This window comes from Pseudomonas sp. GW101-3H06 (assembly GCF_059424605.1).
Genome location: NZ_JBWKZO010000001.1, coordinates 1,201,540 through 1,316,882, shown reverse-complemented (window position 1 = coordinate 1,316,882; position 115,343 = coordinate 1,201,540). Strand labels below are relative to the sequence as shown.

The 115,343-nt window shown below is 59.2% G+C and carries 97 protein-coding genes and 1 tRNA gene (2 of these 98 only partly in view); 39 read left to right on the top strand and 59 right to left on the bottom strand.

Going from position 1 to position 115,343, the window contains the following annotated elements; translation table 11 throughout:
* On the bottom strand, positions 1 to 1,255 hold the 5' portion of the coding sequence (locus AC07ZE_RS05945) for an amino acid permease (protein WP_207262324.1). The gene continues 167 nt to the left of window position 1, outside the view; the window shows 1,255 of its 1,422 coding nt (coding positions 1–1,255); it begins with the start codon at positions 1,253 to 1,255; its stop codon lies beyond the left edge, outside the window.
* Between the two features lie 640 nt (positions 1,256 to 1,895).
* Between AC07ZE_RS05945 and AC07ZE_RS05940 the strand changes: the two genes are divergently transcribed.
* Together AC07ZE_RS05940 and AC07ZE_RS05935 are read left to right on the top strand one after the other, a co-directional pair.
* Positions 1,896 to 5,009 (top strand): transglycosylase domain-containing protein, encoded by a 3,114-nt coding sequence (locus tag AC07ZE_RS05940; protein ID WP_207262322.1) that lies wholly within the window; start codon positions 1,896 to 1,898, stop codon positions 5,007 to 5,009.
* A gap of 190 nt (positions 5,010 to 5,199) precedes the next feature.
* Positions 5,200 to 10,122 carry an NEL-type E3 ubiquitin ligase domain-containing protein gene (locus tag AC07ZE_RS05935; protein ID WP_310650359.1) on the top strand — a complete coding sequence of 1,641 codons (4,923 nt, stop codon included), beginning with the start codon at positions 5,200 to 5,202 and terminating at the stop codon, positions 10,120 to 10,122.
* Between the two features lie 60 nt (positions 10,123 to 10,182).
* Here AC07ZE_RS05935 and AC07ZE_RS05930 read toward each other — a convergent pair whose 3' ends face one another.
* The 6 genes from AC07ZE_RS05930 to AC07ZE_RS05905 form a co-directional block, all read right to left on the bottom strand.
* The gene (locus AC07ZE_RS05930; RefSeq protein WP_207262318.1) at positions 10,183 to 11,445 is read right to left on the bottom strand and encodes a hypothetical protein; all 1,263 of its coding nucleotides are present in this window, start codon (positions 11,443 to 11,445) and stop codon (positions 10,183 to 10,185) included.
* 50 nt (positions 11,446 to 11,495) lie between these two features.
* The gene (locus AC07ZE_RS05925; RefSeq protein ID WP_207262316.1) at positions 11,496 to 11,996 is read right to left on the bottom strand and encodes a CS1 type fimbrial major subunit; all 501 of its coding nucleotides are present in this window, start codon (positions 11,994 to 11,996) and stop codon (positions 11,496 to 11,498) included.
* A gap of 59 nt (positions 11,997 to 12,055) precedes the next feature.
* Complete coding sequence (locus AC07ZE_RS05920) at positions 12,056 to 12,796, bottom strand: molecular chaperone (RefSeq protein ID WP_207262315.1); 741 nt, start codon at positions 12,794 to 12,796, stop codon at positions 12,056 to 12,058.
* Between the two features lie 46 nt (positions 12,797 to 12,842).
* The gene (locus AC07ZE_RS05915) at positions 12,843 to 14,120 is read right to left on the bottom strand and encodes a hypothetical protein (protein ID WP_207262313.1); all 1,278 of its coding nucleotides are present in this window, start codon (positions 14,118 to 14,120) and stop codon (positions 12,843 to 12,845) included.
* Positions 14,120 to 16,642, bottom strand: a complete 2,523-nt coding sequence (locus AC07ZE_RS05910) for a TcfC E-set like domain-containing protein (protein WP_207262311.1) — start codon at positions 16,640 to 16,642, stop codon at positions 14,120 to 14,122. Before AC07ZE_RS05910 ends, AC07ZE_RS05915 begins: the two co-directional genes overlap by 1 nt.
* Before the next feature lie 82 nt (positions 16,643 to 16,724).
* Entirely contained in the window at positions 16,725 to 17,219 is a 495-nt protein-coding gene (locus AC07ZE_RS05905; protein ID WP_207262309.1) for a CS1 type fimbrial major subunit, read from the bottom strand.
* Positions 17,220 to 17,730: 511 nt separating this feature from the next.
* Here AC07ZE_RS05905 and AC07ZE_RS05900 point away from each other — a divergent pair.
* The gene (locus tag AC07ZE_RS05900) at positions 17,731 to 18,306 is read left to right on the top strand and encodes a PadR family transcriptional regulator (RefSeq protein WP_207262307.1); all 576 of its coding nucleotides are present in this window, start codon (positions 17,731 to 17,733) and stop codon (positions 18,304 to 18,306) included.
* Complete coding sequence (locus AC07ZE_RS05895; RefSeq protein WP_207262305.1) at positions 18,303 to 19,094, top strand: siderophore-interacting protein; 792 nt, start codon at positions 18,303 to 18,305, stop codon at positions 19,092 to 19,094. The genes AC07ZE_RS05900 and AC07ZE_RS05895 overlap by 4 nt, the downstream gene beginning before the upstream one ends.
* A 104-nt stretch (positions 19,095 to 19,198) precedes the next feature.
* Here the strand turns inward: AC07ZE_RS05895 and AC07ZE_RS05890 are convergent, their stop codons facing one another.
* Both AC07ZE_RS05890 and AC07ZE_RS05885 read right to left on the bottom strand, forming a co-directional pair.
* Entirely contained in the window at positions 19,199 to 19,852 is a 654-nt protein-coding gene (locus AC07ZE_RS05890; protein ID WP_207262303.1) for a Pr6Pr family membrane protein, read from the bottom strand.
* Positions 19,853 to 19,854: 2 nt separating this feature from the next.
* Positions 19,855 to 20,085 (bottom strand): VF530 family protein, encoded by a 231-nt coding sequence (locus AC07ZE_RS05885; RefSeq protein ID WP_207262301.1) that lies wholly within the window; start codon positions 20,083 to 20,085, stop codon positions 19,855 to 19,857.
* 293 nt (positions 20,086 to 20,378) lie between these two features.
* Between AC07ZE_RS05885 and AC07ZE_RS05880 the strand changes: the two genes are divergently transcribed.
* The 8 genes from AC07ZE_RS05880 to cmoB all read left to right on the top strand — a co-directional run bounded on the left by AC07ZE_RS05880 (position 20,379) and on the right by cmoB (position 31,813).
* Complete coding sequence (locus AC07ZE_RS05880) at positions 20,379 to 21,761, top strand: carbohydrate porin (RefSeq protein WP_207262299.1); 1,383 nt, start codon at positions 20,379 to 20,381, stop codon at positions 21,759 to 21,761.
* 213 nt (positions 21,762 to 21,974) lie between these two features.
* On the top strand, positions 21,975 to 24,383 hold the full coding sequence (locus AC07ZE_RS05875) for a glucose/quinate/shikimate family membrane-bound PQQ-dependent dehydrogenase (RefSeq protein WP_207262297.1): 2,409 nt from the start codon (positions 21,975 to 21,977) through the stop codon (positions 24,381 to 24,383).
* Positions 24,384 to 24,688: 305 nt separating this feature from the next.
* Positions 24,689 to 27,106, top strand: a complete 2,418-nt coding sequence (gene lon, locus AC07ZE_RS05870; RefSeq protein WP_207262295.1) for an endopeptidase La — start codon at positions 24,689 to 24,691, stop codon at positions 27,104 to 27,106.
* Between the two features lie 216 nt (positions 27,107 to 27,322).
* A complete protein-coding gene (locus AC07ZE_RS05865; protein ID WP_207262293.1) occupies positions 27,323 to 27,715 on the top strand; it encodes a protease inhibitor I42 family protein in 393 nt (130 codons plus the stop codon).
* 2 nt (positions 27,716 to 27,717) lie between these two features.
* Positions 27,718 to 28,356, top strand: coding sequence for a lysoplasmalogenase (locus AC07ZE_RS05860; protein WP_207262285.1), 639 nt, complete (start codon positions 27,718 to 27,720; stop codon positions 28,354 to 28,356).
* A gap of 138 nt (positions 28,357 to 28,494) precedes the next feature.
* Positions 28,495 to 30,048 carry a M4 family metallopeptidase gene (locus AC07ZE_RS05855; RefSeq protein WP_207262282.1) on the top strand — a complete coding sequence of 518 codons (1,554 nt, stop codon included), beginning with the start codon at positions 28,495 to 28,497 and terminating at the stop codon, positions 30,046 to 30,048.
* Positions 30,049 to 30,116: 68 nt separating this feature from the next.
* Entirely contained in the window at positions 30,117 to 30,860 is a 744-nt protein-coding gene (gene cmoA, locus AC07ZE_RS05850) for a carboxy-S-adenosyl-L-methionine synthase CmoA (protein ID WP_207262272.1), read from the top strand.
* The gene (gene cmoB / locus AC07ZE_RS05845; protein WP_207262270.1) at positions 30,857 to 31,813 is read left to right on the top strand and encodes a tRNA 5-methoxyuridine(34)/uridine 5-oxyacetic acid(34) synthase CmoB; all 957 of its coding nucleotides are present in this window, start codon (positions 30,857 to 30,859) and stop codon (positions 31,811 to 31,813) included. The genes cmoA and cmoB overlap by 4 nt, the downstream gene beginning before the upstream one ends.
* A 134-nt stretch (positions 31,814 to 31,947) precedes the next feature.
* Here cmoB and tadA read toward each other — a convergent pair whose 3' ends face one another.
* Together tadA and AC07ZE_RS05835 are read right to left on the bottom strand one after the other, a co-directional pair.
* Positions 31,948 to 32,445: a tRNA adenosine(34) deaminase TadA gene (gene tadA / locus AC07ZE_RS05840; protein WP_207262260.1), complete on the bottom strand. Its 498-nt coding sequence runs from the start codon at positions 32,443 to 32,445 to the stop codon at positions 31,948 to 31,950.
* On the bottom strand, positions 32,445 to 33,821 hold the full coding sequence (locus tag AC07ZE_RS05835) for a multicopper oxidase family protein (RefSeq protein ID WP_207262257.1): 1,377 nt from the start codon (positions 33,819 to 33,821) through the stop codon (positions 32,445 to 32,447). Before AC07ZE_RS05835 ends, tadA begins: the two co-directional genes overlap by 1 nt.
* A gap of 218 nt (positions 33,822 to 34,039) precedes the next feature.
* On the opposite strand from AC07ZE_RS05835, the gene AC07ZE_RS05830 reads away from it, so the two are divergent.
* Positions 34,040 to 37,162, top strand: a complete 3,123-nt coding sequence (locus AC07ZE_RS05830) for a membrane-targeted effector domain-containing toxin (RefSeq protein WP_207262249.1) — start codon at positions 34,040 to 34,042, stop codon at positions 37,160 to 37,162.
* Between the two features lie 871 nt (positions 37,163 to 38,033).
* Entirely contained in the window at positions 38,034 to 40,106 is a 2,073-nt protein-coding gene (locus tag AC07ZE_RS05825) for a TerD family protein (RefSeq protein WP_207262247.1), read from the top strand.
* Positions 40,107 to 40,266: 160 nt separating this feature from the next.
* Here AC07ZE_RS05825 and guaA read toward each other — a convergent pair whose 3' ends face one another.
* From guaA to AC07ZE_RS05785, 8 genes are all read right to left on the bottom strand, one after another.
* Positions 40,267 to 41,844: a glutamine-hydrolyzing GMP synthase gene (guaA, locus tag AC07ZE_RS05820; protein ID WP_207262238.1), complete on the bottom strand. Its 1,578-nt coding sequence runs from the start codon at positions 41,842 to 41,844 to the stop codon at positions 40,267 to 40,269.
* 98 nt (positions 41,845 to 41,942) lie between these two features.
* Positions 41,943 to 43,412 (bottom strand): IMP dehydrogenase, encoded by a 1,470-nt coding sequence (gene guaB, locus AC07ZE_RS05815; RefSeq protein WP_095193736.1) that lies wholly within the window; start codon positions 43,410 to 43,412, stop codon positions 41,943 to 41,945.
* Between the two features lie 207 nt (positions 43,413 to 43,619).
* Entirely contained in the window at positions 43,620 to 44,168 is a 549-nt protein-coding gene (locus AC07ZE_RS05810; RefSeq protein WP_207262227.1) for a sugar ABC transporter ATPase, read from the bottom strand.
* A 108-nt stretch (positions 44,169 to 44,276) separates the two neighbouring features.
* Positions 44,277 to 45,458, bottom strand: coding sequence for a formate-dependent phosphoribosylglycinamide formyltransferase (gene purT / locus AC07ZE_RS05805; RefSeq protein WP_207262225.1), 1,182 nt, complete (start codon positions 45,456 to 45,458; stop codon positions 44,277 to 44,279).
* A 100-nt stretch (positions 45,459 to 45,558) separates the two neighbouring features.
* Complete coding sequence (locus AC07ZE_RS05800) at positions 45,559 to 46,026, bottom strand: VUT family protein (RefSeq protein ID WP_207262224.1); 468 nt, start codon at positions 46,024 to 46,026, stop codon at positions 45,559 to 45,561.
* A 91-nt stretch (positions 46,027 to 46,117) separates the two neighbouring features.
* Entirely contained in the window at positions 46,118 to 46,333 is a 216-nt protein-coding gene (locus AC07ZE_RS05795) for a DUF1289 domain-containing protein (RefSeq protein WP_207262223.1), read from the bottom strand.
* A complete protein-coding gene (locus AC07ZE_RS05790; protein ID WP_095193742.1) occupies positions 46,330 to 46,854 on the bottom strand; it encodes a gamma carbonic anhydrase family protein in 525 nt (174 codons plus the stop codon). The genes AC07ZE_RS05795 and AC07ZE_RS05790 overlap by 4 nt, the downstream gene beginning before the upstream one ends.
* 48 nt (positions 46,855 to 46,902) lie before the next feature.
* Positions 46,903 to 47,502: a CoA pyrophosphatase gene (locus AC07ZE_RS05785; protein ID WP_137804788.1), complete on the bottom strand. Its 600-nt coding sequence runs from the start codon at positions 47,500 to 47,502 to the stop codon at positions 46,903 to 46,905.
* 147 nt (positions 47,503 to 47,649) lie between these two features.
* On the opposite strand from AC07ZE_RS05785, the gene AC07ZE_RS05780 reads away from it, so the two are divergent.
* The 7 genes from AC07ZE_RS05780 to nagE all read left to right on the top strand — a co-directional run bounded on the left by AC07ZE_RS05780 (position 47,650) and on the right by nagE (position 56,347).
* Positions 47,650 to 48,198, top strand: a complete 549-nt coding sequence (locus AC07ZE_RS05780) for an NUDIX hydrolase (protein ID WP_095193744.1) — start codon at positions 47,650 to 47,652, stop codon at positions 48,196 to 48,198.
* Positions 48,199 to 48,247: 49 nt separating this feature from the next.
* Complete coding sequence (locus tag AC07ZE_RS05775) at positions 48,248 to 48,751, top strand: L,D-transpeptidase family protein (protein WP_095193745.1); 504 nt, start codon at positions 48,248 to 48,250, stop codon at positions 48,749 to 48,751.
* Between the two features lie 363 nt (positions 48,752 to 49,114).
* Complete coding sequence (locus AC07ZE_RS05770) at positions 49,115 to 49,846, top strand: GntR family transcriptional regulator (RefSeq protein ID WP_207262222.1); 732 nt, start codon at positions 49,115 to 49,117, stop codon at positions 49,844 to 49,846.
* A 70-nt stretch (positions 49,847 to 49,916) separates the two neighbouring features.
* The gene (nagA, locus tag AC07ZE_RS05765) at positions 49,917 to 51,023 is read left to right on the top strand and encodes an N-acetylglucosamine-6-phosphate deacetylase (RefSeq protein WP_207262221.1); all 1,107 of its coding nucleotides are present in this window, start codon (positions 49,917 to 49,919) and stop codon (positions 51,021 to 51,023) included.
* A complete protein-coding gene (locus AC07ZE_RS05760) occupies positions 51,004 to 52,026 on the top strand; it encodes an SIS domain-containing protein (RefSeq protein WP_207262216.1) in 1,023 nt (340 codons plus the stop codon). Before nagA ends, AC07ZE_RS05760 begins: the two co-directional genes overlap by 20 nt.
* A gap of 58 nt (positions 52,027 to 52,084) precedes the next feature.
* Positions 52,085 to 54,601 carry a phosphoenolpyruvate--protein phosphotransferase gene (ptsP, locus tag AC07ZE_RS05755; RefSeq protein WP_207262214.1) on the top strand — a complete coding sequence of 839 codons (2,517 nt, stop codon included), beginning with the start codon at positions 52,085 to 52,087 and terminating at the stop codon, positions 54,599 to 54,601.
* A 30-nt stretch (positions 54,602 to 54,631) separates the two neighbouring features.
* The gene (gene nagE / locus AC07ZE_RS05750; protein ID WP_207262212.1) at positions 54,632 to 56,347 is read left to right on the top strand and encodes an N-acetylglucosamine-specific PTS transporter subunit IIBC; all 1,716 of its coding nucleotides are present in this window, start codon (positions 54,632 to 54,634) and stop codon (positions 56,345 to 56,347) included.
* A 111-nt stretch (positions 56,348 to 56,458) separates the two neighbouring features.
* On the opposite strand, the gene AC07ZE_RS05745 is transcribed toward nagE, so the two are convergent.
* Complete coding sequence (locus AC07ZE_RS05745; protein WP_207262210.1) at positions 56,459 to 56,770, bottom strand: YqfO family protein; 312 nt, start codon at positions 56,768 to 56,770, stop codon at positions 56,459 to 56,461.
* A 20-nt stretch (positions 56,771 to 56,790) separates the two neighbouring features.
* Positions 56,791 to 60,687, bottom strand: a complete 3,897-nt coding sequence (gene purL / locus AC07ZE_RS05740) for a phosphoribosylformylglycinamidine synthase (protein WP_207262208.1) — start codon at positions 60,685 to 60,687, stop codon at positions 56,791 to 56,793.
* Positions 60,688 to 60,973: 286 nt separating this feature from the next.
* Here purL and mltF point away from each other — a divergent pair, with 286 nt between their 5' ends.
* Entirely contained in the window at positions 60,974 to 62,434 is a 1,461-nt protein-coding gene (gene mltF, locus AC07ZE_RS05735; protein ID WP_095193753.1) for a membrane-bound lytic murein transglycosylase MltF, read from the top strand.
* Between the two features lie 128 nt (positions 62,435 to 62,562).
* Here mltF and pdxJ read toward each other — a convergent pair whose 3' ends face one another.
* From pdxJ to lptF, 8 genes are all read right to left on the bottom strand, one after another.
* Complete coding sequence (gene pdxJ / locus AC07ZE_RS05730) at positions 62,563 to 63,309, bottom strand: pyridoxine 5'-phosphate synthase (RefSeq protein ID WP_207262205.1); 747 nt, start codon at positions 63,307 to 63,309, stop codon at positions 62,563 to 62,565.
* 47 nt (positions 63,310 to 63,356) lie between these two features.
* Complete coding sequence (gene recO, locus AC07ZE_RS05725; RefSeq protein WP_207262203.1) at positions 63,357 to 64,040, bottom strand: DNA repair protein RecO; 684 nt, start codon at positions 64,038 to 64,040, stop codon at positions 63,357 to 63,359.
* Positions 64,041 to 64,202: 162 nt separating this feature from the next.
* Positions 64,203 to 65,105 (bottom strand): GTPase Era, encoded by a 903-nt coding sequence (gene era, locus AC07ZE_RS05720; RefSeq protein ID WP_007973959.1) that lies wholly within the window; start codon positions 65,103 to 65,105, stop codon positions 64,203 to 64,205.
* Positions 65,098 to 65,787 carry a ribonuclease III gene (gene rnc / locus AC07ZE_RS05715; protein ID WP_095193756.1) on the bottom strand — a complete coding sequence of 230 codons (690 nt, stop codon included), beginning with the start codon at positions 65,785 to 65,787 and terminating at the stop codon, positions 65,098 to 65,100. Before rnc ends, era begins: the two co-directional genes overlap by 8 nt.
* 184 nt (positions 65,788 to 65,971) lie before the next feature.
* Positions 65,972 to 66,826 (bottom strand): signal peptidase I, encoded by an 855-nt coding sequence (gene lepB / locus AC07ZE_RS05710; RefSeq protein WP_137804801.1) that lies wholly within the window; start codon positions 66,824 to 66,826, stop codon positions 65,972 to 65,974.
* 5 nt (positions 66,827 to 66,831) lie between these two features.
* Positions 66,832 to 68,631, bottom strand: a complete 1,800-nt coding sequence (gene lepA, locus AC07ZE_RS05705) for a translation elongation factor 4 (RefSeq protein ID WP_008020289.1) — start codon at positions 68,629 to 68,631, stop codon at positions 66,832 to 66,834.
* Between the two features lie 171 nt (positions 68,632 to 68,802).
* Positions 68,803 to 69,864, bottom strand: a complete 1,062-nt coding sequence (lptG, locus tag AC07ZE_RS05700; protein WP_207262201.1) for an LPS export ABC transporter permease LptG — start codon at positions 69,862 to 69,864, stop codon at positions 68,803 to 68,805.
* A complete protein-coding gene (lptF, locus tag AC07ZE_RS05695; RefSeq protein ID WP_207262199.1) occupies positions 69,857 to 70,975 on the bottom strand; it encodes an LPS export ABC transporter permease LptF in 1,119 nt (372 codons plus the stop codon). Before lptF ends, lptG begins: the two co-directional genes overlap by 8 nt.
* Positions 70,976 to 71,371: 396 nt before the next feature.
* Here lptF and AC07ZE_RS05690 point away from each other — a divergent pair, with 396 nt between their 5' ends.
* Genes AC07ZE_RS05690 through AC07ZE_RS05680 form a run of 3 tightly spaced genes read left to right on the top strand, consistent with a single transcriptional unit; the run spans position 71,372 to position 73,747 of the window.
* A complete protein-coding gene (locus AC07ZE_RS05690; RefSeq protein WP_207262197.1) occupies positions 71,372 to 72,862 on the top strand; it encodes a leucyl aminopeptidase in 1,491 nt (496 codons plus the stop codon).
* A 58-nt stretch (positions 72,863 to 72,920) separates the two neighbouring features.
* Positions 72,921 to 73,349 (top strand): DNA polymerase III subunit chi, encoded by a 429-nt coding sequence (locus AC07ZE_RS05685; protein ID WP_207262195.1) that lies wholly within the window; start codon positions 72,921 to 72,923, stop codon positions 73,347 to 73,349.
* An 8-nt stretch (positions 73,350 to 73,357) separates the two neighbouring features.
* Positions 73,358 to 73,747 (top strand): DNA polymerase III subunit chi, encoded by a 390-nt coding sequence (locus tag AC07ZE_RS05680; protein ID WP_207262194.1) that lies wholly within the window; start codon positions 73,358 to 73,360, stop codon positions 73,745 to 73,747.
* A gap of 58 nt (positions 73,748 to 73,805) precedes the next feature.
* Here the strand turns inward: AC07ZE_RS05680 and AC07ZE_RS05675 are convergent, their stop codons facing one another.
* Positions 73,806 to 74,573 carry a sulfite exporter TauE/SafE family protein gene (locus AC07ZE_RS05675; protein WP_207267765.1) on the bottom strand — a complete coding sequence of 256 codons (768 nt, stop codon included), beginning with the start codon at positions 74,571 to 74,573 and terminating at the stop codon, positions 73,806 to 73,808.
* Between the two features lie 177 nt (positions 74,574 to 74,750).
* On the opposite strand from AC07ZE_RS05675, the gene xseA reads away from it, so the two are divergent.
* Both xseA and AC07ZE_RS05665 read left to right on the top strand, forming a co-directional pair.
* On the top strand, positions 74,751 to 76,130 hold the full coding sequence (gene xseA / locus AC07ZE_RS05670) for an exodeoxyribonuclease VII large subunit (protein ID WP_095193764.1): 1,380 nt from the start codon (positions 74,751 to 74,753) through the stop codon (positions 76,128 to 76,130).
* Positions 76,131 to 76,133: 3 nt separating this feature from the next.
* Entirely contained in the window at positions 76,134 to 76,955 is an 822-nt protein-coding gene (locus AC07ZE_RS05665; protein WP_207262192.1) for a M23 family metallopeptidase, read from the top strand.
* Positions 76,956 to 76,977: 22 nt separating this feature from the next.
* On the opposite strand, the gene AC07ZE_RS05660 is transcribed toward AC07ZE_RS05665, so the two are convergent.
* The gene (locus AC07ZE_RS05660; protein ID WP_207262190.1) at positions 76,978 to 77,334 is read right to left on the bottom strand and encodes a hypothetical protein; all 357 of its coding nucleotides are present in this window, start codon (positions 77,332 to 77,334) and stop codon (positions 76,978 to 76,980) included.
* Between the two features lie 391 nt (positions 77,335 to 77,725).
* On the opposite strand from AC07ZE_RS05660, the gene leuA reads away from it, so the two are divergent.
* On the top strand, positions 77,726 to 79,405 hold the full coding sequence (leuA, locus tag AC07ZE_RS05655) for a 2-isopropylmalate synthase (RefSeq protein WP_137804808.1): 1,680 nt from the start codon (positions 77,726 to 77,728) through the stop codon (positions 79,403 to 79,405).
* Between the two features lie 176 nt (positions 79,406 to 79,581).
* On the opposite strand, the gene AC07ZE_RS05650 is transcribed toward leuA, so the two are convergent.
* The 21 genes from AC07ZE_RS05650 to trmJ all read right to left on the bottom strand — a co-directional run bounded on the left by AC07ZE_RS05650 (position 79,582) and on the right by trmJ (position 98,412).
* Positions 79,582 to 80,373 carry an amidohydrolase gene (locus AC07ZE_RS05650; protein WP_207262188.1) on the bottom strand — a complete coding sequence of 264 codons (792 nt, stop codon included), beginning with the start codon at positions 80,371 to 80,373 and terminating at the stop codon, positions 79,582 to 79,584.
* A complete protein-coding gene (locus tag AC07ZE_RS05645; protein WP_207262186.1) occupies positions 80,361 to 81,509 on the bottom strand; it encodes a pyridoxal phosphate-dependent aminotransferase in 1,149 nt (382 codons plus the stop codon). The genes AC07ZE_RS05650 and AC07ZE_RS05645 overlap by 13 nt, the downstream gene beginning before the upstream one ends.
* Positions 81,510 to 81,735: 226 nt before the next feature.
* Complete coding sequence (der, locus tag AC07ZE_RS05640; RefSeq protein ID WP_095193769.1) at positions 81,736 to 83,205, bottom strand: ribosome biogenesis GTPase Der; 1,470 nt, start codon at positions 83,203 to 83,205, stop codon at positions 81,736 to 81,738.
* A gap of 140 nt (positions 83,206 to 83,345) precedes the next feature.
* Positions 83,346 to 84,497 carry an outer membrane protein assembly factor BamB gene (bamB, locus tag AC07ZE_RS05635; RefSeq protein ID WP_095193770.1) on the bottom strand — a complete coding sequence of 384 codons (1,152 nt, stop codon included), beginning with the start codon at positions 84,495 to 84,497 and terminating at the stop codon, positions 83,346 to 83,348.
* Positions 84,490 to 85,131, bottom strand: coding sequence for a YfgM family protein (locus AC07ZE_RS05630; RefSeq protein ID WP_137804812.1), 642 nt, complete (start codon positions 85,129 to 85,131; stop codon positions 84,490 to 84,492). Before AC07ZE_RS05630 ends, bamB begins: the two co-directional genes overlap by 8 nt.
* A gap of 41 nt (positions 85,132 to 85,172) precedes the next feature.
* Positions 85,173 to 86,462 (bottom strand): histidine--tRNA ligase, encoded by a 1,290-nt coding sequence (gene hisS, locus AC07ZE_RS05625; RefSeq protein ID WP_207262184.1) that lies wholly within the window; start codon positions 86,460 to 86,462, stop codon positions 85,173 to 85,175.
* 22 nt (positions 86,463 to 86,484) lie between these two features.
* Complete coding sequence (gene ispG / locus AC07ZE_RS05620) at positions 86,485 to 87,594, bottom strand: flavodoxin-dependent (E)-4-hydroxy-3-methylbut-2-enyl-diphosphate synthase (RefSeq protein ID WP_003185136.1); 1,110 nt, start codon at positions 87,592 to 87,594, stop codon at positions 86,485 to 86,487.
* 3 nt (positions 87,595 to 87,597) lie between these two features.
* A complete protein-coding gene (locus AC07ZE_RS05615) occupies positions 87,598 to 88,629 on the bottom strand; it encodes a RodZ domain-containing protein (RefSeq protein ID WP_207262182.1) in 1,032 nt (343 codons plus the stop codon).
* On the bottom strand, positions 88,629 to 89,387 hold the full coding sequence (pilW, locus tag AC07ZE_RS05610; protein ID WP_207262180.1) for a type IV pilus biogenesis/stability protein PilW: 759 nt from the start codon (positions 89,385 to 89,387) through the stop codon (positions 88,629 to 88,631). The genes AC07ZE_RS05615 and pilW overlap by 1 nt, the downstream gene beginning before the upstream one ends.
* A 16-nt stretch (positions 89,388 to 89,403) precedes the next feature.
* Positions 89,404 to 90,549, bottom strand: a complete 1,146-nt coding sequence (rlmN, locus tag AC07ZE_RS05605) for a dual-specificity RNA methyltransferase RlmN (RefSeq protein WP_095193775.1) — start codon at positions 90,547 to 90,549, stop codon at positions 89,404 to 89,406.
* 28 nt (positions 90,550 to 90,577) lie between these two features.
* A complete protein-coding gene (gene ndk, locus AC07ZE_RS05600; RefSeq protein WP_007964426.1) occupies positions 90,578 to 91,003 on the bottom strand; it encodes a nucleoside-diphosphate kinase in 426 nt (141 codons plus the stop codon).
* An 88-nt stretch (positions 91,004 to 91,091) separates the two neighbouring features.
* Complete coding sequence (gene iscX / locus AC07ZE_RS05595) at positions 91,092 to 91,292, bottom strand: Fe-S cluster assembly protein IscX (RefSeq protein WP_207262170.1); 201 nt, start codon at positions 91,290 to 91,292, stop codon at positions 91,092 to 91,094.
* Positions 91,293 to 91,306: 14 nt separating this feature from the next.
* The gene (fdx, locus tag AC07ZE_RS05590) at positions 91,307 to 91,648 is read right to left on the bottom strand and encodes an ISC system 2Fe-2S type ferredoxin (protein ID WP_207262164.1); all 342 of its coding nucleotides are present in this window, start codon (positions 91,646 to 91,648) and stop codon (positions 91,307 to 91,309) included.
* Positions 91,649 to 91,650: 2 nt separating this feature from the next.
* Entirely contained in the window at positions 91,651 to 93,513 is a 1,863-nt protein-coding gene (gene hscA, locus AC07ZE_RS05585) for a Fe-S protein assembly chaperone HscA (RefSeq protein ID WP_207262163.1), read from the bottom strand.
* A gap of 51 nt (positions 93,514 to 93,564) precedes the next feature.
* A complete protein-coding gene (hscB, locus tag AC07ZE_RS05580) occupies positions 93,565 to 94,086 on the bottom strand; it encodes a co-chaperone HscB (protein ID WP_095193778.1) in 522 nt (173 codons plus the stop codon).
* A gap of 8 nt (positions 94,087 to 94,094) precedes the next feature.
* Positions 94,095 to 94,418 carry an iron-sulfur cluster assembly protein IscA gene (iscA, locus tag AC07ZE_RS05575; protein WP_003227904.1) on the bottom strand — a complete coding sequence of 108 codons (324 nt, stop codon included), beginning with the start codon at positions 94,416 to 94,418 and terminating at the stop codon, positions 94,095 to 94,097.
* Between the two features lie 34 nt (positions 94,419 to 94,452).
* The gene (gene iscU / locus AC07ZE_RS05570) at positions 94,453 to 94,839 is read right to left on the bottom strand and encodes a Fe-S cluster assembly scaffold IscU (protein ID WP_007974006.1); all 387 of its coding nucleotides are present in this window, start codon (positions 94,837 to 94,839) and stop codon (positions 94,453 to 94,455) included.
* An 83-nt stretch (positions 94,840 to 94,922) separates the two neighbouring features.
* Positions 94,923 to 96,137 carry an IscS subfamily cysteine desulfurase gene (locus tag AC07ZE_RS05565; RefSeq protein WP_137804819.1) on the bottom strand — a complete coding sequence of 405 codons (1,215 nt, stop codon included), beginning with the start codon at positions 96,135 to 96,137 and terminating at the stop codon, positions 94,923 to 94,925.
* A 50-nt stretch (positions 96,138 to 96,187) separates the two neighbouring features.
* Positions 96,188 to 96,679, bottom strand: coding sequence for a Fe-S cluster assembly transcriptional regulator IscR (iscR, locus tag AC07ZE_RS05560; RefSeq protein ID WP_007903581.1), 492 nt, complete (start codon positions 96,677 to 96,679; stop codon positions 96,188 to 96,190).
* A gap of 183 nt (positions 96,680 to 96,862) precedes the next feature.
* On the bottom strand, positions 96,863 to 97,639 hold the full coding sequence (gene cysE, locus AC07ZE_RS05555; RefSeq protein WP_207262162.1) for a serine O-acetyltransferase: 777 nt from the start codon (positions 97,637 to 97,639) through the stop codon (positions 96,863 to 96,865).
* A gap of 2 nt (positions 97,640 to 97,641) precedes the next feature.
* Positions 97,642 to 98,412: a tRNA (cytosine(32)/uridine(32)-2'-O)-methyltransferase TrmJ gene (trmJ, locus tag AC07ZE_RS05550; RefSeq protein ID WP_207262161.1), complete on the bottom strand. Its 771-nt coding sequence runs from the start codon at positions 98,410 to 98,412 to the stop codon at positions 97,642 to 97,644.
* 145 nt (positions 98,413 to 98,557) lie between these two features.
* On the opposite strand from trmJ, the gene suhB reads away from it, so the two are divergent.
* Entirely contained in the window at positions 98,558 to 99,376 is an 819-nt protein-coding gene (gene suhB, locus AC07ZE_RS05545; RefSeq protein WP_207262160.1) for a type III secretion system regulator SuhB, read from the top strand.
* A gap of 250 nt (positions 99,377 to 99,626) precedes the next feature.
* On the opposite strand, the gene AC07ZE_RS05540 is transcribed toward suhB, so the two are convergent.
* The 6 genes from AC07ZE_RS05540 to queA form a co-directional block, all read right to left on the bottom strand.
* Positions 99,627 to 100,178, bottom strand: a complete 552-nt coding sequence (locus AC07ZE_RS05540) for a glycine zipper 2TM domain-containing protein (RefSeq protein ID WP_207262152.1) — start codon at positions 100,176 to 100,178, stop codon at positions 99,627 to 99,629.
* Positions 100,179 to 100,297: 119 nt separating this feature from the next.
* Positions 100,298 to 101,212, bottom strand: coding sequence for a protein translocase subunit SecF (gene secF / locus AC07ZE_RS05535; RefSeq protein WP_095193782.1), 915 nt, complete (start codon positions 101,210 to 101,212; stop codon positions 100,298 to 100,300).
* 9 nt (positions 101,213 to 101,221) lie between these two features.
* Complete coding sequence (gene secD, locus AC07ZE_RS05530) at positions 101,222 to 103,090, bottom strand: protein translocase subunit SecD (protein ID WP_095193783.1); 1,869 nt, start codon at positions 103,088 to 103,090, stop codon at positions 101,222 to 101,224.
* A 63-nt stretch (positions 103,091 to 103,153) separates the two neighbouring features.
* A complete protein-coding gene (gene yajC / locus AC07ZE_RS05525; RefSeq protein ID WP_007956696.1) occupies positions 103,154 to 103,489 on the bottom strand; it encodes a preprotein translocase subunit YajC in 336 nt (111 codons plus the stop codon).
* A 43-nt stretch (positions 103,490 to 103,532) separates the two neighbouring features.
* Positions 103,533 to 104,648 (bottom strand): tRNA guanosine(34) transglycosylase Tgt, encoded by a 1,116-nt coding sequence (gene tgt, locus AC07ZE_RS05520; RefSeq protein ID WP_207267764.1) that lies wholly within the window; start codon positions 104,646 to 104,648, stop codon positions 103,533 to 103,535.
* 14 nt (positions 104,649 to 104,662) lie between these two features.
* Positions 104,663 to 105,727: a tRNA preQ1(34) S-adenosylmethionine ribosyltransferase-isomerase QueA gene (gene queA, locus AC07ZE_RS05515; RefSeq protein WP_207262150.1), complete on the bottom strand. Its 1,065-nt coding sequence runs from the start codon at positions 105,725 to 105,727 to the stop codon at positions 104,663 to 104,665.
* A gap of 107 nt (positions 105,728 to 105,834) precedes the next feature.
* On the opposite strand from queA, the gene AC07ZE_RS05510 reads away from it, so the two are divergent.
* The 6 genes from AC07ZE_RS05510 to AC07ZE_RS05485 all read left to right on the top strand — a co-directional run bounded on the left by AC07ZE_RS05510 (position 105,835) and on the right by AC07ZE_RS05485 (position 110,592).
* A tRNA-Leu gene (locus AC07ZE_RS05510) sits at positions 105,835 to 105,919 on the top strand.
* A 152-nt stretch (positions 105,920 to 106,071) separates the two neighbouring features.
* Positions 106,072 to 106,401 (top strand): hypothetical protein, encoded by a 330-nt coding sequence (locus tag AC07ZE_RS05505; RefSeq protein ID WP_207262142.1) that lies wholly within the window; start codon positions 106,072 to 106,074, stop codon positions 106,399 to 106,401.
* Positions 106,402 to 106,491: 90 nt separating this feature from the next.
* Entirely contained in the window at positions 106,492 to 106,992 is a 501-nt protein-coding gene (locus AC07ZE_RS05500; RefSeq protein WP_207262140.1) for a DUF3916 domain-containing protein, read from the top strand.
* A gap of 272 nt (positions 106,993 to 107,264) precedes the next feature.
* Positions 107,265 to 108,770 carry a hypothetical protein gene (locus AC07ZE_RS05495; protein ID WP_207262137.1) on the top strand — a complete coding sequence of 502 codons (1,506 nt, stop codon included), beginning with the start codon at positions 107,265 to 107,267 and terminating at the stop codon, positions 108,768 to 108,770.
* 204 nt (positions 108,771 to 108,974) lie between these two features.
* The gene (locus AC07ZE_RS05490; protein WP_310650357.1) at positions 108,975 to 109,784 is read left to right on the top strand and encodes an HNH endonuclease; all 810 of its coding nucleotides are present in this window, start codon (positions 108,975 to 108,977) and stop codon (positions 109,782 to 109,784) included.
* Positions 109,785 to 110,280: 496 nt separating this feature from the next.
* The gene (locus tag AC07ZE_RS05485) at positions 110,281 to 110,592 is read left to right on the top strand and encodes a DUF3077 domain-containing protein (protein ID WP_207262135.1); all 312 of its coding nucleotides are present in this window, start codon (positions 110,281 to 110,283) and stop codon (positions 110,590 to 110,592) included.
* A gap of 167 nt (positions 110,593 to 110,759) precedes the next feature.
* Here AC07ZE_RS05485 and AC07ZE_RS05480 read toward each other — a convergent pair whose 3' ends face one another.
* Positions 110,760 to 111,128: a PH domain-containing protein gene (locus AC07ZE_RS05480; protein ID WP_095193791.1), complete on the bottom strand. Its 369-nt coding sequence runs from the start codon at positions 111,126 to 111,128 to the stop codon at positions 110,760 to 110,762.
* Between the two features lie 314 nt (positions 111,129 to 111,442).
* Between AC07ZE_RS05480 and AC07ZE_RS05475 the strand changes: the two genes are divergently transcribed.
* The 4 genes from AC07ZE_RS05475 to fdhF all read left to right on the top strand — a co-directional run.
* Positions 111,443 to 112,423, top strand: coding sequence for an RHS repeat-associated core domain-containing protein (locus AC07ZE_RS05475; protein WP_207262133.1), 981 nt, complete (start codon positions 111,443 to 111,445; stop codon positions 112,421 to 112,423).
* Positions 112,424 to 112,915: 492 nt separating this feature from the next.
* Positions 112,916 to 113,392 (top strand): formate dehydrogenase subunit gamma, encoded by a 477-nt coding sequence (locus tag AC07ZE_RS05470; RefSeq protein ID WP_207262131.1) that lies wholly within the window; start codon positions 112,916 to 112,918, stop codon positions 113,390 to 113,392.
* A complete protein-coding gene (locus tag AC07ZE_RS05465) occupies positions 113,392 to 114,951 on the top strand; it encodes a formate dehydrogenase beta subunit (RefSeq protein WP_207262129.1) in 1,560 nt (519 codons plus the stop codon). Before AC07ZE_RS05470 ends, AC07ZE_RS05465 begins: the two co-directional genes overlap by 1 nt.
* On the top strand, positions 114,948 to 115,343 hold the start of the coding sequence (gene fdhF / locus AC07ZE_RS05460) for a formate dehydrogenase subunit alpha (RefSeq protein WP_207262127.1). It continues 2,481 nt past the right edge of the window; only the first 396 of its 2,877 coding nucleotides appear in the window; its start codon is at positions 114,948 to 114,950; the stop codon falls past the right edge of the window. The genes AC07ZE_RS05465 and fdhF overlap by 4 nt, the downstream gene beginning before the upstream one ends.

The following is a 115,343-nucleotide window of genomic DNA, read 5'->3' as shown; positions in this document are numbered from 1 at the left end:
CCAGATACGAGCTGAGCGGGTACAGCCACATGCGGTATTTCAGGCCTGCGCGCTCACTGGCGGTCAAACCTTTGCGGAACTTGAGCTGGGCCAGCAGGATCATCACCCAGGTCCAGATCGCCCCGAAGGTGGCAATCGCCGTCACCCAGACGAAGACTTTCTCGGGCACCAGGTAGTTGAGCAACACGCCCAGCAACAAGGCGCCGATTGACAGCAACAACGCGCGACGCGGCACGCCGTTGCTCGAGGTTTTGGCGAAGCCTGCCGGGGCCTGGCCATTCTGCGCCAGGCTGTAGAGCATGCGCCCGGTGCTGAAGATGCCGCCGTTGCACGACGACAGTGCCGCGGTGATCACCACGAAGTTGATGATGCCAGCGGCAGTCTTGATGCCCAGGCGCTCGAAGGTCATCACGAACGGACTGCCCTGGGTGCCGATTTCGTTCCACGGGTAGATCGACAGGATGACGAACAACGCACCGACGTAGAACAGCAGAATCCGCCAGAACACCGAGCCGATCGCATTGGGAATGGTTTTCTGCGGGTTCTTCGCTTCGCCGGCGGTCAGGCCGATCATCTCGACACCGAGATAAGCGAACATGACCATCTGCAGGGACATCAACACGCCTTGCACACCGTTAGGCATGAAGCCGCCGTGGGTCCAGAGGTTGGAAATCCCCAATGCCACACCGTCGTTACCGAAACCAAAGGCAATGATGCCGATACCGCCCAACACCATGGCAATGATGGTGACGATCTTGATCAGGGCGAACCAGAATTCAAACTCACCAAAGGCCTTGACCGCGATCAGGTTGATCGAACCCATGCTGACCAACGCGGCGAGCGCCCAGATCCAGCGCGGTACATCGGGAAACCAGACGCCCATGTACACCGCCACGGCAGTGATCTCCGCGACACAGGTCACCAGCCACAAAAACCAGTAATTCCAACCCGTCAGGAAACCCGCCAGCGGGCCGAGATAGTCCTGGGCATAACGGCTGAACGATCCGGCAACCGGGTTGTGCACGGCCATCTCGCCGAGGGCGCGCATGATCACCAGGATCGCCAGACCGCCGATGATGTAGGAGAGCATGATGGCCGGGCCAGCCATTTCAATGGCCTTGGCCGAACCCAGAAACAGGCCGACACCGATACAGGCACCGAGCGCCATCAGGCGGATATGCCGTTCACCGAGTTCGCGTTTGAGCGGGCCGCCCTGAGCGGTCTCGCCATGGGGCAAGTGATTGCCTGTTGGCATAGGGGTACAACCTCGTCTTGTTATTGGATATGACCACCGAGTGTTGAAGCGCCGGCTGATAAGCCATGGCTTCCCGTAACCGGTCCGACTTCGTGGGTAGAACCGTCTGGCAGGAGGGAACCTGCGAGATCAGCGGGGGGTGCAGTATAAAAAGCTCGCAGCAGATATTTTCACTCTATAAACCACAAAATTCAGGCGTACTTCTCGACAAAAGCGCAATTTACGGAGATAGATTGACTGGATTTTGTAGGATTTTCTGCTATTCAAAGCGGCGCCGAGTATTGCACGGTATTGGTGCGGCGTCATTCGCGCCGTTTGGCAGCGGTTTACCCGTCGACATGTCTAGCTCAGCCGTTTCAGAGCAACTCACTCCATAATGGTGACGAAATCCCCTGTGGCGAGGGATTCATCCCCGTTCGACTGCCAAGCAGCCGAACGGGGCGGTGCGACGTTTCGCTAAATCCCCTCGCCACAGATGAATCCACCTATACAGGTAGCCCGCCGCCTCTCCCTCCATCCTGCCAGCCACCGATCAAAGTGGATCCACGATGATTGGGCCTTCACAATTTTTTCACCATCGCCAACCACCGACTAAGCTTCAGACAAGTCCGATCAATCTGCGTGAATGGATCAGTCGACTATGGGCGCTTTATGGCAAACCGATTCGAGTAAAACTGTGGTCCCGACTGAACGAGTGGATGAAGAAGCGCCTTTACCTGAAAAACCCCGCCGTAGCCGACACGGCTGGAAGGCTTTCTGGTTGTTGCTGCTGATTATTGCGGTCGTCGTGGGTCTGGCGGCGTCCAAGGAGATGCGCACCTCCCGATTTCAGGCCCGGGAAATCAGCAAGTTTGCCAAAACCTTGAGTTATGAACTCAAACCCGGCCCCAGCGATGCGATTCACTACCCCGGCGCCGGGCCGTTCGATCTGCGCCTGGGCTACAGCTCCCTGGGCGAGTTCCTGCCGCGCTTGCTCAAGCGTGATTACGTGATTTCCGCCCAGACCCGCTTTTCCCCGGCGCTGATGAACTACACCGACAAGGGCTTGTTCGTGCCCTATGCGGAAAAGATCCAGGCCGGTTTGTCGATCACCGATTGCAAGGCGGCGCCGCTGTACCAGTTCAACTACCCGCAACAGCTCTATTCCAGCTTCGAGTCGATCCCGCCAGTGGTGGTCAACAGCTTGCTGTTCATCGAAAACCGCTTCCTGCTCGACCCGCACCAGCCCCTGGCCAACCCGGCGGTGGACTGGCCGCGGTTCGGCATGGCGGCCTATACCCAGGTTGCCAAGATGTTGCACCTGCCCGGCCAGTCGGCGGGCGGCAGCACCCTGGCGACGCAGCTTGAGAAGTACCGGCACTCGCCCGATGGCTTGACAGCGTCGGGTGGAGAGAAAATCCGCCAGATGATTTCCGCCAGCGTACGCGCCTATCAGGAAGGGCCGGAAACCCTCAAGGCCCGGCAGAATGTGGTACGCGATTACCTCAACAGCGTGCCTCTGTCGGCGGTGCCGGGTCACGGCGAAGTGCACGGCATGGCCGAAGGCTTGCGCGTCTGGTACGGCGCCGACTTCAACAAGGCCAATGAACGCCTGGCCAGCAACGCGACAGATCCACAGAGCCTGGCGGAAAAAGGCCTGGCCCTGCGCGAAATGTTGTCATTGATGATCGCCCAGCGCCGCCCTTCCCATTACCTGACCAAGGGTCGCGAGGAACTGGCCACTCTTACCGACAGCCATATCCGCCTGCTGGCGCAGAACGGCGTGATAGACAGACCTTTCGCCGATGCGGCACTGGCCAGCAAGGTCACGTATCGAGACTGGTTGACCCAGCCGACTATTCAACCGATCGAAACCAACAAGGGCATCAGCGTGGCACGCAGTCGCCTGGCCGGGTTACTCAACCGCCCGCTGTACGACCTCGACCGCCTCGACCTCTCGGCCACCAGCACCCTGCAGGGTGACCTGCAAACCCAAGCCACCGCATACCTCAAGCGCCTGGCCGATCCGGCCTTTGCAACAGAGATCGGCCTGATGGGCGAGCGCTTGCTGACCCCCACCAGTACCACCCAGGTGCGTTACAGCTTCACCCTTTTCGAGCTGACCCCGGACGGCTCGCGGGTTCGGGTGCAGACCGACAGCACCGATCAGCCGTTCGACATCAATGAAGGCAGCAAGCTGGAATTGGGCTCCACGGCGAAAATGCGCGTGCTCACCACCTACCTGCAAATCATTGCCGAAATACACGACAAATATGCCGGCATGACCGTTCCGGAATTGAAGAAAGTCGAGGTGCCGGAGCAGGATCGCCTGAGCCGCTGGGTCGTCGATTATCTGATCCAGAACAAAGACCGCAGCCTGCCGCCCCTGCTCGACGCCGCGCTGGACCGCAAGTATTCCGCCAGCCCAGGCGAAGCATTTTTCACCGGCGGTGGTCTGCACACGTTCAATAACTTCCGCAAGGAAGACAACGGCCGCTTGCCGACCCTGCGCGATGCCATTCGGGAGTCGATCAACCTGCCGTTCATTCGCCTGATGCGTGACCTGGTGCGCTACACCACCTACTCAGGCCCCAACAGCAGCGCCGAACTGCTCAAGGACGACCGCGATCCACGGCGTCAGGAATACCTGGCCTCCTTCGCCGACCGCGAGGGTACGTCGTTCCTGCTGAAGTTCTGGAAGAAGTACAAAAACAAGGACACCCAGGCGCGGCTCGAAACCTTCCTCGATGGCATGCGCCCGACGCCGATCCGCATGGCCGCCGTGCACCGTTACTTGCTGCCGCAAGCCAGTCAGCAAAGCTTCAACACCTTCGTGCGCTCGCACCTCTCGGGGACCAAGCTCACTGAAAAACTCACCGACGAACGCCTTGAACGACTCTATCTGGCCTACGGCCCCGGCACCTACGACCTGCCGGACCAGGGCTTCATCGCCAAGGTGCACCCGCTGGACCTGTGGATGATGGGCTACCTGCTCAACCACCCGGATGCCACGTTCAAGGACATCGTCAAGGCGAGCCAGTTCGAGCGCCAGGAAGTCTACAGCTGGCTGTTCAAGAGCCGGCACAAGGGCGCCCGCGACAACCGCATCCGCACCATGCTGGAGATCGAGGCGTTTCTCGACATTCACCAGCGCTGGCAGAAAGTCGGCTACCCGTTCGACCATCTGGTGCCGTCGCTGGCCACCGCCATCGGCAGCTCCGGCGACCGCCCCGCCGCCCTGGCCGAGCTCATCGGCACCATTCTCAACGACGGCGTACGCATGCCGACGCTGCGTATCGACAGCCTGCACTTCGCGGCCAACACGCCGTATGAAACCAAACTGATCAATGACCCGGATGTGGGCAAACGGGTGATGCCGTCCGAGGTCGCCACGGCCTTGCGCGAGGCCCTGTCCCAGGTGGTGGATGCCGGTACCGCCAGGCGGGTGGCCGGGACTTTCACTACGCCAGATGGCAAAACCCTGGCCATGGGCGGCAAGACCGGCACCGGCGATAACCGCATCGAAGCGGTCGGCTCGGGCGGACGCATTCTGAGTTCAAAATCGATCAACCGCACCGCCACCTTTGTGTTCTACATCGGCGATACCCACTTCGGCACCCTCACCGCCTTCGTGCCAGGGCGGAGCGCCGAGAGTTTCACCTTCACTTCCGCACTGCCCGTGCAAGTGCTCAAGGGCATGGCACCGATTCTCAACCCCTACCTGCAACCAGGTACTCACACGCAGTGCCTGCCGATTGAAATGGTGCGACGCTGAGGATGCTGCCCGCAAGGGCAGCCCCATAGCGTTATCAGGCCGCTCGTGGGCCATAACTATTTATCGTTTATATTCAAAATCAAAAGCACCCCGCCTAATCAATACGAAATAACCTACGAACAATTCCGGCTTTTTATTTAAGCCCCGAGCGATACGCTATTTATCTTTCAACCACGCCAGATAAATAGTGATGCCAAACTTAAACTCCGTCGCCCCGCCTATTACAGAAACAAATAAAGGACGTCATTACGAACTCATCAAAAGTGCAATCAGCCCTCAATTCAAAAAAGCGTCCCCGGATCGTGCGCGAGCGCTGAATACAGCACCTCTGGCAATCCAGAGCTGGTTTGGTGCCGCCGGCCACGACGCACTGAAAACCGCCAACCTGCAAGCCTGGGAAGCACAGAATCAGGTAGATCAGACATTCGGAAAGTTACAGGATATTTATACTTTCGCCGAACCCCTGCTAAAAGCCAGGCTTAAAGAAACACATGGAATTGACGTGGATGTACGGTCCACTTATTTGCGTCTTTACTTCCCCAAAAAAACGCCGTGGTATGCCATTGACATACAACCGGGTTATGCCAGCCGAACCGTGTCTTTGCTGGATGCAGCACTGCACAACTTTGCGCAATCCGAAACATTTACCACCGATTCGGACTACATCAGCAAGCCTGATGCAAACGGGCACTTCGATGTGCCCCCCCTCAAGACCAGGATGTCGATCGATCAATTCAAGCAACTGTGCAGGGAGTTGGACATCGGGACCCGATACAACCGATACCTGCAGAAATATTTGTTACCTCAAGAACCGGTTTCGCAAGCCGTGCTCGAACAAAAAGCAACCAGCAGCCAGAAAGCCGCACTGAACGCCACCGCCCACATGGCCCTGATGAAAAAGGACATCAGCGTCAACGCTTTCAACGTCGTGCGCGCAATGATCGCAGGGCAAGCGGGTCCTACCCTCGACGGCAAGGTCATGCAGTGTTCCGGGCTCTCGCTGCTGGATGCGTCCCTGACCGGTATCGTGCTGTTCACCGCCGTAACCGAACAAAGCCGAGGCACCGACAGGCTGATTGCCTATGTACCCCACGACCCCGAGCATCCGTTGAAAGAATATGCCTCGGGGCTCGAGTTTGTTGTGGAACTGACGCGGCAGCTGCGGGAGAACAAAACCCTCCCATCGTCCCGAAGCAACTATCGGCAGTTTTTCAGCCAGTTCATCGATCAGCAACAACGCGGGCATTTTTTCGCCGATCTGGAACAGCGCCTGAGCGTGGTGCAATGGCATGAGAAAGATCATCTCGATCCCGGCCCCTCATGGCGGACAACCTCCGTGGACAAGCCGAACCTGGAATTCCGGGTTTCGCCCATCGACAAAGACCTCTGGCAGCATCTGTACCAAAGCAAAGTCAACAAGATCGTCAACGACGCGCGGGAAATCGCCGTGTCGACCGCCAAGGCTGACGACGACGAACGCTGGGCCTGGTGGGACAACTTCAAGAAAATGCTCTCGGACATTTTCAATGCGGCCCTGCTGGTGCTCACCCCCTTCGTGCCGGGGTTGGGTGAGTTGATGCTGGCCTATACCGCGTATCAACTGACCACCGAAGTGGTCGAAGGCATCGTGGACCTGACTGAGGGGCAATGGACCGAATTGGCCGAACATGTGGTGGGCGTTGTGACCGACGTCATCCAACTGGCTGCGTTTGGTGCCGGTGCTGCCATTGGCAACGAGTTTCGTCTCAAGCTCTCTCCATTTGTCGAAGGCCTCAAGCCCGTCACGCTGCCCGATGGCAAACCGACGCTGTGGCACCCCGACATCGCGCCTTATGCGCAAAAAGACCTGCGATTGCCGGACCATTCGATTCCGGATGCGTTGGGGCTGCATGAGTATGCAGGCAGAAAAATACTACCGCTGGACGGACAACATTACGAAGTCCGCCACGATTCTGATCTGGGCCAACACCGTATCCAGCACCCTGCTCGAACCGAAGCCTATGCGCCGCAACTCAAGCACAACGGCCGAGGCGCCTGGGTCCATGAAGGCGAAAATCCGCAAGAATGGAACAGTGCGACCCTGATGCGCCGGATCGGCCATGCCACCGACGGCCTCAGTGCCGAACAACTCGAAGTCATCCGTCAGATCAGCGGCACGGATGAAGATTCGCTGCGCTATATGCATGTCGAGAACACCGAGCCGCCATTGCTACTGGACGACACCCTCAAACGCCAGCGGGCATTCAATGATGTCCAGGCCGCCAGCGCCGACATTCGCGGGGGCAGACCTCTGGATCCGTCGTCCTACTGGTTTGAACAGCTGGTCACCGAATTGCCCGGTTGGCCGTCCGACTGTGCGTTGAGGGTCTACCAACAACCCGACCTGCGTGGGCCGGCCCGTACCTTTGGCCATGCTGAGGCGAATCCGGAACATACGCTGACTATCAGTCTTGGTGAGGTGATGGCCGGCAACCTGCCAGAACGGCTGATCGCATTTCTGAATGAGGCGCAACTTGAGCAGCTGCTCGAAGCAAAAGTGCCAAAGGCGCAACAGCTGCAAGCTTTGCGCGATCGACTGGATGAACAGGTTACAGGACGCAGCACCGACCTCTCGGAGTACACCTATCGACTTCGTGAGGCCAGCGATGATCCTCGAGTTCAACACTTGCAAACTCAGTATCCGGCGCTGCCCACCGCCATTGCCGAGCGCCTGGTTGCACAGGCCGCCAAACGTGAACGCCAAGCGCTCGACCAACAGCAACGCCTGCCGTTGAGCCTCAAGACCCGCGCGCGTGAGTACGAGTTCGAAACCCTGGCCGTTCGGGCCTGCGAGGGTTTTCACCACAATGAGCGCCTGTCGCCCGACACCGAAAGGCTGGCCCTGAATGCACTGTTTGCACAAAGCGACGATTACAAGAACCTGCGCGTCGACATACGCGACGGCACATTCGAAGGTCCGCTACGTTGCAGTGTCGGACCTGCGGATGCGGCGAACGTATGGATTCTTTTACGTAACGAATATGGCCTTTATGACATCCACGATGGCGGCCATCGACAGCGCTTCGAGGCCCTCGATCTGTATGAGTCGCTGCTGCGGATCATTCCCGAGCAAGCCGGCGGCGAACCGGGTTATGTCCCCGGTCAGGGGCAGGCATTGAGGAAGTGGCTGATCGAACGGACCGAAGCGGCGCAGAGACGCCGTGACTGGCTGTTGAAGCCGTCGATCCGTCCAGTGCCCACGCAAGAAACGGTGTACATGTTGCACGCCTTCAAATGGTTCAGAACTCCCGAGACCTTCGAGCAAACAGTGCAGGCGCTATACCCGGCTCTCAGCGAGCGGGAGCGCATCAACTTCATCAACTCCCTGCCGCCTTCCGAAAGCGATCGCTTGAAGATTGTGAGTAGACTGGCTAACGAGTTGGAAACACTTCGCAGAATGCTCAACAACTGGGAGGGTAGCTTCGGTGATCTCTCCGAGGGTCAATTGCCCCCTCGAGAGGTCAGGTTTGTCAGGGAGCGCCTGATGGAATGCTTCCGGCGAACACCCCGTTCATTCGACGAACCGGGCATTGGCCACGAAGGGGGTTATACGCTGGATCTGTCCAGTGAGAACCAGCCAATAAACCTGCGTACCGGATGGGTCGACCTGCCGGAGGAAATGGCCCCCTATCTAAAGCAGATCACCACGCTGAACCTGGACAATACGATCCTGCCGACAGCCCCTCGCGCGTTTCTGAAGGATTTTGCGCAGCTTCGCCAGTTCAGCGCGCGAAACTGTTCCCTGAAAGATATTCCGGATTCGATCTCTCAAATGAAGAAACTCGAAACCCTGCGCCTGAGCGGCAACGACATCACGCTGAATGATGTTTCGGTCTCGCATATACAGGATCTGACCCGCCTGCAGACCCTTCAACTCGATCACAACCCACGGCTGGGTCAGGCGCCGAACGTCGATCGCATGCCCCGTCTGAAAATCCTCAACCTGGCCCACACCGGCCTCAAGGAATGGCCTGAAGGATTGTTGAAAGTCCACCGACCTCGCGGTTTTTTCCTCGACCTGCGCGGCACCGCGATCGATACCGTCCCCATCGTCGTTGCGAAATCGGAAGAAGCGTGGTTGATCGCCCGTGCACGGATCAACCCCGGCCAGCTGCGTTTGGCCGACCGTGAGACCCTGTTCATATACCGAGAAGCGGCGGGTCTGCCACGACAGAACAGCTATGCACCTCTCGCCGCCAATGCGCGCGCCAAATGGCTGATGCCGGACGAATCCTGGCTGTGGGGTAATAACGTCGAGGACTTGGGGGCCTATCGAGAAGAAGCCTGGGATAACCTGATCAACGAGCCCAACTCCGAAGGCTTTTTCAGGATCATCGACAGCTTGACCGAGTCTGCCGATTACCGGACGGGAGAACCAACGCGAGAGCAACTGACCCGGCGAGTCTGGGACCTGATCGATGCCATGGAACTGGATAGCCAATTGCGCGAGCAGTTGTTCAACCTCGCCACAGAACCGACCAGTTGCGCCGATGCCAGCGCCGAAGTCTTCAATATCATGGGGCTGCAGGCACTCATTACCCAAGCCTATGACTACTCGACTTCAACCGCCGAAATCGAACGCAAACTGGTGACTCTGGCCAAAGGTGCCGCCCGGCTTGAGCGGGTCAACGAAATCGCCCGCAAGGACTCACTCTCGCGTGCAAGCAGAGCGGAGGAAGTCGAGATTTACCAGGCCTATCAAACTGCACTGGCGCCTCGCCTCGGCCTTCCCTGGCAGTCCGGTCACATGCTGTACCGCGGCATAGCCGATGTCAGCGATAAAGCCATCGATGAGGCTTACATCACCGTTATCAACCAGGAAAAGGGTAACGGACTGATCGATGGCATGCTTGAACAGCCGTTCTGGGAAAGGTACCTGCGAGAGAGTTTTACCTCGGCGCTCGAGTACAACGATCGGTTCTACGAGCGGGAACTGAACAGTCTGGAGGATCGACGAGCCCTCATGTCCATGAGCGAAGAAGACTATTCACGGGAGATCGTGGAACTGGGGGACAGAAGGCTGGATCTGAGCCGAAGCCTGACCCGGTCGGTGCTGCAAAAGTACGACCTGTAAATAGCTGTCTGACTTGAAGTGAAAACCGCCCGACTCCCTCCGGGCGGTTTCCATTAGCATTCAGACTTCGGAGTCCCAGATCACGGTGACGTTGCCGGCATAGCGCTTCGCCTGGCCGGGCTGGAGCATCTGTTCAAGGTAGAACGCCGGAACTTCGAAATGGAGAGTCCCGGGCTCTCGGTCCAGGAAATGCCCCGGTTGAAATACCGTGCCCTGGGTGCTGTCCGTCAAGGGTCGGCGCTTGACCGGTTGGCCGGCGTTATCGGTGATGCCGTGGGGCAGGCTGACGCTCATGTAGACTTGGGGAAACGTCGAACCACTGTCGGCATCACGCAACGCACAGGCGCCGACTCCCCCATACTGGCACTGAAAGAACATCTTGAATTTTGAAGACGTTGAAATGTTGAAGGTCTGGTCCCGGAACAATCGGGCTGGCCGGCGTCCTTCCTGCAGCCAGGCTTGCCAACCCCCTTGCGGGACCAATTCGATTCTTTGCCCCCCGGGCGGAAGGTCGACCTTGAGCATGTGCTGAACATCCAGCACGAACCTGAATGTCAGGCTGGGATTGTCCGGCAGCAGGTTGTCGCCCATGTCGAAATCGCCGCCCGGCCCGACGGCGTACCTCAACTCGCCAGTGTAAATTCCCGCCGACATGGTCAATGGATTGGGGGTACGCAGTTCGTAGCCCACGTCCAGATAGTCATAGGACATCCACGGAATCAGGAACGCGGCCTGTTTGCTGCAGGCTGATTCGACTGGTGTTCTCCAGAAAAACTTATAACTGTCTGGAGTAAGGCTCGAATGCGAGCCTTCCTGACAGGGGCTGGGCGCGCGCCCCCACGAAAGGCCGCCCCAAAGTTGAGTGTGCCCTTCCTGATCATTCGAAGCTCCCGTCAGATTCACTGCCGTGTCGCTCAGAACATATTGAGATCCGATGGCTCCAATCCTTAACTCCACCGTATGTGCTTCGCCCGTTACGACGTTCAACACGGCCAGGCTACGCCACTGGGCCGGCGCCTTGAGCGTCGCCCCGGCACGCTCGGGCGCGCCGGGCTCGATGGAATGGCTTGCCGAAAAGCGCAGGGGAAGCCTCAGGCCGGACAGATTGTGGGGCTTGCAATCAGCCACGTAAGTGGCGCAATGACCGCTCTGCGGGGTTTGGTTGACGAACTGATTGTTTTGCGGATTGGCAGGATCCGGAACGAAACTGGCGCGGATCTCCTGGGTTATCGCCTGCGCTGACAACGAAAATATCCCACCGAGCACATAAGCAACGACGCATCTTTTACTGATCTTATTCAATTTCCGACCCCTTGGAATCATTCTCACATCCTTGCACTAAAGACCTTTTTTCTTGCGCCTTGGATTTCCTCTCACGCCCCTGGGGCCGCGACATTGAAGATGATATTGACGGTGCCGTAGTAATCCCCCGGATAGTATGTGCTGTCGTCTCTGGGTTTGATTTCCAGCATCACCCGAGCGCCACCCCTTGCCTCTTCTGCAGTCACAACTTGCTGAGGAACGGGGTGATGGCTGAGTTCCTTGCCATTGAAGCTGACCAGTAAATTGATGTTCTCCCGGGAGTCTCGCCCATTGGCCAGATGGGGGTAACTTTCCAGGCGCGCCTCAATGGCACTGCTGTCATGTTTGACGTCGAAAGTCCTGCGTAAACCGCCAAGCTTTCTAGTGTTCACATCCCAGGGCAGCACTTGCTCCCGGTGAATCCAGTTGGGTTCACTGGGTATGACATAGAAATTCAAAGTGGGAATATTCACAGAAACGAAGAACTCGATTTCTTCCCGTGCGGCGAATGCCCAGGCGCTCATCAACGCCAGCCCACTGGCCGATGTCAGAGCGATCCATTGTCTGATCATTGTCCGATACCCGTTACATGCAAGAGAAAACAGCGAAGGAGACGTGCGCAGGTTCACTTTCAACCGGCAACACGCAGGTTCTTTTTCGTGTCGCCCTCCACCAGAATGAATCGGTACTCACGCCCGGTCTTCTTCTCGAATTCAAACGACTTGCCCGCCATGACGTGATGTTTAGTTGTCGGCTCGCAGTCGTTCTCCACGGCTTTTGAACAATTTTTGAACTCATCGATCACCACCACCGTGTTGCCGTTGTTGCGCACTCTGTAGATGCCTGCACTGTCGTCGATCACACTGTCGAAACGCGCATCCTTGGGCCGCACGAAAAAAATCGTGCCGAAACCGGCCATCACGTTGACGCCCGCGGTCAGGGTCTTTTTGTAGTCTTCGCGCTCTTCGCTGGACACCGCGAACTCGTCTTCCTTTTCCGGCACCACCGGCACGAAACGCACCCGGAAATAACGTTCCTTGTCCCGCTCACCCATGAACAACAACCGGGTGCCCTGCATGCCCTGGGCCGGAATGATCAGACGGGCCGGACTGGCCATCAGACCGTCCCGGGCACTGGCATCGGCTTGTACCTTGACCGGCACTTCGGAAGACGTGCCGTCGGCGTTATAGATGATTTCCAGCACGTTGATCTTGACGAACGCCGTGCTGTCACCGCTGTTGTACACCCGTTTCAAGTAGGTACTTTTATCGCCGGCCAGATAGTCATACACCACGCCAATATTGATATTCGGGCCGGCTTGCGCACTTTGAAAAGGCAAACAGGCGGCCAAGAGCAGAACGAGTCGCTTCATCTGAAAAAACCTCAACTTAAATACAATGACTCATCAGGGGATACGATCAAATTTCCGAATCCCAAATAACTAAGACAGTACCGGAATACCTGAACCCCTTATGGGCCTTCAATATTCGATCTGTATTGGCTTTATTGATTTCAAAATGAAGTACTCCCGGCTTGCGTTCGACGTAACTTCCAGGTTGAAAAATGACGGCACCCGACGGCGTGGGTAAAAGTTCCTGCTGCTTTACAGGCCTTCCATTGGAGTCGGTCAATCCGTTCGGCAAGCTCACGCTCACCTTGAAGGGAGTGCCGTCAGTGGTTGCATCATTCATTAAAATGCACTGGGCCGTTCCAAGGCCGCACTCCAGATACATCTTGAACCTGGAACTGGCTGTCATTAGAAACGGTTGATCGCGAAACAGTCGTTCTGGCGCACGCCCCGAGTTCAGCCAACGCTGCCAGCCGCCTTCGGGCTGCAAGGCAATCTGGTTGCCACCCGGAGGAAGCTCGACCTTGAGCATGTGTTGCACATCCAGAGCAAAATCCAGGATCAGAATCGAGTCATCCGGGACCATGGCATCACCCATGTCGAAAGCGCCGCCCGGACCAATGTTAAATTGCAGTGCGCCGATATACCGCCCGGTGGACATGCCCAAAGGATTGGGTGTTCGCATTTCATAGGCAAAGTCCAGCGTGCGGTAGGAAAAGCCCGGAATCAAAAACGACGCTTTTTTACTGCACACTCCATGAACCGGGGTTTTCCAGAAAAAGCGGTAAGAGCTTTCGCCAAAAGCCCCTACCCCACTGTATTCACAAGGAGGCGGCGCATAAACCCAACTCAGCCCTCCCCACAATCGATGGTGGCCCTCCTGGTTACTGGCCGCTCCCGTCAGGTTTTTCGCGGTATCGCTGAGCAAATACTCGGTGCCGATACCGGAAATCCGAATCTCAAGCCTTTCCGCTTGCCCGGTATCAGCATTGGTGACAGTGATCGGCGTCCAGCCTGCCGGCACCCTGAACATCGCGCCATTACGCTCGGAAGCACCGGGCTGGATCGAATAGGCTGAATTAAAGTTGATGGGCAGCCTGATGCTGAACACTCCATTGGCCTGGCATTCACCGGGATAGTCCGCGCAATAACCACTGATCGGGGTGGTGTTGATGAATTTATTGCTGTTCGGATTGGCCGGGTCAGGCCTGAACATCGCCGTGATTTCCTGAGTGACCGCATGCGCAGGCACCACCGTAATCACCAGCAGTAACGCAAGCCATTGGCCAAGCCTTCGTAGCCGCCCGGTCGAGACAGTACGTTCGATCGTTGAAGATAAATGCTCCATCAACCTGCCTTCTCCTGAGTGATGGTCGCGTCGGCCAGGGTGTCCGGGCTGCAACGCAGATCCCCGATCATCAGCACGTTGTTCTCCACCCGTCCCTGCTGCGGATCGAGGCGGAACTGGCACAGCAACTGATCGGCGTAGCGTACCTCCAGCGTCGGTGAACCGGCGTTCATTTCCATGGAGAAGAATCCGTCCACTTCGCTCACCCCGCGACTGGCGTGATTGATGACGTGGTGCCCCTTGAGCGGACGCCCTTGCGGGTCGAGCAGGCGGCCGAGCACAGTCAGGGTTTTCATCACCCGCACCTTGCGGTACTCCACGCCGCCCTTGTTCATGTGATAGCGGGTGCGCGCCGGTTCGATGGCCGCCGCCGGCACGTCATTGCCTTCGAAGTCGAAGCTGACCGAACTGTTTTTGTAGGCGGTCAGGGGGATGAAATTTCGCCCCGGTCGCAAGGCCGCGCTGCCGCCGCTCAAGTCGTCGGCGCGCAGGGCGATGCCATCGATGTCGGACTCGACATCCACGATCATTCCCGCCCCTCGCCCCTGATGCTGGCTGGTCATCACGATCTGCTGCCCGCCGATGGCCACGGTGCTGTCGAGGTTCAGGCCGCCGGTGTAATTGCCGTTGTAGGAAGAACGCTGAACGAAACCATCGCCATTGACGCTATCGGTGCCGAAATACGCCTGACCGTTCAAGCCGATCCCGTAGGTGTCGGTGATCATGGTCGCCGCCACGCTTTGCAGAACATGATCCTCAAGGGTTTTGCGGTAACCCAGCGAGGCGTTGTTGTCGCGGCTGCCGTCCCGGGCGGTCCGTGTGCCGATGCTGCCGGAAATCTGCTGGCCGGGGCCGCCAAGCGCCACGTTGAGGCTCAGGTCCACGCCACGGTTGCGCGCATCGCCACTGCTGTAACTACCGGGCCGGTCGAACACCGACAACCGCCAATTGGCGTCACTGCCCAGTATCGTGGTGCGTTGGGTCCAGCCCAGGTCGACGCCAACGCCTTCGACGTTACCTTCACTGTGGGCAACCCGGGCGTTGATCGAACTGTTACGGCTGATGCGGTGGTTCAGCGCCAGCGAGGAATTGCTGGTCTGCCCGGTGAACACGTTGCGCTGACGAATGCGCGTGCCGTCCGGCAGGGTGTCGTAGGTGTTGGTGGTGTCCAGCCAGCTGCGGTTGTGGCTGATCACCAGACTGCCGGCGCCATAGTTATAGAGGCCTTGCAGATCGAGCCCGGTGCCGTGGTCTTCGGTCTGGTAGAAATTGGCGTACATACTGGTGCTGTTGGCCAGGGTCCAGTCGATGGAGGTGCCGTATTGCAGCTTCTCCCGAACCTGGCGTGCCGAAAGCCCGAGGATCACCCGGGGATGCAGCAAGTAGTTGAGCGAAGCCCCCGCCGTGGCATCGCCGCTGGCCTGTTTGTCCCAGTTACTCAGCAGTTTGGTTTCCTGGCCGGCGAACAGGTTGTAGCGCCAGCGCTCGTCGGGGTTGCGCCAGTTACTAGGTTTGTAGACCAGTTCCTGGGTGGTCGAGGTGACCTGACCGTCCTCGATCAGGCGCACTTCCACTTCATAAATGCCACCGGGCAAGGGCCGGGTATCGAGGGTCTGCAAGCCGGCGGGCACCGACTGGGTGTTGATCAGCAGACCGTCTCGATAAATTTCCACCGAGGCCTGGCGGTTGGCGGTGACATAAATCGGATAGACACTGGGATTCTGCAGGTCGATCGCCAGGCTGTCGGAACTGCCGTACATCACACCAACGGTGGTGTCGGGGCTGGTGCCGAATGAGCGGGGCTGCCGGGTCAGGCCTTCTGACGTGGGGGTGAAATAGCCCAGCCGCAGAAAACTGCCTTGCAGCTCGCGCTGGGTATGCAGTTCGTACACCGCGTGATACAGCTTGTCGTCCGGGCCGCCGAGACGCGCCAGTTGCATGTTGAACGTCTGGCTCCAATTGCCCAGACTGCCGTTGGCTTCCAGGCCGAACCGTCCACCCAGATCCTGCTCCTGACCGCCGTTGAGGTTCAGCTGGTTACGCACGATCAGGCCGGTGCTGCCATGTTCCGGCTGGTCGTAGTAACGCTTGGCCTCGGTGTCACGTTCGGCATTTTCGGTAAGGATGGAGACCAGGGAGTTTTCCAGGTTGTAGTGCACGGCCAGCATTTGTTCGGGGCATTGGCTGGCACACGGTCCCAGCGCTACGCCGGGCTTGAGATAGCTGGCCCATTTTTCCCGCTCGGCGGCGCCGAAACGGTTTTCACTGGTGTCGGTGAATTCGAGCAGGGTGATGCGGTCATCGCGGGACAGCACGATCATCGCTTCGCCCAACGGCTGCTGGTCGAGTTCGACCCGAACAGCCAGAGGGACATCAAAAAAGTGCTCTTCAAAGTCTTTTGGCAGGCCTTTGGCCTGCGCGAGCAAACTGCGCGGCGTCGTACCCGCAGGTTCGGGAGCCGCTACTGCGCCAGCACAAAACAGCAACGCAAGCGCAGCCGCGATGGGGGTCATCGGGAACATGAACACGGACTCTGATTGCGAACGGAAAAAGTCCGGCTGACAGACGTCTGCGTCAGTCAGCCGGCTTTTGTTACTTCACGGGTTAGAGCGCGGCGCCGACAGGAGGAACTGCGTCGAACATCATGGTGACTGCGCCGGTGTAATCGCCCGGGGTGAAGTTGGTGCCGGCGGCGGTGATGCGCAGCGGTGCACGGTAGTTCACATCGGACTCGGCTTCACCCACGACCATTTGCGGGGTCTGGGTCAGTACCTTGTTATTGAACTCGACTTTAAGATCGATGATGCTCGCACCGCCGACCAGTTTCGGCACGCCTTCCAGGTAGCCGTGAACCGAACCGTTGGTGTTGCGCACATCGAAGAAGCCTTCAACCGGTTTCATGGTGCCGGTGATCGGGCTGAAGCTCATGTCCTGATCCTTGTTGACCAGGTCGGCGTCAGTCGGCACCACATAGAAACCATTGGTCGGTACATGGGCGACCAGGCTGATGGAGTGACGGGCTTCACCGGCGGCAAATGCCACGGAGGAGCTCAAAGCCAGAACAGCCAGTGGGGCAGCGATTGCAATTTTCTTGAACATCGTTCAGTACCTGTTTTCTTTAAAGGATCGGTTCATTGGAAGTTCAAACAACGCCTACCCAGGGGTTGTGTTGGTTTGAACTTTCAACGCCGGGTCATGATCGACTGTTCGATCCGGAAAGTAAGCAGGCAACTTCCGACGATCGCGTAGTTAAACTACTTCGCAAGCGGAAAGAAAAAAGAATGAATAACAGAAAAACAAAACAGTAGCTGTAAGTTCTACCTTACATACAGTTTTCAGTTAAAAACCATACAGCAATCTCGACGACTGAATACGGGAACATGAGCTTTTTTTAGAATATTAGCTCCAATCAAATAGAGTGATGGCTTTAGCTTTCAGGTTTGCGATCGAGTCGAAAAATAAAAAATGGAATGCATTGCTGGAATCAGGATTTTCGTCGCCATGCCGAGCGCCATTCGTCGCCAGATGTAATTCATTCTCAACAAAAGCCTTGCCTTGCACTAAAGATATATCTTACGTTGTATCTAAATACGACGAGAGAACGCAGCCAATGAGAGACCATCATTCCCCCCACCGTGAGCACGGCGACAGCCGTGACGGCTTCGAGAAACGCCACGGCCGTGAACGCGGCGGTCGAGGCCCGCGAGTATTTGCTTCCGGCGATCTGAAATTACTGCTGCTGGCGCTGATCGCCGAGCAGCCCTGCCATGGCTACGACCTGATCCGCCAGATCGAAGGCATGTTCGATGGCGCGTACAGCCCCAGCCCCGGCGTGATCTATCCGACCCTGACGTTTCTGGAAGAAAGCGAAATGATCCTGGGCGATACAGAGGGCGGGAAAAAACGCTACAGCGTGACCGACGCCGGACGGCATTCGTTGATCGAGCAGGCGATCGCGCTGGATGGCGTGCGCATGCGCATCGAAGTCAGCAAGCGCTCATTGCGCGGCCATGACCGCCCGCCGGAGATTCATGAAGCGGTGCATAACCTGCGCCATGCCTTGCAAATGCACCACGGTCGCTGGAGCCCGGAAGAAATCCTGCGGGTACGCGATCTGCTCAACAACACCGCCAAAGCCATCGTCGACGGTCCCGCCGTGACGCCTGTTCAGGAGAGCGCCGAATGACCGAGATCATCGACCCGACCCAAACCATTCACCGTGTGATGCATGAAATCAAACGTCGTCGCCTGCAAGTCCTGCGTGTAGTCGATCTGACCCCGCGCATGCGTCGAATCACCCTGGGTGGGCCGGAGCTTGCGGGCTTCGTCAGTCTGGGCACGGATGATCACGTCAAGCTGCTGTTCCCGCAGAACACCGAACAGGCTGCCGCGCTGGAGAACCTGGTGCTGGGCGCCAGCAAGAATGACGGGACAATGCCTCCCATGCGCGACTACACCCCGCGTCGCTACGACCTGGAAAAACTGGAGCTGGACATCGACTTCGTGCTCCATGGCGACGGCCCGGCCTCGACCTGGGCCGAACAGGCCAGACCCGGCCAGTTCCTGCACATCGGCGGGCCACGGGGTTCGATGATCGTGCCGGACATTTTCGACAGCTACCTGCTGATCGGCGACGAAACCGCCCTGCCCGCCATCGCCCGGCGTCTGGAAGGCCTGGCAGCCAATCGGCGTGCGTTGGTGATCATCGAAGTGGAAAACGGCAAGGAACAGCAAGTGCTGCAGAGTGCTGCTGAGGTCGATGTGATCTGGGTACTGCGCGAAGGCGGCAAGGATCATTTGCTGACCACCGTGCGCCAGGTCAAGGTCCCGACCGGCAGTCTGTATGCCTGGGTCGCGACCGAGAGCAAAGTGTCGCGGCAGATTCGTCGGGTGTTGCTCGATGAGCATGGCCTTGACGATCAATTCGTCAAAGCGGTGGGCTACTGGCGGCTGGGGGACAGCGACCAGGAGTGACTTGCTCACTGGCCCTTTCGCGAGCAGGCTCGCTTCCACAGGGGGCCGGTGTACACCGTTCCGCTGTGGGAGCGGGCTTGGTCGCGAAGGCGATGTGACAACCGCTACAAATCCATGCCTTTGCCACCACGCCAGCGATCTATTCCGATCACCACCAACGCAATCACCACAAACCCCACCAGCAACCCACCCGCATTGATAAACACCTGTGGATAACCCAGCTTATCCACATCAATGAACGGATACGGATAAGCCGCCAGCAAATGCCCGCGCATCAACGCATAAGCGAAATACGCCAACGGATAAATCATCCACAGCGCAATGTGGCGCAAGCGCAACGTCCCCTTCGGCACCCAGCAGCACCAATAGATCAGAAACAACAGCGGCATGACGTCATGCAGCAACTCATCGGCGAGCCATTGCCAGCCTTCGGGATGCCACAAATGGCGCAGCAACAGACTGTAGGCCAGGCCGACCACGACGATGCTCACGGCAATGCCACTGCTGACCCACGGCTGTAAAAACCAGCGCCGTGCGGCCGATTCGCGGGACGTCAGTTCACAGGTCAGAACGGTCGCCACCAAGGTATTGGTCAGGACGGTGAAATAGCTGAAGAAGCTCACCAGTCCGCCCAACAGGCTGGCGGCCAAGGTCCAGCGTGAATAGAAAATCAGGTACAGCTGAATACTCAATCCGGCCCAGCCAAGGATGGCGGCCACGGCAACAAATCGACGCCGCGTGACTGATTGTTTGACCATATTCAGAGCGGGCGCTTGGTGCGCATCAACCTCACGTACAAGCGCTCGACCTTCTCCCGCGCCCATGGGGTTTTGCGCAGGAACGTCAGGCTTGACTTGATGCTCGGGTCACTCTTGAAGCAGCGGATGTCGATGCGCTCGGCCAGCCCCGACCATTCGTAGTGTTCAACCAGGGCGTTGAGGATTTGCTCCAGGGTGACGCCGTGCAGCGGGTCGTGGGTCTGTTCGGTCATGCCGGGCCTTCAGCGATGTAGGAATGGGAAGCCGCGCACCTTAGCCGAGGGTTTCGTTGGGGGGAAGCGGTCTGTTCAATGTAGGTGAACCGCGACAACTCTGTGGCATCGATCCTGCTCGCGAAGCAGCAATCATCCGCCTCACTGTTACCAAATCCGAAACGATGCATGTCATGAAAAGGCCTTTCTCTATTTGTAACAGAACATTATCCTTGCGCACGCTTTAGCTGAAACGCTTCCGCAAACGCCTTCAGTTCAGCTGTTTCCGTTCATTCCCCAAAAAAAGATCAAGAATGCCCGATTTACAAATCTCGAAAGACAGCGCTGTCTTTACGCCTGTCTTTCATCAAAAATCCCTGAGCCTCATCGGCGGTCTCACCGCGTTGAGTCTCGCCACCTGCGTCCAGGCCACCCCGGCCTTCGATAACAACTCACCCTGGATGCTCGGCGACTGGAACGGCACGCGCAGCGAACTGGCGGAAAAAGGCTACGACTTCAAAATCGATTACACCGGCGAAATGGGCAGTAATCTGCACGGCGGTTACGACCACGACCGTACCGCCCGCTACAGCGATCAGTTCGGCTTCGGCACGCATCTGGATTTGCAGAAGATCCTGGGCTGGCACGACGCGGAGTTTCAACTGACCATTACCGAGCGCAGCGGCAACAACATCAGCAACGATCGCATCAACGATCCGCGCGTGGGCGGTTTCACCTCGGCCCAGGAAGTCTGGGGGCGCGGCCAGACCTGGCGCTTGACGCAGATGTGGTATCAGCAGAAGTTTTTCGACCAGAAGCTGGACATCAAGGCCGGCCGTTTCGGCGAGGGCGAAGACTTCAACAGCTTCCCCTGCGACTTCCAGAACCTGGCGTTCTGCGGCTCCCAGGTGGGCAACTGGGTCGGTGACATCTGGTACAACTGGCCGGTCAGCCAGTGGGCGCTGCGGGTCAAATATCACCTGACGCCTGAACTGTACGCACAGGTCGGTGCCTATGAGCAAAACCCGTCGAATCTGGATCGCGACAACGGTTTCAAGCTCAGCGGCAGCGGCACCCAGGGCGCGATCCTGCCGGTCGAACTGGTGTGGACGCCGAAACTCAACGGCCTGCCGGGCGAATACCGCGCCGGTTACTACTACAGCAACGCCGATGCCACCGACGTCTACAAGGACAGCCATGGCCAGCCCGCCGCCCTGAGTGGCGAGGCTTACCGCAGCGCGTCGAGCAAGCACGGTGTGTGGCTCGGCATCCAGCAGCAAATCACCAGCGTCGCCAGCGATCACAGCCGGGGTTTGAGCGTGTTCGCCAACGGCACGATGCACGACAAGAAGACCAACGCCATCGACAACTACGTCCAGGCCGGTGTCGTCTACAAAGGTCTGTTCGATGCACGCGCCAATGACGACATCGGCTTCGCCCTGGCCCGCGTCCACGTCAACCCGGCCTATCGAAAGAACGCCGAGGCGACCAATCAGGCCCACGCCGTTTTCGTCTACGACGATCCGTCGTTCCTGCCGCCCCAGGACACCGAATACAGCGCCGAACTCTATTACGGCGTGCACGTCACGAACTGGCTGACCGTGCGCCCGAACCTGCAATACATCCGCCACCCCGGTGGCGTGGATCAGGTCGACGATGCGCTGATTGGCGGGATCAAGATCCAGTCGTCGTTCTAAGAATCACGCAAAAACCTGTGGGAGCGAGCCTGCTCGCGAAGAGGCCATCACATCCAACATCAGCGTCGGATGACACACCGCTTTCGCGAGCAGGCTCGCTCCCACAAGGGACCGCATCGACAGAACACCTTTTAGCTGAACCATGCCCACACAGGATCATCATCTACAGTGAACCTGCGCGGGACTCATCAAAACATCACGGAGAACCACACTATGAGCACTGAGGGTGCTTTGAGTCGAAGCCGTCTGCTACCGAGCCTGCTCGGTGTCCTGCTTCTGCTAATGGGCCTGGCCATGCTGGCCGGAGGGATCAAGCTGAGCCTGCTCGGCGGCTCGCTGTATTACCTGCTGGCCGGTATTGGCCTGACGCTGACCGGCCTCTTGCTGATCGCCGCCCGCCGCGCAGCGCTGGGCCTGTACGCACTGGTGCTGTTCGCCAGCACCGTCTGGGCACTGTGGGAAGTCGGCCTCGACTGGTGGCAACTGGTGCCGCGTCTGGCCATGTTGTTTGCCCTCGGCATCGTCATGTTGCTGCCATGGTTCCGTCGTCCGCTGTTGCGCGCAGGCGCAGCACCGATGGGCACAGGCGCGCTGAGCGTGGCCGTGGTCATCGCCGGCGCCACTGCACTGGCCAGCCAATTCACCAACCCCGGTGAAATCAAGGGACAACTGGACCGCGACAGCGTCCCCGGCATGACCAACACCGCGCCGGCCATGCCGGACGGCGACTGGAACTCCTACGGCCGCAGTGCTCACGGCGACCGTTACTCGCCATTGGCCCAGATCACCCCGCAGAACGTGCACAAGCTGGTGCCGGCCTGGACCTACCGCACGGGTGATCTGCCTGGGCCGAACGACCCGGGCGAAACCACTGCCGAAAACACCCCGCTGAAAGTCAACGGCATGCTCTATGTCTGCACACCGCACAGCCAGGTGATTGCGCTGGACCCGGACACCGGCAAGGAAATCTGGCGTTTCGACCCGAAGCTCTCCACGCAAAACGCGGCGAACTTCAAGGGTTGGGCGCACATGACTTGCCGTGGCGTGACCTATCACGATGACGCGGTGTATGCCTCCGAACAGAGCCCGACCGGCAGCGCCAGCGCGCCGGTAGCGAGCATCTGCCCGCGCCGCATTTTCCTGCCGACCGCCGACACCCGCCTGATCGCCCTCAACGCTGACACCGGCAAGATGTGCGAAGACTTCGGCGACAAGGGCCAGGTCGACCTGCGCGCCAACATCGGTGGCTTCACTGCCGGCGGCTACTACTCCACCTCGCCTCCCGCGGTCACCAAAGACCTGGTGGTGATTGGCGGGCACGTCACCGACAACGTCTCCACCGACGAGCCAAGCGGCGTGATCCGCGCCTTCGACGTGCACACCGGCAAACTGGTGTGGAACTGGGACAGCGGCAACCCGGACGACACCACGCCGATTGCCGAAGGCAAGGTCTACACCCGCAACTCACCGAACATGTGGTCCATGTTCGCCGTCGATGAAAAGCTCGGCATGCTCTACCTGCCGATGGGCAATCAGACCCCGGACCAGTTCGGTGGTGCGCGCACCCCTGAATCGGAACTGCACGCCGCCGGCCTGACCGCCCTGGACATCGCCACCGGCAAAGTGCGCTGGCACTTCCAGTTCACCCACCATGACCTGTGGGACATGGACGTCGGTGGCCAGCCAACCCTGATGGACCTGAAAACCGCCGATGGCGTGAAGCCGGCGGTACTGGCCTCCACCAAGCAAGGCAGCATCTACGTACTGGACCGCAGCACCGGCCAGGCCATCGTACCGATCAATGAAGTGCCGGTACCGCAAGGCGCGGTGGAAGGCGATCACACGTCGCCGACCCAGCCGAAATCCGACCTCAACCTGATGCCGCCACCGTTGCAGGAACGCGACATGTGGGGCGTGACCCCGTTCGACCAGTTGATCTGCCGGATCGACTTCAAATCCATGCGTTATGACGGTCCGTTCACCCCGCCGTCGCTGCAGGGTTCGATCGTGTACCCGGGCAACTTCGGTGTGTTCGACTGGGGCGGCATCTCGGTCGATCCGGTGCGCCAGATCGCCTTCGTGAACCCGAGCTACATGGCGTTCAAATCGAAGATGATCCCGGCCGCCGACATCGCCGCCCAAGGCCCGCGCAAAAGCGAAACCGAAGGCGTGCAGCCGAACAAGGGTGCGCCGTACGGCGTGATCCTCGAAGCACTGCTCTCGCCAATGGGCTTGCCGTGCCAGGCGCCTGCCTGGGGCTATGTGGCCGCCATCGACTTGACCACCAACGAAAAGATCTGGATGCACAAAAACGGCACCGTGCGCGACAGCTCGCCGGTTCCGATTCCACTGAGCATGGGCGTGCCAAGCCTGGGCGGCACCTTCACCACCGCCAGTGGCGTCGGTTTCCTCAGCGGCACCCTCGACCAGTACCTGCGTGCCTACGACGTGAAAAACGGCAAGCAACTGTGGGAAGGCCGCCTGCCGGCCGGCGCGCAAACCACACCGATGACCTACACCGGCAAGGACGGCCAGCAATACGTGCTGGTCGTGGCGGGCGGTCACGGCTCGCTGGGCACCAAACAGGGTGACTATGTGATTGCATACAAGCTGTCGGAATAAGCTTTAGCGGCAGTCAAACCAAAGGCGACTCCCTCACAGGCGTCGCCTTTTTCACGCCCCCCCAAAAGCACACTGTGGGGGCGAGCCTGCTCGCGAAAGCGCTGTATCAGTTAACACTTTATTGACTGACAGTCCGTCTTCGCGAGCAGGCTCGCTCCTACAGTTTGTCCGGCGTCGCCTCAAAGTCCAGCTAACCTGAATCCCTGCTGAACACACCTTCGAATGATCAATCAACCCCAAAGCATCATTGAAACCACCGCCAACCTGCCCCATCTAAGACCCATACCCATTGCGCAGGTGCCCCCATGAGCGACCAGCAAGAATTCCCCGAAGACTCCACCGAATATGCCGATCCGGAAAACGCCCCGCATCACTCCACCGGCAAAGGTCTTGCCCTGCCCGGCCAGAATCTGCCGGACAAGGTCTACATCATCCCCATCCACAATCGACCATTCTTCCCGGCCCAGGTGCTGCCGGTCATCGTCAATGAAGAACCCTGGGCGGAAACCCTTGATCTGGTCAGCAAATCCGAGCACCACTCCCTGGCCCTGTTCTACATGGACACACCCCAGGACAATCCGCGCCACTTCGACACCTCGGCCCTGCCGCTGTATGGCACGCTGGTCAAGGTGCACCACGCCAGCCGTGAAAACGGCAAACTGCAATTCGTCGCCCAAGGCCTGACCCGCGTCCGGCTCAAGACCTGGCTCAAGCACCATCGCCCGCCGTACCTGGTGGAAGTCGAATACCCGCACCAGCCCACCGAGCCGACCGATGAGGTCAAGGCTTATGGCATGGCGCTGATCAATGCGATCAAGGAGCTGCTGCCGCTCAACCCGTTGTACAGCGAAGAGCTGAAGAATTATCTCAACCGCTTCAGCCCCAACGACCCGTCGCCGCTGACCGACTTCGCCGCCGCACTGACTTCGGCCACCGGTAGCGAATTGCAGGAAGTGCTCGACTGCGTGCCGATGCTCAAGCGCATGGAAAAAGTCCTGCCGATGCTGCGCAAGGAAGTCGAAGTCGCGCGCCTGCAAAAGGAAATCTCCGCCGAAGTGAACCGCAAGATCGGCGAGCACCAGCGCGAGTTTTTCCTCAAGGAACAACTCAAGGTCATCCAGCAGGAGCTGGGGCTGACCAAGGACGACCGCAGCGCCGACCTGGAACAATTCGAGCAAAGATTGACCGGCAAGGTACTGTCGTCACAGGCGCAAAAGCGCATCGAAGAAGAGATGAACAAGCTGTCGATCCTCGAGACCGGCTCGCCGGAATACGCGGTCACCCGCAACTACCTCGACTGGGCGACCTCGGTGCCGTGGGGCGTGTATGGCGAGGACAAGCTCGACCTCAAACACGCGCGCAAGGTGCTGGACAAACACCACGCCGGCCTCGACGACATCAAGGACCGCATCCTGGAATTCCTCGCGGTCGGTGCCTATAAAGGCGAGATCAGCGGTTCCATCGTGCTGTTGGTCGGCCCGCCGGGCGTGGGCAAGACCAGTGTCGGCAAATCCATCGCTGAATCCCTGGGCCGGCCGTTCTACCGCTTCAGCCTCGGCGGTATGCGCGACGAAGCCGAGATCAAGGGCCACCGCCGCACCTACATCGGCGCTCAGCCGGGCAAACTCGTTCAAGCATTGAAAGACGTCGAAGTGATGAACCCGGTGATCATGCTCGACGAAATCGACAAGATGGGCCAGAGCTACCAGGGCGACCCGGCCTCGGCACTGCTGGAAACCCTGGACCCTGAGCAGAACGTCGAATTCCTCGACCACTACCTCGATCTGCGCATGGACCTGTCGAAAGTGCTGTTTATCTGCACCGCCAACACCCTGGATTCGATACCCGGCCCGTTGCTCGACCGTATGGAAGTGATTCGCCTGTCGGGTTACATCACCGAAGAAAAAGTCGCCATCGCCAAGCGTCACCTGTGGCCCAAACTGTTGGAAAAGGCCGGTGTGTCCAAGGGGAATCTGAGCATCAGCGACAACGCGTTAAAGGCCTTGATCGACGGTTACGCCCGTGAAGCCGGCGTGCGGCAGCTGGAAAAACAGCTGGGCAAACTGGTGCGAAAAGCCGTGATGAAATTGATCGATGAGCCGAAATCGGTGATCAAACTCGGTCCGAAAGACCTGGAAGCCTCCCTTGGCCATCCGGTGTTTCGCAACGAACAGGTCCTGTCGGGCACGGGCGTCATCACCGGGCTGGCCTGGACCAGCATGGGTGGCGCGACCTTGCCGATCGAAGCGACGCGGATTCATACCCTTAACCGAGGCTTCAAACTCACCGGGCAACTGGGTGATGTGATGAAGGAGTCGGCAGAAATCGCCTACAGCTACGTCAGCTCCAACCTGAAGTCGTTCGGCGGCGATCCAAAGTTTTTCGACGAAGCCTTCGTACACCTTCATGTGCCGGAAGGCGCCACGCCAAAAGACGGCCCAAGCGCCGGCGTGACCATGGCCAGCGCCCTGCTCTCGCTCGCCCGCAACCAGCCCCCGAAAAAAGGCGTGGCCATGACCGGCGAACTGACCTTGACCGGGCATGTACTGCCGATTGGCGGGGTACGGGAAAAAGTGATTGCGGCGCGGCGACAGAAGATTTTCGATCTGATCTTGCCAGAGGCGAATCGCGGCAACTTTGAAGAACTGCCGGATTACTTGAAGCAAGGCATAACCGTGCATTTCGCCAAGCGGTTTGCGGATGTGGCGAAGGTGTTGTTCTGACCGTCTTGTAGCGCCGCTACCACCGTTTTCGCTGGCAAGCCAGCGCCCACAGGGTTTTGCAGTGGACACACATATTGTGAACACCGCCGACCACTGTGGGAGCCGGCTTGCCAGCGATGGCGTCGGCGCTCACAACGCCAATTCCCGCACCTGTCACAATTTGTCTCATCTCGGTTATGCTCACCGTTCGTCGTGAACGCCGGAGCCACAGCCCCTATGTCCCCCACCCGCCTGTTTGCCCCTATCGCCCTTGCGTTGCTGGCCGCCTGCGCCACGCAACCGAAGCACAACGTGACCGTGGAAAAACAAAGCGAATGCCCGGTGAAGCTCACCAGCGGACAAAACCTGATCCTGACCCTGCCGAGCAACCCGAGTACGGGCTACCGCTGGGCCATTCAGGATTCGGCGGGGGGGGTATTACGCGCATTGGGGCCAGAGGTTTATCGAAACCCGGAAGATGCCGGTGTTGTCGGCGCTGCCGGCGTTTCGACCTGGCGCTTTCAAGCCTTTGCACCCGGCACCGCACGCTTGCGCCTGACCTCGCAACAGCCCTGGGCACCGGAAGTGCTGCCGGTGGAATCCTTCGACTGCGCGATTTCGGTTAACTGACCATGGGTTGGCTGATTCTGGCGCTGATGGGCGCGGTGACGTTTCTCTACGGCCTGAGCGTACACGCCTCGCTGCTGTGTCTGTTGGTGAAACCGTTGCCGGTGCTGGCCTTGCTTGGCTGGCTGCACGACGCGCCGCCCAGCGACTATCGGCGCTGGATCAGCCTCGGCTTGATCTTCTCCGTGATCGGCGATGTGTTGCTGGCGTGGCCAGGGGATTTGTTTGTGTTTGGCCTGGGTGCGTTTCTGGTCGCGCATCTGGCCTATCTGAAAGCGTATTTGAGCGACTGCCGGCGATTGGCGCTGTTGCCGCTGATCATCGCCCTGGGTGTTGGAGCGGTGCTGCTGGGGATTTTGATTACTCATGGATTGGGACCGTTGCTCATCCCCGTGATCATTTACGGCCTGGCCATCAGCGCCATGCTCTGGCGAGCGCTGGCCCGGCTCGGTACTGATGTCCCCAAACGCTCGGCACTGCTGGCGGCAGCAGGCGCGGTGGCGTTTGTGTTCTCGGACAGCGTGATTGGCATCAGCCGTTTTGTGATGCCGTTCGATGCCGCGCCCTATGTGATCATCCTCAGTTATTGGCTGGGGCAATGGGGCATCACTGCCTCGGCCTTCCCCCCCGCGAACAGAAAATAAACACCCCACTTCTTTCACCATCAAAGAAAAACCTATCAGTTCTGCCAGGTGTAAAAAGTCTAATAAAAGCCGAAGCTGCTTGGCAGCGTGACGCTCAAAAAATGAGTGCCCACATTAACCAACAGTGCCGGAAACTTTATGCATTGCCACCTGATTGCCAAACTTTTCTGCGCGCTAACCCTCCTGTCACCACTCTTGGCGCACGCCGCTTCCATTGAAGTCGTTGACGACCAGCTCATTGCTTCAGGTGCTTACGACAAACGCGTATTCAAACGGGGTGAACTGCATCTTGAAGGAAAGGGAGAGCCCATTGCACTCGCAGGTAATCGTTCGATAGAACGAATGACTCAGACCTACCGGGCTGTACCGATATACGGTCATAGCGTTGCCTTTGAGCGGGATACCCGGGGCCGGGTTATCCATGCCAGCGGCCGTTATCTGCAAGGGATCACGCAGGATTTACCCCGTGTTGAACCGACGTTGAAGCCGGATCAGGCAGTGCAGGCATTGCGTGAGCAGTGGCGCATTAAAAAGGGCATAACATCCGAGGCGTCAACGCTCACGAGCACCAAACTTTTTGTCTATCAGCCACGTCAGGAGACCAAGGCCCGACTGATTTATCGAGTGTCCTATAGCATCGATACCAAAACCGTGCCCCCGTCTAACCCGACCGGGCTGATAGATGCCATGACTGGAGAAACTCTGAAATGGTGGGAAGGTGCTGCGACGCTGGAGACACGACCTACCTATGGACCCGGTGGCAATGAGTTGACTGGCGAATATCATTACGGCAACGAACGCCCCACTTTGCCGGCCACGCAACGAGGGCAGTCCTGCTCGTTCAATCACAACGGCATTCAGGTGTTCTTCGGCCAATACAAACCAATCTCCCCTCCCTGGATTTTCCCTTGCCCTTTTAGTGTTCAAAGTCCTATCAATGGCGCCTACTCGCCGATCAATGATTTGTTTTTCCATACCCTTGTCACCAAAGACTTGTATCTGGACATTCTGGGCATCGAGCCCGTAATTGGAGGGATTAAGGTGACTTATTTGACTGCTCCGGGTGACGGGGCGGGATGGGACCTGGCCCAAATGGTGGGGTGGTTCGCCTCTGGAGCGACGTTGTTTCATCCCGTCATTAGTCAGGACGTTGTAAGCCATGAGATCAGTCATGCCTTTTCCATGCAGAACTCCGGGATAGAAGATAGTGATGCGCAGGAAGGAGGGATTAATGAGGCGTTTTCGGACATGGCAGGCGAAGCGGCCAAATACCGCAGGGACGGTAAGAGTGATTTTATCGTCCTGAGTGAAGTAACCAAACCTGACGGAGAGCTCGGTCCACTCGGTGGCCTGCGTCGAATGTGCGAACAGTCCACCGATGGAAAATCCATCGAGCACGCCTCGCAATTCGACATGAACGGCATGGATCCGCACTACTCCAGCGGCGTCTACAACAAGGCCTATTGCATTTTGTCCAAGACATCGGGCTGGAATCAGCGCAATGCGTTCCAGGTGTTTGCGTTTGCCAATCACAACTATTGGAGCCAGGAGGAGACTTTTGATACCGCTGCGTGCGGCGCTATGGAAGCGGCAAGGGCACTACGCTATCCCGTTGCAGATTTGCGAGCGGCCCTGCAAGCGGTGGGCGTGCAATGTGCATTGCGTGGCCATGGATCGATCACGGCCAGCTAAATCCCATCGCAGCCCTCCAGCACCTACGCTAAAATGCCGGCCTTTTCATCGACACCGCCGGAACCGCCGTGAGCAAAGAATCCGATCGCCTTTTCGCCCAGCCTTTGGCCCAGGTGCCTGACTTCGCCTTTAACGAGGACGTGGTGCGGGTGTTCCCGGACATGATCAAGCGCTCGGTACCGGGTTATCCGACCATCGTGGAAAACCTCGGCGTGCTCGCCGCACAGTTCGCCCAGCCCAACAGCGTGCTCTATGACCTCGGCTCATCACTGGGTGCCGTGACCCAGGCCCTGCGCCGTCATGTGCGCACCGATGGCTGTCGCGTCATCGCTGTGGATAACTCCGCCGCCATGGTCGAGCGCTGCCGCGAATACCTCAATGGCCAGGATTCGATGTTCCAGGAGTTGTTGCCGGTGGAAGTGATCGAAGGCGACATCCTCGCCCTCGACTTCCAGCCCGCTTCGGTGGTGGCGCTGAATTTCACCCTGCAATTCATCGCTCCGGAGCGGCGCACCGAATTGCTCTCGCGCATTCGTCAATCCCTGCTGCCCGGCGGCGCGCTGATCCTGTCCGAGAAGCTGCGCTTCAATGATCCGCAGGAACACGCCCTGCTGACCGACCTGCACATCGCCTTCAAACGCGCCAACGGCTACAGCGAACTGGAAATCGCCCAGAAGCGCAGTGCCATCGAAAACGTCATGAAGCCCGACAGTCTAGAAGAACACCGCGAACGCCTGCTGGCCGCCGGGTTTTCGAAAGTCGTGCCGTGGTTCCAGTGTCTTAACTTTGCCTCGTTGATTGCCTTGCCATGATTGATCTGTCCCCCCTCGCCCGCCGTCTGACCGGCACACCGCTGGCCGACTGGGCCAACACCCTGCAAGCGCAACTCGACAAGAAAATGGAAAAGGGTCATGGCGACCTGGAGCGCTGGCAAAGCGCGCTGGATGCCTTGCCAAAGATCCTGCCGAGCGAAGTCGATTTGCTCAATGGCCTGAAACTGGACACCGATTGCGACGATGAAACCCGCGCGCAGATGCGCACGGCGCTGATGGGCCTCTCGCCCTGGCGCAAGGGGCCGTTCGATCTGTTTGGCGTGCACGTCGACACCGAATGGCGCTCGGACTGGAAATGGTCACGGGTCGCCCCGCACCTGGATCTGAAGGGCAAACGCATTCTCGATGTCGGCTGCGGCAACGGCTACTACATGTGGCGCATGCTCGGCGCCGGTGCGGACAGCGTGATCGGCGTCGATCCGAACTGGCTGTTCTTCTGCCAGTTCCAGGCGGTACAGCGTTACTTGTCCGAGCCGAATGCCTGGCATTTGCCGTTCCCCTTTGAAGACCTGCCGCCAAATCTGGAAGGTTTCGACACGGTGTTCTCAATGGGTGTGTTCTACCACCGTCGCTCGCCGATCGAACACTTGCTGGCGCTGAAGGATTGCCTGGTCAAGGGCGGCGAACTGGTGCTCGAAACCCTGGTAGTCGAAGGTGACAAACATCAGGTGCTGGTGCCGGAAGATCGTTATGCACAGATGCGAAACGTGTGGTTCCTGCCCTCGGTGCCGGCGCTTGAACTGTGGTTGCGCCGTGCCGGGTTCACCGATGTGAAATGCGTGGATGTGAGCGTGACCACGGTCGAGGAACAGCGCGGGACGGAGTGGATGAAGTATCAGTCGCTCAGCGACTTCCTTGATCCGCAGGATCACAGCAAGACCATCGAAGGGCTGCCGGCGCCGATGCGGGCGGTCATCGTGGCTCGCAAGTAGGACCCCGATCTCCAAAACACTGGAGAATTCCTTGTGGAAGCGAGCCTGCTCGCGAATTCGGTAAATCAGTCAACATCCATGCTGAATGGTAAACCGCATTCGCGAGCAGGCTCGCTCCCACATTGGTTCGGTGTTTAATCTGCAGGCTTGGCCCGGCGGGCCTTGAAGAACTCGCTTAAAACAGCCCCACACTCCTCCGCCAACACGCCCCCCTCATACAACACCCGGTGATTCAAAAAGCCCTGGGTGAAAAACTGACCCTGGCTTTGCACAATCCCGGCCTTGGGCTCCAGCGCGCCATACACCACCCGCGCAATCCGTGAATGCACGATCAGCCCGGCGCACATGCTGCACGGCTCCAGCGTCACGTACAGCGTGCTGCCCGTCAGGCGATAGTTGCTCACGGCCTGGGCCGCAGCACGGATGGCGACCATCTCGGCGTGGGCGCTGGGGTCGTTGCCGCTGATGGGGCAATTGAAGCCGCGACCGATGATTTCGCCGTCCTTCACCAGCACCGCGCCCACCGGCACTTCGCCAAGCGCGGCACCTTGCGCGGCCAGGACCAGGGCTTCGCGCATGAAATCACGGTCACGGCTACGGTCGATGATTGCGGCGGGTCGAATCTGACGCATCAGGCCACCTCGATCGCGGCCATCAGGCCGGTTTCCATATGGTCGATCACATGGCAGTGGAACATCCACACACCAGGGTTATCGGCCACCAGCGCCACTTGTGCGCGTTCGTTCTTGCCCAGCAGGTACGTGTCGGTGAAGTACGGAATGACCTTGTGCCGGTTCGAAGCGATGACCTTGAAGCTCATGCCGTGCAGATGAATCGGATGCTGGTACTGAGTCATGTTTTTCAATTCAAAAATATAGCTTTTGCCCTTCTCAAGCTTGGCAATCGGGCGGTCTGCGCAGGTCTTGTCGGTGATGTCCCAGGCCTGGCCGTTGATCTGCCACAAGCTCGGCGGCCTGCCATTGTCGACGTTGACCGACACCGAGCCCACCCACTCGAAATTGAAGTTGAGTTTCTCGGCATTGGCCAGGTCCGGCTCGGCCACCGGATTGGCAGGCAGTGCGGGTGGCCACTCGGTTGGCGTGTCGGTATTGGCCACGGAACGCAATGTGCCCAGGCGCACCGGGCCATTACGCAGGGACAATTCTTCACCGGCTGGCGGAGCCTTGATCGCCAGGCAGATACGCATGCCAGGGCCCAGCCAGTATTCCTTGCCCAGTGGCCGAGGCTCGACGGGATTGCCATCCAGCGCATAGATCTGCGCTTCAACGCCAGGAATGTTGAGGCGATAGGTCAGTGTGTTGTCGAGATTGAGCAGGCGCACCCGGGTGATTTGCCCGGCAGGCAGATCGATCACCGGTTGCGGGATGCCATTGATGGTCGACAGGCGACCCGCCGTGCCGCCACGGGCCGCTTCGCGAGGAATGCTGAAATCGACGAAAGCCCCCTGCTCATCGACATGCCAGTTCTTCAGGCTCAGGGTTTTTTCGTACTGGAAACCGGTCGGCTCGCGTTCTTCGACGATCAATGGCCCCACCAGCCCACGGCCGAGTTCTTCGCTGCTGCTGACGTGGGGGTGATACCAGTAGCTGCCGGCATCCGGCACGCGGAACTTGTAGTCGAAATATTCACCGGGCAGCACCGGCAATTGCGACACGTACGGCACGCCGTCCATTTCCAGCGGCAGGCGAATGCCGTGCCAGTGGATGGTGGTCGCCACCGGCAGGTGGTTGATGAAGCGTACCCGCAACCATTCACCCTGGCGCACCCGCAACTCGGTACCCGGTGCCGACGGGCCGAACGCCCAGGCGGGGGTCTTGTGCCCGGCCACCAGTTCGACGTCCAGCGGCGCGGCAATCAGTTCGTAATCATGACCCGCCTCGGCGTCGGCCCTCTTGCCCAGCCAGTAACGCGCCGCGCCTCCCGCTCCGAAGCCAACGACAACAAGACCGGCCAGGCCACCGAGGATTTGGCGACGGGTAAAGGACATGAACTCAACTACCTCACAATCAACGACAGGCCCAGAGGCCCTCAAAAGGCGAATACGATACACCTGCGATTGCGAAACAGTAAGAGTAGCGCGGCGGATGGACGCAGCCGGAGCGGTCACTACACGACATCGAATCGCCGTTGGCGCTACATATTCAGTGCATTGTCCCTGAGTGAATGGGTCATCCTCGACGTCCACTTCTCAAGGATAGAGATCCTATGAATCCGACTGAAAACCGTTCACTGCCTAACGCAGCGGACAAGGCTGCCCTCAAGGTCATCGCCGCCCATGTCGTCAAGGCTTGCCCAAGTCTGTACGACACCGCCCATGAGGTCGCCGCAAACCTGCTGGTCAGCCATGGCCTTACCGGCCTCGACCCCGATCAAGTCTATTTCCACCGATTCAGGACCGCCCAGCACATGGCGTCGTCATTCACCGGTTGGCAGCACTACGACGAAAAGCCCTATGAATCCCTGACCCTGACCCAATTGGTCATTCACCGCTTCCGCGCGACCGATCAGGACAATGCTGACCTGCTGGATTTGTATGGCGGTTTCTATACCGCAGGGCCGGACGGAAAAAACTTCGATGCCACCAATGAAGTGCATTTGCATGGCAGCGAAGTCATGAAGGATTTTTGGCGCATCAACTTCAGCGAGCTCTATCGCAACAAACTTCAACAGTTCTGGGGCGACTATGCCAACGAGTTCCGAACCCTGGCCAAGTGCAATTTTCTGAGCAAGGCAGTTGCGGCACGGGACAGCGGCAAACTGACCGATGACGATTTTCAAACGGCGGTTCGCGCCGTCATCGGTCCGCTGACGTGGCCGGTCAGCCTGGACATGCTCCAGAGCGAAACATCGGCCGGCTCTGGACTGCGGGTATGCGCCCTGGATATCGCCGGGCACGTAGCCACCGATATTCTGCGCATCATCAACACCAAAGGCCGGCAAATCCTTTACGTACCGGGAGAGACCGAGGCGTTTCACGTACTCGAAACGCCCATGGAGATGCATTGGTGGGCGTTGAACAAAATGAACCATGAAGTGCCTCATGGGGCCTTCATCAATCATTTCTCGCTGGCCGACCGCCTGGACATCACCGAAAACATCACGGACCTGATGAATCGATTGGTCAGCACCTGGGGTCACGCCGACCATCACATGATCAACCGGAAAGACCTGAGCGTGACGGGCGATGCCTTCAGTTGGTTGCGAAATTCGATCCGCTCGGCAATGTACGCTGAAGCAGACTTGTCATTGACCTCCAATGGCGATCTGCGCAAAAAATTGTGGATTGGTTACCTGAGTGCCGGTTTGAAGGTGTTTGGCCCGATGGCCGCCGTTGGTTGGCCGTTGGCGCTGCCCGTGATCGGGGCCAGCCTGGCGAACATGGGGCTCAACATCGACCAGGCCGTCAATGGCAAGAGCGCGAGCGAGCGCAAGGAAGGTGTCATCGGTGCGATCTTCAGTGCCATTGATACGTTGCTTAACCTGCCCTTCCTCAAAGGCGTCGGGTCGATGGCGGAAGTCGGCGCAGAGGTTGACGCCGCCGAAGCGGCTGAAATGGCTGAACTGACAAAAACTGAACCGCCACCGGAGCAACCCGCATCCAATCCCCGCGAGCCAGAGTCGCCAGTAGAGGTGTTGCCACCTATTGGAGAAACAAGCCCTACCCCCTTTGAGCCTGGCCAGCCGTGGGGAATACCGCAAACCTATCAATGCAACGAGTTACTCGACGAAGAAAGGCTGATCACCGAGCCCGGAAAATTCCAGGGTGTTTACCGGGTTGATTCCGATCCGCCCTATGCCATTTCAATGAACGACCTCCCTTATTACGTACGCTACTTTCCCGATTCGCAGAGCGGCTATTGGGCGATTGTCGATCCGGCAAGACCCAACCAGTTCATCCATTCCCTGCCCGTACGCTTGAATGCCGAAGGCAACTGGGAACGCATGCCCAAACTCGGGTTGCAGGCGGGCGGGCAATGCCTGGGCAAAGAGTGTGCAGTGGAGCTGGAAATGGCTGCGCGCGAGCCGGCGCCGAACGTCGAGCCGCCAGGCGCAGAAAGGGGCACCCATGCGCCGCACTCTTCAGTCAGCGCACAACCGCAAGCTTCGACCTCAAGGGCTCCACGGCTGGTAACAACGCCCTACGATGTTGAAGCGCACGCCAGGGCCGGGCTCAGGAGATGGGCGTTGCAGATACGCGAAACCCACATTCAACTTCAGGTGGGACCCAATGGAGACTTGATCGCTCCGGATCGATATGCACTGAATTTCACCGCCAAAGCGAACGCACTCCAGGCCTCTGCCAGACGCTTTTATCAATACCTCTCCTGGGAGAGTCTGCCCCAGCGCCCGCCAATCCCGGCCGTGGACAGTTCAACAACATTCGAATCGCTGATCGAACCTATTTTCAAAGCGACACCCGGGCTGGTCATCGGTGAAACCCTGGACCGGATCACAAGCATGCGCCTGATGATCGAGAACATGCCGGCACTGGCTGCCCAAGGCGTCAAAACCATCTACATGCGCCGCCTGCTCATCGACTTCGCTCAGGTCGAACTCAATAACTATTTCAACACCGGGGTCATGTCCGAGGACCTGAACGCGTATCTGACCCATCTAAGCGCCGATCCCGCCGGCCAGTTCGACGAACTGGAACTTGTGAAAACCGCCAGACAGCAGGGCATACGCGTACAGGCAACCGATTGCACGGCTTACTACAGAAGGCCGCTGGCGCTGCCACCGGTGGATGAGCAAATGATGGCCAACCATCTGACGAGCGATATCATGTTCTCCGACCGAGCGCTTAATTCCTCCGGGAAATGGGTGGTGTTGACCGGTGTAGAAAATACCAACACGTTCAGAGGGCTGGCGGGACTCAGCGAACTCAAAGGCGGCATCGGTATGCGGATAGAAGAGGTCAATCCGGGTGAAGGGCAAAGGCTTGATGTTGACCCTGGCATCGAAATAGAACGTGGCCCCTTTTTCAATAATCATTTGTCTCACGGAACGGCCGATACCTTTCACGCGGACCTGCGCCTGCAAATGGAAGCGCCGCCGGTCAACAGGAACGAGTCACAGCTGCGACGCCTGCTTTTTCGTCCGGGGATGTACGTGATCGAGAAGACGGACGGTGCCTACACATTGGTGCACCGCAGTCAGAGCGGAGCGCTGGTGCAGACCGCCATAGAATCACTGGCAGATGGCGATGTGCGCATCATGCGCCCGTCATGGCCGCAGGTCAGCGGCGTTCCATTTGCCAATCTGGACGAACTCTCAAGCGCGCTTCGCAACAGTCAGGGACTGAGCCTGCAAAGCCGTATCCCCGTTTAAACCACGGAAGCCCGGGCGTAAGTCACCTTTGGTGCCCCGCCTGGCCCACCCGTCATGAAAAACGCTTCGACCGTGTCGCCTCGCTCTTGAAAACGTGACCCTGGCGGGTTGGTCGAAACCTTTGCAGTGGAAACAGCAAGGCCGCGTGAAACCAGGTTTCACGCGGCCTTCAGGATAGACAATGCCTCAAGTCGTCAAGGCATGAGTGGGATCAGTCCCACTCTATTGTAATTTCTCAATTCAATCAGTTATTAACATCGTGTAAGCGGACACCATGAAATATACCATCTCCCCTTGCCCCTACTGGCGGGCTGACGGCGATTCGTTCGATTGGTAAACGGTGTCACAAGCAAACATTCACCGTCTGCTCGCCAGTTCCTCGCTTCCTCAGGCCGGTGACCGGGCAGATACTACTGCGTCCAAACAAGCTCCCTCGTGTCTGTTTCCGCGCGGTAACGCTCGCCCGCCGGGAAAGGTCGATAGAGCGCTCACGCGAGAGTGTGAACCGCCCGAACCCTCTCCGGCGAAGGTGTGAAAATAGAGATATAGCCGGGACAATCAATGCACGGGCGAGCTTCATTCAACTCTTCATGGTATCGGCATTGTCTCCAATGGACGAGCGACCTGTTCGCTCATCAGCCCCCTATTCGGTGAAGCAGCTTGTTACCGTTGGGATGCGCAGCAACCTGACAAACGGGGACTACTCTCCGTAAAATGCCTCCGTGGCTATGGAACACCTTCCTTCTAAACCTCCTATGACCTAGGGGTTCCGCTCTCCACACCGCGCCTGCTTCTTGCAGGCGTTTTTACATCAACTGCAGACACGATGCTGCAGCTCACTCGAAACGGCGGACAAGGGAGAAAATCAAGGATGAATCAGGAACTGTTCCTGCGTCGCCGTACTAAAGTTCACGTTCCTATGGGCACCGGCGGTGCCACGCGCGCTCAGGTTGCGTCGGCCGTCCGGGAAGTTGCGGCGTTCCGATGCGTACTATCAGAGCCACTGATTGAGCGAATCAGCATGCTGTCGGCGGCAGAACTCACGCATTGGCTGAGCGACGTTGTCGGAGTGCTTCGACGGCAGACCGGCGCTCATGTACACCACAAGCCGTTTTATCCTGACTTTCCAGATCAGGTACTGACGGCTTCAGAGGGTGAGTTATACCTTAGCGCCGTCATACACTACCTCACGCATTGGCGTTTACCAGCCAGTGAACACTCTCGACCTGCGTTGCTTGAAGGCAACTTCATATCCCGCGTTATCGAACCGGGAAGCGTCTCTGAGTTCGAATCACTGCTCGAGCCGCTGGTTTCATCGCGCACCTCGCTCTCCGAAGAGGAAACTGCCGATGTTGTCTGGTTTATCCAAGAGTACAAAAGCGATGTGTTCCGTCTACTGCCTGAGGCCGTCCCGTTTCGGGAGATCCGTGCACAGGTTGGCGGCGCACTGATCCTGCATGTTGCTGGCGATGCACGGGTGGATGCATTCCTGGAGCGAAACGTCGAAACGGCGACTGACGTGCTACGACTCGCGGTCGCGCTGAATGGAGGAGACGTGTCGCTGACGACCGCTTCGACTCGTTTCACCGCAATGAAGCGCTCGATGCGCCGTCGGCTGTTGCGCCTGCTCGACCACATACCCAACGCTGCAGAAGACGTGATGCGCCATGCTGAACGCTGGAAACGCCTGGCTGAAGTACTGCATCCGGGCGATTATGCCGATAAGTACCCGCAAGCTCTGGCCGCCATCACCGCAGCGCGTCGCGACGTATCGCCGGCCTCGTTTGGTTCACGTGTCGAAATAATGCTGGCCCAGCGTCACATCGCCACGCTTACCCCCCTGCTACAGAGCCGTCCTGGTGAGTTCGCACGACGGCTGGACGCGACCCTGCGGCGCGCGACGGAACCAGAGTTGGTTCTCGACGCGTTCGAGGCGATTGCGACACAAGTGTCCTCTCCTGTCCTGCTGCAGTTGCTGGCCCAGGTACGTGCTCCGCGCCCTCTGCCCCTGCGGGCCTTCACACCGAAAGGTTCATTCGCCAAAATCTATGGCATCAAGGATCGCCGCGCCCCTCTCACACCCGGCATCTTGGCTGGTGCAGCCCGAATCTGCGAGGACGCTCTCGTAAAGCGTTTTGCCTCGCTGCCGCCACTAGGCCGCTGTTTCATCGATCCAGCATTACGCGAATACAGGGTGCCGCTGGCGCAGCGTGCCTCATCAAAGTCGCTACGTACGCTGGTGCGGGGTAGTCGGTTGCCTATGCCTGACACACGTTTCATTCGCCTGTTCCTGTGGTGGAAGAACGGTCGCGAACGCACGGACATCGACCTGTCCGCCGCATTTTTCGACGCCAACTTCGTGTTCACACAAACGGTCGCGTACTACAACCTGAAGGGTTTTGGCGGTTACCACAGCGGCGACATCGTCGACGCGCCCGACGGGGCTTCGGAGTTCATCGACCTCGACCTTGATGTCCTCGTCAAGAAAGGTATCCGCTACGTCGTCACGTCTATCAACTCATTCACCGAGCAGCCGTATTGCGATCTTCCAGAATGCTTCGCTGGCTGGATGGCCCGCGCCGACGCGGCGTCGGGTGAAGTATTCGAGCCGCGAACCGTGTTCGACCGTATCGATATCGCATCCGACACACAGATCTGTCTGCCATTTGTAATGGACTTGCAGGAGCGGCGAGTGATCTGGGCCGATCTGGGGCTGACCTCATCTCCCCGGTGGAACAATGTCGGGAACAACCTCAGCGGGATATCGTTGATGCTACGGGCTTTGGTACATACACCACGGCCTGATTTGGAGACTCTGTTCGATTTGCATGTACAAGCACGAGGCGAACGAGTGGCTTCGCCGCAGCAGGCACAGGCGGTGTTTGCACCTGATCAAGGGATAACGCCGTTTGATACGGATTTGATTCGATCACAGTTTCTTTAATACTTACGCCTGCTGTTGCCATCCACTGAATACGACGACTCTTGCTTCGGCGCTTTCCCAAAAACAAAAATGCCAGTCAGCATAACTGACTGGCATTTTCTAAAACCCCTCTTGCGCCTCTTCGAATCTAACGTTGAGCTCTAGAGGGCGCCGCGCGGGATCACTCCCACTCAATCGTCGCTGGCGGCTTGCTCGACACGTCGTAGGTGACGCGGGAGATGCCTTCGATTTCATTGATGATGCGGCCGCTGACCGTTTCCAGCAGTTCGTAAGGCAGGTGTGCCCAACGCGCGGTCATGAAGTCGATGGTTTCTACGGCACGCAGGGCCACGACCCAGGCGTAACGACGGCCATCGCCGACCACGCCCACCGATTTCACCGGCTGGAATACCACGAATGCCTGGCTGACCTTGTGATACCAATCGGCCTTGCGCAGTTCTTCGATGAAGATGTGGTCAGCGCGACGCAGCAGGTCGGCGTACTCTTTCTTCACTTCACCCAGGATGCGCACTCCCAGGCCCGGGCCCGGGAACGGGTGGCGGTAGACCATGTCGTACGGCAGGCCTAGTTCCAGGCCCAAACGACGGACTTCGTCCTTGAACAGCTCACGCAGTGGCTCAACCAGTTTGAGGTTCATTTCTTCCGGCAGGCCGCCCACGTTGTGGTGCGACTTGATTACGTGGGCCTTGCCGCTTTTCGCGCCAGCCGACTCGATCACGTCCGGGTAGATGGTGCCCTGAGCCAGGTACTTGATGTTGTCCAGCTTGCAGGATTCGGCATCGAACACGTCGATGAAGGTACGGCCGATGATCTTGCGCTTTTTCTCCGGGTCGGCTTCGCCGGCCAGGTTGTTGAGGAACTGGTCCTCGGCGTTGGCGCGGATCACCTTGACGCCCATGTTCTCGGCGAACATGGCCATCACTTGCTCGCCTTCGTGCAGACGCAGCAGGCCGTTGTCGACGAAGACGCAGGTCAGTTGGTCGCCGATGGCTTTGTGCAGCAGTGCGGCAACAACCGAGGAGTCGACACCGCCGGACAGGCCGAGCAGTACGTTGTCGGTGCCGACCTGGGCACGGACCTGGGCGATGGCGTCTTCGGCAATCTTCGACGGGGTCCACAGCGCTTCACAGCCGCAGATGTCGAGGATGAAGCGCGACAGGATGCGACCGCCTTGCTTGGTGTGGGTCACTTCCGGGTGGAACTGCACGCCGTAGTAAGCGCGCTCGTCGCTGAACATGCCGGCGATCGGGCAGCTCGGGGTGCTGGCCAGGATATGGAAGTCTTCCGGCATCCTGGTGACCTTGTCACCGTGGCTCATCCATACGTCGAGGCCGAACAGGCCGTCAGCGTCGATGTGATCTTCGATGCCGTCGAGCAGACGACTCTTGCCGACCACGTCGACACGGGCGTAACCGAACTCACGCAGTTCGGAACCTTCAACCTTGCCGCCCAATTGCTCGGCCATGGTCTGCATGCCGTAGCAGATACCGAAGACCGGTACGCCCAGGTCCCAGACCGCTTGTGGCGCGCGCGGGCTGTCAGCCACGTGCACGGACTCGGGGCCGCCGGCGAGGATGATCCCCTTCGGTGCGAATTCGCGAATCGCTTCGTCATCCATGTCGAACGGGTGCAGTTCGCAGTACACACCGATTTCACGCACGCGGCGGGCAATCAGCTGGGTGTACTGGGAACCGAAGTCGAGGATCAGGATGCGGTGAGCGTGAATATCGAGGGCCATGATTCAGTCTCGTCTAAGTCATTCAGTAACAGTCGTGATTCAGAAACAACTCGGGGCTGAATAAAACAGCCCCGGTCGTTAACTTTTTACTTGAAGGCTCAACCTACGCGGTAGTTTGGCGCTTCCTTGGTGATCTGCACGTCGTGGACGTGGGACTCGGCCATGCCGGCGCCGGTGATCCGCACGAACTCAGGCTTGGTGCGCATTTCTTCGATGTTGGCGCTACCGGTGTAGCCCATGGAAGAACGCAGGCCGCCCATCAGTTGGTGGATGATGGCGCTCAGGGTGCCCTTGTACGGAACACGCCCTTCGATGCCTTCCGGAACGAGCTTCTCGGCGCCGGCCGAGGAGTCCTGGAAGTAACGGTCGGAGGAACCTTGCGCCTGAGACATGGCACCCAGCGAACCCATGCCACGGTAAGCCTTGTACGAACGGCCCTGGAACAGTTCGATCTCGCCTGGCGCTTCTTCGGTACCGGCGAACATCGAGCCCATCATCACGCAGGAGGCACCGGCAACGATGGCCTTGGACAGGTCACCGGAGAAACGGATGCCGCCGTCGGCGATCAACGGAACGCCTGTGCCTTCAAGGGCAGCGGCGACGTTGGCGATGGCACTGATTTGCGGAACGCCGACACCAGCGACGATACGGGTGGTGCAGATCGAGCCAGGGCCGATACCGACCTTGACGGCGTCAGCGCCGGCTTCGGCCAGGGCCTTGGCGGCAGCGCCGGTGGCGATGTTGCCGCCGATGACCTGCACTTCAGGGAAATTCTCTTTGACCCAGCGAACGCGGTCGATCACGCCTTTGGAGTGACCGTGGGCGGTGTCGACCACCACCACGTCAACGCCGGCATTGACCAGGGCGGCGACGCGATCACCGGTGTCTTTACCGGTACCGACGGCAGCACCGACGCGCAGACGACCTTGATCGTCCTTGCTGGCCAGTGGGTAGGCCTTGGCTTTTTCGATGTCGTTGACGGTCATCATGCCTTTGAGGGCGAACTTGTCGTCGACGATCAGCACGCGTTCGATGCGGTGCTTGTGCAGCAATTCGCGAACGTCGTTCTTGTCGGCGCCCTCCTTGACCGTGACCAGGCGCTCTTTAGGCGTCATCACTTCACGGACACTGGCGTCCAGACGGTTTTCGAAACGCACGTCACGGGAAGTGACGATGCCGACCAGGTCGCCATCGTGCAGCACCGGAACACCGGAGATGTTGTGCAGACGGGTCAGTTCGAACAGGTCACGAACCGTGGCATCCGCCTCGATGGTGATCGGGTCTTTGACGACACCGGCTTCGAACTTCTTGACCTTGCGGACTTCGGCAGCCTGCTGCTCGATGGTCATGTTCTTGTGGATGATGCCGATGCCACCTTCCTGAGCCATGGCGATTGCCAGACGGGCTTCAGTAACGGTGTCCATGGCGGCAGAAACCAGAGGAATGTTCAGCTCGATGCCACGGGTAAGGCGGGTTTTGAGACTGACTTCGTTAGGAAGCACCTCGGAATAACCGGGCACTAGGAGAATGTCGTCGAATGTCAGAGCTTCTTGGCTGATACGCAGCATCGCGGGGGCTCCCGAGCGGGAAAATGGAAGCGCGCCATTATAGTCAGACACCCCCTCGGGTTCAATGTAAAACTCTGTCTATTATCGACGCAGTGATCGACGGGGGCTTTGAACAGCATCGCTGACAAGCCAGCGCCCACAGATTCGGTGCAATCCTGTGGGCGCTGGCTTGTCAGCGATAAACGACAACACGGTCATCCAGCCGTATTACAACTCGACTTTCACCCAACTGACAGGCTGATCCAGCCAATCGGCAAATTCGTCGAGAAATGCCTGCTTGAACCCCGCTTCGGCCCAATTGTTGAAGATGAACCCCAAATTGGAGAAGCCGCATTCCTGCAGGAACAGAAAGCCGTTGATGTCATCTTCATGCCCGCATTCGGGGCAGGTGAAGTTGTCGGTGCGCCCCGGCATCCAGTCTTCCAGACTTTCAAACAGCGCTTCGCCGATTTCCTTGCGACACTCGGCACAGCCCGCTTCGCCCAAAAAACCCTTGGCTGGCGTATAGATGCAGCGCTTGGTGATGATCTCCAGGCCATTGATCGGCTCGCCGAACGGCAGGGCTTGCGGGTGCAGGACCACATCGCGTGCGCCTTCGCCGATGGCGTGGGCCATGCGATTGCCGGTGCGACCACAGGTTGTGAGTTCTTCCTTGATGATGTTCTTGCGCACCAGCCAACGCACGATTGCCCGCGCCCGGGGTTCATGCACCGGCAGCGTGGAGATTTTCGGGACGATGATGCTTTGCGAATTCATGGGGTACAGGCCTGAAGCATTGATGAAAGGTCTTGCGCCCGTCCTTGCGGCGTAATCCCTGTATGTGCGAGCCCACACCTAGAAGGTATAGGCCCGCCGTCGCTGTTTTTACAGCTCGACAACCACCGCCTGCGACGCACGGGTGGCCTTGGCGCGAGCGGTTTCGATCGACTCGTCGCGTGCCAGTGCCACACCCATCCGGCGCTGGCCATTGACTTCAGGCTTGCCGAACAGACGCAGCGCGGTATCCGGCTCGCTCAATGCGGCACCAAGATTGGCGAAAGCGGTCTGGGTCGACTGACCTTCCACCAGGATCACCGCCGAAGCCGAAGGTCCGAACTGGCGCACCACCGGGATCGGCAAGCCGAGGATCGCCCGTGCATGCAGGGCGAACTGTGACAAATCCTGGGAAATCATTGTGACCATGCCGGTGTCGTGCGGGCGCGGCGAGACTTCGCTGAACCACACCTGGTCGCCTTTGATGAACAGCTCTACACCGAACAGACCACGACCACCGAGGGCTTCGGTGACGGCTTTGGCCACGCGCTCGGATTCGGCCAGGGCAATCGGGCTCATGGCTTGTGGCTGCCAGGACTCCTGATAGTCGCCCTTTTCCTGACGGTGGCCGACTGGCGCGAGGAATGTGGTGCCGCCGACATGACGCACGGTCAACAGGGTGATTTCGTAGTCGAAATCGATGAAACCTTCGATGATCACCCGACCTTTACCGGCACGACCACCTTCTTGCGCGTAATCCCAGGCCTTCTTCACGTCATCAGCGCTGCGCAGCAGGCTCTGGCCTTTGCCCGACGAACTCATGACCGGCTTGACCACGCATGGGAAACCGAGGTCTTCGACGGCTTTGCTGTAGTCCTCGAAGGTATCGGCGAAGTGGTACGGCGAGGTCGGCAGGTCCAGCTCTTCGGCGGCCAGGCGACGGATGCCTTCGCGGTTCATGGTCAACTGCGCGGCACGTGCGGTCGGGATCACGGTGAAGCCTTCGGCTTCCAGTTCCACCAGGGTCGCGGTGGCGATGGCTTCGATTTCCGGCACGATAAAGTGCGGCTTTTCGGCTTCGATCACTGCACGCAGGGCCGCGCCATCAAGCATGTTGATCACGTGGCTGCGGTGGGCAACCTGCATGGCCGGCGCATTGGCGTAACGGTCCACGGCAATCACTTCAACGCCCAGGCGTTGCAGCTCGATCACCACTTCCTTGCCCAACTCGCCACAGCCACACATCAATACACGGGTCGCAGTGGGCGACAATGGAGTTCCGATACGGGTCATCTGAAGGTCCTCAAGGAAGCGGATCATCGAGGAATGCAACGCCGGGCGCGCATCCCATGGGAGAAAGCGCGGCATTTTACATGAACCGCGGGGTTTGGCTTCAGCTGACGAGAGCCTGTTTGCGCAGGCGCCAGGCCATGATCAGCCACACGGCGGTCACGCCGGCGAACTTCGAGCCCAGGGCGGTGAGGATCACACCGGGGGTCAGCGCATCGATCATGCCGAAGAAGATAAAGGTATCGAGCGGGATGCTCAGGGCCGAACTTATCCACAGGCGGTCGTGCAGCGGGCGCTTGGTGATGCTGAACACCAGCCAGTCAATGCACTCGGACACCGCGAAAGCCGTGGCGCTGGCCAGGGCGATGGACGGATCGGACGTCACATAGGACAACACCAGCGCCGCCAGCATCGCCGCGATCGCGCCGTGGCCGAAGCGGGTTTGCACCATGTCACGCAGCACGAACACCAGACCACCCCAGGCGGACCAGATGATGTCCAGGTCCGGGGCGGTGGAAAAGGCGTAATTGATCAGCACGACGCTGCTGATGTAGGCGATGAGGAAGAGCATGAAGTGTGCGAGTACCTGTGAATGTGGCGTGCAGGGTACTTCAGAGGAGGCGGTGGTGTCAGCGAAGACGCCTGCTCGCGAAGGCCGCGCCTCAATTCCCCGGTTTGGCCCCGATCATCCACACCAACCCACTGGACTTGGCCCGCTCATGACACAACTCCAGCACCTTGCGCCGCTCGGCATTGTCCATCCGGCTCCAGCGGGTGATTTCTTCCACCGTGCGCTGGCACCCGGTGCAGATGTCATCGTCGTCCAGCGCACAAATATTCACGCAGGGCGATAACACCGGACGTTCTGGTGCAGTCATTGTTCCTGCTCAGCCAAGTCGCGGGCATAACGCCGTGAGTTATGCACATAGTGGGCGGCGCTGGCTTCGAGCATTTTCTTCTGCGGCTCGGTCAGTTCGCGCACCACTTTGCCCGGCGAACCCATGACCAGCGAACCGTCCGGAATCTCCTTGCCTTCGCCGATCAGCGAATTGGCGCCGATGATGCAGTTCTTGCCGATCTTCGCGCCATTGAGAATCACAGCGTTGATACCGATCAGGCTGTAGTCGCCCACGGTGCAACCATGCAGCATGGCGTTGTGGCCGATGGTCACGCCGGTACCGATGGTTAGCGGGTAGCCCATGTCGGTGTGCATCACGGTGCCGTCCTGGACGTTGCTGTTCTTGCCGATCAGGATCAACTCGTTGTCGCCGCGCAGCACAGCGTTGAACCAGACGTTGGCGCCCTCTTCCAGCTTGACCTTGCCCACCAGCACGGCGTTGGGTGCGACCCAGCTGTCCGGGTGGGTCTCGACACGGGCGTCGCCCAAGCGGTATTTCATTGTGTTGTCCTCACGGCGTCACGTGTTCAGGCCATTCCAATGATGGCTTCAGGTATTGATAAAGCTTTTTGGCGGTTGATGCAGGCTGATCTTGGCGTCATAGAGCAGGTTGATCAACTCGACGACCATGATCGCGGTCAATCCCCAGATCTTGTACTCACCATAGCGATAGCTCGGCACGTACCAACTGCGGCCCTGGTAATCGATGCGATGGGTGTGCTCGCGCGGGTCCTTGCGGAAGAACTCCAGCGGGACGCTGAACACGGCGGCGATTTCGGCATCATTGGCCTGGTACTCGACGAAATCCGGAATTACACCAACATAAGGCGTGACTTTGATGCCGTGCAGGGAGATCAGCGGGCTCAGCGGACCGATCACTTCGACCAGTCCCGGCGGCAGGCCAATCTCTTCTTCGGCCTCGCGCAGGGCGGTAAAAATCAGGTCCGGGTCTTCGGGGTCACGCCGGCCGCCGGGGAAGGCGACTTCGCCGCCATGGGTCGAGAGCCCGCTGGCACGCAACGTCAGCACCAGTTCCGGCTCGTCACTGCGGGTAATGGGCACCAATACGGCAGCCTCGGGGAAACGTCGGTCAGTCTCCAGCGCGCGCGGTGTGTGGTTACTTACCCGATGCAGTAGCTCGTCCAGCATGAGTGTTCTCGATTTGTGCCTTACCTTGCATCATGCACCAATCGCTTCGGTCGCCCAACCCCCCGGATGGCGGCGTGTCGCGAAACGACAACTTGCCGACAGACACCGCCGCACGCCAAGATAGGCGCAGCATTCAGGAAACCAAGCATGAAATTTTGCAGTCAGTGCGGCAACCCGGTGACCCAACGCATTCCCGAAGGCGATTCGCGCCTGCGTTTTGTCTGTGACAGTTGCCACGCCATTCATTACCAGAACCCCAATATCGTCGCCGGCTGCCTGGCGACCTGGGGCACCAAGGTCCTGCTGTGCCGACGCGCCATCGAGCCTCGGCTGGGTTACTGGACCCTGCCCGCCGGCTTCATGGAAAACGGCGAAACCATCGAACAGGCGGCCATTCGTGAAACCGCCGAAGAAGCCTGCGCCCGGGTGCGCAACCTGAGTATCTATACGCTGATTGATGTGCCGCATATCAGCCAGGTGCATGTGTTCTTCCGCGCCGAACTGGCGGACCTGGACTTCGCCGCCGGCCCCGAGAGCCTCGAAGTGCAATTATTCGACGAAGCGGACATCCCTTGGGACGAGCTGGCTTTCCGCACAGTGGGCCGTACCTTAGAATGCTTCTTCGCTGACCGGCGGACCGAGGTCTACCCCGTACGGTCTGAATCGATCCCGCCGCTTGCTCAGCCTGCCAACTAAAAAACATCTATAAATAAATAGTCGCGACACCTCCTGGGGAATCGTTTCAATGCGCTGGTTGCTTGCCCTGTTCTGCTTGTCGTTCGTTGCGGTGTCCCAGGCGTCTGCCGTGGGATCCCTGGACGGCAAAGTCATCGAGAAAGTCCTGGTTCTCAAGTCTGCCCACCAATTGCAATTGATCAATGACGGCAAGCCGCTCAAGACCTATCGCATTTCTCTGGGCAAGCGCCCCATAGGGCCGAAACTGATGGAGGGCGATAAACGCACGCCGGAAGGTTTCTACTGGCTCGACTGGCGCAAGGTCAGTGACCGCTTCAACCTGGCCATGCACATCTCCTACCCGAACATCAGTGACTCCGCTCGCTCACGACGTGAAGGCGTCGACCCCGGCGGCATGATCATGATCCATGGCACCCCCGACACTGAAGACAACCCTGAAGACCTGTTCCACACCCTGGACTGGACCGACGGCTGCATCGCCATGCGCAACATGGACATGCGCGAAATCTGGAACCTGGTGCCGGACGGCACGATGATCGAAATCCGTCCGTAAACTTTTTTGTGACAGGCGAGCTTTGGTGGCGAGGAAGCTTGCCCCTTCGCCACACTGATCAGCCTCTGACCGCTACCTTCGGTCGCCCGCCAAAAAATAAATTCAAAAAATCGCAGCCTTCGGCAGCGCCTACAGAGCAGATACCACTTCCACCCGTAGGAGCTGCCAAAGGCTGCGATCTTTGCTTTCAAAATCCCCACCTCTAATACCACTTCAAACCCACCCACTCCAAAAACACCTGAACAGCCCGGTTTATCTGCGCCTCAAGCCAGGACACCGCGTTGACATGGTATTTAAGTGGTATTAGTTTTTACCCCACAACCGAGCGACAACAATCTTACATCCGCATCGGACCATACCTGCATGAATGACCTACACGCCCTGCGCCCTGACGACACCCAGCCCACGCCGTTGTACCTGCAACTGGCGCGCAACCTGGAAGCGGCGATCCATGCCGGCCAGTGGAAAGCCGAGCAGGCCATGCCATCGGAACGCAACCTCAGCGAAATGCTGGGCATATCCCGCGTCACCGCACGCAAGGCACTGGAAGTGTTGTTCGAACAGGGTCTGATCCGTCGCAACCAGGGTTCCGGCACGTTCATCACCCCACGTCTGGAACAACCGTTGTCGCGCCTGTCGGGATTCAGCGAAATGTTGCGCCTCAAGGGGTTTGTTCCCGGTTCGCAATGGCTGGAGCGGGAAATCACCCTGCCGACCCACGAAGAGCTGATCCGCCTCGGCCTGTCGCCCAACGACAAGGTGGCGCGCATGAAACGCCTGCGCAAGGCCGACGACACGGTGATGGCCATCGAGATGAGTACCCTGCCCGCCTCGATCATTCCCAAACCACAGGCAGTGGGCGATTCCCTTTACGAATACCTCGACGGCATTGGCAAACCTGTCGTGCGCGCCTTGCAGCACATACAAGCCATCAACGCCTCTCACGAGTTCGCCGCGCTGGTAGGCATCGCCCCCGGCACCGCCATGTTGCTGATGACCCGGGTCGGCTACCTCGAAGACAACACGCCCATCGAAGTCACCGACACCTATTGCCGCAATGATTACTACGATTTTGTCGCAGAGCTCCGTAGATGAAGAGCTTCGTCGATGAAGCGCTTCCTCGATAGAAAGCCACCTCGCTGATCGATCAACCGAGAACCGATTCATGTCCGAAGACAACATCCTCACCGCCGACGGCTGGGTTCGCGGCCGGCTGTTCCACGAACACGGCAAGGTCGTGTCCATCGAAGGCGTGCCCTGTGATCCGGCGGACAACGACCTGCCCTATCTGCTGCCGGGTTTCATCGACCTGCACGTTCACGGTGGTGGCGGCAAGGACATCATGGAAGGTGCGCCCGCCTTCGAAACCATCACCCGGACCCATGTGCGTTTCGGCACCACCTCGCTGCTGGCCACTACCATGACCGCGCCGAGCGAAGAAATCACCCAGGTGCTCAAAGCCGTCGGCGAGTTCTGTCGGAATCGGCCCAAGGGCAGCGCCCGGGTGCTGGGCGTGCACCTCGAAGGCCCCTACATCAATCCCGGCAAACTCGGCGCGCAACCGAACTTCGCCCACACCGCGATGATGGCCGAAGTCGAGCAATACCTGGCCCTGGCGCCGATTCGCGTCATCACCATCGCCCCGGAAATCGCCGGCCACGATGCGCTGATCCGCACCCTTAGCGGCCGCGGTGTACGCATGCAGATCGGCCATACCCTCGGCAGTTACGAAGAAGGCGTCGCCGCGCTGCAAGCCGGTGCCACCAGTTTCACTCATCTCTACAACGCCATGAGTCCCTTGCATCACCGCGAGCCGGGCATCGTCGGTGCTGCGCTGGCCCACGCCCAATATGCCGAACTGATCCCGGACTTGCTGCATGTACACCCCGGCGCGATGCGCGTGGCCTTGCGCTCGATCCCGTGCCTGTATTGCGTGACCGACTCGACCGCCGCAGCGGGTATGCCCGACGGCGAATACAAGCTCGGCAGCCACACCGTGACCAAATGCCTGGGCGGCGTGCGCCTGCCTGACGGCACCCTGGCCGGCAGCACCCTGACCATGGATCAGGCCTTGCGCAATCTGGTGAAGATCGGTTTGCCGATCGCCGAGGCCTCGCAACGCCTGTCGCAATTTCCCGCCGATTACCTCGGCCTCACCGAACGCGGGCGCCTGAAAACGGGTGCCTGGGCCGACTGCGTGCGGCTGGATCGCTCACTGAAACTGACCGCCGTCATGGTCGAAGGAGAAGACATTGACTTCAAAAATGCTTGAAGAGGCGCTGTCCTCGTTCGAGGCCGTGCAAGCCCAACTGCAGCAACTCGACCCACCGATGATCGAGATCGCCGGACGCTTGCGCCGTCAGCCGCCGCAAGTGGCCATGACCGTGGCCCGCGGCAGTTCCGACCACGCCGCCAGTTATTTCGCCTACCTGACCATGCAGTGGCTGGGCATCCCGGTGGCATCGTTGCCAATGTCGGTGGTGACCATGCAGCAGGCACCGTTGAAAGTCAGCGGTCAGGTGGCGTTCGCCTTTTCGCAATCGGGGCAGAGCCCGGACCTGGTCAACAGCCTGCGACTGTTGCGCAAACGTGGCGCGCTGAGCATTTCGATGGTTAACGCCGTCGACTCGCCACTGGAGGCCGCCTGTGAATTCAGCCTGCCACTGCTGGCCGGCACTGAAAGCAGCGTCGCCGCGACCAAGAGTTTCATCGCCACGCTCAGCGCCAGCGCCCGGTTGATCGGCCACTGGAAAGAAGATGCCGAACTGCTCGAAGCCGGCCTCGCCTTGCCCGAAGGCTTGCGCGATGCCGCGCGGCAGGACTGGAGCCTGGCTATCGAGGCCCTGCGCGATTGCCAGCGCTTGATGGTGATCGGCCGTGGCGCCGGTTTCGCCATCGCTCAGGAAGCGGCGCTCAAATTCAAGGAAACCTCAGCGATTCAGGCCGAAGCCTTCAGCAGCGCCGAAGTCCGCCACGGCCCCATGGCGCTGATCGACGAGCACTACCCATTGCTGATTTTCGCCCCTCGCGGTGCCGAACAAGCCGGCCTGTTGAGCCTGGCGGCAGACATGCGTCAGCGCGGTGCACGGGTATTGCTGGCGGCGCCCGATGACGTGAGCGAGCGCGACCTGACCCTGACCCGCGCCGAACACCCGGCCCTCGATCCAATCCTGGCGATCCAGAGTTTCTATGTAATGGCCGCCGGGCTGGCGGTTGCACGCGGCATGGACCCGGACCAGCCACGGCACCTGAGCAAAGTGACGCGCACCCATTAAAGGCAACGCCCCTGTGGGAGCGAACCGATCCGAATTCTGTTTTCAATGAGACCGAGCCATGCACAACAACAATAAAGAGCTGACCCTCAGCGCCCCGCTCAGCGGCCCGGTGCTCACGCTCGCCAAAGTCCCGGATGCGGTGTTTGCCAGCGGCGCCATGGGTGACGGGATCGCCATCGACCCGTTGAACGACACCCTGCACGCGCCTTGCGCCGGTGTCGTGGTACACGTCGCGCGCACAGGCCACGCCGTGACCCTGCGCGCCGACAACGGCGCCGAACTGCTGCTGCACCTGGGCCTCGACACGGTCGAACTGCAAGGCCGGGGCTTTTCGATGCTGGTTCAGGAAGGCGCACGGGTTGCCAACGGCCAGCCGCTGCTGCGCTACGACCAAGACCAGGTCGCGCAACAGTGCAAAAGCCTGGTCAGCCTGCTGATCCTCACCAACAGCCAGGACTTTCAGGCCCGCCCCATCACCCTCAAATCGGTGAAAGTCGGCGAGCCGTTGCTGCACATCATCCGCCGCCATGGCGCGGGCGCGCAGGCGGACGTGGAGCCGGCCGGCGAAGAAATGGTCGGCCACATCCGCATTGCCCACCGTGGCGGTTTGCATGCGCGGCCAGCCGCGTTGATTCGGCAGACCGCCCAGGGTTTCAAGAGCAAATCGCAGCTGCATTTCGCCGGTAAATCGGCGAAATGCGACAGCTTGATCGGCCTGATGGGCTTGGCTATCGGCGAGCAGGACGACGTGCAGGTCAGTTGCCAGGGTCCGGACGCCGAAGCTGCATTGCAAGCCTTGTTGACCGCGCTGTCCACGGCACTGCCCGAAGAACATCACGCCGCGGCCCCGACACCGATGATCCAACGCAACCGAGTGGCTGAAGCCGGCGTGTTGCATGGCGTTTGCGCCTCTGCGGGGCTGGTCGGCGGGCCACTGTTTCGCTTGAACGCCATCAGCCTGCCTGCGGATGTCGGGCACAACGAACCGGCGCAACAACGGCAAACTCTCGATTGCGCACTGAGCCAGGTCCGCAGTGAAATCGCCGGCACCTTGGCCCAGGCCAGAAAACATAAAAATACTGACGAAGAAGCCATCTTCGCCGCCCATCTCGCGTTACTGGAAGACCCGGCATTGCTGGACGCCGCCCATCTGTCCATCGACCACGGGACGGCGGCGACCCACGCCTGGAGCCAATCGATCGACGTACAGTGCGACATGCTCCAGCAACTGGGCAGTTCGCTGTTGGCTGAACGCGCCAACGACCTGCGCGACCTCAAGCAACGGGTGCTGCGCGCCCTGCTCGGTGAAGCCTGGCATTACGACGTACCGCCCGGCGCCATCGTCGCCGCTCACGAGCTGACCCCGTCCGATCTGCTGCAACTGAGCCAGCAAGGTGTCGCCGGGTTGTGCATGGCTGAAGGTGGCGCGACGTCCCATGTGGCGATTCTCGCCCGGGGCAAAGGCTTGCCGTGCCTGGTCGCGCTGGGCTCATCGCTGCTGGATCAGGAACAGGGCCAGGCGGTCGTGCTGGACGCGAACGGTGGTCGTCTCGAACTGATGCCAAGCGCCGAACGCCTGGCTGAGGTGCAGCAGGCGCAGCTTGACCATCAGAAACGCCGCGCCGAGCAACAGACCCAGGCGCATAGCCCGGCGCAAACCCAGGATGGCCTGCGCATCGAAGTCGCCGCCAATGTCGCCTCCAGCGCCGAAGCCGCGGATGCCTTGGCCAATGGCGCAGATGGCGTCGGCCTGTTGCGCACCGAGTTTCTGTTTGTCGACCGCAATACCGCGCCGGACGAACAGGAGCAACATCGCGCCTACCAAGCGGTCCTCGATGCCATGGGCGACAAATCGGTGATCATCCGTACCATCGACGTCGGTGGCGACAAGCAACTCGACTATTTGCCTTTACCCGCCGAAGCGAACCCGGTGCTCGGCCTGCGCGGCATTCGCCTGGCCCAGGCCCGCCCGGAACTGCTCGACCAGCAACTGCGTGCGCTGCTGCATGTCACGCCGTTGTCCCGTTGCCGAATCCTGTTGCCGATGGTCACCGAAGTCGACGAACTGCTGCACATCCGCCAGCGCCTCGACGCCTTGTGCATCGAGCTGGGCTTGAGCGAGCGCCCGGAGTTGGGGGTGATGATCGAAGTCCCGGCCGCCGCACTGCTGGCCGAGCAACTGGCCGAACACGCGGACTTCCTGTCCATCGGCACCAACGATTTGTCGCAATACACCCTGGCCATGGACCGCGACCATGCCGGCCTCGCCTCCAGGGTCGACGCCCTGCACCCGGCGCTGTTGCGCTTGATCGCGCAGACCTGTGCCGGTGCTGCGCAGCACAAACGCTGGGTCGGGGTTTGTGGCGCGCTGGCCTCCGATCCGCTGGCCACGCCGGTGCTGATCGGGCTGGGCGTGAGCGAACTGTCGGTGAGCCCGGTGCAGATCGGTGAAATCAAGGACCGCGTACGCCACCTCGACGCCAGCGAATGCCGTCGCATCAGCCAGGACCTGCTCAAGCTGAGCAGCGCCTCGGCAGTACGTCATGCCTGTCACCAGCATTGGCCTCTGAGCTGAAGAACAACAAAAAATCCAGGGAGAACCGCCATGTACCAATACTTCATCGAAGGCCTGCAGCGCCTCGGCCGCGCGCTGATGCTGCCGATCGCAATCCTGCCGATTGCCGGCCTGCTGCTGCGCCTGGGCGACACGGACCTGTTGAACATCGCGATCATCCACGACGCCGGCCAGGTAATTTTCGCCAACCTGGCACTGATCTTCGCCATCGGCATCGCCGTCGGGTTCGCCAAGGACAACAACGGCACGGCCGGCCTGGCCGGGGCCATCGGTTATCTGGTGATGGTGTCCACGCTCAAGGTGCTGGATGCGAGCATTAACATGGGCATGCTCGCCGGGATCATCAGCGGCTTGATGGCTGGTGCGCTGTACAACCGGTTCAAGGACATCAAGTTGCCGGAGTACCTGGCGTTCTTCGGCGGCCGTCGTTTCGTGCCGATTGTCACCGGTTTCAGCGCAGTCGGCCTGGGCGTGGTGTTCGGCCTGATCTGGCCGCCGGTCCAGCACGGCATCAACGGCTTCGGCGCATTGCTGCTGGAGAGCGGCAGCATCGGTGCGTTCATTTTCGGTGTGCTCAACCGCCTGCTGATCGTCACCGGCCTGCACCACATCATCAACAACATGGCCTGGTTCGTATTCGGCAACTTCACCGACCCGACCACGGGCGCCCTGGTGACCGGCGATATATCGCGATACTTTGCCGGCGACCCGAAAGGCGGCCAGTTCATGACCGGCATGTTCCCGGTGATGCTCTTCGGCCTGCCTGCCGCCTGCCTGGCGATGTACCGTAACGCCCTGCCGGAGCGACGCAAAATCATGGGCGGGATTTTCCTGTCGATGGCCCTGACCTCATTCCTGACCGGCGTCACCGAACCCATCGAATTCGCCTTCATGTTCCTTGCACCGCTGTTGTTCTTGCTGCACGCGCTGCTGACCGGCCTGTCCATGGCCGTCACCAACCTGCTGAACATCCACCTCGGCTTCACCTTTTCCGGCGGCTTCATCGACATGATCCTCGGCTGGGGCAAATCCACCAACGGCTGGCGGGTGGTGCCGGTAGGCCTGGTGTATGCGCTGATCTACTACCTGGTGTTCGACTTCTGCATTCGCCGCTTCAACCTCAAGACGCCGGGACGGGAAGACAGCGCCGTGACTGAAAAGGCTGCGGTGGCTGAAAGCGACCGTGCCGGGGCCTACATCAAGGCACTGGGTGGCGCCGAAAACCTGATCACCGTCGGCGCTTGTACCACGCGCCTGCGACTGGACATGGTCGATCGCAACAAAGCGTCGGATGCAGACTTGAAGGCGCTGGGTGCCATGGCCGTGGTACGACCCGGCAAGGGCGGCAGTTTGCAGGTGGTGGTCGGGCCGATGGCCGACAGTATTGCCGACGAGATTCGCCTGGCGATGCCGGCATTGGGACGCGCGGTGATCTCCACCCCGGCTGCGACGGTCGACGCACCGCCACCCGCCGCCATGGCGGCACCCGAAGCCCGGCAATGGCTGAATGCCCTGGGCGGTGGCGACAATGTGCTGCAACTGAACTGCGTGGCCATGACCCGGATTCGCCTGCAACTGGCCGATGGCAAGGCATTGTCGGAGTGCGATTTGAAGGCGCTGGGTTGTCAGGGGGTGAGTCAGCTTGAGGGCGGCATCTGGCATCTGTTGGTGGGTGACAAGGCTGCGAGCCTGAGTGAGGCGCTGGAAGCGTTGGTCAATCGCAGTGAGGTGAGTGCCAAGGTTTAGTGGTGAGTTGCCTGCCAGCGATGAGGCCCTGATTGTCACCACTAAACCTGGCGCATAAAAAAACCCGCTGAATCCACTTCAGCGGGTTTTTCATTTCAGCAGCCTGGAAGATCAGAAATCCTCCAACCGCCACACTTCATAAGCCGGTGTCTCATAGGGATGGCTCTGTTTCAGAGCCACCACCACCGAGCGAATCAACTCATCGGCCACCACCAGCTCAACCTTCCATTCCTCGACCTGCTCGACTTGCCCCGCTTTCCCCATGAACGGCTGACTGCCGTCCAATGGTCGAAACTGGCCAAGCCCCAGCACTTGCCACGCACAGTGGTCGTAAGCACCGATCCGCCCGCCACCGGCGGCGAATACGGCACTTTTGACCGCCTCGACATGACTGTCGGGAACAAAAAAGGAAAGCTTATGCATAGCCTTCAGTTCACCTGCCCTTAATTTACCCAGACTCGGGCATTACGGAACATGCGCATCCAAGGAGCATCTTCGCTCCAGTCATCCGAACGCCACGAGTTCTGCACGGCACGGAACACGCGCTCCGGGTGCGGCATCATGATGGTCACGCGACCGTCGCGGCTGGTCAAACCGGTGATCCCACGCGGCGAGCCGTTCGGGTTGGCCGGGTAGCTTTCGGTGACCTTGCCGTGGTTGTCGACGAAACGCATCGCCACGCAACCGGACAGATCGGCTTCCAGCAGTGCTTCTTCGCTGGCGAACTCGGCATGACCTTCACCGTGGGCGATGGCGATCGGCATACGCGAACCGGCCATGCCTTGCAGGAAGATCGAGTTCGATTCCTGGATCTGCACCATCGCCACACGGGCTTCGAACTGCTCGGAACGGTTACGCACGAAGTGCGGCCAGAACTCACTGCCCGGGATCAGCTCGTGCAGGTTGGACATCATCTGGCAACCGTTGCACACGCCGAGGGTGAAGCTGTCGTTACGTTCGAAAAAGCCCTGGAACGCATCGCGGGCACGGCTGTTGAACAGCGCCGACTTGGCCCAGCCTTCACCGGCACCCAGTACGTCGCCGTAGGAGAAACCGCCGCAGGCCACCAAGCCCTTGAACTCGTTCAGGTCGACACGGCCGGCCAGAATGTCGCTCATGTGCACGTCGATCGCGTTGAAACCGGCACGGTCGAACGCCGCCGCCATTTCCACCTGACCGTTGACGCCCTGCTCACGCAACACGGCAACCTGTGGACGAATGCCTTTCTTGATGTAAGGCGCGGCGACATCCTGGTTGACGTCGTAGCTGAGCTTGACGCCCAGGCCCGGGTTGTCTTCTTCCAGCAGCACGTCGAATTCCTGATCGGCGCAGTCGGCGTTGTCGCGCAGACGCTGGATCTGGTAGCTGGTCTCGGCCCACTGGCGTTGCAGCAGACGACGCTGGCCTTCGAATACGGTGTCGCCATTGAAAGTGATGCTGATTTCGCCGTTGTTGATCGGCTGACCGATCACCGACACGCACTCGCCCAGACCGGCAGCGCTGAACTGCGCGAGGATGTCCGGGGTAGCGTCCTGGCGAACCTGGATCACGGCGCCTAGCTCTTCGTTGAACAGGATCGCGGCGATGTCCGCCGATGTTTCCGCCACGCCATCGAGGTTCAGGCTCAGGCCGCAGTGACCGGCAAAAGCCATTTCGACGGTGCTGGTCAGCAGACCACCGTCGGAACGGTCGTGGTAAGCCAGCAGGTGGCCGTCGGCGTTGAGGCCCTGGATCACGGCGAAGAAGGCTTTAAGGTCTTCGGCGTCATCGACGTCTGGAGCTTGTTTGCCGAGCTTGCCGTGAACCTGGGCAAGGATCGAAGCCCCCATGCGGTTCTGGCCGCGGCCCAGGTCGATCAGGATCAGGTCGGTGGTGCCCTTGTCCATGCGCAGTTGCGGGGTCAGGGTCTGACGGATGTCAGTCACCGGCGCGAAACCGGTCACGATCAGCGACATTGGCGAAGTCACCGCCTTGTCCACGCCATCATCGTTCCAGCGGGTGGCCATGGACATCGAGTCCTTGCCCACCGGAATGGTGATACCCAGCTCAGGGCACAGCTCCATGCCGACTGCCTTGACGGTGTCGTACAGACGCGCGTCTTCACCCGGGTGACCGGCGGCGGACATCCAGTTCGCCGACAGCTTGATGTCGGAGATCTTGCCGATGCGCGAAGCCGCGATGTTGGTCAGGGTTTCGCCGATGGCCATGCGACCCGACGCCGGAGCATCCAGCAGCGCCAGCGGAGTACGCTCGCCCATGGCCATGGCTTCACCGGTGTAGACGTCGAAGCTGGTGGCGGTGACGGCAACGTCGGCCACCGGAACCTGCCACGGGCCGACCATCTGGTCACGGGCAACAAGGCCGGTGATGGTGCGATCACCGATGGTGATCAGGAAGCTTTTGCTCGCTACGGCCGGGTGATGCAGAACGCGCTCGACGCAGTCGGCGATGTTCAGGGTCGACGGATCGAAATCGTCGCCCAGCTCGTTTTCACGAACCACCGAACGGTGCATGCGCGGAGCCTTGCCCAGCAGCACTTCCAGCGGCATGTCCACCGGGCTGTTGCCGAAGTGGCTATCCGTTACAGTAAGCTGCGGCTCGGCAGTGGCTTCGCCGACCACGGCGAACGGGCAACGCTCGCGTTCGCAGATCGCCTTGAAGCGCTCGAAGTCAGCCGGGCCGACAGCCAGCACGTAACGTTCCTGGGATTCGTTGCTCCAGATTTCGTGCGGGGCCATGCCCGGCTCGTCGTTTGGAATGTTGCGCAGTTCGAAACGGCCACCACGGTCGCCGTCGTTGACCAGTTCCGGGAAGGCGTTGGACAGACCGCCCGCGCCTACGTCGTGGATGAAGCTGATGGGGTTCTTGTCACCCAGTTGCCAGCAACGGTCGATGACTTCCTGGCAGCGACGCTCCATTTCCGGGTTTTCGCGTTGTACCGAAGCGAAGTCCAGGTCCGCCGAGCTGGTGCCGGTAGCCATGGAGGAAGCCGCGCCGCCGCCCAGGCCGATCAGCATCGCCGGGCCGCCGAGCACGATCAGCTTGGAGCCGACGACGATCTCGCCTTTCTGGACGTGTTCTTCACGGATGTTGCCCATGCCGCCGGCCAGCATGATCGGCTTGTGGTAACCGCGAACTTCATCACCATGAGGCGTGGTGATGGACTGTTCGAAAGTACGGAAGTAACCGGTCAGCGCCGGACGGCCGAATTCGTTGTTGAACGCAGCGCCGCCCAGCGGGCCTTCGATCATGATGTCCAGTGCGGTGACGATGCGCTCGGGCTTGCCGTACGGCACTTCCCACGGCTGTTCGAAACCCGGGATCTGCAGGTTGGACACGGTGAAACCGGTCAGGCCGGCTTTCGGCTTGGCGCCACGACCGGTCGCGCCTTCGTCACGGATCTCGCCACCGGAACCGGTGGATGCGCCCGGGAATGGGGCAATCGCGGTCGGGTGGTTGTGGGTCTCGACTTTCATCAGGATGTGCACCGGTTCCTGCACCGCGCCGTACTGGCGGGTTTCAGGATCCGGGAAGAAACGCCCGGCGACGGAACCGACGATCACCGAAGCGTTGTCCTTGTAAGCCGACAGCACGCCTTCGTTGTGCATCTGGTAGGTGTTCTTGATCATGCCGAACAGGCTTTTTTCCTGGCTCTGGCCGTCGATGTCCCAACTGGCGTTGAAGATCTTGTGACGGCAGTGCTCGGAGTTCGCCTGGGCGAACATCATCAGTTCGATGTCATGCGGGTTGCGCTTCAAGCCGACGAAGGCGTTGACCAGGTAATCGATCTCGTCTTCGGCCAGGGCCAGGCCCAGCTCGGTGTTGGCTTTTTCCAGCGCGGCGCGGCCGCCACCCAACACGTCGATTGCGGTCAGGGGCTTGGGTTCGGCGTGGCTGAACAGACCGGCGGCTTGTTCCAGGTTGCCCAGGACGATCTGGGTCATGCGGTCGTGCAACCCTTCAGCAATAAGCTGGGCGTCAGCGTCGCTGAACTGGCCGGCTACATAAAAGGCGATGCCGCGCTCCAGACGCTGGATCTTGGTCAGGCCGCAGTTGCGAGCGATGTCGCTGGCCTTGCTCGACCACGGCGAGATGGTGCCGAAACGCGGCAGCACCAGGAACAGACGACCGGTCGGCTCCTGGACCGGAACGCTTGGACCGTACTTCAGAAGGCGCGCGAGCACCTGCTGTTCGTCGCCGGTCAGGACGCCGGTGACTTCGGCGAAGTGAGCGAATTCAGCATACAAGCCACTGACAGCCGGGACCTTTTGGCTCAGTTGCTCAAGGAGTTTGCTGTGGCGAAAGGCAGAAAGGGCAGGAGCGCCGCGCAGGATCAACATCTTCGGGACAGCCTCGGGAAGGGGTGTGCTTTGAGGCCGTGCATTCTAGCCTAAACAGCCCGCGACATCACCCGAAACGCTACACGCGGTTGTACCCGGGCGTCGGCCCGGCTTTGCGGACGGGTCGCCAGTGTTGATCGGGTCGATTGTGACGGGATATTTTTACTGTCACAAAATGTCGCCAGAGCCCATTCCTGCGGGCTTCACAGCGGTTTTCCCTGCCCTAGCAGACTAGCCCTTTGCTGTCGAGATATGGCGCTCGTGGTCCTTTGCGTATACTGCGCAAATGTTTTCCCCAACGGCTTTGCGTCCGCGGTACGCCAAATGGCTGATCGCAACCGGACTCTTCCTGATGCTCAGTGGCTGTGTTGATAAACCCAACACGCTGGAGCGCGTAAAGGAGGATGGTGTGCTGCGGGTGGTTACCCGTAACAGCCCCGCCACCTACTTTCAGGATCGCAACGGTGAAACCGGCTTCGAATACGAGCTGGTGAAGCGCTTCGCCGACGATCTGGGGGTCGAGCTGAAAATCGAGACCGCCGACAACCTCGACGACCTGTTCAATCAGGTGGGCAAGCCCAACGGCCCGGTTCTGGCGGCTGCCGGCCTGGTCAGCAGCGAAGAACGCAAGAAGCAGGTGCGGTTTTCCCACTCCTACCTGGAAGTCACCCCGCAGATCATCTACCGCAATGGCCAGTCGCGTCCTACCGACGCGAAAGACCTGGTGGGCAAGAAAATCATGGTGCTCAAGGGCAGCACCCACGCCGAGCAACTGGCGCAGCTGAAAAAGAAATTTCCCGGCATCGAATACGAAGAGTCCGACGCGGTCGAGGTCGTTGATCTCCTGCGCATGGTGGACGAAGGCCAGGTCGACCTGACGCTGGTCGATTCCAACGAAGTCGCGATGAACCAGGTGTATTTCACCAATATCCGGGTCGCCTTTGACCTGGGTGATGCCAACAACCAGAGCTGGGCGGTAGCCGCCGGCGACGACAACAGCCTGCTTAACGAAATCAACGACTACCTCGACAAGGTCAAGAAAAACGGCACGCTGCAACGCCTCAAGGACCGCTACTACGGGCATGTCGATGTCCTTGGCTACATGGGCGCCACCACGTTTGCCCAACACTTGCAGCAACGCCTGCCCAAATACGAACAGCACTTCAAGGCGTACGCCAAGAAAGAGAAAGTCGACTGGCGCCTGTTGGCGGCGGTCGGGTATCAGGAATCCCTGTGGCAACCGGCCGTGACCTCCAAGACCGGGGTGCGCGGCCTGATGATGCTGACCCAGAACACCGCGCAGGCCATGGGTGTGTCCAACCGCCTTGACCCCAAACAGAGCATCATGGGCGGCGCCAAGTACCTGGCCTACGTGAAAGATCAGCTGGACGACTCGATCAAGGAACCGGATCGCACCTGGTTCGCCCTGGCGGCCTACAACGTTGGCGGCGGTCATCTGGATGACGCGCGCAAACTGGCGGCCAAGGAAGGCCTGAATCCGGACAAGTGGCTGGACGTGAAGAAGATCCTGCCGCGCCTGTCCGAGAAAAAGTGGTACAGCAAAACCCGATACGGCTACGCCCGAGGCGGTGAGCCGGTGCACTTCGTGGCGAACATCCGTCGTTACTACGACATCCTGACCTGGGTCACGCAGCCGCAGCTAGAAGGCGATCAGGTGGCCGAGGGCAAACTGCATGTGCCGGGAATCGACAAGACCAAGCCGGCGCAGGAGCCGGCACCCCTCTGATCCCGACACCGTCAATCAAATGTGGGAGCCAGCCTGCTGCCGATAGCGGTTTATCATTCAACATCGTTGTTGACTGACACTCCGCCATCGCCAACAGGCTGGCTCCCACATTGGTTTTGCGTTTACCTTCAGCCTTTCAGTGCAGCCGCCAGAATCAGCGCCTTCATCTCCGAAACAGCCGACTTGAAGCCAACGAACAACGCATGAGCCACCAGCGCATGGCCGATGTTCAGTTCGTTGATACCCTTGATCGCGGCAACGGCTTCGACGTTGTGATAATGCAAACCGTGGCCGGCATTGACGATCAGCCCCTGGGCCAGGCCAAACGCCACACCGTCCGCGACGCGCTTGAGTTCTTCAGCCACTTCGGTGGGTGTCTCGGCGTCGGCATAACGCCCGGTGTGCAGCTCGATGGCCGGGGCGCCGACACGGCGCGAAGCTTCGATCTGCCGCTCATCGGCATCAATAAACAGTGACACCTCAGCGCCAATCTTGGACAGGCGTTCCACGGCGGCCTTGATCCGCGCCTCTTGACCCGCCACGTCCAGACCACCTTCGGTCGTCAGCTCCTGACGGGTTTCCGGTACCAGGCAAATGTGCGCCGGACGGATACGCTCGGCAAACGCCATCATTTCTTCGGTGACGCCCATTTCGAAGTTCATGCGGGTTTGCAGCACGTCCTTGAGCAGCAGCACGTCGCGCTCCTGAATGTGCCGGCGGTCTTCGCGCAGGTGAACGGTAATACCGTCAGCGCCCGCCTCTTCCGCATCCAGTGCTGCCTTGACCGGGTCCGGGTAGCGTGTGCCCCGGGCCTGACGCAGGGTGGCAACGTGGTCGATGTTCACGCCAAGAAGAATGCGGGTGCTGGTGGTCACGGATAGGCTCCTGAATTGAGAGATTCGGCGCACAGCATACGGTGAGATCAGGGCTTGCGAAACAATTCGCGACTGACAAGGGGACGACCGCCCAAATGGACGGCCAGGGCCTGACGCATCAGGCGCTTGGCGGCGGACAAGGCGCCGGGAGCGGACCAGTCAGCCTCGGCCATGGCCAGCAGCTCGGCACCATTGAACAGCCCCGGTTGCAGCAGATAGACCCGCTCCAGCCCGGCGTCCACTTGTAAGCGATAGAGACCGTCCGGGGCGATGGGGTCGCCATGCATGTCGGCATTGAGAGCAAAGCCGTAGCCGAGGTCGTCGAGCAGTCGCCATTCGAACGAACGCAACAACGGCTCCAGTGGTCGGCCTTCGGCCAGGGCCAACAAGGTCGCGGCGTAATGATCGAATACACCGGGATGTGGGTCTTCGGCGGGCAGCAAGCGGATCAGCAGTTCGTTGAGATACAGACCACTGAACAGCGCCTCGCCATTGAGCCAGGTGGACACACCGGCACTTTCCATGCGCCCGACGTTCTTCAGCTCGCCACGCCCACGAAACTCGACTTCCAGCGGCACGAATGGCCGCGCCAGCGTCCCCGCCTTGCCCCGCGCACTGCGCAACACCGCCCGCAGCCGACCTTGCGGCGTGAGAAAGTCCACCAGGGCACTGCTTTCGCGGTAGGCGCGGCTGTGGAGGACGTAGGCGGGTTGGCCGATTGGCTGGGACATGGAGCTCTCGATGACGGAACGCGATTTACAATCAACCCAAAACCACTGTGGGAGCGAGCCTGCTCGCGAATGCGGTGTAACAGACAACATCAATGCTGAATGTTACATCCTCTTCGCGAGCAGGCTCGCTCCCACAATTGAATCGATGTGCTGCCGGGCGATTTACAGGTCGCCGTAGCCCAGCGAACGCAGCGCACGTTCGTCATCGGACCAGCCACCCTTAACCTTCACCCAAAGGTTAAGCATGATCTTGGAATCGAACAGCAGCTCCATGTCCTTGCGCGCTTCAGTACCGATGCGCTTGATGCGCTCGCCCTTGTCGCCAATGATGATTTTCTTCTGGCCATCACGCTCGACGAGGATCAGGGCATGAATGTGCAGGGTTTTGCCCTGCTGCTTGAACTCTTCGATTTCAACGGTGATCTGGTATGGCAGCTCGGCGCCCATCTGACGCATGATTTTTTCACGCACCAGCTCGGCAGCAAGGAAGCGGCTGCTGCGATCGGTGATCTGGTCTTCCGGGAAGAAATGATCGTTTTCCGGCAGGTGCTCGGCAATCACCCGCTCCAGCGCATCGAGGTTGTGCCCGTGCTGAGCCGAGATCGGGATGATCTGTGCGTTCGGCAGCTGTTCCTGCAACCAGGACAGGTGCGGCATCAGCTCGGCCTTGTCCTCGATGCGGTCGGTCTTGTTCAGGGCGACGATCAGCGGGCCGGTCACGTACTGCACGCGCTCGAGGACCATCTGGTCTTCTTCGGTCCACTTGGTGCGATCAACCACGAAGATCACCACGTCGACGTCTTTCAACGCTGCCGAAGCGGTCTTGTTCATGTAGCGGTTCAGGGCTTTCTCGCCACCCTTGTGCATGCCGGGCGTGTCGACGTAGATCGCCTGCACATCGCCTTCGGTCTTGATGCCGAGCATGTTGTGTCGGGTGGTTTGCGGTTTGCGCGAGGTGATCGCCAGCTTCTGACCCAGGATGTGGTTCAGTAACGTGGACTTGCCCACGTTCGGACGGCCGACGATGGCAACATAGCCACAGCGAGTTGCGTTTGTATCAGTCATTGCCATTCTCCACACCCAGGGCAATCAGTGCTGCGGCGGCCGCTACCTGTTCGGCAATTCGACGGCTCACACCCTGACCTCGGCTTTTTTCATTCAATAGGATGATCTCGCATTCGACGAAGAACGTCCGGCAATGCGGTTCACCCTGGATATCCACCACTTCGTAACGCGGCAGCTCACAACCACGGGACTGCAGAAATTCCTGCAGGCGGGTTTTCGGATCCTTGTTGGTGTCGACCAGCGTCAGGCCTTCGAACTCACCAGCCAGCCAGGCCAGTACGCGCTCGCGTGCCACTTCAATGCCGGCGTCCAGGTAGATCGCTCCGATCAGCGCTTCAAGCGCATCGGCCAGGATCGACTCGCGACGGAAACCGCCGCTTTTCAGCTCGCCCGAACCCAGGCGCAGGTACTCGCCCAGATCGAAACCACGGGCCAGCACGGCCAGGGTCTCACCTTTCACCAGACGCGCGCGCAAACGCGACAACTGGCCTTCGCGGGCCAACGGGAAGCGATCGAACAGCGCCTCGCCGGCGACGAAGTTGAGAATGGCGTCACCGAGGAATTCCAGGCGCTCGTTGTTACGCCCGGCAAAGCTGCGGTGAGTCAGGGCCAGGACCATCAGTTCCTGATCCTTGAAGGTGTAACCGAGCTGACGCTCGAGACGGCTTAAAGAGACGCTCACGGTTTACCCACGCTGAGTTCGTGGTTGGATTCCACCGCCATCGCCGAGAGTCGGCGCAGGCTTGGGACAATTAACGCTGTGTTCAAAAATAACGTCCTGAATATCATTGGCTTCATGCTTCCGGCGCCGAATCTGTCGACTCCAGAAATGCATTCGGCGCTGTGTTCAACAGCGCCGTGTTTGATTACTGGATCAGGCCAACCCGCGAGAAATTCGGCAGGTGACTGAGTTTGGGTTCCGGCCAGCTCATCCAGACTGCAAAGGCCTTGCCGACGATATTCTTGTCGGGAACCATGCCCAGCAGATCCTTGGGAATGCTCGGATCATCCCAGTAGCGACTGTCGTTCGAGTTGTCGCGGTTGTCGCCCATCATGAAGTAGTGCCCGGCAGGCACGGTCCATGAACGGTCCGGCGTTGCGCGGTAGCGGCTCATTTCCTTGCGGATCATGTGCTCGGCGACACCGAGTTTTTCCTTGTAGAGCTCGGCGCTGCCCAGCGTACCCGGCTCGGAGCCGACCAGTTGCTCGGCAATCGACTCACCGTTGACGAACAGACGCTTGTCGGCGGTGTAACGAACCTGATCACCCGGCAAGCCAACGACACGCTTGATGTAGTTGACGTTCGGATCGCTCGGATAGCGAAACACCATCACATCGCCGCGTTGTGGCTCACCGACATCGATGACTTTCTTGTCGATCACCGGCAGGCGGATCCCGTAGGAAAACTTGCTCACCAGGATGAAGTCGCCGACGTCCAGGGTCGGCTTCATCGAGCCGGACGGAATCTGGAACGGTTCCACCAGGAACGAACGCAGCACCAGCACGATGAACAACACCGGGAAGAACGATTTGCCGTACTCGACCAGCAACGGCTCCTTGTTCAGTTTCTCGACCACCACCATGTCGGGCTGGCTGACGCTGCCCTCATAGGAGGCAATGGCGGCCCGCCGACGCGGCGCCAGGAACAGCACATCGAGCAACGCCAACAGGCCGCAGACGAACACGGCGATGACCAGCAACAGCGGGAAATTTAGTGACATAGGACCTAGCTATCCAACCTGAGCACGGCAAGGAAGGCTTCTTGTGGAATTTCCACGTTACCGACCTGCTTCATGCGTTTTTTACCGGCCTTTTGCTTTTCCAGCAGCTTTTTCTTACGGCTGACGTCACCACCGTAGCATTTGGCCAATACGTTCTTTCTGAGTGCCTTGACGGTTGTACGCGCCACAATCTGACCGCCAATGGCGGCCTGGATTGCCACGTCGAACATCTGCCGCGGAATCAGGTCTTTCATCTTCTCGGTCAACTGGCGACCTTTGTAGTGCGAGTTGTCACGGTGCACGATCAGCGCCAGGGCGTCGACCTTGTCGCCGTTGATCAGCACGTCCAGCTTCACCAGGCTAGCCGATTGGTAACGATCGAAATGGTAGTCCAGAGAAGCATAGCCGCGACTGGTGGATTTCAGACGGTCAAAGAAGTCCAGCACCACTTCGTTCATCGGCAGGTCGTAGGTCACTTGCACCTGGGAGCCGAGGAACAGCATGTCGACCTGTACACCACGTTTCTCGATGCACAGGGTAATGACGTTGCCCAGGTGCTCTTGCGGCACAAGAATATTGGCGCGCACGATCGGCTCGCGCATGTCTTCGATGGCAGACAGGTCCGGCAGCTTGGACGGGTTATCGACGTAAATCGTCTCGCCGGTCTTGAGCAGCAGCTCAAAGATTACCGTCGGCGCCGTGGTGATCAGGTCCAGGTTGTATTCGCGCTCGAGGCGCTCCTGGATGATTTCCATGTGCAACATGCCGAGGAAGCCGCAACGGAAGCCGAAGCCCAGTGCATCCGAACTTTCCGGGGTGTATTGCAGCGACGAATCGTTGAGGGTGAGCTTTTGCAGCGCCTCGCGGAAGTCTTCGAAATCGTCGGAGCTGACCGGGAACAAGCCGGCGTAAACCTGCGGCTGGATGCGTTTGAACCCCGGCAGTACATCAACGTCCGGCGTCGAGCTCAAGGTCAGGGTATCGCCCACCGGCGCACCGTGAATGTCCTTGATGCTGGCGATGATGAAGCCCACTTCACCGGCCTTCAGGTCAGCGGTAGGGGTGTGTTTCGGGTTGAACACACCGACGCTGTCCACCAGGTGGATCTTGCCGGTGGATTTGACCAGGATCTTGTCGCCCTTCTTCACGCGGCCGTGGCGAACGCGAACGAGCGAGACAACGCCCAGGTAGTTGTCGAACCAGGAGTCGATGATCAACGCTTGCAGCGGATCTTCGATGTTACCGGTCGGCGCCGGAATGGTGGTCACCAGCCGCTCGAGCACTTCATCGACGCCCAGACCGGTCTTGGCAGAGCAGGTGACCGCGTCGGTGGCATCGATACCGATGATTTTTTCGATTTCTTCCTTGACGCGCTCCGGATCGGCCTGTGGCAGGTCGATCTTGTTCAGAACCGGCATCACTTCCAGGCCCTGCTCGATCGCCGTGTAGCAGTTGGCTACCGATTGTGCTTCCACACCCTGTCCGGCATCGACCACCAGCAGCGCGCCTTCGCAGGCCGCCAGCGAGCGGCTGACTTCGTAGGTGAAGTCAACGTGACCGGGGGTATCAATGAAGTTCAGCTGGTAGTTGATACCGTCTTTGGCCTTGTAATACAGAGTGACGCTGTGAGCCTTGATGGTGATCCCGCGCTCGCGTTCAAGGTCCATGGAGTCCAGCACCTGGGCTTCCATTTCACGCTCGGCCAGGCCGCCGCACATCTGGATGAAGCGATCGGCCAGCGTCGACTTGCCATGGTCAATGTGGGCGATGATGGAGAAATTGCGGATATGACTCAAATCACTCACGGATCAACACTCAAAAAGGCTGCAGGCATAGCCCGCCGAAAAATAGCCGGGAATTGTACCTGATCCACGACGCAAGCGTCACGTTCGCAGGTCAGACGGCGCGTACAAAAACGCCCCGATCTTGCGACAGGGGCGTTTTTCATGACGCGTGAAGCGGAAAATGAACCGCCATCAACCGGCGCGACGCAACAGCCAGAGCCCCGCCAGGGCGCAGACACTCGCCGGCACCAGCACCGCAAACAGCGGCGAGAAACCGAACACCAGGCTCGAAGGCCCCAGCAAATCCTGGGCAATGCGGAAGGTGAACCCCACCAGCACACCGGTAAACACCCGCTGACCAAGGGTCACCGAGCGCAACGGGCCGAAGATGAAGGAAATCGCCATCAGCACCAGGGCGGCAGTGACCAGCGGTTGCAACACTTTGACCCAAAATGCCAGCCAGTAACGGCCGTTGCTCAATCCCTGGTCCGCCAGGTAGTGGATGTAACCCCACAGACCGGTGATCGATAGCGAATCGGGCGCCATGACCACCGTGCTCAGCAGTTGCGGGCTCAACGCCACGTCCCAGCGTTCGACCGGAACGCTGACCACTTCAGTGCTCTTTTCATGGAACAGCGTGGTGGTGACGTCACTCAACTGCCAGTGGTCCGTGTCGAACGCTGCCCGCTTGGCGAAGCTGGACGACAGGATGCGACGCTGATCATCGAAGCGGTAGCGGGTCACGCCATACAGCAGGCCATTGGGTTGCACGGAGTTGACGTGGATGAACTCGTCGCCCTGGCGGTGCCACAGGCCGTGCTTGGCACTTTGAGAATCGCCGCTGCCCTGGGCCAGCGAACGGTTGGCCTGTGCGGTGCTTTCGGTTGCCGGCGCGACATACTCGCCAATCAACACGCCCACCACCATCAGCACCAGCATCGGCTTCATCACCGCCCAGACGATCCGCCCGACCGATACACCGGCCGCGCGCATGATGGTCAGTTCGCTGTTGCTGGCCAGGCTGCCGAGACCGATCAGGCAACCGATCAGCGCGGCCATCGGCAGCATGTCGTACAAACGACGCGGCGCGGTCAGCAACACGTAACTCAGAATATCGACCAGGGTATAGGTATCGCTGGCATCGCCCATCTCATCGATGAACGCGAACAACGTCGCCAGACCGAGAATGATCCCCAAAACCGCCAGGATCGCCATGAACACATTGCTACCGATGTAGCGGTCGAGCTTAACCACGGGCCACCTCCAGTGCGGCGCGGCGGCTCGCCATCTTCAAGCGCAAGGGCTCCCAATAGAGCAAGCCCAGGCCAATGGCCAGGAAGATCCCGTGCACCCACCACAAGCCCAACGCCGGTGGAATCTTGCCCTTTTCGAGGGCACCGCGAGCGGCAATCAGAATGCTCAGGTAAGCCATATAAAGAAGAATCGCCGGCAGCAACTTGAGGAAACGGCCCTGGCGCGGATTGACCCGCGACAGCGGCACCGCCATCAAGGTCACGATGAACACCAGCAATGGCAAGGACAACCGCCATTGCAGCTCGGTACGGGAACGGATGTCGTCGCTGCCCAGCAAGGATGCGGTGGTCATGGCATCGCGATCGGTCACTTCATCGCTGACATCCGGCTTGGGCAGCAGTACGCCGTACTCTTCGTACTTGATCGCCCGGTAATCGGCTTGCCCCGGGTTACCGTCATAGCGGTAGCCGTTGTCGAGAATCAGGTAGCGATTGCCGTCGGGGCGGATTTCCTGGCGACCCTTTTCCGCCACCAGCACGGAAATTCCGCGATCCTTCTTGTCGGAACTGATGTTCTTTTGCGAAATGAACACTCCACCCAGATTGATGCGGTCATCCGACAACTGCTCGGTGTACGTCACCCGGGTGCCGTCGCGCAGAGCCTGGAAACGGCCTGGTTCCAAGGTGTCGAACTCGGTCAGTGCGTCTTGCTTGTTCAGCAGCAACTGGAACTGATTGGCGCCTTGTGGTGCCAGGCTCAGGCTCAACCAGGCAACCACCAGCGCCACGATCGTGGCCGGGAACAGGGTCATGCGAAACAGGCGTTGCTGGCTCATGCCGGTGGCCGAGAGTACGGTCATTTCGCTTTCGAGGTACAAGCGACCGTAGGACAGCAGGATCCCGAGAAACAGGCCCAGCGGCAGGATCAGTTGCAGGAACCCCGGCAGGCGAAAACCCATGATCAGGAACAGCGAGCCCGGGTCCAGCTGACCCGAAGCCGCCTGGGCGAGGTATTTGATGAAGCGTCCGCTCATGATGATGACCAGCAATACGCCGCTGACGGCGCTCAAGGTCAACAGGACTTCGCGGGATAGATAACGGAAGACGATCAAACCAGACACTCCAGGGTTGTCAGGCTAAGGCGGCCAAACAAGCAAACATATCAGACAGCCCGCAAGGCAGAGCCGCCGAAAAAAGATGGCGCATTATCCTGTGATTGGGTGCGCCTGTCACTGCGCAATGCAGGGAAACGCCTGTAGGAGCGAGCTCGCTCGCGATGCTGGGCAACGATAACTCGGGAACTCTGACAGCCCGCGCCACAGTCGGGTTCACCGCGAGCGAACTCGCTCCTACATTCGTGCAACCGAGGGTTGTCAGGCGCTGGCAGCGAGGTTCAAACTGCGGCCTTCGTCGCCGGCCACTCCCGGCGCCTTTCCATATTTATAAGCAAGCGACGCACACCCGCTGTCGAGCGCTTGCGAGTTGACCATCAATTCAGGGACCCGGACATGGAACTGGTTGTAAAAAGCGTTAACCCGGAAACGTTGAAGACCGCCACGCTGGTCGTCGCCGTCGGTGAAGGCCGTAAGCTCGGTGCTGCAGCCAAGCAGCTCGACGAACTCAGCGGCGGCGCAATCAGCGCTGTGCTCAAGCGCGGCGACCTGGCCGGCAAGGTCGGTCAGAGCCTGCTGCTGCACAGTCTGCCGAACCTGAAAGCCGAGCGTGTGCTGCTGGTGGGCGTGGGCAAGGATGAAGAGCTGGGCGACCGCCCGTTCCGCAAAATCGTCGCCGGCGTACTCAACACCCTTAAAGGCCTGGGTGGCAGTGACGCGGTACTGGCCCTGGACGAAATCGTGGTCAAGGGCCGCGACAGCTACGGCAAGACCCGTCTGCTGGCCGAAACCCTGGTGGACGGCGAATACCAGTTCGACCAGTTCAAAAGCCAGAAAGCCGAACCGCGCGCCCTGAAGAAAATCACCCTGCTGACTATCAAGGCCGCCCAGGCTGAAGTGCAACGCGCCGTGACCCACGCCACCGCCATCGCCAACGGCATGGCTTTCACCCGCAATCTGGGCAACCTGCCGCCGAACATCTGCCACCCGACCTTCCTCGGTGAGCAGGCGAAAAACCTCGGCAAAGAGTTCAAGGATCTGAAAGTCGAAGTGCTCGACGAGAAGAAGATCAAGGCACTGGGCATGGGTTCGTTCTACGCCGTCGGCCAGGGCAGCGCCCAGCCGCCGCGCCTGATCGTCATGCAATACAACGGTGGCAAGAAATCCGAGAAGCCTTACGCACTGGTCGGCAAGGGCATCACCTTCGACACCGGTGGCATCAGCCTCAAGCCGGGTGCCGGCATGGATGAAATGAAGTACGACATGGGCGGCGCCGCCAGCGTGTTCGGTACGTTGCGTGCCGTGCTCGAACTGAAGCTGCCGATCAACCTGGTGTGCATCCTGGCCTGTGCCGAGAACATGCCGAGTGGTAATGCTTCGCGTCCTGGCGACATCGTCACCACCATGAGCGGCCAGACCGTGGAAATCCTCAACACTGACGCCGAAGGCCGTCTGGTGCTGTGCGATGCCCTGACCTACTCCGAACGCTTCAAGCCGCAAGCGGTAATCGACATCGCCACCCTGACCGGTGCCTGCGTCGTCGCCCTGGGTTCCCACACGTCGGGCCTGCTGGGCAACAACGACGAACTGATCGGTCAACTGTTGAGCGCCGGCCAGGCTGCCGACGACCGCGCCTGGCAACTGCCGCTGTTCGATGAGTATCAGGAACAGCTGGACAGCCCGTTCGCCGACATCGCCAATATCGGCGGCCCGAAAGCCGGCACCATCACCGCTGCGTGCTTCCTGTCGCGCTTCACCAAGAACCTGAACTGGGCTCACCTGGACATCGCCGGTACCGCATGGACCAGCGGCGGCAAGGACAAGGGCGCCACCGGCCGTCCAGTCCCCCTGCTGACCCAATACCTGCTGGACCGCGCCAAAGCCTGAAACCAATGATCCAGGGGGCGTTATCTTCGGGTAGCGCCGCCCTGGCTCAGGAACCGCAATGACCAAAGTCGACTTCTATATCCTGCCCAGCGCCGATCCCTCGGCTCGCCTGGATTTCGCCTGCAAGCTCACCGAAAAAGCCTGGCGCATGGGCCACCGCGTCTACCTGCATTGCAGTGATGCGGCTCAGCGCGACGACCTCGACGCTCGCCTGTGGGCGTTCAAGGGCGAAAGCTTCGTGCCCCACGGCCCCGCTGAAAGCGAACCGGACAGCTTGATCGTGCTGGGTTTTGGCGATGACTGCGGTCAGCACCAGGATTTGCTGGTCAACCTGGACCTGAAGGTCCCGGCCTTTGCCCAACGCTTCGCCCGCGTGGCGGAAGTGGTGGTCGAAGATCCGTTGATCCGCCAGGCCGCGCGGGAGAGTTTCCGTTTCTATCGCGAACAGGGCTATCCTCTGCAAGATCACCGTTTACAGCGACTCTGAGCATTCCGATGGACACTCCAAAACCGCTGCAAAAGTCCGCGCACTTGTTGGACGACCTTGAGTCGATCCGCCAATTGCTCGGCGATGAAAACCTGCAACCACCGCTGCTGACCGACACGGTCGAAGAAGGTGACCAGGAACAGATTCCCATGCTGTTCGACACCGTCAGCGAACCTGCACCAGCTGTCGAGCCGACACCTCCCAAGCCCGCCGCGGAACCGGCGCCGAGCGCCAGCAAGAACGCCGACGCCTTGCTGTACCTCGACACCGAATTGCGTGCCGCCGCGCAATTGATCATGCAAGACGTGATCGACGACTTCGCGCCGCACATCGAAACCGAAATCAAACGCCGCCTCAGCGCGCGGCTTGAGCGGTTGTTGAGTCAGTACAACGACTGAGGCACTTTACAAACAACGTTGTGGCGAGGGAGCGTGCTCCCCCGCCACACAGTCGTGTTCAGGTGCTCAGGTAACGCCCGATCAACGCAATCCCGCTCGCCAGCACCAGCCACGTTACCAGCCGCACGAAGGCCTCGCGCGACAGGCGCATGGTCAACCGCCGACCGACCCACAACCCCAACGCCATGGCCGGCAGCAGACACAGCGCCAGTACCAGCAACGGTAATTCGGCATACACCCCCGCGACCGCAAACAGGCTCAAACGCACCACCGTGCTGCAACTGATCAGCGCGCTCTGAGTCGCCCGGGCTTCATCCTTGGGCAGCCGACTGTTCAGATAGATCGCATACAAAAAACCGCCACTGCCAAACAACGCGCCGAACATCCCACCCACGGTGCCCATCGGCAACGCCCAAACAGCAGACAACTGCGCCGGACGGACTTTTATCCACAGGCTGTAGACTGCATACGCGCTGATAAACAACCCCATCAACAGCAGCAACAGGTCGGATTTCAGGTTCAGCAGAAAAATCACTCCAAGGGTGCAGCCCACCGCCATACAGGGCAGCAATCGCAGGAGCTCTGGTTTGGCCACGTCCCGTCGTGAAGGCAACAGATTGCCGAACGCCGCGATGAAATCCAGCAGCACCAGCAACGGCACGATTTTCGACAGTGGCATGAACACAATCAAAATCGGCCCGGCCACCAGCGCCGTACCGAACCCGGCAATGCCGAATACGATGTAAGCCAGGGCGATGCCCGCCCCGATGACCAGCCAGTCCACTGCGCCGAATGGCCATTGGTTCAACAACTCAGCCACACTCAATCCTCCTTGAATACCGCCGACGACTTTACCCCTGTGGGAGCGAGCCTGCTCGCGAATAAGGAATAACATTCAACATTGCAGCGACAGACATGCCGCCTTCGCGAGCGGGCTCGCTCCCACAAGGGATTTGTGCGGACTCATGGAGATTGTTCACCGAATGCCTTTAAACTGCGCCCCATGATTAAAGATCCCTTTGCAAGACTCGGCCTGGACCGCGAAGTCCTGACCGTCAGCCAGCTCAACGGCCGTGCGCGGGTGTTGCTTGAAGACGTGTTCAGCAACATCTGGGTCGAGGGCGAAATCTCCAACCTCGCCCGCCCGGCGTCCGGGCACGTGTACTTCACTCTCAAGGACAGCGGCGCCCAAGTGCGCTGCGCCCTCTTCCGGCAGAACGCCGCCCGGGTGCGCCAGGCGTTGAAGGACGGCCTGGCGGTCAAGGTGCGGGGCAAGGTTTCGCTGTTCGAGGGGCGCGGCGATTATCAGCTGATCCTCGACACCGTGGAGCCGGCCGGCGATGGTGCGCTGCGCCTGGCCTTCGATGCCTTGAAGGAAAAACTCAGCGCCGAAGGCCTGTTCAGCGCCGAACGCAAAGTGCCGCTACCGGCGCATCCGCAACGTATCGGCATCATCAGCTCGCCCACCGGCGCGGTGATTCGCGACATCATAAGCGTATTCCGCCGCCGCGCGCCGCAAGTGCAGCTGACGCTGATCCCTACTGCGGTACAGGGCCGCGAAGCCACTGCGCAGATTGTTCGCGCGCTGAAACTGGCGGACGCCCGCGGCTTCGATGCGTTGATCCTGGCCCGTGGCGGTGGCTCTCTGGAAGACCTCTGGTGCTTCAACGAGGAAGCCGTGGCCCGCGCCGTGGACGCCTGCGTAACGCCAATCGTCAGCGCCGTCGGCCATGAAACCGATGTATCGATCAGCGATTTCGTCGCCGACGTTCGCGCGCCCACACCTTCTGCCGCCGCCGAACTGCTGGCACCGGACTCCAGTGATCTGGTGCGTCGGGTCGAGAGCCTGCATCGTCGGCTGGTGATGCGCATGCGCGACCGCCTGATGCGTGATCGGCTGCGCCTGGAAGGTATCTCTCGCCGCCTGCGTCATCCGGGTGAACGCCTGCGGCAGCAAGCGCAGCGCCTGGACGATCTGGACATGCGCCTGCGCCGCGCCTTCGAGCGCAGCCTCAACACCCGGCGCGAACGACTGATCCGTCTGGAAACCCGGCTCGCCGGACAGCATCCAGGCCGGCAACTGGCGATGCTGCGGCAGCGCCTCGACAGCCTCGCCGAACGCTTGCCCCGCGCCATGCGCGAAGGTTTGAAAAGCCGTCGCCTGCAACTGCAAAGCCAGATGCAGACACTGCATGTGGTCAGCCCCCTGGCGACCCTCGGCCGTGGCTACAGCATTCTGCTGGACGAGCGCGGCAACGCGATCCGCAGCGCCGGGCAAACCCACACCGGCCAGCGCCTGAAAGCCAAACTGGGTGAAGGCGAACTGCAAGTGCGGGTCGAAGACAATCACCTGACGCCCGTCACTCTTTCTTTACTGGACTGATCCATGCCGCGCTTTTTTACTTCGCTTCTGTTGTTGTGCCTGACGTTCAACGTCCATGCCGATAGTTACATCACGCGCCTGTTGAACAAACCGGTGCCCGGCGGCGTGGCCGTGGTGGACCTGGGCGCCGCCGCGCAAGCGCCAAAAGCCAGTTATCAGGGCAAGCCGGTGCTGGTGGTCAAGGAACAGAACAACTGGCTGGCCATCGTCGGTATACCCCTGACGGTCAAGCCGGGTGCCCAATCCGTCAGCAGCGGCGGTCGTAGCCTGGGGTTCACCGTTGGTAACAAGAAATACCCGGAACAGCGCATCACGCTGAAAAACACGCAACAGGTCAATCCGGATCCGGACAATCTCAAGCGCATCGAGCGCGAACTGGCCGAGCAGATCGCTGCCTACCGCACGTTCAGTCCGAATACGCCAAGTAACGTGCTGCTGGATAAACCGGTGAACGGCCCGCTGTCGAGCAAGTTCGGCGTGCGCCGCTTCTTCAATGGTGAAGAGCGCAATCCTCACTCAGGCCTGGATTTCGCCGTGCCTGCCGGCACGCCGATCAAGACCCCGGCCGCCGGGAAGGTGATTCTGATCGGTAACTACTTCTTCAATGGCAATACGGTGTTTGTCGACCACGGCCAGGGCTTTATCAGCATGTTCTGCCACATGTCGAAGATCGATGTGAAGGTTGGGCAGCAAATGGCTCGCGGCGGTGTGGTCGGCAAGGTGGGGGCTACCGGCCGGGCGACGGGACCGCATATGCATTGGAACGTCAGCCTCAATGATGCCCGGGTGGATCCGGCGATTTTTATCGGGGCATTCCACCCCTGATCCTTTATATGGCTGATGCCGCCTATTCAGCGTCCAAGTCCTCGATCCCATGGACTTCCCGGTCTGCCAGACAATGCCTGACCCACTCTTGAGTCTCCGCGGAAAACCAGGTCAGCTCCTCTGCCGTGATCAACTCCCGCGCGCGCAACCCGAGCAGGTGCGAGCGCGCTTCATGGCGTGAAAACCTGAAGACGCCAAATGCCCAATACAGCTCTTTTTGCGCGGCTTTGAGCAATTCCTCGCTGGCTTCGATGCGTTCGTAAGGCGCGATACTCTTGTCCAGCACGATTTTTTCGACGTCGGTCATGATCCGGGTGCACATCCGCTCATGGGCCACCGGACGCAATGCGCAATACTGTTTCCAATCGGATTCGTTCATCGCCGTCTCCCGCTCGCCAGTCGAGGCTTTAAAGAAGAATAGCCCCGCAGCAAGCACCCTGCGCTCAAAACACTGATTGCGCATCGCTCAAACCTTGCGCAACCAACCTGAAGATCAGGCTCTTACAGAGCAATAAAATCTCGCTAAACAGACGCCGACGAGTATTCCTCTCAATTTTTTTCGACTGCTTGCCATCCTTTCCCCCCGCGGTTAGGGTTGAAGGCATGAAAACCTCTCACACCCTCATTCAGCGCCGTCAGCATCGCAGCTTGTGCCTTGTCAGTGCACGACTGCCGGGCTGAATCGTGGTGCCTCTTTTACGCTTTATCCCCAGAACATTTGATCCACCGGCAGGCCGCCTTTTTTCGGCCCACACAATAAGGATTTCCCGATGAGCATGCTCAAAGACCCGTCTTCGAAATACCGCGCATTCCCGACCATCGACATCCCGGACCGCACCTGGCCGTCGAAAACCATTACCGCCGCCCCGATCTGGTGCAGCTCCGACCTGCGTGACGGCAACCAGTCGCTGATCGAACCGATGGACGCCGTCAAGAAGCTGCGTTTCTGGAAGACCCTGGTACAGGTCGGCGTGAAGGAAATCGAAGCCTCGTTCCCGGCCGCTTCGCAAACCGACTTCGACTTCGTGCGCACCTTGATCGAAGGCGGCCACATTCCGGACGACACCACCATCCAGGTGCTGACCCAGGGCCGTGAAGACCTGATCGCGCGCACTTTCGAATCCCTGCGTGGGGCGAAGAAAGCCATCGTTCACCTGTACAACGCCACCTCCCCTTCTTTCCGCCGCATCGTCTTCAACCAGGACAAGGACGGAATCAAGGAAATCGCCGTGAGCGCGGCCAAGCTCTTCGTCAAGTACGCCGCCCAGCAGCCTGAAACCGAGTGGACCTTCGAGTACTCCCCGGAAACCTTCAGCGCCACCGAACTGGAGTTTGCCAAGGAAGTCTGCGACGCGGTGATCGAAGTCTGGAACCCGACACCCGAGCACAAGATGATCCTCAACCTGCCGGCCACTGTCGAATGCGCGACCCCGAACATCTATGCCGACCAGATCGAATGGTTCGGCCGTCACATCAACCGTCGTGACAGCGTGATCATCAGCCTGCACACCCACAACGACCGTGGTACTGGTGTTGCCGCCACCGAGCTGGGTCTGATGGCCGGCGCCGACCGCGTCGAAGGCTGCCTCTTCGGCAACGGCGAGCGCACCGGTAACGTCGACCTGGTGACCGTGGCCCTGAACATGTACACCCAGGGTCTTGACCCGCAACTGGACTTCTCCGACATCGACGGCGTGCGCAAGGTCGTCGAAGAGTGCAACCAGATCCAGGTTCACCCGCGTCATCCGTACGTCGGCGACCTGGTGCACACCGCATTCTCCGGCTCCCACCAGGATGCGATCCGCAAGGGCTTCGCCCAGCAGAAATCCGACGCCCTGTGGGAAGTGCCTTACCTGCCGATCGACCCGGCCGACATCGGCCGCAGCTACGAGGCGGTCATCCGCGTCAACAGCCAGTCGGGCAAGGGCGGTATTGCCTACCTGCTGGAACAGGAATACGGCATCAGCCTGCCGCGTCGCATGCAGATCGAGTTCAGCCAGGTCGTGCAGCGTGAAACCGATCGCCTGGGCCTGGAAATGACCGCCCAGCAAATTCATGCCCTGCTGCACAGCGAATACTTGCAGGCCAACACCCCGTACGCGCTGGTCAGCCATCGCCTGCAGGAAGAAAACGGCCACAGCGCCGTCGAAGTGGAAGTCGCCAGCAAAGGCCAGGGCGAAACCAACCTGCACTGGCGCGGCAAGGGCAACGGTGCCCTGGAAGCACTGGTGGCCGGTCTGCCGATTCCGGTGGAAATCATGGACTACAACGAACACGCCATCGGCGCGGGCACCAATGCCAAGGCTGCGGCCTACATTGAACTGCGTGTGAACGGTGAACGTGCGGTGCATGGCGTGGGTATCGATGAAAACATCACCACCGCCAGCTTCAAGGCCCTGTTCAGCGCGCTGAACCGCTCCCTGAGCCAGCCGGAAGCGAAAGCGGCGTAAGCCTTCGCTGCAATGCAAAAGGCCCCGGAGTGAAACCTCCGGGGCCTTTTTTTGACTGTTGGTTTTGTGCTGCCTGTTCTGGCCCTATCGCCAGCAGGCTGGCTCCCACAGGAGATCGATTTTCCAATGTGGGAGCCAGCCTGCTGGCGATGAGGTCCTGTCAGGCACCGCGAATATCAGGTGAACTCGAACGTATCCGCATCCAGGTTCGCCGGAAACCGCTGCCGGTAAGCCGCCAGTTCCGCCGCATCCAGCACCACCTTGAACACCCCATCCGCCTCCCCTGCGCTGAGCAATGTCTCGCCCTGGAAATCCAGCACCTGACTGTCACCGGTATAGGCAAAGCCTTTGCCGTCGGTGCCGACGCGGTTCACCGCTGCCACGTAGCACAGGTTCTCGATCGCCCGTGCCGGCAGCAACCGGTTCCAGTGCTGACGTCGAGCGCCCGGCCAATTGGCGGTATACAACAGCAGGTCGGTGTCCTGGGCATCGCGGCTCCACACCGGAAAACGCAGGTCATAGCAAATCAATGGTCGCACCCGCCAGCCCTTGAGCTCGAACTGCACCTGACGCTCGCCGGGGGTGTAGTGATTGTGCTCGCCGGCCATGCGGAACAGGTGCCGCTTGTCGTAGTGCAGCACCTCGCCGTCCGGCCGCGCCCACAACAGGCGATTACGATGACTGCCATCGGCGACCTGAATGATGACGCTACCGGTAATCACCGCATCGAGCTTCGCCGCCTGAGTCCGCAACCATTTGCTGGTGGGGCCGTTTTCCGCCTCGGCCAGCGTCTCGGACTCCATGGAGAAACCGGTGGTGAACATCTCCGGCAGGATGATCAGATCGGCACCGCGCGCCTGTTCGAGCAGCGGCTCGAAGTGCTCCAGATTGGCCTGGCGGTCGTGCCAGGCCAGGGTCGTCTGGATCAGCGCAACGGTCAGCTTCGACAATGCACTCAGATCACGCATAGTTTTTCCGCCGCTTCACGCAGGGTCTCCTCGCGCTTGGCAAAACACAGCCGCACAAGGCGCTGGCCTTCGGGCGGCGCCTGGTAAAACACCGAGATCGGAATGCTGGCGACGCCGTGTTCGCGGGTCATCCACAGTGCCATTTCGACATCATTGAGGTCCGGGCGGATCTGCGAGTAGTCGACCAACTGAAAATAAGTGCCCGCCACCCGGGTGAAACTGAAACGCGACGGTGCTAGCAGATCGCAGAACAAGTCGCGCTTGGCCTGATAAAAACCTGGCAATTCTTCGACGTGTTCCGGGTGCTCGGCCATGTAATCGGCCAGGGCATATTGCAGCGGGGTCACCCCGCAGAAACTGACGTACTGGTGCACCTTGCGCAGCTCGGCCGTCAGGGCGGGTGGCGCGACCACGTAGCCGGTTTTCCAGCCGGTGACGTGGTAGGTCTTGCCGAAGGAACTGACCACAAAAGCGCGCTGATACAGTTCTTCATGCGCCAGCACGCTGACGTGAGGCATGCCGTCGTACACCAGGTGTTCGTAGACTTCGTCGCTGATCACATAGATATCGCGATCGCGGATCAACGCCGCCAACTGATCCAGTTCGGCACGACTGATCAGCGCGCCGCTGGGGTTGTGCGGGGTATTGAGGATGATCATCCGCGTGCGCGGGCTCAGGGCTTCGGCGAGTTTCTCGAAGTCGATACTGAAATCCTTCACGCCCAATTGCACATGCACACAGCGCCCACCGGCCAGCTCCACCGAAGGTTCGTAACTGTCATAAGCCGGATCGAACACGATGACTTCATCACCGCTGTGGATAACCGCCTGAATGGCGCAGAAAATCGCCTGGGTCGCACCGGGAGTGACAGTCACCTCGTGATCGGCATCGACGTTGACGCCATAGCTACGGGTAATCTTCGCCGCAATCTGCTGACGCAGGGCCGGTAGGCCCGTCATGGGCGAGTACTGGTTGTGGCCACTGGCGATGTGCCGACCGACCGCGTCACGCAGGGCTTGCGGGCCGTCGAAATCGGGAAAACCCTGGGACAGATTAAGCGCCCCGGTCTGCGCCGCGAGCTGAGACATCTGAGTGAAGATAGTGATGCCGACATTCGGCAGCTTACTGGTGATCATCGGTGATTCCCTGCTCTACACCCGGCTCTAACGGCGGCGCGGGAGAGCCCGAGGATAGCCCATCCGGCGCCCATAAAAAAAGGGCGCCAAAAGCGCCCTTCTTCTCCACCGCCCCCGGTGGGAGCGAGCCTGCTCGCGAAGACGGTGTGTCAGTCGCCATAAACGTCGACTGACAGATTGCATTGGCGAGCAGGCTCGCTCCCACAGGGGTGAGGCAAGCTTTGAATCAGCGCTTGTCGCGGCGCTTCTTGTCGGCCTTCTTGTGGTGCGACATCAAGCGACGCTTCTTGTTGACCTGGCGGTCGGTCAGCGAGTTCTTGTTGCCTTCGTACGGGTTCTCGCCGCCTTTGAACTCGATGCGGATCGGCGTACCGACCAGCTTCAAGACACGGCGATACGTGTTTTCCAGATAACGCACGTAAGACTTCGGCACCTTCTCGATCTGGTTACCGTGAATCACGATGATCGGCGGGTTCGCACCACCCAGGTGGGCGTAACGCAGCTTGATCCGGCGGTTGTTGACCATCGGCGGCGCGTGCTCGCCAACCGCGTCTTCCAGGATCTGGGTCAGGCGGTTGGTCGGCCAGCGGGTGACCGCGGACTTGAACGAGTTCTGTACCGAGGCGTAGAGGTTGCCAACGCCAGTGCCGTGCAGTGCCGAGATGAAGTGGATGTCGGCGTAGTCAACGAAGAACAGTCGACGTTGCAGCTCGACCTTCACGAAGTCACGCTCGCTCGGCGTCATGCCGTCCCACTTGTTGATCGCGATGACCAGCGCACGACCCGACTCAATGGCAAAGCCCAGCAGGTTGAGGTCGTGATCCACCACGCCTTCGCGGGCGTCCATCACAAAGATCACCACGTTGGCGTCTTTGATGGCTTGCAGGGTTTTGACCACGGAGAACTTTTCAACTTCTTCGTGGATCTTGCCGCGCTTACGCACACCGGCGGTGTCGATCAGCGTGTACTTCTCGTCGTTACGCTCGAACGGGATGTAGATACTGTCGCGGGTGGTGCCGGGCTGGTCATACACGATCACCCGGTCTTCACCGAGCATGCGGTTGACCAGGGTCGACTTGCCGACGTTCGGCCGGCCGATGATGGCGATCTTGATCCCGTCTTTTTCGCTCGGGCCAGGAATGCGCTTGGCTTCCTCGCCTTCTGCAACGTCCTCTTCCTCGCCTTCTTCCAGCTCGTCTTCGTCTTTCGGGAATTCACTCAGTGCCGCTTCCAGCAGCTGGGTGATGCCGCGACCGTGGGCGCCGGCGATCGGGATCGCGTGGCCCATGCCCAACGGGGCGAATTCGGCGCGAGCCATTTCCGGGTCGATGTTGTCGACCTTGTTGGCCACCACGTGAGAACGCTTGTTACGTTTGCGCAAATGCTCGGCGATCATCTGGTCGGCGGCGGTGAAACCGGCCTTGGCATCTACCAGGAACAGCACTACATCCGCTTCTTCAATGGCCAGCAGCGACTGCTCGGCCATTTTTTCGTCCATACCATGCTCGTCACCGGAGATACCGCCGGTGTCGATCAGAATGTAGGAACGCCCTTGCCACTTGGCCTCACCGTACTGGCGATCACGGGTCAGACCGGACAAGTCGCCGACAATGGCGTCGCGAGTCCTGGTCAGGCGGTTGAACAAGGTGGACTTGCCGACGTTCGGTCGGCCCACCAGGGCGATTACGGGAACCATGCGGCTCTCCACTTCGTTATTTCAGAAAATACAAAAGCCGCTGCGAGGCAGCGGCTGGTGCTCGGGGCAGCGTATGCAAACGCTGCAAACCCCGAAAATCGGGGCCGCCTGGGGGGTTAACCCCAAGCATAGTCAAACCTTTACTTAATGGTCAGGGCTTCCAGTTTGCCGCTGTTGCCATAGACATAAATCGTGTCACCCACCACCAGCGGACGGGCACGCAGGCCGTCGCTGTCGATGCGTTCGCGGCCGACGAAACGACCGTCCACCTGACTCAGCAGGTGCAGGTAACCTTCCAGGTCACCGACTGCAACGTAGCTGGAGAACACTTCCGGGGCCGAGAGTTGACGGCGGGCCAGCGAATCGTTGCTCCACAGGGCAGTGGTGGAACGTTCGTCGACGCCTTCAACGGTGCCCGAAGACAGGCTCACGTAGACGCTGCCAAAACCCTGGGCGACACCGGCGTAGCTGGAAGCATCACGCTGCCACAGCTGCCGACCGCTTTGCAGGTCCAGCGCCGCAACGCGACCCTGGTAGCTCGCGACATAAATCGTTTCGCCGGACAGCAGCAGGCCGCCGTCGATGTCGACAACGCGCTCCAGCTCCGAACGGCCTTGCGGGATCGCTACACGCTGTTCCCAGACCGGCACGCCGTTGGAAATGTCGAGAGCGACCACTTTACCGGTCGACAGGCCAGCCACCGCGAGGCGGTTGGTGACGATCGGCGCGCTGGTACCACGCAGGGTCAATACGGCAGGCGTGCTGTCGTACAACCAGCGCTGGTTGCCGGTCGCGGCGTCCAGACCGATCAGACGATCGTCCTGGGTCTGAACCACAACCACATCGCCGTTGTTGGCCGGTGGTGCAAGAACTTCGCTGGACACGCGGGAGCGCCATTTCTCTTCGCCGCTGATGGCATCCAGGGCAACGATCTCACCCTTGGTCGTACCGACCGTCAGCAGACCGTAAGCGACGCCAACGGCGCCGGAAACAGGCAGTTCGAGATCTTTCTTCCACTTGACGTCGCCGTTGCTGCGATCCATCGCCATCACCACACCGGTTACATCGGCGGCATAGATGGTGCTGCCATCGATCGCCGGTACCAGCATGTTGTAGGTTTCGCCCTGACCGTCACCGATCGAACGACTCCACTGTTTTTGCAGAACCACTTCTTCCTTGAAATCGGTCAATTCGGCCGGTGGCAGTTCTTTCTTGCTGTTGCTGCTGCAACCCGCGGCCAGAATGGCCAAGGTCAGCAATGCTGCATGTTTCCAACGGATCACGTCACGCATCCCCTTTGGCCAGGTCATCCAGCTTGATTTGTAGGCCACCGACCGCCGCTTCATCCGACAGTGCCGCCTTGGCTTTTTGATACGCCGCGTGCGCTTCATCGGTACGGCCCAGCTGCACCAGCAGGTCGCCCTTGAGTTCTTCGCGAGTGGCCAGGAAAGCCTTGTCGGCATCGCCTTCGAGCAGTTTCAGGGCTTCATCGGCCTTGTTCTGCGCGCCCAGCACCTGCGCCAGGCGCTGACGGGCGATTTCGCCCAGTGCCGGGTTGGCCGGTTTGTCGGCAATGGCTTTCAGTTCGCTGGCCGCGTCATCCAGCTTGCCGCTGTCGACGGCGACTTTCGCCACGAACAGGCTGCCGTATTGCGCATAGGCGCTGCCGCCGAATTCGCTGTTGAGCTTGGCTGCGAGGTCCGAAACACGGGCCGCGTCAGGCTTGCCGTCAGGCGTCAGCGTGGTCTCCAGCAATTGCTGATAGAGCACCGAGGCGCCTTGCGACTGGTTGTTCTGATACTTCTGGAACGCCTGCCAGCCGAACACGATAACCAGCGCCAACAGGCCGCCAGTGACCAGGGGCTTACCGTTGCGTGACCACCATTCCTTCAAATCCGCCAGCTGTTCGTCTTCGGTACTCGACACCCCAATACTCCTTAATCGCTAAATCGGCTGTTAAGACAGCTTCAACCCTGCACGACGCAGGTGGCCAGGTGTGCAGCAAGCGCATCCCAGGCAATGCTTTGTTGTTCGCCCTGGCCACGCAGGGGTTTGAAACCTACCACTTGCTGGGCCATCTCGTCGTCACCGAGGATCAATGCATACAACGCACCGCTCTTGTCGGCTTTCTTGAACTGGCTTTTGAAGCTGCCGGCGCCGGCATTCACTTGCAGGCGCAGGTTGGGCAATTGATCACGCACACGCTCGGCCAGAGCCAGGCCGGCCAACTCGGCTTCTTCACCGAAGGCGCAGAGGTAGACGTCGACCTGACGGGAGATCTCTTGCGGGATCTGCTCGAGGGTTTCGAGCAGCAGGACCAGGCGTTCGATGCCCATGGCGAAACCGACACCCGCGGTCGGCTTGCCACCCATCTGCTCGACCAGGCCGTCGTAACGACCACCGGCACACACGGTGCCCTGGGCGCCCAGTTTGTCGGTGACCCACTCGAAAACGGTCTTGCTGTAGTAATCCAGCCCGCGAACCAGCTTCGGGTTGATCACGTAAGGAATGCCGGCAGCGTCCAGACGCGCCTTGAGGCCCTCGAAGTGCACGCGGGACTCTTCGTCGAGGTAATCGGCCATTTTCGGCGCATCGACCAGAATCGCCTGCGTCTCGGCGTTCTTGGTGTCCAGTACCCGCAATGGGTTGGTCTTCAGGCGACGCTGGCTGTCTTCATCCAGTTTGTCCAGGTGCCTGGAGAGAAACTCCACCAACGCTTCGCGGTAACGACCACGGGACTCGCTGGTACCCAGGCTGTTGAGCTCGAGCTTGACCGCATCACGGATGCCCAGTTCGCCCCACAGGCGCCAGGTCAACACGATCAGTTCAGCATCGATGTCCGGACCGTCGAGGTTGAACACCTCGACACCGATCTGGTGGAACTGGCGATAACGACCTTTCTGCGGCCGCTCGTGGCGGAACATCGGGCCGATGTACCAGAGTTTCTGCACCTGGCCACCACCAGTGATGCCGTGCTCGAGCACCGCACGCACGCACGCCGCGGTGCCTTCAGGACGCAAGGTCAGGGAATCGCCGTTGCGGTCGTCGAAGGTGTACATCTCTTTTTCGACGATATCGGTCACTTCACCAATGGAGCGTTTGAACAGCTCGGTGAACTCGACGATCGGCATGCGGATCTGCTTGTAACCGTAGTTATCCAGCAGACGCGAAACTTTGCCTTCGAAATGACGCCACAGCGGGGTCTGTTCGGGCAGGATATCGTTCATGCCACGAATGGCTTGCAGAGACTTGCTCACAAAATTTCCTTAATTCGTTCGATCAGCCGCGCGCGATAACGGCAGCGTCAGCTTCGACCTTTTCGGCCGCTTTCTGGCGGATCAAGCGTTCAAGCTCATCCACCAGATTGTCATTCGTCAGTTTCTGCGACGGCTTGCCGTCGATGTAAATCAGGTTTGGCGTGCCGCCGGTCAAGCCGATATGGGCTTCCTTGGCTTCACCCGGTCCGTTGACCACGCAACCGATGACTGCGACATCCAGCGGCACCAGCAGATCTTCGAGGCGCCCTTCCAGCTCGTTCATGGTCTTGACCACATCGAAGTTCTGCCGCGAGCAGCTCGGGCAGGCGATGAAGTTGATGCCACGGGAACGCAGGTGCAGGGATTTGAGAATGTCGTAGCCGACTTTCACTTCCTCGACCGGGTCGGCCGCCAACGAGATGCGAATAGTATCGCCAATCCCTTCGGCGAGCAGCATACCGAGGCCCACGGCGGATTTCACCGTGCCTGAACGCAAACCACCGGCTTCGGTGATGCCCAGGTGCAGCGGCTGGACGATTTCCTTGGCCAGCAGGCGGTAGGCTTCGACGGCCATGAACACGTCGGAGGCTTTCACGCTGACCTTGAAGTCCTGGAAATTCAGGCGTTCAAGGTGTTCGACATGGCGCAAGGCCGACTCGACCAGCGCAGCCGGGGTCGGCTCGCCGTATTTTTTTTGCAGATCTTTTTCCAGGGAGCCGGCGTTGACGCCGATGCGAATCGGAATGCCGCGATCACGGGCGGCATCGACCACGGCGCGTACGCGATCTTCACGACCGATGTTGCCCGGGTTGATTCGCAGGCAGTCGACACCCAGCTCGGCGACGCGCAACGCAATGCGGTAGTCGAAATGGATATCGGCCACCAATGGCACCTTGACCAGTTGCTTGATCTTGCCGAAGGCCTCGGCGGCGTCCATGTCCGGTACGGATACCCGCACGATATCGACGCCAGCCGCTTCCAGACGATTGATCTGCGCCACGGTGGCCGCGACATCGTTAGTGTCGCTGTTGGTCATGCTCTGCACAGCGATAGGCGCATCGCCGCCAACAGGCACGTTACCGACCCAGATCTTGCGCGATTCGCGACGTTTGATTGGAGATTCGCCGTGCATGACTTATTGACCCAACTTCAGGCGAGCAGTCTCGCCACTGGTGAACGGAGCTACATCGACCGACTGGCCGTTGTAGCTGACCTGCGCGCCACGGGCGAAGCCCAGGCGGACGGCAAACGGTGGCTTGCCACTGACGGAAAGGCTATCGCCCTTGCGCTTGAGACCACTGAACAACACCTTGCCGCTGCCATCGGTCACTTGCGTCCAGCAATCGGCGGTGAATTGCAGTTGAACCTGACCCTGGCCGGCCACCGGAGCCGCTGCCGCTGCCGGAGCTGGCGTCGCAGCCGCTTGCGCTGGAACGCTCGGGGCAATCGGTGCAGTGACTGTCGGGGCCGGTACGGCCGGAACAGCCGGGGCCGGAGTCGCAGGCGTCGCGACAACCGGAGCCGTACTGTGCGCCGGTGCCGCTGGCGCTACGGGTGCCGTCGCTTGAGCGTCAGCCGGCGCTTCAGCCGCGGTCTCGGCTGGCGGCAATGCCAGGGCGGTAGTGTTTTCAGCCTGACCTTCCGCGACAGCCTGGTCTTCCGGCTCGTCCAGCGGATGAATCTGGGTGGTGCCGTCGGCGCCTTCGACTTCCACGTGTTCAGGGCTCAGGCTGATCAGGTCCTTGGTGCGCAGCGAGGTTTGATCCTGCCACCAGACAAAACCACCACCAATCACCGCCACCAGCAGCAACAGGCTGACAACACGCAGGATGGTATGGGAAACCCGAACCGGTTCTTCGATACGACCCAGGCTATGCACGCTGCTGCCGTGGGAGTCGGTACCGGTGGATTGATCGAACTGCTGGACCAGAACGGCCTGGTCCATGCCGAGCAATTTGGCATAGGCGCGAATATAGCCGCGAGCAAAGGTGTGCCCAGGCAACTTGTCGAACTCGCCGGCTTCCAGATTGCTCAGGGAGTTGACGGTGAGGTTGAGCTTGAGAGCCACTTCGGCCAGCGACCAGCCATTGCTTTCGCGGGCCTGGCGCAGGGTCTCACCGGGATTAACGCGATTCGCTGCTACAACTTCGGGATGCGCCGCTTTCATCATTGCTCCGACAGGTATTGCTGATATTCCGGTGTACCGGGATAGAGTCGTTTTAATTGCAGGCCTGCACTTGCGGCCTTGTCGCGATCTTCAAACACTTTTGCCAGCCGAACGCCGAGCAATAGACTACGTGCATTTTGCTCGGCGAGCAGACTAAAACGATCGTAGTAGTCACGCGCGGGCACATAATGCCTGTCTTCGTAAGACAACTCAGCCATTTCCAGCAATGCGCGTGGTTGTTGGCGATTCAAACGCAGGGCTTTTTCCAGTTGCTGCTGGGCCAACTCCCGCTGGCCAAGCATCGAAGCGGTCATGCCCAGGTTCTCGAACACTCGCGAACGCTCAGGATACAGGGTATCGGCGGCGGCCTGCTCAAAGCGCCCGTAGGCTTCCTTGTAACGTTTTTGCTCGAAAAGAAAACTGCCGTAGTTATTGAGGATTCGCGCATCGGCGGGACGGAAAGACAGCGCCTTGCGAAAATGCTGGTCGGCCAGTTCCGGCTCCATCTCGGCCTGGAACACCAGCCCCAGCGCCGCGTTGGCGTCCGGGTCCGCATCATCCAGTTCCAGGGCTTTCTTCAATGGCACTTTTGCCCGTTCGGTCATGCCCTGCTGCAGATAACCGATGCCCAGCTGCACATACGCCTCACGCGCTTCGTCGCGGCCCTTGCTGGTCTTCATCGGGTTGTAATCGCCCGAAAGCACACAGCCAGCACAGAGGCTGGCCAATAGCAAAAGCAGCGCAAAGCGCAGGGACATAGAGATCCTCTCTTGGTTACTTATTCGCGGCGCTCGAAGCAATATCGTTCTCGGCGCTCAATTCACGCACCGCGATATAACGTTCGCTGCGACGGGTGCGATCCAGCACCTGCCCTACCAGTTGACCACAAGCGGCGTCGATGTCTTCACCACGGGTGGTGCGGACAGTGACGTTGAAACCGGCATGATGAAGCTGATCCTGGAACCGACGAATGGCGTTGTTGCTCGGCCGCTCGTACCCGGAGTGCGGGAACGGGTTGAAAGGAATCAGGTTGATCTTGCACGGGATGTTCTTGAGCAACTCGATCATCTCGACCGCGTGCTCGACCTTGTCGTTCACGTCCTTGAGCAAGGTGTACTCGATGGTCAGCACGCGCTTTTCGCCCAGGGACGACATGTAGCGCTGGCACGACTCGAGGAGCATCTTAAGCGGATACTTCTTGTTGATCGGCACCAATTGGTTACGCAATGCGTCATTCGGTGCGTGCAGGGACAACGCCAGGGAGACGTCGATGTGCTTGGACAGTTCATCGATCATCGGCACCACGCCCGAGGTGGACAGGGTTACGCGGCGCTTGGAAATGCCATAGCCCAGGTCATCCATCATCAGATGCATGGCGGCAATGACGTTGTCGAAGTTCAGCAGCGGCTCACCCATGCCCATCATCACCACGTTGGTGATGGCACGGTCGACGGTCGCCGGGACGCTGCCAAAGGATTTGTTGGCAATCCACACCTGGCCAATGACTTCGGCGGCGGTGAGGTTGCTGTTGAAGCCTTGCTTGCCGGTGGAGCAGAAACTGCAATCCAGGGCACAGCCTGCCTGGGACGAAACGCACAAGGTGCCGCGTTTGCCCTGGGGAATGTACACGGTCTCGACGCAGCTGCCGGACGCCACGCGCACCACCCACTTGCGGGTGCCGTCGCTGGAGATGTCCTCGCTGACCACTTCGGGGCCGCGAACTTCAGCAACAGCCTTGAGCTTTTCGCGCAAGGCCTTGCTGACGTTCGTCATGGCGTCGAAATCATCGACGCCAAAGTGGTGAATCCATTTCATTACCTGACCGGCACGGAAACGCTTCTCCCCGATTGAGTCGAAGAATTTTTCCATTTCCGACTGGGTGAGACCCAGCAGGTTGGTTTTAACAGTCGATGTAGTCATGGATTCACCTTCACTCTTAAGCCAATGCTTAGCGAGTGGTTACTTCAGTAGCTGCGAAGAAGTACGAGATTTCGCGAGCGGCAGCGGCTTCGGAGTCCGAGCCGTGTACAGCGTTGGCGTCGATGGATTCAGCGAAGTCAGCACGGATGGTGCCGGCAGCTGCTTCTTTAGGGTTGGTAGCGCCCATCAGCTCACGGTTCAGAGCGATGGCGTTTTCGCCTTCCAGAACCTGAACGACAACCGGACCGGAGATCATGAAAGCAACCAGGTCACCGAAGAAACCGCGCTCTTTGTGCTCAGCGTAGAAGCCTTCGGCTTCAGCTTTGGACAGTTGCTTCAGTTTCGAAGCTACAACGCGCAGGCCTGCTTTTTCGAAACGGGTGGTGATCTCGCCGATCACGTTTTTAGCAACGGCGTCAGGCTTGATGATGGAGAAAGTACGTTGAACAGCCATGGTGTAACTCCAGAAACGGTAATTTGCGAAAAATTAAACCCGCGAATTATACGCGGGTTCTTGGGTATTGCCTAACCTGCAGCGTGGCTCAGTCGCGTTCTTCGATCCAGTGGGCCTGAATGGCCTCCAGGATCTTTTCGCCACAATGTTCAGGCTTGTCGTCGAACTCGGGCAATTCCATCACCCATTTGCGCAGATCGACGAAGTTGACCGACATAGGGTCGATATCGGGCTTGGTTTCAGCCAGCTGGATCGCGATTTCCAGCACATCAGTCCACTTGAGACTCATGACAATTCCTTGAATCAGTGCGGCGCTTCGGCTGCGTGGTTGAGCGAGTATTTCGGAATTTCGACGGTCAGGTCTTCTGTCCCGACCTTGGCCTGACACCCCAGGCGCGACTGAGCTTCCAGCCCCCAAGCCTTGTCAAGATAGTCCTCTTCCAGCTCATCGGCTTCTTCCAGCGAGTCAAAACCCTCGCGGATGATGCAGTGACAGGTGGTGCAGGCGCAGACGCCGCCACAGGCACTTTCCATTTCGATGTGATGTTCGTGGGCCAACTCGAGGATGGAAATGCCGGGTTCAGCCTCCACAACCATGCCTTCCGGGCAAAACTTTTCGTGTGGCAGAAAAATGACCTGCGGCATCGTTATTCCTCAATCTCATTCAGGTTGCGCCCCGCCAGCGCAGCTTTCACCGTCGAGTCCAGGCGGCGGGCAGCAAAGGCATCGGTCACTTGCGACAGACGCTTGGTCTGCTGCTCGATGGCGTAACCATCGGTACCTTTCATCAGTTCGGTCAGTTCCTGCACCTGCAGCTCGATGACCATGCGCTCATCGGCATCAAGCAAGCGCTCGCCGTCGGCTTCCAGGGCAGCCTGTACCGCTTCGATCAGGCGCTGGGCATCGACCTGCTGCTCGCGCAATACGCGGGCCACCTTGTCGTCGTTGGCGTGCTGGAAGGAATCCTTGAGCATCTTGGCGATTTCGCCGTCGGTCAGGCCGTAGGATGGCTTGACCTGGATGCTGGCTTCGACACCCGAGCCCAGCTCACGAGCGGAGACGCTCAGCAGACCGTCGGCATCGACCTGGAAGGTCACGCGAATCTTCGCCGCTCCGGCAACCATCGCCGGAATGCCACGCAATTCGAAGCGCGCCAGGGAGCGACAGTCGCTGATCAGCTCGCGCTCGCCCTGCAATACGTGGATCGCCATGGCCGACTGGCCATCTTTATAAGTGGTGAAGTCCTGGGCGCGGGCAACGGGGATGGTGGTGTTGCGCGGAATCACCTTCTCCATCAGGCCACCCATGGTTTCCAGCCCCAGGGACAACGGAATCACGTCAAGCAGCAGCAATTCACTGCCATCGCGCTTGTTGCCGGCCAGGGTATCGGCCTGGATCGCGGCACCGATGGCCACCACTTGATCCGGATCGATTTCAGTCAGCGGCTGGCGACCGAAGGCTTCGGCGACGGCTTCGCGCACGCGCGGAACACGGGTCGAACCACCGACCATCACCACCGCATGCACTTCTTCCAGTTCGATACCGGAGTCGCGAACGGCGCGGCGACAGGCCTTCAGGCTGCGGGCAACCATTGGCTCGATCAGCGCATTGAAAGCTTCGCGGGACAGCTCGGCTTTCCAGTCGCCATAAACGACTTCAACCGAAGCGGCATGGGTCAGCGCTTCTTTTGCCGCGCAAGCGGTTTGCAGCAGATTGCGTTGCTCACCCGGATCGAGATCGGCGGACAAGCCGGCGCTCTCGATGATCCAGCCGGCGATTGCATGGTCGAAGTCATCGCCACCCAGGGCACTGTCGCCACCGGTGGCCAGCACTTCGAATACACCACCGGTCAGACGCAGAATCGAAATATCGAAGGTGCCGCCGCCCAGGTCATAAATGGCGACCAGGCCCTCGGCGTGCTGATCCAGACCATATGCCACCGCCGCCGCGGTCGGCTCATTGAGCAAACGCAGCACGTTGAGACCGGCCAGCTTGGCCGCATCCTTGGTGGCTTGACGCTGAGCGTCGTCGAAATAGGCCGGAACGGTAATCACCGCACCTACCAGCTCCCCGCCCAAAGTGGCTTCGGCGCGCTGGCGCAGGACCTTGAGGATATCGGCGGAGACTTCGACCGGGCTTTTCGGGCCCTGGATCGTGTCGATGAACGGCATGTGCGATTCGCCACCGACAAAGCGGTACGGCAGTTGCTCGCCCAATTGCTTGACGTCGGACAGACCACGACCCATCAAGCGCTTGACCGACAGCACGGTATTCAGGGGATCGGTGGCGGCAGCCAGTTTGGCGGATTCGCCAACCTCGACGTGATCGGCGTGGTAGCGCACGGCAGACGGCAGGATAACCCGCCCTTCTGCGTCGGCCAGAGGCTCGGAAAGTCCACTGCGCAATGCAGCGACCAGCGAATTGGTAGTGCCCAAGTCGATCCCCACAGCCAGACGACGCTGGTGCGGTTGAGGACTTTGGCCGGGTTCGGCGATCTGCAGTAGGGCCATCGTTATCAGGACTTATCTGTATATCAGGCGTGCGACCGGAGCGGCACTGGGTTAATCGTCGAGGCGCTCTTCTAACTGGCGCACTTCGTAGGTGAGCTTGTCGAGGAACTGCATGCGCCGCATCAGGCGTTCGGCCCGTTCACGTTGCGCGGCATCATTCCAGCAAGCTGCGAAGCTTTGGTTCAGTTCATCCTGGGCAGTCTTCAACCGGCGCTTGAACGCGGCAACGCCCGACAAGTCGGCGCTGTCCTGCAGGTCCTCGAGCTCTTCGCGCAATTCCATCTGTTGCAGAAGAAACTCCGGGTCATGCACCGTGACCTCCAGTGGCAGCTCGCCACCATTCAAGGCGAGCAGGTATCGCGCGCGCTTGGGGGGACTCTTGAGCGTCTGGTAGGCCTCGTTGAGGCTCGCGGATTGCTCTAGCGCCAGCCGCTGCTCACGCTCGGAGGCGTCAGCAAAGCGGTCCGGATGAACGCTGCGCGCCAGCTCGCGGTAACGCGAAGCCAGCTGATCGAGGTCCAGATTGAAACTCGGCTGCAGCTCAAATAAAGCGAAATGACAAGGAGTACCCACGAGCAGCCTCAGATGTTGAAGCTTTCGCCGCAGCCACATTCACCGCGCACGTTGGGGTTGTTGAACTTGAAGCCTTCGTTCAACCCTTCCTTGACGAAATCGAGCTCGGTGCCGTCCAGGTAGGCCAGGCTTTTCGGGTCGATGATCACTTTTTCGCCGTGACTTTCGAACACCTGATCCTCTGCAACCACCTCGTCGACAAACTCCAGCACGTAGGCAAGGCCGGAACAGCCTGTGGTGCGAACACCCAGGCGAATCCCCTCACCTTTGCCGCGCCCGTCGAGGGAGCGTCGCACGTGTCGAGCAGCCGCTTCTGTCATGCTGATAGCCATCGGTGACTCCTTACTCGTCGCCAAATCCTGAAAGTCAGATCAAGCCTTTCTTCTGCTTGTAGTCGCGAACGGCCGCCTTGATGGCGTCTTCAGCGAGCACGGAGCAGTGAATTTTCACTGGCGGCAGCGCCAGTTCTTCGGCCAGCTGGGTGTTCTTGATGGTTTCTGCCTCGTCCAGCGTCTTGCCCTTCATCCACTCAGTGGCCAGGGAGCTGGAAGCGATGGCCGAACCGCAGCCATAGGTCTTGAACTTGGCATCTTCGATGATGCCGGCGTCGTTGACCTTGATCTGCAGGCGCATCACGTCGCCGCAAGCCGGTGCGCCGACCATGCCGGTGCCGACATCAGGATCTTCCGCGTCCATCTTGCCGACGTTGCGCGGGTTTTCGTAGTGGTCGATGACCTTTTCGCTGTAAGCCATGGTTCTTAATCCTCACTCATCAGAGAGTCGCTCTTAAAGCCCCGGAACCTGGGTCCGCAGGGCTGGTTCGCGGCGACTTGAAATCAGTGTGCCGCCCACTCGATTTTCGAAATGTCGACACCGTCTTTGTACATGTCCCACAGCGGCGACAGAGCGCGCAGCTTGGTTACGGCCTCGCAGACTTTCTGCGCGGCGTAGTCGATTTCTTCTTCCGTGGTGAAACGGCCGAAGGTGAAACGGATCGAGCTGTGTGCCAGTTCGTCGTTGCGGCCCAGGGCGCGCAGTACGTAGGACGGCTCAAGCGATGCCGAGGTGCAAGCCGAACCGGACGAAACCGCCAGATCCTTGAGCGCCATGATCAGCGACTCGCCTTCAACGTAGTTGAAGCTCAGGTTCAGGTTGTGCGGAACGCGGGCGGTCATGCTGCCGTTGACGTACAGCTCTTCCAGGTGCTCGACCTGCTTGTAGAAGCGGTCGCTCAGGGCCTTGATGCGCGCGTTCTCGGCCGCCATGTCTTCCTTGGCTACGCGGAAGGCTTCACCCATGCCGACGATCTGGTGGGTCGCCAGGGTGCCGGAGCGCATGCCGCGCTCGTGACCGCCGCCGTGCATGGTTGCTTCGATGCGCACACGCGGCTTGCGGCTCACGTACAGGGCGCCGATGCCTTTGGGGCCATAAGTCTTGTGGGCGGAGAACGACATCAGGTCGACTTTCAGCTTCTGCAGGTCGATCTCGACCTTGCCGGTGGACTGAGCGGCGTCGACGTGAAACAGGATGCCTTTGGAACGGGTCAGCTCGCCAATGGCGGCGATATCGTTGACGGTACCGATTTCGTTGTTCACGTGCATGACCGAAACCAGGATGGTGTCGTCGCGCAGCTCGGCTTCGACCATCTCCGGAGTCACCAGGCCGTCAGTACGAGGCTCGATGTAGGTGACTTCAAAGCCTTCACGCTCCAGTTGGCGCATGGTGTCCAGGACAGCCTTGTGCTCGATCTTGGTGGTGATCAGGTGCTTGCCTTTGGTGGCGTAGAAATGTGCCGCACCCTTGATTGCCAGGTTGTCGGATTCGGTGGCACCGGAGGTCCAGACGATTTCGCGCGGGTCGGCATTGACCAGGTCGGCCACCTGACGACGGGCGTTTTCGACGGACTCTTCAGCTTTCCAGCCGAACACGTGGGAACGGGACGCCGGGTTACCGAAGTTTCCGTCGACCAGCAGGCATTCACTCATTTTTTGCGCGACACGCGGATCAACCGGGGTAGTCGCAGAGTAATCAAGGTAAATCGGCAATTTCATGGACTATCTCCTAAATCAGGCTGGCTGGCGCGCCGTTAGCTCTCTGGCTGTCATTCGACGGCGGACGCTTCAATCTTGTCCAGGCGTGGCGCCTTGCTGTTGCAACGGCGTTGATCCTGACGCTGGGCTACTTCTTGTACCTCACGGCGAGTCACAAGGTCAGCCAAGCTGATACCGCTCAGAAATTCGTGAATCTGCAGGCTCAGATCGCACCACAAGTGGTGGGTCAGGCAGGTGTCGCCTTGATGGCAATCACCCTGGCCTTGGCATTTGGTGGCATCGACCGATTCGTTCACCGCATCGATCACCTGGGCGACCTGGATACCTTGCATGTCCCGTGACAGCTGGTAACCGCCGCCTGGCCCACGAACGCTGGACACCAGGTTGCTGCGGCGCAGCTTGGCGAACAGCTGCTCGAGGTAGGACAGGGAGATGCCTTGGCGCTCGGAGATATCGGCCAGGGACACGGGCCCGTGCTGCGCGTGCAACGCCAGATCGAGCATGGCGGTCACGGCGTATCGGCCTTTTGTAGTCAGTCGCATGGACAATTACCACGGAGTTCGGAATGGAGCGAGTATGCAATTCCCGAGTATTTAAGTCAACTATAAGACCTAGTACTTTAGTCAGGTTTACCCGCAAAGAGCGGGCGCATGATATCAGGGTCTGCGGCTTAATGGCACACCGCTTAGCGCTGTGCCATTGCCTGAATACGACCTGCAAAGGCGTTAACTGGCCTTAGTCTGATCCTTGTCCTTCACACAGGCGAAGTCTTCTTCGCGCAGCTCAGGCAGATCCTTGGCACAGTAATTACTGCCCAGATCCTTCAACGCCCCGCACATCCCCTCCAGACGACCATCCACGGCCTGCAGGTGATCAAGCAGTTGATTGATGGCGCGAGCCACCGGGTCCGGCATGTCTTCGCTGACACCATAAGCATCAAAACCGATTTTCTCGGCCATGGCCTTGCGCTTGGCATCTTGCTCCTCATCGGACTTGACGATAATCCGCCCCGGAATCCCGACAACGGTCGCACCCGCCGGCACCGCCTTGGTGACCACTGCATTGGAACCGACCTTGGCCCCGGCACCGACCGTGAACGGGCCAAGCACCTTGGCGCCAGCGCCGACCACCACACCATCTTCAAGGGTCGGGTGACGCTTGCCCTTGTTCCAGCTGGTGCCGCCCAGGGTCACGCCCTGATACAGGGTCACATCATTGCCGATCTCGGCGGTTTCACCGATGACAATGCCCATGCCGTGGTCAATAAAGAAACGCCGACCGACCCTGGCACCCGGATGGATCTCGATCCCGGTCAGCCAGCGACCGAAGTTCGACACCAGCCGCGCCAGCCATTTCAGGTCGGCACGCCACAACATCGATGACAGCCGATGGATCCAGATGGCATGCATGCCCGGGTAGCAGGTCAGAACTTCAAAAGCATTACGCGCCGCTGGATCACGATGGAAAACACTCTGGATATCTTCACGCAAACGCTCGAACATCATTAATCCTTCCGCTTCAGAAGCTCGCCACGGGCCGCTTTTTGGGTTTCCGTGAGGATGCCACGCAATATATTCATTTCCGCCCGGCTGACCGAGCTGCGTCCGTACAACCGGCGCAGGCGCGCCATCAAGTGCCGTGGCTTTTGCGGATCGAGAAACTCAATGGCCACCAGGGTCTGCTCCAGGTGTTCATAGAATCGCTCCAGCTCATCCATGGTCGCCAGCTCAGCGCTTTTGACCGATGCCACTTCTTCCTTCTCGACCTTGCTTGGCTGACCTTCGGCCGCCAGCCAGGACATGCGCACTTCATAACTCAACACCTGCACCGCCGCCCCAAGGTTCAGCGAGCTGAACTCAGGGTCGGATGGGATGTGCACGTGATAATGACATCGCTGCAGCTCTTCATTGGTCAGGCCGGAATCTTCACGACCGAACACCAGGGCGATCTCGGCGCCCTGCCCGGCTTCCTCCACCACTTTCGCACCGCATTCACGGGGATCGAGCAGCGGCCAGGGAATCCGGCGGTCACGGGCGCTGGTGCCGAGCACCAGATTGCAGCCGACCAAGGCATCTTCCAAGGTGGCGACGACTTGCGCTTTTTCAAGGATGTCTCCGGCACCGGAGGCACGGGCATCGGCCTCGTGATGCGGGAACAAGCGTGGCTCGACCAGCACCAGCCGCGACAGCCCCATGTTTTTCATGGCGCGCGCAGTCCCGCCGATATTGCCCGGATGGCTGGTATTGACCAGGACGACACGAATGTTTTGCAGCAAGGGAGGCGCTCTCGAACACATTATCGGGAGCAGAATCTTACAGCGCTCACTACCGTTAAGCCATGAAAGCGAACGTCGTCCTTCACCTGTAGAAACTTTCTGATAGAATGCCCGGCTTTCTTTAACAACCTTAGGTGACACATCCATGCAGCCCATGCTGAATATCGCGCTGCGCGCCGCCCGCAGCGCCAGTGAATTGATCTTCCGCTCCATCGAGCGCCTGGATACCATCAAGGTCGACGAAAAAGACGCCAAGGATTACGTATCCGAGGTGGACCGCGCCGCTGAACAGAAAATCATCGACGCGCTGCGCAAGGCTTACCCGAACCATTCGATCATGGGTGAAGAGACCGGCCTGCACGCCGGTACCGGGATCGAAGGCGAAGAGTACCTGTGGATCATCGACCCACTGGACGGCACCACCAACTTCCTGCGCGGCATTCCTCACTTCGCTGTCAGCATCGCCTGCAAATACCGCGGTCGCCTGGAACACGCCGTTGTTCTGGACCCGGTTCGCCAGGAAGAATTCACCGCCAGCCGTGGTCGCGGCGCTCAACTGAACGGTCGTCGCCTGCGCGTCAGCGGCCGCACCAGCCTGGAAGGCGCCCTGCTGGGTACTGGTTTCCCGTTCCGTGACGACCAGATGGACAACCTCGACAACTACCTGGGCATGTTCCGCGCCCTGGTTGGCCAGACCGCCGGCATCCGCCGCGCAGGTTCGGCAAGCCTGGACCTGGCCTACGTGGCCGCCGGTCGTTTCGACGCCTTCTGGGAGTCGGGACTGTCCGAGTGGGACATGGCCGCAGGCGCCCTGCTGATTCAGGAAGCAGGCGGCCTGGTGAGCGACTTCACCGGTGGTCACGACTTCCTTGAAAAAGGCCACGTCGTTGCCGGCAACACCAAATGCTTCAAGGCAGTCCTGACGGCGATTCAGCCGCACCTGCCGGCCTCGCTGAAGCGTTAAGCGCCCAAGCGACAGAAAAGCACCCTTCGGGGTGCTTTTTTTATGCCTGGAATCCATCTCCGGCAACAACACTAACCCCCTGTGGGAGCGACCCTGCTCGCGAAAGCGGTGTATCAGCCGCCATCATTGCTGGATGCGAGGACGCCTTCGCGAGCAGGCTCGCTCCCACAGGGGATTGGGGTGCGGCATGACTCGTGCGCACAAAAAAGCACCCCGCAGGGTGCTTCTTTTTGAATCTGACTTCAGCGGATCAATGCGCCTGCTGATTCTCCGACAAGATCAACTTGCCCTCTTTATCCACTGGAATCTGGTTACCAGGATCGCGATCCATTCGCACTTTCCCCTCTTTACCGTCCAGCGAGTAGCGCACGTCGTAACCCACGACCTTGTCACTGATGTCATTCACCGTATTACAACGGGTTTGCGTCGTGGTGTAGGTGTCACGCTCTTGCATGCCTTCCTGAACCTTGTTGCCGGCGTAACCACCACCGACCGCGCCGGCCACCGTGGCAATTTTCTTGCCGGTGCCGCCGCCAATCTGGTTACCCAGCAGACCACCCGCCAGCGCACCTACTACGGTACCGGCGATCTGGTGTTGATCTTTCACCGGCGCTTGCCGGGTAACAGCTACATCCTTGCACACTTCACGTGGAGTCTTGATTTGCGTCTTGACCGGCTCAACGGCGAGTACTTGCGCATACTCTGGGCCGCTATCTTTAACCAGGCTGTAGGTGGCCACAGCACCCCCGGCAGTCACACCGACAGCACCCAGTACAGCACCAACCAGCATCGACTTGTTCACATGAACCTCCTGACCATCAAATGCGGGATAAACCCGCGCTTCTCCCAGCCTTGGAGCATAAAAAAAGGCGCGAGTTCAACTCGCGCCCTTTTGGACTACATCGCTGGAGGAAGCCTCCTTCAAGGACGGTCGTCGACTTCCTTCTCGGTATTCACCGTCGGAATCAGGTCTTCGGAACTCAGGTTCAGCCAGATCAGCACCACGTTGGCGATGTAGATCGACGAGTAAGTACCCGCCAGAACACCCACCAGCAGCGCCAGGGAGAAGCCGTACAGGTTGTCGCCACCGAAGAACAACAGTGCCGCGATCGCCAGCAAGGTGGAAACCGAAGTCGCGATGGTCCGCAGCAGGGTCTGGGTGGTCGAGATATTGATGTTCTCGATCAGGCTGGCCTTGCGCAGCACGCGGAAGTTCTCACGAACCCGGTCGAATACCACGATGGTGTCGTTGAGTGAGTAACCGATGATCGCCAGTACCGCCGCCAGCACCGTCAGGTCGAAGGTGATCTGGAAGAACGACAGGATACCGATGGTCACGATCACGTCGTGGATCAGGGACACGATCGCACCAACGGCGAATTTCCACTGAAAGCGGAACGCCAGGTAGATCAGGATGCCGCCCAGCGCCATCAGCATGCCGAGGCCGCCCTGGTCGCGCAGCTCTTCACCCACCTGCGGACCGACGAACTCGACGCGCTTGACCGTCGCCGGGTTGTCGCCGCCGACCTTCTGCAGCGCTTCCGCCACCTGGTGACCCAGTTGCGGATCTTCACCCGGCATGCGCACCAGCAAATCGGTGGTGGCGCCGAAGTTCTGCACCACGGCTTCGTGGTAGCCCGAGGAAACAAGCTGCTCACGCACCTTGGTCACATCGGCCGGACGCTCATAGGTCAGCTCGATGAGCGTACCGCCGGTGAAGTCCAGGCCCCAGTTCATGCCCTTGGTGGCGACGCTGAACAAGGCCAGCACGGTAAGGAACAATGTGACGCCGAACGCAACGTTGCGAACGCCCATGAAGTTGATTGTACGTAACATGGCAGCCCCTTAAATCCACAACTTCTTGAAGTCACGACCGCCGAAGATCAGGTTGACCATCGCGCGGGTGACCATGATGGCCGTGAACATCGAGGTCAGAACCCCGAGGGACATGGTCACGGCGAAGCCCTTGACCGGACCTGTACCCATGGCAAACAGGATCCCGCCCACCAGCAAGGTGGTCAGGTTGGCGTCGAGAATCGCGGTGAATGCGCGACCGAAACCTTCGTTGATTGCCCGCTGTACGCTCATGCCCGCCGCAATCTCTTCACGAATCCGCGAGAAGATCAGTACGTTGGCGTCGACCGCCATACCCATGGTCAACACGATACCGGCGATACCCGGCAGGGTCAGCGTGGCGCCCAGCAGCGACATCAGTGCCAGCAGCAGCACCATGTTCACACCCAGCGCAACCGTGGCGATGATGCCGAAGAAGCGATAGATGGCGATGATGAACAGCGAGACGAACAGCATGCCCCACAGCGACGCATCAACACCCTTGACGATGTTGTCGGCACCCAGGCTTGGACCAATGGTGCGCTCTTCAGCGAAGTACATCGGCGCCGCCAGACCACCGGCACGCAACAGCAGTGCCAGTTCGGACGATTCGCCCTGGCCGGTCAGGCCGGTAATGCGGAATTGCGCACCCAGCGGCGACTGAATGGTCGCCAGGCTGATGATCTTCTTCTCTTCTTTGAACGACTGAACCGGCACTTCTTTTTCGACGCCGTTGACCACTTGCTTGGTGTAAGTGGTAACCGGGCGCTGCTCGATGAAGATCACTGCCATGCTGCGACCGACGTTAGTGCGGGTCGCACGGCTCATCAGCTCGCCGCCGTGGCCGTCCAGACGAATGTTCACTTCCGGCGAACCGTGCTCGCCGAAACCAGCCTTGGCATCAGTCACCTGGTCGCCAGTGATGATCAGACCACGCTCGATCTGCGCCGGAGGACGGTTGCCCTCACGGAACTCGAAGGTCTCGGAAGTGGCTTTCGAAGCACCCGGCTCGGCGGCCAGACGGAATTCGAGGTTGGCCGTCTTGCCGAGGATACGCTTGGCTTCTGCGGTGTCCTGCACGCCCGGCAGCTCAACCACGATACGGTTGGCGCCCTGACGCTGGACGATAGGTTCGGCAACACCCAGCTCGTTGACGCGGTTACGTACCGTGGTCAAGTTCTGCTTGATGGAGTATTCGCGGATTTCCGCCAGCTTCGCCGGGGTCATCGCCAGACGCAGTACCGGTTGACCATTGAGGTCGGCCGGAACAATGTCGAAATCGTTGAAGTTCTTGCGAATGATCGAACGGGCCTGTTCGCGGGTCGCTTCATCGGAGAAGCCCAGCTGAATGGCACCACCCAGTTGCGGCAGGCTGCGATAGCGCAGTTTCTCTTTACGCAACAGGCTCTTGACGTCGCCTTCGTAGACTTTCAGGCGTGCATCCAGGGCTTTGTCCATGTCCACTTCGAGCAGGAAGTGCACACCACCGGACAAGTCCAGACCCAGCTTCATCGGGTGCGCGGCCAGGCTGCGCAACCATTGCGGGGTGGTTTGTGCCAGGTTCAGCGCGACAACGTAGTCATCACCCAGCGCCTTGCGCACGACGTCCTTGGCAGGCAACTGGTCTTCAGCCTTGACCAGGCGAATCAGACCGCCCTTGCCGCCGGCAGCCAGGGTGGCAGCCTTGACGTTGATCCCGGCTTCCTTGAGAGCAGCGCTCACACGGTCCAGATCAGCCTGATTGACCTGCAGCGCAGTGCTTGCACCGCTGACCTGAATGGCCGGGTCATCAGGATAAAGATTGGGAGCGGAATAAATCAGACCGATCGCCAGCACCGCCAGGATCAGAATGTATTTCCACAGAGGGTATTTGTTCAGCATCACGCCGCCCGCTTATGACGCGGGGCGCCTTGCGCGCCCCGTCGATTGAGTAGAAGTTGAAACTTAGATCGCTTTGAGCGTGCCTTTAGGCAGGGTGGCGGCGATGGCGCCTTTCTGGAATTTCATTTCGACGGTGTCGGAAACTTCCAGAACGACGAAATCGTCGGCCACTTTAGTGATCTTGCCGGCGATGCCGCCGGTGGTCACGACTTCGTCGCCTTTCTGCAGGCTGCTCAGCAGGTTCTTCTGCTCTTTGGCGCGCTTGGCCTGTGGACGCCAGATCATCAGGTAGAAGATGACCAGGAAGCCGACCAGGAAAATCCACTCAAAGCCGCCGCCCATTGGGGCTGCCGCAGGTGCAGCAGCGTCTGCCATGGCATTAGAGATAAAAAAGCTCATTTAGCACTCCAGTTGCAAATGTTGAATCTTGGGGTCAGAAAACTCAGTCCAAAGGCGGAACGGGTAGCCCGCGTTTGGCGTAGAAGGCATCGACAAAGGCGGCCAATGTACCCTGTTGAATAGCCTCGCGCAAACCAGCCATAAGCACTTGATAATGACGCAAGTTATGGATGGTATTGAGCATGCTTCCCAGCATTTCGCCGCACTTGTCCAGGTGATGCAGATAAGCGCGGGAGAAGCTCTGGCAGGTATAGCAATCGCAGGTCGGATCCAGCGGCGAATCATCATGGCGATGGAACGCGTTACGGATCTTGATCACGCCAGTATCAATGAACAGATGCCCATTGCGGGCATTACGGGTTGGCATCACGCAATCGAACATGTCCACACCGCGGCGCACACCCTCAACCAGATCTTCCGGCTTGCCAACACCCATAAGGTAACGAGGTTTGTCAGCCGGCATCTGGCCCGGTAGATAATCCAGCACCTTGATCATCTCATGCTTGGGCTCGCCTACCGACAGACCGCCGATCGCCAGACCGTCGAAGCCGATCTTGTCGAGGCCTTCCAGGGAACGCATGCGCAAATCCTGGTGCATGCCGCCCTGAACGATGCCGAACAGCGCCGCCGTGTTGTCGGCATGGGCGTTCTTCGAGCGCTGCGCCCAACGCAGCGACAACTCCATGGACACGCGGGCGACGTCTTCGTCGGCCGGGTACGGCGTGCATTCGTCGAAAATCATCACGATGTCGGAGCCCAGGTCACGCTGGACCTGCATCGACTCTTCCGGGCCCATGAACACTTTCGCGCCATCGACCGGCGAGGCGAAGGTCACGCCCTCCTCCTTGATCTTGCGCATGGCGCCCAGGCTGAACACCTGGAAACCGCCGGAGTCAGTCAGGATCGGGCCTTTCCACTGCATGAAATCGTGCAGGTCGCCGTGCTTCTTGATCACTTCCATGCCCGGGCGCAGCCACAGGTGGAAGGTGTTGCCCAGGATAATTTCAGCGCCAATCGCCTCGATATCCCGTGGCAGCATGCCCTTGACCGTGCCGTAGGTACCGACCGGCATGAAGGCCGGGGTTTCGACGGTGCCACGGGGGAAGGTCAGGCGACCACGACGAGCCTTGCCATCGGTGGCAAGCAGCTCAAACGACATGCGACATTCGCGACTCATACTGTTTCCTCTGGGCCTGGCTCTTTAGGACCGGCAGGCGCGGGGTTACGGGTGATGAACATCGCATCACCGTAGCTGAAAAAGCGGTATCCGTTGTCGACCGCGGCTTTATAGGCGGCCATGGTTTCCGGATAACCGGCAAACGCCGAAACCAGCATCAACAGCGTGGATTCGGGCAAATGGAAGTTAGTGACCAGGGCATCGACCACATGAAACGGCCGGCCCGGGTAGATGAAAATGTCGGTATCGCCACTGAACGGCTTGAGCACGCCATCACGGGCAGCGCTTTCCAGCGAACGCACACTGGTGGTCCCCACCGCCACCACCCGACCGCCGCGCGCGCGACAGGCGGCAACGGCATCGACCACGTCCTGGCCGACTTCCAGCCATTCGCTGTGCATGTGGTGGTCTTCAATCTTCTCCACCCGCACCGGCTGGAAGGTGCCCGCGCCGACGTGCAAGGTCACGAACGCCGTCTCGACGCCCTTGGCCGCGATGGCCTCCATCAGTACCTGATCGAAATGCAGCCCCGCCGTCGGCGCCGCCACCGCGCCCAAACGCTCGGCGTAGACAGTCTGGTAACGCTCGCGGTCCGCGCCCTCATCCGGGCGGTCTATATAAGGAGGCAACGGCATGTGCCCGACGCGGTCGAGCAGCGGCAACACCTCTTCGGCAAACCCCAACTCGAACAACGCATCGTGACGCGCCAGCATCTCGGCCTCGCCACCGCCATCGATCAGGATCTTCGACCCCGGCTTGGGCGACTTGCTGGAGCGCACATGGGCCAGCACGCGATGACTGTCGAGCACCCGCTCCACCAGGATTTCCAGCTTGCCGCCGGAAGCCTTCTGGCCAAACAGCCGCGCCGGAATCACCCGGGTATTGTTGAACACCATCAAATCGCCCGGGCGCAAATGCTCAAGCAAATCAGTGAATTGACGGTGTGCCAGGGCACCGCTGACCCCATCCAGGGTCAACAGGCGACTACCGCGACGCTCGGCCAAAGGATGGCGGGCGATCAGCGAATCAGGGAGCTCGAAAGTAAAGTCAGCAACGCGCATGATGGGGTTCGTCTAGCAGGGCCGGGAAGTCTAGCGGAAATATCAAAAATTCTCCATGTACCTGATTGACCGACGGTTATCACCTCTCTATACTTCGCCGCCATTGAGCCCTGATGGCGGAATTGGTAGACGCGGCGGATTCAAAATCCGTTTTCGAAAGGAGTGGGAGTTCGAGTCTCCCTCGGGGCACCAAAATTAAGAAAGGTCTTGCTTAGCAAGGCCTTTTTTTTCGCCTGCAGAAAAGCACCTGACACCCCACCGACCTGTGGGAGCCAGCCTGCTGGCGATGCTTTTTTGATTTCTCGCACCCTCGGTCAGTCAGACACTTATCAAGGACTTCACCCATGGAATCGCAACTGGAAACCGTCGCCCTCTTCTCTCTTAAGCTGGCTTATGAAGCGGAAGGTTCAAGCCCGATTTTGCGGGATGACTTGGTGATGGGTGATTACCAGCGGGATGTGTTTGAGTTGTTGGTGCGCAGAGGTGATGTCGCAACCATCAAGGGCAAAATGGATGAATGCGTGGAGCTGGCGCTTGAGGCGATAGGCGGGGCTGGTACGCCACTGGGTCGAGAGCTGAATAGATTGTCAGTTGAAGTCAACGCAGCGCAGACGCTGGAGCAGCTTGATACTCCGCTCAGCACGCTCAAGGATTACTTGAAAGATATTCTGTGAATTGTTGAGTTGAGAGAAGGATGAGCGCCTCGTTACTCTGACAGATACAGACAACACGAAAGTCTTTTTCGGCATCACAAGGACGTATCAATGCGGCAAATCGCCCTCAGCAACAAGCCACTCAGAGGCATTCACCGTCGCCTTCGCGCTCTGGAACACTGGGCCTCCACTTTTCGCGACGAGTTTCACCCGCAATCCGAGCGCATGGAGCGCTACACACATTGGAAGATCCCGGTGCACGAGGCCCTGGTCGAAGGCCCCCACGCCAGGATCGAAGATCAGGCCTTCTGCATTCAGCAACTGCTCGAAGCCGCCAGCCACCTGTCCAACGCGGCTGACCGCTCACAGGGTTACTACCGGGTCGCTTGCCTGCTGACATGGCCATGGGTTCATCAGAGCGAGATCACCATATTCTATGATCGGGACTACTATCTGCGCTTTCTCGGTGAGACCAACACGCTCCAGCCAGAGCGGATCAGTCATACGCTTGCATTGCGCACGCCAGAGCATTTCATCGAGCATGGGCATGATGTCACTCAGCCTGATGATGAGGTCGCCGTACAGTGGTGGTGCATTGGGGAACCGGCCTGATATGGCGAAAAATGGAGGACATATTTCTCTCTACGCTACAACTTGTAGCTGAGGAAAATAAGTCCGCCCCTATAACCCAAATAAAACGAACGTTGACAATCGAAATTCGCAACCGACATCCGATAGGCCGCCGCGGACCTCTCAATATTGAGTGGCATTCAGCCACCACTGAGGCTATCTTACATGCAGCAGAAGGTATAAATTGATGGCGCGGGTAACCCCCCAAAAAATTCTATAAGCCTTGAAAACATCAAAAGGACTCGGTTTCTAATATGTCAATATTCGACAAAGGCGTAGATCCAGAAGAATTTAAGATGTACAAAGTTGAAATAGAGTCGAGAATCAAACAGCTATCTGACGCCATTAAAATAAAGACATCAGACTCTGAAGCCTCAGCAGCCGAATCAGCCAGCAACGCACTCAACTCTTTAAATAGCATTAAAACTGTTCAGACAACTATAGAACAGAACCTTAAAGACATATTAGAGTGTAAAAAAGCGGCAGAAGACGAAATTGTCGCAATTGAAAATCTAGCCAAAAATTCGAAAGAACTAAACAAAAATATTTCAGATCTTTTTTTATCTAGCGAAAAAACAAGCACAGCGGTAACTCAACAGCAAACCACGCTATCCGAAGTAGCCGCCGAGATGACAAATGATCTCACCACAATTAGGACCGCACTGTTAGAAGCCCAGAAGCTCCCTGAACAAATTGAGTCCAGCAAAAAACAACTGGACGGGATTACTGCTATAAACAAGGATATTGACGGACTTTTGATTCACTCGATGAAAAGAAAGTCCGACATTGACGAACTACACAAAACCATTTTGGGAGCAGAGGTAAAGGGAGCAGATGGTACCATCGAAAGGGTGGATGGACTTATTGACGAACTGCAAAACGCCTACACGTCTATCAAAGACCAAACTGAAGACATGGAAGCACAAGTCAACAACACAGTTAAAGATCTGATTGGAAAACATGAAGTAAATTTATCCACAGAGAAAGAAAAATTCGAAAAACTTCTGGACACATCAAATAAAAGATATTCAGCTATAAATGATGAAATTTCAGGTTTGCTGCCGGGTGCGATGGCTGCGGGATTGAGCGCTGCCTACGAACAAAAGAAAGATGACGAAATAATTTCATTTGCTGCACATGAATTCAGCTTCAAATTGGCAATTGGACTTATGGTCGCCGTCTCTCTAATCCCATTCGGCGTCGACGTATTTCTATTAGGATGGAAAGGAAATGACTTAGTCGAAGTTATAAAAGGAACCCCAAACCTAATAATTTCCATCCTACCATTATACTTCCCCGTTTTATGGTTTGCATATTCTTCAAGCAAGAAGCTTAATTTATCCAAAAGACTGATTGAAGAATATACGCATAAAGCTGTTCTAGGAAGAACCTTTTCTGGACTATCTAATCAGATCGAATCACTCCCCCGCGAAAGTGTCGTGCGCGACGAACTTAGAACCAGACTACTCTTCAATATGCTTCAAGTAAGCTCTGAAAACCCAGGAAAGTTAATTACTGACTACAATAAAACCGACCACCCTTTAATGGATGCACTTGAAAACAGCGCGAAACTTTCGGACTCAATGGAAAGTCTAGCTAAGCTGCCCGGGTTCTCCACCCTTGCAAAAAAACTGGCTGCCAGAACGGATGAACTGCTCAGTTCGCAAGCAAAAAAAGTAGAAGATGGTTTAGCCGCTCAAGAAAAAATGGAAACACCTTCTGAACAAAATGGCGCAGAAAGCGCGAAACCAATGGTCTAACGATTTTAGTCAGCAGTGTGAAAATGAGGACAGAGTTATCTTCGGAATCAATCCAATAGTAAATCTGTCCCCTTTCCCACATTTTTCCGAAAATAGATCCGTCCTTTTTTTCATTTACCTAAACGCTGATAGGATCCACCACCTTCACGTAGGGCGGTCGGCATCGTGCCGCACTGCATCAGAGGTTGTTCATAGGAGAGAGTTGTGACTGGGAAAAACTGGTTTCACGCAGCGGGTATTCTGTGGCCTCAACTGGTTGAAGCCGCCTCCGAACGGATGACCAGAACGTATGGTGAGCTAGCGCCCTCAGTGCAGACCAACCCGCTCTCAATGCGCTGGGCACTCGATCCGATACAGACATACTGCATTGAAGCAAATCTACCTCCGCTTACGTCCATTGTGATCGGAGCAAAGACGGGGATTCCAGGTAATGGTTTTATAGGTTGTCAGTTGGATGATCTCTACATTGCTCACCAACTCGTTTTTAACTATGACTGGAGCCAGACTCCCAATCCCTATGGAGCCTTTGGTCCGACCGATACTCCGGAATCTTTGGCTCGAGCTCTTATTGAGCAGCCTGAAAATAGCGATGAAATCTATGCCAAGGTCAGAGTTCGAGGGGTGGCACAAACCGTTTTTAAGAGAGCACTGGTGCGAGCGTATGGGCAACAGTGCGCAATGTGTGGGCTCAGCATTTACCAAGCACTCGATGCCGCACATATCATTCCTTGGAGCCTAGCCACCCCGAGCCAACGACTTGATCCGCGGAATGGACTACTGCTGTGCACATTGCATCATCGGTTATTCGATTGTGGGCTTATTACTATCACTTTGGACGGTCAGACTCGGTATTGCGACCCTGATATGGAAGACGGCCCGCACTCCCTAGCGGATAAAAATATGACGATAAGACTGCACGGAAAAAAAGCATACTTACCAAGCAATCCCGAACTGCATCCGAGTCGCGAAGCTCTTGAGCATCACTATCAGCACCACGGCTGGGGAGTGTCGTGATTTAGCGCAGCAGATAAGCTCCATCAAATCCGCATCAGATCGATGCCTTGATGGATTGATATGAATATTTCCGCTAAACCCGGTCAATTCAGGCGAATAGAGCTTGCGTTAGACCCTGTCAGAGGTTGCAGGAAAAAGCTCTGCACGCTACCCTCCCACCGTCGCTGCCAATTCAGCGACCGGGTGTGGTAACCCGAGTTATTCAAGGCGCAACAGCGCCCCAATCACGTCATCAGGCGCTTTTTTTATGCCTGCGGCGTGAGTTATGGCGGCTGTGCGTGGGACGCCCTCGGGCGTGCCGGTTTCCTTGATACCCGGTTTACCACCCTGCGCACAGCTGTCACCCATTCGTGTGGTAACGAACGTGACAGCTCCTCATATCAAGGAGTTGGATAATGCGCAGTATCAATCCGTTTGAAATTTGGCTTTTCTCACTATGCGATTCCCAATCGCGTAACCCCCTCCCCCATTGCCTCTCCGTTCTCGGAGGTGGCCAATGACCGTACAACCCGAACTCAAAACCATCGGCCTAACCCCCGCCATCTACTGTTCCGATCAACCGCTGTTCCACGTCACTCGCGATGTCCCGCTCGGCGATGCATTGGCCATGGCTTCTGATTTTCTGTTTCTCGCCAAGGCGCTGACCCAGGATGCGGCTTATGCCAGGGACACGGATTACCAAGCCTGGGCTGCGCATTATTTGACGGCGATGAGTAAGGCGGTGGTGGATGATGCGGTGAAGGTGCTGACTCGGGATCGGACTTCTGTGCAGGTATCCAAGCAGGCGGCGGCAAAGGCTGAAGAGTAGTCGTTGATGTCTGTGGGTTTGGGTTGTTTGCGATGTTGGCGGCAGGTTCAGGATTGGTGTTGGCTGGGCTGGCGCTTTCGCGAGCAGGCTCGCTCCCACAGGGGGTTTGTGTGTTGGTTGGTATTTGGTTTGGCCCCGGGGGTTCCGGGGCTTTTTGTTGGGGGTGGTTAAAGCAGATGTTGGGAAATCAGCTTGGAAACTTCCACCATCGACGTCTTGCCGGTGAATTCGAATTTCACCTTCCCCAGCGATGAGAAGTAGATCTCCAGCTCGGAATCCAGGTCGAACGTGCCTGAGGTTTCGACCGAGTACGCGACGATGTTTTTGTAGGGCAATGAGGTGAAGTCTTTTTTGCTGCCGGTGATGCCCTGGACGTTGACCGAGATGATGCGTTTGTTGGTGAACACCACGCCGTCGCGCATGGATTTGTAGGCGTCGATAACGTGTTCGCCGTCGATCAACAGGGCGGAAACGCGTTCGGCGTATTCGTCGTTTTGCTTGAGTTTGAAGAATCCTTTGTTGTTGAAATCAATCATCTGTCTTTCCCTGTTTATCAAATGAACTGCTTGAACCTGACTTCAGGCCGTATTTCGATCGAGATTGTCCCACAGGGTAGTCCTGATAGGCGTAGTTTGACCGCGACGTGTGAGTAGCTTGCGATTGGGTAGTACATTCAGCATCGGTGTTGGTTGGGCTGACGCCATTGCGAGCAAGCTTTGCTCAGGGGTTGTGGTGAGTTGGAGGGCTTTGTTGGCCGCAACACCCAACACCTATCAGATCTGCTAGCTATACAGGTCTGATAAACCAGCAGAAGCTGATGTGTATATGGCTATGTTCCGGAGCCTGTCACATGAGTGAAGTATCTAAAAAATCCGCCAATCTCTATCACTACGACCCGCTGGATCGTTTGGTCAGTACTCACTCGATTCAACGTTTCTACAATAACACCCGCATTGCGACCGAAATTCAGGGCGATAGAAAAACTTGTTTTTTCGAACACGAGGCCATACCACTCGCTGAGTTACAACCCGGCAACGCTGTGACCTTACTCAACACAGATCCGCAAAACACGGTGCTGCACAGCATCAAAAATAACCTTATTCATCATCAGGTCTACAGTCCTTACGGCCATCATCCAGCGCAAAGCGGGTTACTCAGCTTGCTGGCGTTTAATGGCGAACGGCGTGATTCCGTGACGGGTCACTATTTATTAGGTCAAGGTTATAGAGCCTACAATCCAGTGCTGATGCGACTTCACGTTCCGGATAAATTCAGTCCTTTTAGGAAAGGTGGTCTCAATGCCTATGCCTACTGCGAAAATGATCCGATCAATTCCGCAGATCCGTCAGGCGAAGCAAAGCTTTTGTTTATCGCGCGCAGAATTTTCAACCAATCAAATGTTTCCGACGCTCTGTCTCGGATTAAGAACAGCCTGGGTAGTGTAAAAAAAGCCAAAGCGATAGCAGCGTCACCGCCAAAGAAACCAGCACCGCCCAGCCCTTCAAGAACGCAACTTGCCAATAACCCAATAGTAAACACAAGCGCCCCGAGGGAACTCAGGCCCCGAACGCTACCCAGCACGCCTGCACGTAGAACAATAGGTGCCAATAAGGCTCCCATTCCGCAAAATCAAAAAGCCATATCCCCTATCTACAACTCTGCTGCTCCTGACGACTGGAACGTTCAACTCATTCCTGGCTCGCCGCAGCCTGCCGTTAGCAGTTCCGCTATAAGGCCTGTTCATAACTACGCTGCTCCAGGCGATTGGGATGTGCATCTAATCCCTGACCCAATGCAACCTTACGTCCGCTTGATTCGCACCGGCCTTTAAACAAGCAGGTTCGGTTACGGCAGGCGGGGGCACTGAGCAGAGAATGTGGGTACCTTGCGTATTTCGCGAACGAGTTCGCTCCTGCGGCCGACAGCGCAAGGGATTGCATCTGCGCTCTAAAACCAACCACTAATCTGATGCTGTTTCTCCCCTCTAATGCTTGCTATACATCCCCCACGACAAGCCCATAGCGGCATTAAGCCACTGAGCGAGGCCGCCGTGCCCCGCTCAACTAGACTTAATGGAGAGTCGTAGGCAGAACCGAACACGTCGCTTTGGTGCAGTTTGATCAATAGCCGCGTGGCAAGCTGCCCTTTATGCCCGGTAGAGGTGCGGCGAAGACCGCATCGGGCACAACAAGATGCCCGCCAAGGGTGCCCTGGCCAACGGTCTGAAAATGCCACGATACCGTGACGTGGTGTGAATGCCGCAGCCGACACTTTCGGACGACCGACGACCTTCTGGTTTGTCCGTGACCGTGAGGATTGCTGAATGCCTGATGAGAGTTTGCACCTGTCTGTGGTCAACACCCTGCTGGAGCGCCATAGGGGCACTCCCGGTGCGCTGTTGCCCATTCTTCATGATATTCAGGAACGCATTGGCTACATCCCCGATGCGGCCGTCCCCGAGATTGCCCATGCCCTGAACCTGAGTCAGGCCGAGGTTCGCGGGGTGATCAGTTTTTACCATGACTTCCGTACCTCGCCGCCGGCCCGCCATATTCTGCGTTTGTGCCGCGCCGAGTCGTGCCAGAGCCGTGGTGCCGAGCAGTTGGCTGCGCAGTTGCGTGAGCGGCTGCAACTGGATGACCACGGCAGCAGCGCCGATGGCAGCATCAGTTTGCGCCCCGTTTATTGCCTCGGTGCCTGCGCCTGTTCGCCCGCTCTGGAGCTGGATGGTCGGGTGCATGCGCGGCTCAGTGCCGAGCGTTTGGATGCCCTGCTTGATGCTTGCCGGGAGGACGCGTAATGCCGACTCTTTATCTGCCCTGTGATTCGCTGGCCCGTGCCGTGGGTGCCGATGAGGTGTCCACGGCGCTGATCACTCAGGCCCAGGCACTTAATCTGCCGCTGGCGTTGCAGCGCACCAGTTCTCGCGGTCTGTATTGGCTGGAACCGCTGCTGGAAGTGGACAACGCGCAGGGCCGGATCGGCTTCGGCCCGATGACTGCTGCCGATGTGCCGTCGGTGCTTGAAGCGCTACAAGGCGATCCCTCGACGCATCCCCTGGCCCTGGGCCGGGTGGAAGAGTTGCCTTATCTCAAGTCTCAGCAACGCCTGCTGTTCGCCCGCGCCGGTATTACCCGGCCCTTGTCGCTGGAGGATTACCAGGCCCACGGCGGTTTCGAGGGTTTGAAAAGGGCCATCGCCATTGGCGGTGAGCAGACCGCAACTGAAGTGTTCGATTCGGGTCTGCGTGGCCGTGGCGGCGCAGCCTTCCCCGCCGGGATCAAATGGCGCACGGTGCGCGGCACTCAGGCGGCGCAGAAATACATCGTGTGCAACGCCGACGAAGGCGATTCCGGCACCTTTGCCGACCGCATGTTGATGGAAGGCGACCCCTTCCTGCTGATCGAAGGCATGGCGATTGCCGGCCTCTGCACCGGCGCCACCTTCGGCTACATCTATGTGCGCTCGGAATATCCGGATGCCGTGGCCACTCTGCGTCAGGCACTGAACATCGCCCGAGACGCCGGTTATCTGGGCGCCAATGTCGGCGGCAGCGGTCAGGCCTTCGATATGGAAGTGCGGGTCGGTGCCGGTGCGTACATCTGCGGTGAAGAAACCGCGCTGCTGGATTCGCTGGAAGGCAAGCGCGGGATCGTCCGTGCCAAGCCGCCGATCCCTGCTCTGCAAGGCCTGTTCGGCCAGCCGACGCTGGTGCACAACGTGCTGACGCTGGCCTCGGTGCCGCTGATTCTGGCCAAGGGCGCGCAGTTCTATCGCGATTACGGCATGGGCCGTTCCCTGGGCACCATGCCTTTCCAACTGGCGGGCAATATTCGACACGGCGGTCTGGTGGAACGGGCCTTTGGCCTGACTTTGCGCGAGCTGGTGGAAGACTACGGTGGCGGTACTGCCAGTGGCCGGCCGCTGAAGGCCGCGCAGGTGGGCGGCCCGCTGGGCGCCTGGGTGCCGCCGTCGCAATTCGATACGCCGCTGGATTACGAGGCCTTCGCCGCCATCGGCGCGATGCTCGGTCACGGCGGTGTGGTGGTGGCTGATGACACATTGGACATGGCCCACATGGCCCGTTTTGCCATGCAGTTCTGTGCCGAGGAATCCTGTGGCAAATGCACGCCCTGCCGCATCGGTTCGACCCGCGGCGTGGAGGTGATCGACCGCTTGCTGGCCGCGCCGGATCAGGCCGGTCGTGATGAGCAGGTGATTATCCTTAAGGACCTGTGCGACACGCTGCAATACGGTTCGCTGTGTGCGCTGGGCGGCATGACTTCCTATCCGGTTGCCAGCGCCCTCAAGTACTTCCCCGCCGACTTCGGTCTGCAAGCCTCGGAGGCCGAGCAATGATTACTCTCTTCGACCCGAAAACCGATATCGATCTGGGCACGCCGGCCCGCGAAAGCGATGTGCAAATCACCCTGAACATCGACGGCCGCAGCATCACCGTGCCCGAAGGCACCTCGGTGATGCGCGCCGCCGCGCTGATGGGCACCACCATTCCGAAACTCTGTGCCACCGACAGCCTGGAAGCCTTCGGCTCCTGCCGCATGTGCCTGGTGGAGATCGACGGCATGCGCGGCTATCCCGCGTCCTGCACCACACCGGTCACCGAAGGCATGACCGTGCACACCCAGACGCCGAAGCTCGCCACCCTGCGGCGCAACGTCATGGAGTTGTACATCTCCGATCACCCGCTGGACTGCCTGACCTGCTCGGCCAACGGCAACTGCGAGTTGCAA

What these genes read in the sequence shown, in the direction of transcription:
- AC07ZE_RS05865 (WP_207262293.1), top strand. Translation starts at nt 27,323, where the DNA reads ATGTCCCCCACCCGCCTGTTTGCCCCTATCGCCCTTGCGTTGCTGGCC.
- der (WP_095193769.1), bottom strand. Translation starts at nt 83,205, where the DNA reads ATGGTTCCCGTAATCGCCCTGGTGGGCCGACCGAACGTCGGCAAGTCC.
- iscR (WP_007903581.1), bottom strand. Translation starts at nt 96,679, where the DNA reads ATGCGACTGACTACAAAAGGCCGATACGCCGTGACCGCCATGCTCGAT.
- AC07ZE_RS05470 (WP_207262131.1), top strand. Translation starts at nt 112,916, where the DNA reads ATGCCTGATGAGAGTTTGCACCTGTCTGTGGTCAACACCCTGCTGGAG.
- AC07ZE_RS05875 (WP_207262297.1), top strand. Translation starts at nt 21,975, where the DNA reads ATGAGCACTGAGGGTGCTTTGAGTCGAAGCCGTCTGCTACCGAGCCTG.
- ptsP (WP_207262214.1), top strand. Translation starts at nt 52,085, where the DNA reads ATGCACAACAACAATAAAGAGCTGACCCTCAGCGCCCCGCTCAGCGGC.
- secF (WP_095193782.1), bottom strand. Translation starts at nt 101,212, where the DNA reads ATGTTACGTACAATCAACTTCATGGGCGTTCGCAACGTTGCGTTCGGC.
- AC07ZE_RS05665 (WP_207262192.1), top strand. Translation starts at nt 76,134, where the DNA reads ATGCCGCGCTTTTTTACTTCGCTTCTGTTGTTGTGCCTGACGTTCAAC.
- AC07ZE_RS05930 (WP_207262318.1), bottom strand. Translation starts at nt 11,445, where the DNA reads ATGATTCCAAGGGGTCGGAAATTGAATAAGATCAGTAAAAGATGCGTC.
- AC07ZE_RS05810 (WP_207262227.1), bottom strand. Translation starts at nt 44,168, where the DNA reads ATGAATTCGCAAAGCATCATCGTCCCGAAAATCTCCACGCTGCCGGTG.
- purT (WP_207262225.1), bottom strand. Translation starts at nt 45,458, where the DNA reads ATGACCCGTATCGGAACTCCATTGTCGCCCACTGCGACCCGTGTATTG.
- iscU (WP_007974006.1), bottom strand. Translation starts at nt 94,839, where the DNA reads ATGGCTTACAGCGAAAAGGTCATCGACCACTACGAAAACCCGCGCAAC.
- leuA (WP_137804808.1), top strand. Translation starts at nt 77,726, where the DNA reads ATGAGCATGCTCAAAGACCCGTCTTCGAAATACCGCGCATTCCCGACC.
- AC07ZE_RS05855 (WP_207262282.1), top strand. Translation starts at nt 28,495, where the DNA reads ATGCATTGCCACCTGATTGCCAAACTTTTCTGCGCGCTAACCCTCCTG.
- AC07ZE_RS05485 (WP_207262135.1), top strand. Translation starts at nt 110,281, where the DNA reads ATGACCGTACAACCCGAACTCAAAACCATCGGCCTAACCCCCGCCATC.
- mltF (WP_095193753.1), top strand. Translation starts at nt 60,974, where the DNA reads ATGTTTTCCCCAACGGCTTTGCGTCCGCGGTACGCCAAATGGCTGATC.
- AC07ZE_RS05895 (WP_207262305.1), top strand. Translation starts at nt 18,303, where the DNA reads ATGACCGAGATCATCGACCCGACCCAAACCATTCACCGTGTGATGCAT.
- xseA (WP_095193764.1), top strand. Translation starts at nt 74,751, where the DNA reads ATGATTAAAGATCCCTTTGCAAGACTCGGCCTGGACCGCGAAGTCCTG.
- tadA (WP_207262260.1), bottom strand. Translation starts at nt 32,445, where the DNA reads ATGCGTCAGATTCGACCCGCCGCAATCATCGACCGTAGCCGTGACCGT.
- rlmN (WP_095193775.1), bottom strand. Translation starts at nt 90,549, where the DNA reads ATGACTACATCGACTGTTAAAACCAACCTGCTGGGTCTCACCCAGTCG.
- iscX (WP_207262170.1), bottom strand. Translation starts at nt 91,292, where the DNA reads ATGAGTCTCAAGTGGACTGATGTGCTGGAAATCGCGATCCAGCTGGCT.
- AC07ZE_RS05860 (WP_207262285.1), top strand. Translation starts at nt 27,718, where the DNA reads ATGGGTTGGCTGATTCTGGCGCTGATGGGCGCGGTGACGTTTCTCTAC.
- AC07ZE_RS05475 (WP_207262133.1), top strand. Translation starts at nt 111,443, where the DNA reads ATGAGTGAAGTATCTAAAAAATCCGCCAATCTCTATCACTACGACCCG.
- ispG (WP_003185136.1), bottom strand. Translation starts at nt 87,594, where the DNA reads ATGCACGGCGAATCTCCAATCAAACGTCGCGAATCGCGCAAGATCTGG.
- tgt (WP_207267764.1), bottom strand. Translation starts at nt 104,648, where the DNA reads ATGTCGTTTGAGCTGCTTGCCACCGATGGCAAGGCTCGTCGTGGTCGC.
- AC07ZE_RS05795 (WP_207262223.1), bottom strand. Translation starts at nt 46,333, where the DNA reads ATGACTGCACCAGAACGTCCGGTGTTATCGCCCTGCGTGAATATTTGT.
- fdx (WP_207262164.1), bottom strand. Translation starts at nt 91,648, where the DNA reads ATGCCGCAGGTCATTTTTCTGCCACACGAAAAGTTTTGCCCGGAAGGC.
- AC07ZE_RS05660 (WP_207262190.1), bottom strand. Translation starts at nt 77,334, where the DNA reads ATGAACGAATCCGATTGGAAACAGTATTGCGCATTGCGTCCGGTGGCC.
- hscA (WP_207262163.1), bottom strand. Translation starts at nt 93,513, where the DNA reads ATGGCCCTACTGCAGATCGCCGAACCCGGCCAAAGTCCTCAACCGCAC.
- ndk (WP_007964426.1), bottom strand. Translation starts at nt 91,003, where the DNA reads ATGGCTGTTCAACGTACTTTCTCCATCATCAAGCCTGACGCCGTTGCT.
- era (WP_007973959.1), bottom strand. Translation starts at nt 65,105, where the DNA reads ATGACTGATACAAACGCAACTCGCTGTGGCTATGTTGCCATCGTCGGC.
- AC07ZE_RS05835 (WP_207262257.1), bottom strand. Translation starts at nt 33,821, where the DNA reads ATGTCCTTTACCCGTCGCCAAATCCTCGGTGGCCTGGCCGGTCTTGTT.
- AC07ZE_RS05465 (WP_207262129.1), top strand. Translation starts at nt 113,392, where the DNA reads ATGCCGACTCTTTATCTGCCCTGTGATTCGCTGGCCCGTGCCGTGGGT.
- AC07ZE_RS05825 (WP_207262247.1), top strand. Translation starts at nt 38,034, where the DNA reads ATGAATCAGGAACTGTTCCTGCGTCGCCGTACTAAAGTTCACGTTCCT.
- AC07ZE_RS05935 (WP_310650359.1), top strand. Translation starts at nt 5,200, where the DNA reads ATGCCAAACTTAAACTCCGTCGCCCCGCCTATTACAGAAACAAATAAA.
- cmoB (WP_207262270.1), top strand. Translation starts at nt 30,857, where the DNA reads ATGATTGATCTGTCCCCCCTCGCCCGCCGTCTGACCGGCACACCGCTG.
- AC07ZE_RS05920 (WP_207262315.1), bottom strand. Translation starts at nt 12,796, where the DNA reads ATGAAGCGACTCGTTCTGCTCTTGGCCGCCTGTTTGCCTTTTCAAAGT.
- AC07ZE_RS05885 (WP_207262301.1), bottom strand. Translation starts at nt 20,085, where the DNA reads ATGACCGAACAGACCCACGACCCGCTGCACGGCGTCACCCTGGAGCAA.
- AC07ZE_RS05645 (WP_207262186.1), bottom strand. Translation starts at nt 81,509, where the DNA reads ATGATCACCAGTAAGCTGCCGAATGTCGGCATCACTATCTTCACTCAG.
- iscA (WP_003227904.1), bottom strand. Translation starts at nt 94,418, where the DNA reads ATGGCTATCAGCATGACAGAAGCGGCTGCTCGACACGTGCGACGCTCC.
- AC07ZE_RS05505 (WP_207262142.1), top strand. Translation starts at nt 106,072, where the DNA reads ATGGAATCGCAACTGGAAACCGTCGCCCTCTTCTCTCTTAAGCTGGCT.
- AC07ZE_RS05785 (WP_137804788.1), bottom strand. Translation starts at nt 47,502, where the DNA reads ATGCTGGACGAGCTACTGCATCGGGTAAGTAACCACACACCGCGCGCG.
- suhB (WP_207262160.1), top strand. Translation starts at nt 98,558, where the DNA reads ATGCAGCCCATGCTGAATATCGCGCTGCGCGCCGCCCGCAGCGCCAGT.
- AC07ZE_RS05745 (WP_207262210.1), bottom strand. Translation starts at nt 56,770, where the DNA reads ATGCATAAGCTTTCCTTTTTTGTTCCCGACAGTCATGTCGAGGCGGTC.
- purL (WP_207262208.1), bottom strand. Translation starts at nt 60,687, where the DNA reads ATGTTGATCCTGCGCGGCGCTCCTGCCCTTTCTGCCTTTCGCCACAGC.
- AC07ZE_RS05830 (WP_207262249.1), top strand. Translation starts at nt 34,040, where the DNA reads ATGAATCCGACTGAAAACCGTTCACTGCCTAACGCAGCGGACAAGGCT.
- AC07ZE_RS05915 (WP_207262313.1), bottom strand. Translation starts at nt 14,120, where the DNA reads ATGGAGCATTTATCTTCAACGATCGAACGTACTGTCTCGACCGGGCGG.
- AC07ZE_RS05770 (WP_207262222.1), top strand. Translation starts at nt 49,115, where the DNA reads ATGAATGACCTACACGCCCTGCGCCCTGACGACACCCAGCCCACGCCG.
- AC07ZE_RS05650 (WP_207262188.1), bottom strand. Translation starts at nt 80,373, where the DNA reads ATGCGTGATCTGAGTGCATTGTCGAAGCTGACCGTTGCGCTGATCCAG.
- AC07ZE_RS05790 (WP_095193742.1), bottom strand. Translation starts at nt 46,854, where the DNA reads ATGAAATACCGCTTGGGCGACGCCCGTGTCGAGACCCACCCGGACAGC.
- AC07ZE_RS05690 (WP_207262197.1), top strand. Translation starts at nt 71,372, where the DNA reads ATGGAACTGGTTGTAAAAAGCGTTAACCCGGAAACGTTGAAGACCGCC.
- AC07ZE_RS05565 (WP_137804819.1), bottom strand. Translation starts at nt 96,137, where the DNA reads ATGAAATTGCCGATTTACCTTGATTACTCTGCGACTACCCCGGTTGAT.
- guaB (WP_095193736.1), bottom strand. Translation starts at nt 43,412, where the DNA reads ATGCTGCGTATCAGCCAAGAAGCTCTGACATTCGACGACATTCTCCTA.
- AC07ZE_RS05910 (WP_207262311.1), bottom strand. Translation starts at nt 16,642, where the DNA reads ATGTTCCCGATGACCCCCATCGCGGCTGCGCTTGCGTTGCTGTTTTGT.
- AC07ZE_RS05495 (WP_207262137.1), top strand. Translation starts at nt 107,265, where the DNA reads ATGTCAATATTCGACAAAGGCGTAGATCCAGAAGAATTTAAGATGTAC.
- AC07ZE_RS05880 (WP_207262299.1), top strand. Translation starts at nt 20,379, where the DNA reads ATGCCCGATTTACAAATCTCGAAAGACAGCGCTGTCTTTACGCCTGTC.
- AC07ZE_RS05500 (WP_207262140.1), top strand. Translation starts at nt 106,492, where the DNA reads ATGCGGCAAATCGCCCTCAGCAACAAGCCACTCAGAGGCATTCACCGT.
- nagA (WP_207262221.1), top strand. Translation starts at nt 49,917, where the DNA reads ATGTCCGAAGACAACATCCTCACCGCCGACGGCTGGGTTCGCGGCCGG.
- AC07ZE_RS05780 (WP_095193744.1), top strand. Translation starts at nt 47,650, where the DNA reads ATGAAATTTTGCAGTCAGTGCGGCAACCCGGTGACCCAACGCATTCCC.
- lepB (WP_137804801.1), bottom strand. Translation starts at nt 66,826, where the DNA reads ATGTCACTAAATTTCCCGCTGTTGCTGGTCATCGCCGTGTTCGTCTGC.
- AC07ZE_RS05615 (WP_207262182.1), bottom strand. Translation starts at nt 88,629, where the DNA reads ATGAAAGCGGCGCATCCCGAAGTTGTAGCAGCGAATCGCGTTAATCCC.
- AC07ZE_RS05940 (WP_207262322.1), top strand. Translation starts at nt 1,896, where the DNA reads ATGGGCGCTTTATGGCAAACCGATTCGAGTAAAACTGTGGTCCCGACT.
- AC07ZE_RS05900 (WP_207262307.1), top strand. Translation starts at nt 17,731, where the DNA reads ATGAGAGACCATCATTCCCCCCACCGTGAGCACGGCGACAGCCGTGAC.
- yajC (WP_007956696.1), bottom strand. Translation starts at nt 103,489, where the DNA reads ATGAGCTTTTTTATCTCTAATGCCATGGCAGACGCTGCTGCACCTGCG.
- AC07ZE_RS05680 (WP_207262194.1), top strand. Translation starts at nt 73,358, where the DNA reads ATGGACACTCCAAAACCGCTGCAAAAGTCCGCGCACTTGTTGGACGAC.
- AC07ZE_RS05890 (WP_207262303.1), bottom strand. Translation starts at nt 19,852, where the DNA reads ATGGTCAAACAATCAGTCACGCGGCGTCGATTTGTTGCCGTGGCCGCC.
- AC07ZE_RS05775 (WP_095193745.1), top strand. Translation starts at nt 48,248, where the DNA reads ATGCGCTGGTTGCTTGCCCTGTTCTGCTTGTCGTTCGTTGCGGTGTCC.
- AC07ZE_RS05925 (WP_207262316.1), bottom strand. Translation starts at nt 11,996, where the DNA reads ATGATCAGACAATGGATCGCTCTGACATCGGCCAGTGGGCTGGCGTTG.
- AC07ZE_RS05905 (WP_207262309.1), bottom strand. Translation starts at nt 17,219, where the DNA reads ATGTTCAAGAAAATTGCAATCGCTGCCCCACTGGCTGTTCTGGCTTTG.
- queA (WP_207262150.1), bottom strand. Translation starts at nt 105,727, where the DNA reads ATGCGCGTTGCTGACTTTACTTTCGAGCTCCCTGATTCGCTGATCGCC.
- AC07ZE_RS05685 (WP_207262195.1), top strand. Translation starts at nt 72,921, where the DNA reads ATGACCAAAGTCGACTTCTATATCCTGCCCAGCGCCGATCCCTCGGCT.
- secD (WP_095193783.1), bottom strand. Translation starts at nt 103,090, where the DNA reads ATGCTGAACAAATACCCTCTGTGGAAATACATTCTGATCCTGGCGGTG.
- lon (WP_207262295.1), top strand. Translation starts at nt 24,689, where the DNA reads ATGAGCGACCAGCAAGAATTCCCCGAAGACTCCACCGAATATGCCGAT.
- AC07ZE_RS05480 (WP_095193791.1), bottom strand. Translation starts at nt 111,128, where the DNA reads ATGATTGATTTCAACAACAAAGGATTCTTCAAACTCAAGCAAAACGAC.
- bamB (WP_095193770.1), bottom strand. Translation starts at nt 84,497, where the DNA reads ATGCGTGACGTGATCCGTTGGAAACATGCAGCATTGCTGACCTTGGCC.
- nagE (WP_207262212.1), top strand. Translation starts at nt 54,632, where the DNA reads ATGTACCAATACTTCATCGAAGGCCTGCAGCGCCTCGGCCGCGCGCTG.
- AC07ZE_RS05800 (WP_207262224.1), bottom strand. Translation starts at nt 46,026, where the DNA reads ATGCTCTTCCTCATCGCCTACATCAGCAGCGTCGTGCTGATCAATTAC.
- cysE (WP_207262162.1), bottom strand. Translation starts at nt 97,639, where the DNA reads ATGTTCGAGCGTTTGCGTGAAGATATCCAGAGTGTTTTCCATCGTGAT.
- recO (WP_207262203.1), bottom strand. Translation starts at nt 64,040, where the DNA reads ATGTCCCAGCCAATCGGCCAACCCGCCTACGTCCTCCACAGCCGCGCC.
- pilW (WP_207262180.1), bottom strand. Translation starts at nt 89,387, where the DNA reads ATGTCCCTGCGCTTTGCGCTGCTTTTGCTATTGGCCAGCCTCTGTGCT.
- guaA (WP_207262238.1), bottom strand. Translation starts at nt 41,844, where the DNA reads ATGGCCCTCGATATTCACGCTCACCGCATCCTGATCCTCGACTTCGGT.